This window comes from Kribbella rubisoli (assembly GCF_004217145.1).
GTDB lineage: Bacteria > Actinomycetota > Actinomycetes > Propionibacteriales > Kribbellaceae > Kribbella > Kribbella rubisoli.
Genome location: NZ_SHKR01000013.1, coordinates 1 through 115343 on the forward strand (window position 1 = coordinate 1; position 115343 = coordinate 115343).

At 68.3% G+C, this 115343-nt stretch carries 106 protein-coding genes and 1 tRNA gene (1 of these 107 running past the window's edge); 55 read left to right on the forward strand and 52 right to left on the reverse strand.

Annotated elements, in window-relative coordinates; all coding sequences use genetic code 11:
• Window positions 1-180: 180 nt before the first annotated feature.
• From EV645_RS20030 to EV645_RS20040, 3 genes are all read left to right on the forward strand, one after another.
• Entirely contained in the window at window positions 181-906 is a 726-nt protein-coding gene (locus EV645_RS20030; protein ID WP_130445494.1) for a DUF4328 domain-containing protein, read from the forward strand.
• A 208-nt stretch (window positions 907-1114) separates the two neighbouring features.
• Window positions 1115-3187 carry a DUF4328 domain-containing protein gene (locus EV645_RS20035; RefSeq protein ID WP_130445495.1) on the forward strand — a complete coding sequence of 691 codons (2073 nt, stop codon included), beginning with the start codon at window positions 1115-1117 and terminating at the stop codon, window positions 3185-3187.
• Window positions 3188-3199: 12 nt separating this feature from the next.
• Window positions 3200-3988: a sugar phosphate isomerase/epimerase family protein gene (locus tag EV645_RS20040; RefSeq protein ID WP_130445496.1), complete on the forward strand. Its 789-nt coding sequence runs from the start codon at window positions 3200-3202 to the stop codon at window positions 3986-3988.
• Here the strand turns inward: EV645_RS20040 and EV645_RS20045 are convergent.
• Complete coding sequence (locus EV645_RS20045; RefSeq protein ID WP_130445497.1) at window positions 3955-4515, reverse strand: TetR/AcrR family transcriptional regulator; 561 nt, start codon at window positions 4513-4515, stop codon at window positions 3955-3957. The two genes, EV645_RS20040 and EV645_RS20045, sit on opposite strands and share 34 nt — an antisense overlap.
• A gap of 94 nt (window positions 4516-4609) precedes the next feature.
• On the opposite strand from EV645_RS20045, the gene EV645_RS20050 reads away from it, so the two are divergent.
• Window positions 4610-5752, forward strand: a complete 1143-nt coding sequence (locus tag EV645_RS20050) for an FAD-dependent oxidoreductase (protein ID WP_130445498.1) — start codon at window positions 4610-4612, stop codon at window positions 5750-5752.
• 180 nt (window positions 5753-5932) lie between these two features.
• Here the strand turns inward: EV645_RS20050 and EV645_RS20055 are convergent, their stop codons facing one another.
• On the reverse strand, window positions 5933-6931 hold the full coding sequence (locus EV645_RS20055) for a LacI family DNA-binding transcriptional regulator (RefSeq protein WP_130445499.1): 999 nt from the start codon (window positions 6929-6931) through the stop codon (window positions 5933-5935).
• Between the two features lie 267 nt (window positions 6932-7198).
• Here EV645_RS20055 and arfA point away from each other — a divergent pair, with 267 nt between their 5' ends.
• The 4 genes from arfA (at window position 7199) to EV645_RS20075 (ending at window position 12775) form a co-directional block, all read left to right on the forward strand.
• The gene (arfA, locus tag EV645_RS20060; RefSeq protein ID WP_130445500.1) at window positions 7199-8704 is read left to right on the forward strand and encodes an arabinosylfuranosidase ArfA; all 1506 of its coding nucleotides are present in this window, start codon (window positions 7199-7201) and stop codon (window positions 8702-8704) included.
• A 12-nt stretch (window positions 8705-8716) separates the two neighbouring features.
• The gene (locus EV645_RS20065; RefSeq protein WP_130445501.1) at window positions 8717-10927 is read left to right on the forward strand and encodes a family 43 glycosylhydrolase; all 2211 of its coding nucleotides are present in this window, start codon (window positions 8717-8719) and stop codon (window positions 10925-10927) included.
• Complete coding sequence (locus EV645_RS20070) at window positions 10928-11815, forward strand: glycoside hydrolase family 43 protein (protein WP_130445502.1); 888 nt, start codon at window positions 10928-10930, stop codon at window positions 11813-11815.
• A gap of 114 nt (window positions 11816-11929) precedes the next feature.
• Window positions 11930-12775: a hypothetical protein gene (locus EV645_RS20075; RefSeq protein WP_242000532.1), complete on the forward strand. Its 846-nt coding sequence runs from the start codon at window positions 11930-11932 to the stop codon at window positions 12773-12775.
• Here EV645_RS20075 and pdxR read toward each other — a convergent pair.
• Window positions 12762-14129 (reverse strand): MocR-like pyridoxine biosynthesis transcription factor PdxR, encoded by a 1368-nt coding sequence (gene pdxR, locus EV645_RS20080; RefSeq protein ID WP_130445503.1) that lies wholly within the window; start codon window positions 14127-14129, stop codon window positions 12762-12764. The two genes, EV645_RS20075 and pdxR, sit on opposite strands and share 14 nt — an antisense overlap.
• Window positions 14130-14198: 69 nt before the next feature.
• Between pdxR and EV645_RS20085 the strand changes: the two genes are divergently transcribed.
• Complete coding sequence (locus EV645_RS20085) at window positions 14199-14876, forward strand: pyridoxamine 5'-phosphate oxidase family protein (RefSeq protein WP_198681755.1); 678 nt, start codon at window positions 14199-14201, stop codon at window positions 14874-14876.
• Here the strand turns inward: EV645_RS20085 and EV645_RS20090 are convergent.
• The 5 genes from EV645_RS20090 to EV645_RS20110 all read right to left on the reverse strand — a co-directional run bounded on the left by EV645_RS20090 (window position 14873) and on the right by EV645_RS20110 (window position 18538).
• A complete protein-coding gene (locus EV645_RS20090) occupies window positions 14873-15658 on the reverse strand; it encodes an ABC transporter permease (protein ID WP_130445504.1) in 786 nt (261 codons plus the stop codon). The two genes, EV645_RS20085 and EV645_RS20090, sit on opposite strands and share 4 nt — an antisense overlap.
• Window positions 15655-16596, reverse strand: a complete 942-nt coding sequence (locus EV645_RS20095; RefSeq protein ID WP_130445505.1) for an ATP-binding cassette domain-containing protein — start codon at window positions 16594-16596, stop codon at window positions 15655-15657. Before EV645_RS20095 ends, EV645_RS20090 begins: the two co-directional genes overlap by 4 nt.
• A 126-nt stretch (window positions 16597-16722) precedes the next feature.
• Complete coding sequence (locus EV645_RS20100) at window positions 16723-17247, reverse strand: EXLDI protein (protein WP_130445506.1); 525 nt, start codon at window positions 17245-17247, stop codon at window positions 16723-16725.
• 60 nt (window positions 17248-17307) lie between these two features.
• Window positions 17308-17922: a hypothetical protein gene (locus tag EV645_RS20105; RefSeq protein WP_130445507.1), complete on the reverse strand. Its 615-nt coding sequence runs from the start codon at window positions 17920-17922 to the stop codon at window positions 17308-17310.
• 31 nt (window positions 17923-17953) lie between these two features.
• A complete protein-coding gene (locus tag EV645_RS20110; protein WP_130445508.1) occupies window positions 17954-18538 on the reverse strand; it encodes a PQ-loop domain-containing transporter in 585 nt (194 codons plus the stop codon).
• An 81-nt stretch (window positions 18539-18619) separates the two neighbouring features.
• On the opposite strand from EV645_RS20110, the gene EV645_RS20115 reads away from it, so the two are divergent.
• Window positions 18620-19066: an Lrp/AsnC family transcriptional regulator gene (locus EV645_RS20115; protein WP_130445509.1), complete on the forward strand. Its 447-nt coding sequence runs from the start codon at window positions 18620-18622 to the stop codon at window positions 19064-19066.
• A gap of 465 nt (window positions 19067-19531) precedes the next feature.
• On the opposite strand, the gene EV645_RS20120 is transcribed toward EV645_RS20115, so the two are convergent.
• Complete coding sequence (locus EV645_RS20120) at window positions 19532-19792, reverse strand: cell division protein CrgA (RefSeq protein ID WP_130445510.1); 261 nt, start codon at window positions 19790-19792, stop codon at window positions 19532-19534.
• A 134-nt stretch (window positions 19793-19926) separates the two neighbouring features.
• Here EV645_RS20120 and EV645_RS20125 point away from each other — a divergent pair, with 134 nt between their 5' ends.
• A complete protein-coding gene (locus EV645_RS20125; protein ID WP_242000533.1) occupies window positions 19927-20664 on the forward strand; it encodes a DUF881 domain-containing protein in 738 nt (245 codons plus the stop codon).
• A gap of 17 nt (window positions 20665-20681) precedes the next feature.
• Window positions 20682-21299 (forward strand): aminodeoxychorismate/anthranilate synthase component II, encoded by a 618-nt coding sequence (locus EV645_RS20130; protein ID WP_130445512.1) that lies wholly within the window; start codon window positions 20682-20684, stop codon window positions 21297-21299.
• A gap of 51 nt (window positions 21300-21350) precedes the next feature.
• Here the strand turns inward: EV645_RS20130 and pknB are convergent, their stop codons facing one another.
• The 6 genes from pknB to EV645_RS20160 all read right to left on the reverse strand — a co-directional run bounded on the left by pknB (window position 21351) and on the right by EV645_RS20160 (window position 28874).
• Complete coding sequence (gene pknB, locus EV645_RS20135) at window positions 21351-23189, reverse strand: Stk1 family PASTA domain-containing Ser/Thr kinase (protein ID WP_130445513.1); 1839 nt, start codon at window positions 23187-23189, stop codon at window positions 21351-21353.
• 123 nt (window positions 23190-23312) lie between these two features.
• Window positions 23313-24767, reverse strand: a complete 1455-nt coding sequence (locus EV645_RS20140) for a peptidoglycan D,D-transpeptidase FtsI family protein (protein ID WP_130445514.1) — start codon at window positions 24765-24767, stop codon at window positions 23313-23315.
• Window positions 24764-26149, reverse strand: a complete 1386-nt coding sequence (locus tag EV645_RS20145; RefSeq protein ID WP_130445515.1) for an FtsW/RodA/SpoVE family cell cycle protein — start codon at window positions 26147-26149, stop codon at window positions 24764-24766. Before EV645_RS20145 ends, EV645_RS20140 begins: the two co-directional genes overlap by 4 nt.
• The gene (locus tag EV645_RS20150) at window positions 26146-27540 is read right to left on the reverse strand and encodes a PP2C family protein-serine/threonine phosphatase (RefSeq protein WP_130445516.1); all 1395 of its coding nucleotides are present in this window, start codon (window positions 27538-27540) and stop codon (window positions 26146-26148) included. The genes EV645_RS20145 and EV645_RS20150 overlap by 4 nt, the downstream gene beginning before the upstream one ends.
• Window positions 27541-27550: 10 nt before the next feature.
• Window positions 27551-28033 (reverse strand): FHA domain-containing protein FhaB/FipA, encoded by a 483-nt coding sequence (locus EV645_RS20155; protein WP_130445517.1) that lies wholly within the window; start codon window positions 28031-28033, stop codon window positions 27551-27553.
• A gap of 10 nt (window positions 28034-28043) precedes the next feature.
• On the reverse strand, window positions 28044-28874 hold the full coding sequence (locus EV645_RS20160; RefSeq protein ID WP_198681756.1) for an FhaA domain-containing protein: 831 nt from the start codon (window positions 28872-28874) through the stop codon (window positions 28044-28046).
• 170 nt (window positions 28875-29044) lie between these two features.
• On the opposite strand from EV645_RS20160, the gene EV645_RS20165 reads away from it, so the two are divergent.
• The 4 genes from EV645_RS20165 (at window position 29045) to EV645_RS20180 (ending at window position 33115) form a co-directional block, all read left to right on the forward strand.
• Window positions 29045-29128, forward strand: a tRNA-Leu gene (locus EV645_RS20165).
• 158 nt (window positions 29129-29286) lie between these two features.
• Window positions 29287-30042 carry an ABC transporter ATP-binding protein gene (locus tag EV645_RS20170; RefSeq protein WP_130445519.1) on the forward strand — a complete coding sequence of 252 codons (756 nt, stop codon included), beginning with the start codon at window positions 29287-29289 and terminating at the stop codon, window positions 30040-30042.
• Window positions 30027-31862 (forward strand): hypothetical protein, encoded by a 1836-nt coding sequence (locus EV645_RS20175; protein WP_130445520.1) that lies wholly within the window; start codon window positions 30027-30029, stop codon window positions 31860-31862. Before EV645_RS20170 ends, EV645_RS20175 begins: the two co-directional genes overlap by 16 nt.
• Before the next feature lie 278 nt (window positions 31863-32140).
• Window positions 32141-33115: a helix-turn-helix domain-containing protein gene (locus EV645_RS20180; RefSeq protein WP_130445521.1), complete on the forward strand. Its 975-nt coding sequence runs from the start codon at window positions 32141-32143 to the stop codon at window positions 33113-33115.
• Window positions 33116-33199: 84 nt separating this feature from the next.
• Here EV645_RS20180 and EV645_RS20185 read toward each other — a convergent pair whose 3' ends face one another.
• Window positions 33200-36817 (reverse strand): S8 family peptidase, encoded by a 3618-nt coding sequence (locus EV645_RS20185; protein WP_130445522.1) that lies wholly within the window; start codon window positions 36815-36817, stop codon window positions 33200-33202.
• A 240-nt stretch (window positions 36818-37057) separates the two neighbouring features.
• On the opposite strand from EV645_RS20185, the gene EV645_RS20190 reads away from it, so the two are divergent.
• Together EV645_RS20190 and EV645_RS20195 are read left to right on the forward strand one after the other, a co-directional pair.
• Window positions 37058-37843: a PrsW family intramembrane metalloprotease gene (locus EV645_RS20190; protein WP_130445523.1), complete on the forward strand. Its 786-nt coding sequence runs from the start codon at window positions 37058-37060 to the stop codon at window positions 37841-37843.
• 344 nt (window positions 37844-38187) lie between these two features.
• The gene (locus EV645_RS20195; RefSeq protein WP_242000534.1) at window positions 38188-39312 is read left to right on the forward strand and encodes an endonuclease; all 1125 of its coding nucleotides are present in this window, start codon (window positions 38188-38190) and stop codon (window positions 39310-39312) included.
• Between the two features lie 33 nt (window positions 39313-39345).
• Here the strand turns inward: EV645_RS20195 and EV645_RS20200 are convergent, their stop codons facing one another.
• Window positions 39346-41970, reverse strand: coding sequence for an ATP-binding protein (locus EV645_RS20200; protein WP_130445524.1), 2625 nt, complete (start codon window positions 41968-41970; stop codon window positions 39346-39348).
• A 191-nt stretch (window positions 41971-42161) separates the two neighbouring features.
• On the opposite strand from EV645_RS20200, the gene EV645_RS20205 reads away from it, so the two are divergent.
• The 3 genes from EV645_RS20205 (at window position 42162) to EV645_RS20215 (ending at window position 45135) form a co-directional block, all read left to right on the forward strand.
• Window positions 42162-43208 carry a hypothetical protein gene (locus tag EV645_RS20205; protein ID WP_130445525.1) on the forward strand — a complete coding sequence of 349 codons (1047 nt, stop codon included), beginning with the start codon at window positions 42162-42164 and terminating at the stop codon, window positions 43206-43208.
• Window positions 43209-43211: 3 nt separating this feature from the next.
• Window positions 43212-44243 (forward strand): hypothetical protein, encoded by a 1032-nt coding sequence (locus EV645_RS20210; RefSeq protein WP_130445526.1) that lies wholly within the window; start codon window positions 43212-43214, stop codon window positions 44241-44243.
• Between the two features lie 70 nt (window positions 44244-44313).
• The gene (locus EV645_RS20215) at window positions 44314-45135 is read left to right on the forward strand and encodes a siderophore-interacting protein (protein ID WP_130445527.1); all 822 of its coding nucleotides are present in this window, start codon (window positions 44314-44316) and stop codon (window positions 45133-45135) included.
• On the opposite strand, the gene EV645_RS20220 is transcribed toward EV645_RS20215, so the two are convergent.
• Window positions 45132-45839, reverse strand: coding sequence for a hypothetical protein (locus EV645_RS20220; protein WP_130445528.1), 708 nt, complete (start codon window positions 45837-45839; stop codon window positions 45132-45134). The two genes, EV645_RS20215 and EV645_RS20220, sit on opposite strands and share 4 nt — an antisense overlap.
• Window positions 45840-45885: 46 nt before the next feature.
• Here EV645_RS20220 and EV645_RS20225 point away from each other — a divergent pair, with 46 nt between their 5' ends.
• From EV645_RS20225 to EV645_RS20250, 6 genes are all read left to right on the forward strand, one after another.
• Entirely contained in the window at window positions 45886-46776 is an 891-nt protein-coding gene (locus tag EV645_RS20225; protein ID WP_242000535.1) for an aminoglycoside phosphotransferase family protein, read from the forward strand.
• 12 nt (window positions 46777-46788) lie between these two features.
• Entirely contained in the window at window positions 46789-47247 is a 459-nt protein-coding gene (locus EV645_RS20230; protein ID WP_130445530.1) for a group II truncated hemoglobin, read from the forward strand.
• A gap of 77 nt (window positions 47248-47324) precedes the next feature.
• Window positions 47325-48383, forward strand: a complete 1059-nt coding sequence (locus EV645_RS20235; protein WP_130445531.1) for a quaternary amine ABC transporter ATP-binding protein — start codon at window positions 47325-47327, stop codon at window positions 48381-48383.
• On the forward strand, window positions 48383-50335 hold the full coding sequence (locus EV645_RS20240) for an ABC transporter permease subunit (RefSeq protein ID WP_130445532.1): 1953 nt from the start codon (window positions 48383-48385) through the stop codon (window positions 50333-50335). Before EV645_RS20235 ends, EV645_RS20240 begins: the two co-directional genes overlap by 1 nt.
• A complete protein-coding gene (locus tag EV645_RS20245; protein WP_130445533.1) occupies window positions 50332-51288 on the forward strand; it encodes an ABC transporter substrate-binding protein in 957 nt (318 codons plus the stop codon). The genes EV645_RS20240 and EV645_RS20245 overlap by 4 nt, the downstream gene beginning before the upstream one ends.
• 234 nt (window positions 51289-51522) lie before the next feature.
• Entirely contained in the window at window positions 51523-52119 is a 597-nt protein-coding gene (locus EV645_RS20250) for a ParA family protein (RefSeq protein ID WP_130445534.1), read from the forward strand.
• A gap of 127 nt (window positions 52120-52246) precedes the next feature.
• Here the strand turns inward: EV645_RS20250 and EV645_RS20255 are convergent, their stop codons facing one another.
• The 4 genes from EV645_RS20255 to EV645_RS20270 form a co-directional block, all read right to left on the reverse strand.
• Entirely contained in the window at window positions 52247-53395 is a 1149-nt protein-coding gene (locus EV645_RS20255) for an ROK family transcriptional regulator (RefSeq protein WP_242000536.1), read from the reverse strand.
• A 74-nt stretch (window positions 53396-53469) separates the two neighbouring features.
• Complete coding sequence (locus EV645_RS20260; protein WP_130445536.1) at window positions 53470-54345, reverse strand: oxygenase MpaB family protein; 876 nt, start codon at window positions 54343-54345, stop codon at window positions 53470-53472.
• 34 nt (window positions 54346-54379) lie between these two features.
• The gene (locus tag EV645_RS20265; protein WP_130445537.1) at window positions 54380-54916 is read right to left on the reverse strand and encodes a GNAT family N-acetyltransferase; all 537 of its coding nucleotides are present in this window, start codon (window positions 54914-54916) and stop codon (window positions 54380-54382) included.
• A 9-nt stretch (window positions 54917-54925) separates the two neighbouring features.
• Window positions 54926-56221, reverse strand: coding sequence for an NsdA family TPR-like regulatory protein (locus EV645_RS20270; RefSeq protein ID WP_130445538.1), 1296 nt, complete (start codon window positions 56219-56221; stop codon window positions 54926-54928).
• A gap of 229 nt (window positions 56222-56450) precedes the next feature.
• Between EV645_RS20270 and EV645_RS42295 the strand changes: the two genes are divergently transcribed.
• Window positions 56451-56624 (forward strand): hypothetical protein, encoded by a 174-nt coding sequence (locus tag EV645_RS42295; protein WP_165549662.1) that lies wholly within the window; start codon window positions 56451-56453, stop codon window positions 56622-56624.
• A 393-nt stretch (window positions 56625-57017) separates the two neighbouring features.
• On the opposite strand, the gene EV645_RS20275 is transcribed toward EV645_RS42295, so the two are convergent.
• From EV645_RS20275 to EV645_RS20285, 3 genes are all read right to left on the reverse strand, one after another.
• On the reverse strand, window positions 57018-57206 hold the full coding sequence (locus EV645_RS20275; RefSeq protein ID WP_130445539.1) for a hypothetical protein: 189 nt from the start codon (window positions 57204-57206) through the stop codon (window positions 57018-57020).
• Window positions 57207-57404: 198 nt separating this feature from the next.
• Window positions 57405-58844, reverse strand: a complete 1440-nt coding sequence (locus EV645_RS20280) for a GNAT family N-acetyltransferase (protein WP_130445540.1) — start codon at window positions 58842-58844, stop codon at window positions 57405-57407.
• Window positions 58845-58857: 13 nt separating this feature from the next.
• Window positions 58858-60312, reverse strand: coding sequence for an MDR family MFS transporter (locus EV645_RS20285; protein WP_130445541.1), 1455 nt, complete (start codon window positions 60310-60312; stop codon window positions 58858-58860).
• 118 nt (window positions 60313-60430) lie between these two features.
• Here EV645_RS20285 and EV645_RS20290 point away from each other — a divergent pair, with 118 nt between their 5' ends.
• On the forward strand, window positions 60431-62662 hold the full coding sequence (locus EV645_RS20290; RefSeq protein WP_242000640.1) for an NACHT domain-containing protein: 2232 nt from the start codon (window positions 60431-60433) through the stop codon (window positions 62660-62662).
• Here the strand turns inward: EV645_RS20290 and EV645_RS20295 are convergent.
• Window positions 62562-63782 carry an MFS transporter gene (locus EV645_RS20295; RefSeq protein WP_242000537.1) on the reverse strand — a complete coding sequence of 407 codons (1221 nt, stop codon included), beginning with the start codon at window positions 63780-63782 and terminating at the stop codon, window positions 62562-62564. The two genes, EV645_RS20290 and EV645_RS20295, sit on opposite strands and share 101 nt — an antisense overlap.
• 54 nt (window positions 63783-63836) lie before the next feature.
• Between EV645_RS20295 and EV645_RS20300 the strand changes: the two genes are divergently transcribed.
• Complete coding sequence (locus tag EV645_RS20300; RefSeq protein ID WP_130445542.1) at window positions 63837-64571, forward strand: AraC family transcriptional regulator; 735 nt, start codon at window positions 63837-63839, stop codon at window positions 64569-64571.
• Here the strand turns inward: EV645_RS20300 and EV645_RS20305 are convergent.
• The 10 genes from EV645_RS20305 to EV645_RS20350 form a co-directional block, all read right to left on the reverse strand.
• Window positions 64544-65155, reverse strand: a complete 612-nt coding sequence (locus tag EV645_RS20305; RefSeq protein ID WP_198681757.1) for a TetR/AcrR family transcriptional regulator — start codon at window positions 65153-65155, stop codon at window positions 64544-64546. The genes EV645_RS20300 and EV645_RS20305 overlap by 28 nt on opposite strands.
• Window positions 65148-66704 (reverse strand): AMP-binding protein, encoded by a 1557-nt coding sequence (locus EV645_RS20310; protein ID WP_130445543.1) that lies wholly within the window; start codon window positions 66702-66704, stop codon window positions 65148-65150. Before EV645_RS20310 ends, EV645_RS20305 begins: the two co-directional genes overlap by 8 nt.
• 13 nt (window positions 66705-66717) lie before the next feature.
• Entirely contained in the window at window positions 66718-67875 is a 1158-nt protein-coding gene (locus EV645_RS20315) for an acyl-CoA dehydrogenase family protein (RefSeq protein WP_130445544.1), read from the reverse strand.
• Window positions 67872-69872, reverse strand: coding sequence for an ATP-binding protein (locus EV645_RS20320; RefSeq protein ID WP_130445545.1), 2001 nt, complete (start codon window positions 69870-69872; stop codon window positions 67872-67874). The genes EV645_RS20315 and EV645_RS20320 overlap by 4 nt, the downstream gene beginning before the upstream one ends.
• A 5-nt stretch (window positions 69873-69877) precedes the next feature.
• Window positions 69878-71431 carry an acyl-CoA carboxylase subunit beta gene (locus EV645_RS20325; protein ID WP_130445546.1) on the reverse strand — a complete coding sequence of 518 codons (1554 nt, stop codon included), beginning with the start codon at window positions 71429-71431 and terminating at the stop codon, window positions 69878-69880.
• The gene (locus tag EV645_RS20330; protein ID WP_130445547.1) at window positions 71428-72540 is read right to left on the reverse strand and encodes an acyl-CoA dehydrogenase family protein; all 1113 of its coding nucleotides are present in this window, start codon (window positions 72538-72540) and stop codon (window positions 71428-71430) included. The genes EV645_RS20325 and EV645_RS20330 overlap by 4 nt, the downstream gene beginning before the upstream one ends.
• On the reverse strand, window positions 72537-74246 hold the full coding sequence (locus EV645_RS20335) for an acyclic terpene utilization AtuA family protein (RefSeq protein WP_130445548.1): 1710 nt from the start codon (window positions 74244-74246) through the stop codon (window positions 72537-72539). The genes EV645_RS20330 and EV645_RS20335 overlap by 4 nt, the downstream gene beginning before the upstream one ends.
• Window positions 74243-75031 carry a TIGR03084 family metal-binding protein gene (locus EV645_RS20340; RefSeq protein ID WP_130445549.1) on the reverse strand — a complete coding sequence of 263 codons (789 nt, stop codon included), beginning with the start codon at window positions 75029-75031 and terminating at the stop codon, window positions 74243-74245. The genes EV645_RS20335 and EV645_RS20340 overlap by 4 nt, the downstream gene beginning before the upstream one ends.
• Before the next feature lie 74 nt (window positions 75032-75105).
• The gene (locus tag EV645_RS20345; RefSeq protein ID WP_130445550.1) at window positions 75106-75558 is read right to left on the reverse strand and encodes a DUF5994 family protein; all 453 of its coding nucleotides are present in this window, start codon (window positions 75556-75558) and stop codon (window positions 75106-75108) included.
• A gap of 4 nt (window positions 75559-75562) precedes the next feature.
• A complete protein-coding gene (locus tag EV645_RS20350; RefSeq protein WP_130445551.1) occupies window positions 75563-75910 on the reverse strand; it encodes a LapA family protein in 348 nt (115 codons plus the stop codon).
• Between the two features lie 224 nt (window positions 75911-76134).
• Here EV645_RS20350 and EV645_RS20355 point away from each other — a divergent pair, with 224 nt between their 5' ends.
• Complete coding sequence (locus EV645_RS20355; protein WP_130445552.1) at window positions 76135-76878, forward strand: GntR family transcriptional regulator; 744 nt, start codon at window positions 76135-76137, stop codon at window positions 76876-76878.
• Window positions 76879-76918: 40 nt separating this feature from the next.
• On the forward strand, window positions 76919-77554 hold the full coding sequence (locus EV645_RS20360; protein ID WP_130445553.1) for a nucleotidyltransferase domain-containing protein: 636 nt from the start codon (window positions 76919-76921) through the stop codon (window positions 77552-77554).
• Here the strand turns inward: EV645_RS20360 and EV645_RS20365 are convergent.
• Together EV645_RS20365 and EV645_RS20370 are read right to left on the reverse strand one after the other, a co-directional pair.
• The gene (locus EV645_RS20365; RefSeq protein ID WP_242000538.1) at window positions 77540-78808 is read right to left on the reverse strand and encodes an NAD(P)/FAD-dependent oxidoreductase; all 1269 of its coding nucleotides are present in this window, start codon (window positions 78806-78808) and stop codon (window positions 77540-77542) included. The genes EV645_RS20360 and EV645_RS20365 overlap by 15 nt on opposite strands.
• A 68-nt stretch (window positions 78809-78876) precedes the next feature.
• Window positions 78877-79359 (reverse strand): Lrp/AsnC family transcriptional regulator, encoded by a 483-nt coding sequence (locus tag EV645_RS20370; RefSeq protein WP_130445555.1) that lies wholly within the window; start codon window positions 79357-79359, stop codon window positions 78877-78879.
• Between the two features lie 145 nt (window positions 79360-79504).
• On the opposite strand from EV645_RS20370, the gene EV645_RS20375 reads away from it, so the two are divergent.
• The 6 genes from EV645_RS20375 to EV645_RS20400 all read left to right on the forward strand — a co-directional run bounded on the left by EV645_RS20375 (window position 79505) and on the right by EV645_RS20400 (window position 85702).
• The gene (locus EV645_RS20375) at window positions 79505-80695 is read left to right on the forward strand and encodes a polyamine ABC transporter substrate-binding protein (RefSeq protein ID WP_130445556.1); all 1191 of its coding nucleotides are present in this window, start codon (window positions 79505-79507) and stop codon (window positions 80693-80695) included.
• 3 nt (window positions 80696-80698) lie between these two features.
• A complete protein-coding gene (locus tag EV645_RS20380) occupies window positions 80699-81832 on the forward strand; it encodes an ABC transporter ATP-binding protein (protein WP_130445557.1) in 1134 nt (377 codons plus the stop codon).
• The gene (locus EV645_RS20385) at window positions 81829-82731 is read left to right on the forward strand and encodes an ABC transporter permease (protein ID WP_130445558.1); all 903 of its coding nucleotides are present in this window, start codon (window positions 81829-81831) and stop codon (window positions 82729-82731) included. Before EV645_RS20380 ends, EV645_RS20385 begins: the two co-directional genes overlap by 4 nt.
• Window positions 82732-82846: 115 nt before the next feature.
• On the forward strand, window positions 82847-83647 hold the full coding sequence (locus tag EV645_RS20390; protein ID WP_130445559.1) for an ABC transporter permease: 801 nt from the start codon (window positions 82847-82849) through the stop codon (window positions 83645-83647).
• Window positions 83644-85011, forward strand: coding sequence for an NAD(P)/FAD-dependent oxidoreductase (locus EV645_RS20395; protein WP_130445560.1), 1368 nt, complete (start codon window positions 83644-83646; stop codon window positions 85009-85011). The genes EV645_RS20390 and EV645_RS20395 overlap by 4 nt, the downstream gene beginning before the upstream one ends.
• Window positions 85012-85150: 139 nt before the next feature.
• Window positions 85151-85702 carry a TIGR03086 family metal-binding protein gene (locus EV645_RS20400; protein ID WP_130445561.1) on the forward strand — a complete coding sequence of 184 codons (552 nt, stop codon included), beginning with the start codon at window positions 85151-85153 and terminating at the stop codon, window positions 85700-85702.
• Between the two features lie 94 nt (window positions 85703-85796).
• Here EV645_RS20400 and EV645_RS20405 read toward each other — a convergent pair whose 3' ends face one another.
• The 3 genes from EV645_RS20405 to EV645_RS20415 form a co-directional block, all read right to left on the reverse strand.
• Window positions 85797-86642 (reverse strand): GSU2403 family nucleotidyltransferase fold protein, encoded by an 846-nt coding sequence (locus tag EV645_RS20405; protein WP_130445562.1) that lies wholly within the window; start codon window positions 86640-86642, stop codon window positions 85797-85799.
• Entirely contained in the window at window positions 86614-87705 is a 1092-nt protein-coding gene (locus EV645_RS20410; RefSeq protein ID WP_130445563.1) for a helix-turn-helix domain-containing protein, read from the reverse strand. Before EV645_RS20410 ends, EV645_RS20405 begins: the two co-directional genes overlap by 29 nt.
• A 310-nt stretch (window positions 87706-88015) precedes the next feature.
• Entirely contained in the window at window positions 88016-89395 is a 1380-nt protein-coding gene (locus EV645_RS20415) for an aspartate aminotransferase family protein (RefSeq protein WP_130445564.1), read from the reverse strand.
• Between the two features lie 148 nt (window positions 89396-89543).
• Here EV645_RS20415 and EV645_RS20420 point away from each other — a divergent pair, with 148 nt between their 5' ends.
• Both EV645_RS20420 and EV645_RS20425 read left to right on the forward strand, forming a co-directional pair.
• Window positions 89544-91145, forward strand: coding sequence for an amidohydrolase (locus EV645_RS20420; RefSeq protein ID WP_130445565.1), 1602 nt, complete (start codon window positions 89544-89546; stop codon window positions 91143-91145).
• 8 nt (window positions 91146-91153) lie between these two features.
• Entirely contained in the window at window positions 91154-92581 is a 1428-nt protein-coding gene (locus EV645_RS20425; RefSeq protein ID WP_130445566.1) for a gamma-aminobutyraldehyde dehydrogenase, read from the forward strand.
• Here the strand turns inward: EV645_RS20425 and EV645_RS20430 are convergent.
• Window positions 92578-93015, reverse strand: a complete 438-nt coding sequence (locus tag EV645_RS20430; RefSeq protein ID WP_242000641.1) for a DUF2961 domain-containing protein — start codon at window positions 93013-93015, stop codon at window positions 92578-92580. The genes EV645_RS20425 and EV645_RS20430 overlap by 4 nt on opposite strands.
• 89 nt (window positions 93016-93104) lie before the next feature.
• On the opposite strand from EV645_RS20430, the gene EV645_RS20435 reads away from it, so the two are divergent.
• From EV645_RS20435 to EV645_RS20445, 3 genes are all read left to right on the forward strand, one after another.
• Complete coding sequence (locus tag EV645_RS20435) at window positions 93105-93992, forward strand: N-acetylglucosamine kinase (protein ID WP_130445567.1); 888 nt, start codon at window positions 93105-93107, stop codon at window positions 93990-93992.
• Entirely contained in the window at window positions 93989-94657 is a 669-nt protein-coding gene (locus EV645_RS20440; RefSeq protein WP_130445568.1) for an N-acetylmannosamine-6-phosphate 2-epimerase, read from the forward strand. Before EV645_RS20435 ends, EV645_RS20440 begins: the two co-directional genes overlap by 4 nt.
• A 133-nt stretch (window positions 94658-94790) precedes the next feature.
• Window positions 94791-96083 (forward strand): hypothetical protein, encoded by a 1293-nt coding sequence (locus tag EV645_RS20445; protein ID WP_130445569.1) that lies wholly within the window; start codon window positions 94791-94793, stop codon window positions 96081-96083.
• 48 nt (window positions 96084-96131) lie between these two features.
• On the opposite strand, the gene EV645_RS20450 is transcribed toward EV645_RS20445, so the two are convergent.
• From EV645_RS20450 to EV645_RS20460, 3 genes are read right to left on the reverse strand one after another with little or no spacing between them, the layout of a single operon-like run.
• A complete protein-coding gene (locus EV645_RS20450) occupies window positions 96132-96620 on the reverse strand; it encodes a DinB family protein (RefSeq protein WP_130445570.1) in 489 nt (162 codons plus the stop codon).
• Window positions 96621-98684: a YhgE/Pip domain-containing protein gene (locus EV645_RS20455; RefSeq protein ID WP_130445571.1), complete on the reverse strand. Its 2064-nt coding sequence runs from the start codon at window positions 98682-98684 to the stop codon at window positions 96621-96623.
• Window positions 98681-99370, reverse strand: a complete 690-nt coding sequence (locus EV645_RS20460; RefSeq protein WP_130445572.1) for an ATP-binding cassette domain-containing protein — start codon at window positions 99368-99370, stop codon at window positions 98681-98683. Before EV645_RS20460 ends, EV645_RS20455 begins: the two co-directional genes overlap by 4 nt.
• Before the next feature lie 58 nt (window positions 99371-99428).
• On the opposite strand from EV645_RS20460, the gene EV645_RS20465 reads away from it, so the two are divergent.
• The gene (locus EV645_RS20465; RefSeq protein ID WP_130445573.1) at window positions 99429-100040 is read left to right on the forward strand and encodes a TetR/AcrR family transcriptional regulator; all 612 of its coding nucleotides are present in this window, start codon (window positions 99429-99431) and stop codon (window positions 100038-100040) included.
• On the opposite strand, the gene EV645_RS20470 is transcribed toward EV645_RS20465, so the two are convergent.
• Both EV645_RS20470 and EV645_RS20475 read right to left on the reverse strand, forming a co-directional pair.
• On the reverse strand, window positions 100021-101553 hold the full coding sequence (locus EV645_RS20470) for a molybdopterin-dependent oxidoreductase (RefSeq protein ID WP_130445574.1): 1533 nt from the start codon (window positions 101551-101553) through the stop codon (window positions 100021-100023). The two genes, EV645_RS20465 and EV645_RS20470, sit on opposite strands and share 20 nt — an antisense overlap.
• A gap of 74 nt (window positions 101554-101627) precedes the next feature.
• Complete coding sequence (locus EV645_RS20475; RefSeq protein WP_242000539.1) at window positions 101628-102179, reverse strand: MarR family winged helix-turn-helix transcriptional regulator; 552 nt, start codon at window positions 102177-102179, stop codon at window positions 101628-101630.
• A 184-nt stretch (window positions 102180-102363) separates the two neighbouring features.
• On the opposite strand from EV645_RS20475, the gene EV645_RS20480 reads away from it, so the two are divergent.
• From EV645_RS20480 to EV645_RS20510, 7 genes are all read left to right on the forward strand, one after another.
• Window positions 102364-103380, forward strand: a complete 1017-nt coding sequence (locus tag EV645_RS20480) for an ABC transporter ATP-binding protein (protein WP_130445575.1) — start codon at window positions 102364-102366, stop codon at window positions 103378-103380.
• Complete coding sequence (locus EV645_RS20485) at window positions 103377-104183, forward strand: ABC transporter permease (RefSeq protein ID WP_130445576.1); 807 nt, start codon at window positions 103377-103379, stop codon at window positions 104181-104183. The genes EV645_RS20480 and EV645_RS20485 overlap by 4 nt, the downstream gene beginning before the upstream one ends.
• Window positions 104176-104574 carry an ABC-2 family transporter protein gene (locus EV645_RS43195; protein WP_157997116.1) on the forward strand — a complete coding sequence of 133 codons (399 nt, stop codon included), beginning with the start codon at window positions 104176-104178 and terminating at the stop codon, window positions 104572-104574. Before EV645_RS20485 ends, EV645_RS43195 begins: the two co-directional genes overlap by 8 nt.
• A 2-nt stretch (window positions 104575-104576) precedes the next feature.
• The gene (locus EV645_RS43200) at window positions 104577-104990 is read left to right on the forward strand and encodes an ABC-2 family transporter protein (RefSeq protein ID WP_277877087.1); all 414 of its coding nucleotides are present in this window, start codon (window positions 104577-104579) and stop codon (window positions 104988-104990) included.
• A 95-nt stretch (window positions 104991-105085) separates the two neighbouring features.
• Window positions 105086-105847, forward strand: a complete 762-nt coding sequence (locus EV645_RS20500; protein WP_130445579.1) for a DUF8175 domain-containg protein — start codon at window positions 105086-105088, stop codon at window positions 105845-105847.
• A gap of 11 nt (window positions 105848-105858) precedes the next feature.
• Complete coding sequence (locus EV645_RS20505) at window positions 105859-107127, forward strand: TrbL/VirB6 family protein (protein WP_242000540.1); 1269 nt, start codon at window positions 105859-105861, stop codon at window positions 107125-107127.
• A 133-nt stretch (window positions 107128-107260) separates the two neighbouring features.
• A complete protein-coding gene (locus tag EV645_RS20510; RefSeq protein ID WP_130445581.1) occupies window positions 107261-108031 on the forward strand; it encodes a metallophosphoesterase family protein in 771 nt (256 codons plus the stop codon).
• Between the two features lie 84 nt (window positions 108032-108115).
• Here the strand turns inward: EV645_RS20510 and EV645_RS20515 are convergent, their stop codons facing one another.
• A complete protein-coding gene (locus EV645_RS20515) occupies window positions 108116-108760 on the reverse strand; it encodes a GNAT family N-acetyltransferase (RefSeq protein WP_130445582.1) in 645 nt (214 codons plus the stop codon).
• A gap of 56 nt (window positions 108761-108816) precedes the next feature.
• Between EV645_RS20515 and EV645_RS20520 the strand changes: the two genes are divergently transcribed.
• Both EV645_RS20520 and EV645_RS20525 read left to right on the forward strand, forming a co-directional pair.
• On the forward strand, window positions 108817-109743 hold the full coding sequence (locus EV645_RS20520) for a hydroxymethylglutaryl-CoA lyase (protein ID WP_130445583.1): 927 nt from the start codon (window positions 108817-108819) through the stop codon (window positions 109741-109743).
• A 119-nt stretch (window positions 109744-109862) separates the two neighbouring features.
• Window positions 109863-110699: a helix-turn-helix transcriptional regulator gene (locus tag EV645_RS20525; RefSeq protein WP_198681758.1), complete on the forward strand. Its 837-nt coding sequence runs from the start codon at window positions 109863-109865 to the stop codon at window positions 110697-110699.
• Window position 110700: 1 nt separating this feature from the next.
• Here the strand turns inward: EV645_RS20525 and EV645_RS20530 are convergent, their stop codons facing one another.
• Window positions 110701-111396: an EcsC family protein gene (locus tag EV645_RS20530; protein ID WP_130445585.1), complete on the reverse strand. Its 696-nt coding sequence runs from the start codon at window positions 111394-111396 to the stop codon at window positions 110701-110703.
• A 215-nt stretch (window positions 111397-111611) separates the two neighbouring features.
• Between EV645_RS20530 and aat the strand changes: the two genes are divergently transcribed.
• The gene (gene aat, locus EV645_RS20535) at window positions 111612-112277 is read left to right on the forward strand and encodes a leucyl/phenylalanyl-tRNA--protein transferase (protein ID WP_130445586.1); all 666 of its coding nucleotides are present in this window, start codon (window positions 111612-111614) and stop codon (window positions 112275-112277) included.
• Here the strand turns inward: aat and EV645_RS20540 are convergent.
• Window positions 112270-112956, reverse strand: coding sequence for a TetR/AcrR family transcriptional regulator (locus EV645_RS20540; protein ID WP_130445587.1), 687 nt, complete (start codon window positions 112954-112956; stop codon window positions 112270-112272). The two genes, aat and EV645_RS20540, sit on opposite strands and share 8 nt — an antisense overlap.
• 112 nt (window positions 112957-113068) lie before the next feature.
• Between EV645_RS20540 and EV645_RS20545 the strand changes: the two genes are divergently transcribed.
• A complete protein-coding gene (locus tag EV645_RS20545; RefSeq protein ID WP_130445588.1) occupies window positions 113069-113536 on the forward strand; it encodes a nitroreductase family deazaflavin-dependent oxidoreductase in 468 nt (155 codons plus the stop codon).
• Here the strand turns inward: EV645_RS20545 and EV645_RS20550 are convergent.
• Both EV645_RS20550 and EV645_RS20555 read right to left on the reverse strand, forming a co-directional pair.
• On the reverse strand, window positions 113533-115323 hold the full coding sequence (locus EV645_RS20550; protein WP_130445589.1) for an ABC transporter ATP-binding protein: 1791 nt from the start codon (window positions 115321-115323) through the stop codon (window positions 113533-113535). The two genes, EV645_RS20545 and EV645_RS20550, sit on opposite strands and share 4 nt — an antisense overlap.
• Window positions 115310-115343 carry the end of an ABC transporter ATP-binding protein gene (locus tag EV645_RS20555; protein WP_130445590.1) on the reverse strand. The gene runs 1763 nt beyond the window's last position, so the window shows 34 of its 1797 coding nt (coding positions 1764-1797); its start codon lies off the right edge, out of view — the gene reads right to left on this strand; the stop codon is at window positions 115310-115312. The genes EV645_RS20550 and EV645_RS20555 overlap by 14 nt, the downstream gene beginning before the upstream one ends.

Here is a 115343-nt window from a genome sequence, read left to right on the forward strand (position 1 = left end):
CAAAATCGTCCGCACCGAACAAGGCACCTACCCCGACCACGACCTCGCCCACCGCTACCGCACCTGGCTCAACACCGCTTGACACCAATAGGAGCATCAGTTTCTGGCGGAAATACGCCACCGACCGATGACAACGTGATGTTCTCGCCCGGTCACGCGGTGTTGTGCTATGTGTGATCCATGCCGAGCCAGGCGTCACGAGTACCGCTGGACCGGTGGTTCAGTTCTGAGCGGCCGATGGGCGTCAGCGCGTCGATCCTGATCGGACTGGTCACGGTCACCGCGTGGGCGACCGCATGGTCGGACTGGTACTCGTACCGCACGCTCAAGACGTACGGCGCCGACCCGGACAAACTGGACGAGGCCGACCTGATCTCGGGCTCACTCGGCATAATCTCCGCGCTCGCACTGTTCGCGGCCGCGGCGGTGTTCATCATCTGGCTCTGGCGGGTCCGGTGGAACGCGGAGATGTTCCACCGCGGCCAGCACCGTTTCACCCGCGGCTGGGTGCTCGGCTGCTGGCTCGTCCCGGTCGTCAACCTCTGGTACCCCAAGCAGGTCGTCGACGACATCGTCGCGGCCAGCGATCCACGGACCGATCCCCACACCGAGGCGCTGAAGGAGATCCCGGGCACCCAGCTGGTCTGGGCGTGGTGGATCACCTGGGTGATCGGACTGGTCACCGGAAACATCGTGCAAAGAGGCGTTCTTGCCGGCGCGTCGCAGCTCGGAGACCTGCGGACGAACGTCATACTGTCCTCCGTCTCAGCGCTGTTCACCACCGGCGCGGCCGTGCTCGCGGTGATCCTGATTCAGCGGATCGACGAACTGCAGAGCATGCGTCCATGGGTGCCGTGGTGGTCGGTCGGGACACCGCACAACGGCTTCCAACCACCTGCGCGGTAAACCAAACCGTCACGCCCCGTCGAATGCCTCGTTACCTTTGGTGATGGGCGTACGAAAAGAACACGTTAAGTCGACACCCTCCGTGCTGGGGTCGACTCCCTTGGCGTACCTACTTCGTGGTATCAATGTGGCTCGGTCATGCGGGGGCAGGACCTGGCCGAAGCGCCGAACAGACGACGGAGTTCCAGCGACGCGAGGGACGCGAGACGTGAGCCACCCGCAGGCATTATTGACTGCTGTCGACGATCAGGAAGAGTGGCAGCCGCACGCGGCTGAAGAGTTCCAGCAGGTCGGGACGGTCGGGAAGATCGCCATCGGACTGCTCGGCGCGTCGACGATCACCCACCTGCTGTCCACCTGGTCGGACTGGAACACCTACTCCGTCGTCCACCGCTACCTCGGCGGGATGCCGAACGTCGACGACGCGGATCTGAACCGCGCCGACGCCATCGCCAAGGTCACCGCGATCCCGAACGTCGTCATCTCGGTCGCCGCCGCGGTCGTCTTCGTCATCTGGCTCTGGCGGGCCCGGGTCAACTCCGAGGTGTTCTGCCAGGCCGACCACCGCCGCAGCCACGGCTGGGTGCTGGCGAGCTGGTTCTGCCCCGGTCCGAACCTCTGGTATCCCAAGCAGATCGTCGACGACGTCTGGCTCGCCAGCGACCCGAAGACCCCCGTGTACGCGGACGACCTGCGCCGGTTCAGGACTCCCAGCCTCACCTCGGTGTGGTGGGTGGCCTGGATCGGCGCTCTCGCGTTCGACGTGGTGGTGCGCCGGTTCCTGATGTGGATGGAAGCGACCGTCGGCTCACTGCGCGGCATCGCCCTCGCCGGTACTGCGTCCCTCGTGCTGACCGCTGTTTCCGCGGTCGCGGCGACGATGGTGATCCGCAAGATCAACCACATGCAGACGACCCGCTCGTGGGTGCCGTGGTGGGACCAGGCGCCGAAGCTCAGCGCGGTCCCGTCGTACGAGGTGACCCAGGTTCCGTCGTACGCGAACGACGACACCGACGAGCAGCCCGCGATCTCCGAGCCGATCGCCGCGTCGCCTTCGATGGGTCTGCTCCGCGAGCCGCAGCCGCAGCTCCAGATGGCCGGCGCCCCCCAGGCCCCGGCAGGCAGCCCGTTCGCTCCGCAGGCCCCCGCGCCGAGCCCCTTCGCCCCGACCGCGCCGGCACAGCCCGCGCCGCAGGGCTTCCCGGGCGACGGCGCCGCCGCACCGGCCGCCTTCGCCGGTGACCCGGTGGTCGAGGAGTCGCCGAAGTGGAGCCCGTTCGCTCCGGTCGTCGAGAGCTGGCAGGACATCGACGCCGGTCCCGCGACCGAGCAGTTCAGCCCGGTCGAGTCCTGGCGGGACGAGAAGCCGGCCGCGGAGACGACGTACGAGTCGCAGACCTCCTGGAACGACTACCGCAGCTCCGACGACGTGCTGGGCACGACGAGTACGACGAGCAGCTGGCTCGACGAGGCCGCGCCGATGACCGTCAGCCAGCCGGATCCGTACGCGTACCAGGAGCCGCAGCAGCCCGAGCAGCAGTGGGCGGCGCGCTACTCCGAGCCGTACTCGTACGAGACCGACTACACGTCCTCCCCGGTGGAGGCGCAGACCGCACCCGAGCCTGAGCCCGCGCCAGTTGCGCGCGCCGGACGCCGGGCCGCTCGGGTCGCGGTCGACAGCCCGTCGGCGATCCAGCCGGCCGTCGGGAGCCACTCCGGCTACGGTGCGGAGTCCGAGCAGACCAGCTACTCGTCGTACTCCGAGCACAGCGTCTACGGCCAGTCCGAGCACACGCAGCCGTCGTCGCACGTGTCGACGTCCTCCGGGTACTACGAGCCGGCCCCGGCCCCGGCACCCAGCCAGAGCTACCAGGAGCAGGACGACTTCCTGACGCCGTCGAAGCCGCTCCCGCCGGTCCCGTCGTACGGTCCGGAGCCGACGTACTCGTCGAACAACGACGACTACACGAGCTACGAGTCGACGTCGTACACCTCGGACTACTCGCCGTACAACTCGGAGTACAGCAGCAACAGCTACAGCTCGAGCAACTACGAGTACGACGCCTACAGCAACAACAGCGGGTCGGAGTACACGAGCACCGAGTCCTACGAGACCTACAGCCCGAACTACGCCTCGGAGTCGTACGGCTCGCAGTACTCGCCGGAGCCGGAGCAGACCGAGTACCAGCAGCAGCCGTACTCGTACGAGGAGCAGCAGCCGACCGACCCCGAGCAGCCGACCGCCCCGCGGACCCAGCCCCGCCGCGGCCGCTGGGTCTGATCAAATGACTGTATGCGTCTAGGTTTCGCCACCCTCGGTTGTCCGGGAGCTCCGCTCGACGAGGTCCTGGCGCTTGCCCAGGGCAACAAATTCGCCGGACTGGAACTGCGGGCCGCACCGGACGAGTTCACCCACACCGGCCTGACCGCGGCCGAGCGGCGTGAGCTGCGGACCCGGATCGAGGACGCCGGCCTCGAGATCTTCGCGGTCAGCAGCTACGTGAAGCTCTGCGCCGTCGAGGACCAGCCCCTCGAAGCCCATCTCGAGCTGGCCGGAGACCTCGGCGCCCGCGGCGTCCGCGTCTTCCCCGGTGACGACCCAGCCGATGACACCGGTACGACGGAAGCCCCCAGCGCCGGCGAGATGCGCGCGCTCGATCGCGTGACGACCGCGCCGCGGGAAGTCCCGATCTTGCTGGAGACGCACGACTCGCACTCGACCGCCCGGCAGGTCGCCGCGCTGTGTGCGTTACTCGACACCAACGTCCCCGGCCATAACGTGAAGGCGATCTGGGACAGCTCGCACACGTGGTCGCACGGCGAGACGCTGGCCGAATCGTTCGCGCTGTTGAAGCCGTGGGTCGACGTCGTGCAGTTCAAGCAGGCCGACTCGCAGCAGGACTACCGTCCGGTTGCGATCGACGCCGGCGACTTCCCGATCCAGGAGCTGCTGCAGACGCTCGACGGGACCGACTACCCGCTCTCACTGGAGTGGGAGCTCAAGTGGCACCCGCAGCTGCCGTCGCTGGCCGAGACGCTCCCCGCCGTTCACACCTGGCTGGGCAACGGCGCCGTCAAGTAGCGCGTGATCGTCGGGCCGAGCCACGCGACCGCCTCGTCGGTGGACAGGCCGACGATCGGCTCGAACTCGAGGATGTAGCGGCACAGCGCGAAGCCGAGCGCCTGCGTCGCGATCAATCCCGCCCGCACGGCCGGCTCGTCCATCGCGGCCCGCTCGAACGCAGGGGTCAGCTGCCCGATGAACACCTGCCGCATCCGCTCGGCTGCGGACTCGTTGGTGACCGCAGTACGCAGCAGCACCCGTAGCGTGTCGTCCTCCTCCCAGCGCTCGACCAGATGGCGGACGAGCACCTCCCCGGTCTGCTCGCGCGGTACGCCGCGGAGATCCGGCAGCCGTACGTCGAACTCCGCTGCCGCCGCGAACAGCTTCTCCTTGCTGCCGTAGTACCGCATCACCATCGCCGGGTCGATCGCCGCGTCGGCCGCGATCGCCCGGATCGTGGCGCGCTCGTACCCGTCCGCGCCGAACCGCTCCCGCGCTGCCGCGAGGATCGACGCCCGGGTCCGGTCCGACTTCTTCTCCGCCATACCCACAGCATATGCCAACACTTGTTGACTTTTGCTAGGAATGGTCCTAGCGTAAAAGTCAACAAGTGTTGATAAACGGTTGGAAGGAGCGACGATGACTCCGCGAAGCGCAGAGGTCGTAGTGGTGGGTGCGGGTCCGGTCGGGCTCGCGGTGGCGGTCGGTCTCCGGCTGCACGGGCACGACGTGGTGGTGATCGACAAGCAGGCCGAGGGCACCAACACCTCGCGGGCGTGCGTGATCCACCCGCGGACGCTGGAGGTGCTGGAGCCGCTCGGCGTGACCAAGCAGCTCGTCGACCGCGGACTGGAGCTGGAGGACTTCTCGATCCGGACCAGCGACCGCAAGCTGATCCCGGTCGGCTTCGAGGACCTGCCGACGGCGTACCCGTTCGTCACGATGATCCCGCAGCCCGTCACCGAGCAGATCCTGCTCGACCGGCTCGAGGAGCTCGGCGGATCGGTGCTCCGCCCGTACGCCGCGACCGGGCTGCAACAGACCCCCGACGGTGCCGACGTCACGCTCGACAACGGCGACGTGATCCACGCGCAGTACGTCGTGGCCGCCGACGGCATGCACAGCACGGTCCGCGAGCTGGCCGGCCTGCGGATGCCCGGCAACACGCTGGAGCTGTCGCTGAGCCTGGTCGACATCCGGGTCGAGAGCGGACTGCCGACCGACGAGGTCGGGTTGTACTTCGCAGCCGCCGGACTCCTGGTGGTCGCACCCTTGCCGGACGGAAGCTTCCGGCTTGTCGGCGAGGTGCACAACGCACCCGAGCACCCCGACCTGGCCTTCGCACAGGACCTCGTGGACGACCGCGGCCCGCGGAAGTCGCACCCGAAGGTCACCGAGGTGGTCTGGGGCTCCCGCTTCCGGATCCACGAGCGGGTCGCGGACGAGTACCGGTCCGGGCGTGTGCTGCTCGCCGGCGACGCCGCCCACACGCACAGCCCAGCTGGCGGTCAGGGCATGAACCTAGGCCTTCGCGACGCGGTGGTTCTGTCGGATGCGTTGTCGCAGGCGCTGGCGGGTGACGACTCCGGTCTGGACGCCTACGCCAAGGACAGCCGCGCGGAGGCGGTACGGGTGATCGCGCTGGCGCACCGCCTGACCAGGCTGGCCAACGTCCCGCGGCCGATCCGCCCGCTGCGCAACGCCGTACTCAGGTTCGCAGGCCGCCTCGGCAAGACGCAGGACGGTCTCGCCAAGCAACTGGCTGGCTTCCCCGAGCGCTAACCGCCGGCCCGCCCAGCTGGCTGGCTTCCCCGAGCGCTAACCGCCGGCCCGCCCGCCACGTCTCAGCGGCCCGCCGCCCACGCACGTCTCAGGGGTCAACCCCGCAGCCTGCCGGTTGCGGAGACGGATTCCGGCCGTGCAACCGGCCATCTCGGGGGTTGACCCCTGAGACGTGCACAGTCAGCCGGCGGTCGATTCGCGGATCTGCAAGGTGTACGGGACGGTGAGGTCGCGATGGGCGGCTTCACCGTTTCCGGCGATCCGGTCCAGGAGCAGGGCGACCGCGTTGTCGGCCAGCCACGCCTTGTCGGGCGAGATCGTGGACAGCGTCGGTGAGTGGTACCGGCCGTCCTCGATGTCGTCGAAGCCGACCACGGCGACGTCATCCGGAACGCGCAGCCCGGCGTCGGCCAGCGTTCGCAATGCGCCGAGGGCGAGCAGGTCGTTGAAGCAGAAGATCGCGTCCGGCGGCTCGGGCAGTGCCAGCAGCTCGCGCATCGACGCGGCGCCGTCCTCCCGGTGGTACCCCGTCCCGGCGAGCTCGAGCGCGGGATCGTGTGGCAGGCCGGCCGCCTTGAGTGCCTTGCGGTACCCCTTCCGCCGTACCGCCCCGGTGCTCGTCCCGCCGACGCCGATCGCCGCGATCCGCCGCCGGCCGATCGAGATGAGGTGCGTGGTGGCGTCGCACGACGCCTGGACCGAGTCGACCGCGACCCGGTCGAACTGGCCGCCGGCCGGACGCTCGCCGAGCAGAACCAGCGGCTTCCCCGTGTCGGCGACGGTCAGCTTGGCCGGCACGGTCGTGATCGGCGAGAAGATGATGCCGTCGATCAGCTGCCCGCGCATCCCGTCCAGGACCAGCTTCTCGGCCGCGGCCCCGCCCTCGGTCTGGTCGATCAGCACGGTGATCCCGCGGCGCTTCGCGGCCCGGCTGATCTCGGCGCCGAGCTCGGCGAAGTACGGCGAGGCCATCTCCGGGATGGCCAGCGCGATGAAGTCCGAGCGGCCTTTGCGCAGGGAGCGCGCGCTGACGTTCGGCCGGTAGTCCAGGGCGGCGATCGCGGCCTCGACCTTGGCCCGGGTTCGCGCGGTGATGTGCGGGTAGTCGTTGATCACGTTCGACACGGTCTTCACCGAAACGCCGGCCCGCGCGGCCACATCACTCAGCCTGGTCGCCATCCCGAGAACCTCCAGTCACCGGCCTGTCGCCCGAGTCTGCCACCGGCGAACTCTTTACAGCGATTGTCAATCGTTGTAGACAACCACGTTAAACGTTGTAAACGACTCTGGGGAGGCTGAGGTCGTGTCTGCTCATCGCACGCCTACTGCGCGGCACTCGGCACGGCACCTCGCCGCACGGGTGCAAAGGGAACGATGCTCCGCATCGACCCCTTCGCCCCCGCGCGCCGATGCACCGCACCGAGCACCTGCTCGCTACGGCGTGCGATGAGCAGACACGACCTTGTGGCTCGGCTTGTGGTTGACCCCGCGTTCGTCGTCGGTCCGTTGGACCGGCGGGTGTTCGGTTCGTTCGTCGAGCACATGGGGCGGTGCGTTTACACCGGGATCTACGAGCCGGAGCATCCGCGGGCCGACGCGGACGGTTTCCGGGAGGACGTGCTGGAGCTGGTGCGGGAGCTCGGCGTGACCGCGATCCGCTACCCCGGCGGGAACTTCGTCTCGAACTACGACTGGGAGGACGGCGTCGGCCCGAAGGACCAGCGGCCGCGGCGGCTCGACCTGGCCTGGCGGGCGATCGAGCCGAACCAGTTCGGCACCGACGAGTTCGTCGCGTGGTCGCGCAAGGCCGACGTACAGCCGATCTGGGCGGTCAACCTCGGTACCCGCGGGATCCGCGAGGCCGTCGATCTGCTCCAGTACTGCAACCTCCCGGCCGGCACCGCGCTCAGCGACCGCCGCGTCGCGAACGGCAGCCCGCAGCCGCACAACATCAAGATCTGGTGCCTGGGCAACGAGATGGACGGGCCGTGGCAGATCGGCCACAAGACCGCCGAGGAGTACGCACGGCTCGCCGAGGAGACCGCGAACGCGATGCGTCGGGTCGAGCCCGATCTCGAGCTGGTCGCTTGCGGTTCGAGCAACGCCGGCATGCCGACGTTCGGCGAGTGGGAACGCGTCGTCCTCGAGCGGACCTACGACCTCGTCGACCACATCAGCCTGCACGCGTACTACGAACCGCGCGACGGCGACCAGGCGAGCTTCCTGGCCGCCGCCGAGGAGATGGACCGGATGATCTCGTCGGTCATCGCGACCGCCGACCACGTGAAGGCGCTGAAACGCAGCGACAAAGAGCTGACGCTGTCGTTCGACGAGTGGAACGTCTGGTACCAGCAGCACTTCCCCGGCGAGCTTGGTCTCGGCATCCGGGAGGCCGGCCCGCTGATCGAGGACAGCTACACCGTCGACGCCGCGGTCGTGGTCGGCAGCCTGCTGATCACCCTGCTCCGGCACGCCGACCGGGTGAAGATTGCTTGCCTCGCGCAACTGGTCAACGTGATCGCCCCGATCCGTACCGAGCCCGGCGGTCGCGCCTGGCGGCAGACGATCTTCCACCCGTTCGCCCTCACCGCGCGGTACGCCGGTCCGACCGTGCTGCAGACCGCGATCGCCGGCGGACCGGAGATCGACACCGCTGCCTTCGGCAAGGTCCCGGCCCTGTGGAGCACAGCGACGTACGACGAGAACACCGGGGAGACTGCGATCTTCGTGGTGAACCGGAGCGAGACCGACAAGATCGATCTGGAGATCCCGGTGAACGGACTCCAGGTCGCTGAGCACATTGCGCTGTACGACGAGGACCGGTCCGCAGTGAACACCGCGGACCAGCCGGACCGGGTGACGCCCCGGACCGTGGATGGCACCGAGATCGTCGACGGTGTCTGCACCGCCACGTTGCCGCCCGCTTCGTGGCATCTGATCCGTTTGAGCTGAAGGGACCGCCCTGTGCCTTCGAAACGACTACTCGCCACAGCACTTGCTGTCGTCGTAGTAGCGGCCGGTACGTCGGCCGCCACCGCGGCGCCGGTCGTGACCACCACCAACCCCGTCACATCCAGCTTCGCCGACTCCTTCGCCGACCCGTCGATCATCCAGGGCCGCGACGGCTACTGGTACGCGTACGCCACCTCCGACCCGCTCGTCGCGAACGGCCCGTTCGGTCTGATGCACCTGGCCCGGACCAAGGACTTCAGCTCCTGGGAGTACCTCGGCACGGTCTTCAACGACCAGACCAAGCCGGCGTGGGCCGCGCCCGGTTCGTTCTTCTGGGCGCCGGACATCCGGTACTTCGGTGGCCGCTACGTCATGTACTTCACCGTCACGGACACGACCGCCAATGCCGGCGGTGATCCCGCGATCGGCGTGGCCACCGCGCCGACGCCGGCCGGACCGTGGACCGCGAGCGACGGCCCTGTTGTGGCGCCGCGTCCCGACGGCAACGGCGGCTACCTCGGCACGATCGACCCGGCCGAACTGACCGCTGCCGACGGCAAGCGGTACCTGTATTACGGCGGCTTCAACGGCGGCATCTCCGTGACGGAGCTGAGCGCCGACGGCACGCACGCGGTAGGCACCCCGACCCAGATCACGATCGGCGACCGCTACGAAGGCTCGTACGTCGTCTACCGCGACGGCTGGTACTACTTCATGGGCTCGTCGATGAACTGCTGCGCCGGCCCGACCACCGGGTACTCCGTCTTCGCCGGCCGGTCCCGCTCCCCGCGCGGCCCGTTCGTGGACGCCGACGGCGCGAAGCTCACCGACTCGCGCGTCGGCGGTACGACGGTGATCACGCAGAACGGCAACAAATGGATCGGCCCCGGCCACCACGCGTTCATCACCGACGTGGCCGGCCAGGACCACATCGTCTACCACGCGATCGACCGCGGCACGCCGTGGCTGACCGACCCGTTCGGCATCAACCGCCGCCCGATGCTGATCGACCAGATCGACTGGATCAACGGCTGGCCCCGCACCAGCGCGGGCCTCGGCCCGTCGGAGGGCCAGGTTCCCGCACCCACCACCGGCTCCGGGTTGGGCATCGACTCCACGAACCCGGCCGCCGGTCTCCTGGGCGCAACAGCCAACCCCGGTGATGCGGTCGGCGGGCCCACCGACTCTATCAACGGCGCAGCCCGAACCCGCTTGTCGGCACCCAGCGGCTCCCTCCGCGTGGAGGCAGACGTCCGGCTCGGCTCGTCGTTCGCCACAGTCTTGGGCAACGCAGCGATTGCGACTGTTGCCGGTAATCGGCTGACGCTCGCAGTGGGTCGTCGTACAACGTCCGTCAACTTGCCGGCCGACTTCGACCGCACGCAGTGGAACAAGCTGTCGGTGCAGGTGAGTGGGTCCACCGTGACCGCACGACTCAACGACGCAGGCCTCGGAGATGTTTACGGGGAGGCACAGCTCAGCGTGCCGGGGTTGAGGCTGGCGGCGGCTCCGGTGCGCTGGGTCGGAAACGCTGAAGTGGACAACCTGACTGTCCGGCCGGTTGCCAAACCGGTGACGAAGCTGGCCGCAGTACCGCGGACCGGGAAGCTGCTCGCCGGTGACGACTTCGACGGAGCGCTCGGTGCGGACTGGACCTGGGTGCGTCAGGACGACGAGGCAACTATTGCCAACGGCAACCTGAGCTGGCCGCTGGAGAACGCAGACATGGTCGGCAGTGGGAACAACGCCGGCCTCCTCCTGCACGCGCCGCCGGCCGGGAAGAGCTGGATCGCGGAGACCAAACTGCACCTGGACACCGGGATCGATGACGTCCGCAACTACCAGCAGGCCGGGATGATCGTCTACCTGAACGACGACGACTTCGCCCGGCTTGGCGACGTCGCGATCTGGAAGACCCGGCAGACGGAGTACGGGCGCGAGTTGGTAGCCCGGCCGTCCGACGGCGCCACGTCGTACGGCGCGGCCGCGATCGGCCGGACGGCGCCGACTATGTGGCTGCGCATCGCGTACCACGAGAACGCCGCCGGCGAGCACGTCTACCGCGCCGGCACGTCGGTGGACGGGAAGAGCTGGACCTGGGGCGCGTCCTGGGTCCTCCCGGCCGCCGCGCGCATCGGTCTCTACGCACACGGCGAATTCACCGGCGCAAACCCACCGCCGGTCGCAACCTTCGACTACCTGAAGTTCTACGAGAGCAAGTAGATGTTCACCAATCCGGTGTACGACGGCAGCTTCGCCGATCCGCAGATTATTGCGGTGGGCAACGAGTACTACGCCTTCGCGACCAACGGACCGCTGGGTAACGTGCAGACGCTGAAGTCTGCCGACCTGGTGGCTTGGGTGCAGGTCGGCGACGCGTTGCCGTCGTTACCGGATTGGACCGCGCCCGGAAGGGTGTGGGCGCCCGAGGTGGCAGTGCATGCGGCGGACCGGTACGTCATGTACTACACGACGCGCGATCTGGCGTCCGGTCACCAGTGCGTCGGCGTCGCGGTCGCGTCCACGCCCCAAGGTCCATATGTCGACAAATCTCCACAGCCGTTCATCAGTCAGGCCGACGAGGGCGGCTCGATCGACGCGTCGCCGTTCCAGGACTCGACCGGCCGCCGCTGGCTGTACTGGAAGAACGACGGCAACGCGATCGGCGTGGACACCTGGATCTACGTCTCCGAACTGTCCGATGACGGCCTTACGCTGACCGGTCCCGTGCACCGCATGATCAAGCAGGACCTGCCCTGGGAGGGCAACCTCGTCGAGGCGCCGTACATGGTCGAGCGCAACGGGAAATTCCACCTCTTCTACTCCGGCAACGCGTTCGACAAACCGACGTACGCCGTCGGCCACGCCCTGTGCGAGTCGCCCATCGGCCCGTGCACCAAGTCCGGCGACCCCATCCTGTCGTCGAACGCTGATGCAGCCGGTCCAGGCCACAACATGGTCCTAGGCAACTGGTTCGTCTACCACGGCTGGAACCCGACCCAGGTGGGCACCGACCCCAAGGGCCGAACCATGTGGCTCTCCCAACTGACCTGGGACGGAGACACCCCGGTCGTCCAACCGCCGCTCGCAGAGAACCCGCTCGATCCCTAACCTTTTCGGGCCTGCCCGCATCTGGCTTTGTGGAAGAACCAGATCTGGGGAGGGAACGTTATGCGGCGGACTATTGTCTCCAGCCTGGCGGGGGCGGTTGCGTTGACTGCGGCGGTGTTTGTGCCATCGGCACACGCCGCCGGGTCAGCGGCGACCGGGGCATGCTCGCTCGCACCGGGGTCTGTGCTCGACAGTGGGGCACAGGACAACGGCGGGATCACGGTGGGCTATCCGGCGCGGAGCGTCGGGCTGCCCGGACCTGTCTTCGGCGTGTTCGCGCCGGGTGCGGTCCGATTCAGTACGACGTTCACGAGCGACGCGTCCAACTTGGGCGCCACGAACGAAGGCTGGGTGGTGCAAGGCGACTCGTTGTACTACCGCGTCTATTCGATCGACACGATGAACGAGTTCGTCCCAGGCATGCCGAACGCGACTCAGCGCATCGGCGGCGGCTGGTCGAAGTTCACGGCGCTGGAGGTTGCCCAAACCACCGCGCGTACGACGGCGTACGGACTGCGCGACGACGGGACGCTGTTCCGCTGGACCGTCGCCGGCGGATGGAAGGCCAGCGGTTCGGCGCCCGGATTCGCGGCGGTGAAGTCGATGGCACTCATCAGCAAGACCGCGACGTACGACACGTTCCTCGCGAACACCCGCGGCGGAGCGCTCTACACCATCCACATCCCGACGGCAGGGTCGTTGAAGCCGATCGTGAAGCCGGTCCGCACGAAGACCTGGCAGGGTTTCGAGAAGCTGCTCGCGAGCAAGTGCGGCAACTACGGCACGCTGCTCGTCGGCATCGACAAGGACACCAAGACCGCCCACTGGTACGCCGTTGGCCGCGCCAACGGTACTGCCACGGTGATCAACCACGTCAGCTCGTCCGTAGGCAGCTACAAGGCCCCGGTGTACTTCCGGTGGGGTAGCACTCCGGACATCGACACGCTCAACGGCGAGTAAGGACCTCGGTCAGGACCGTCAGGGCGCGGTGCAGATCGGACGTCGACGGAGTCGCGTAGCCGATCACCAGCCCTGGCGGTCCTGGCACGCTGCGCCGGTACTCCGACAACGGCGCGACAACGACACCCGCCTCCCGAGCCTCGGCAGCGATCCGGAGATCGTCGGCGTCGTCGGGCAGCAGCAACGTGACGTGCAGGCCGGCATCCTGCCCGATCACCTGACCGTACGGCGAGAGCACGGCGACTGCGTGCGTACGGCGGTCGGCGTACAGGCGGCGCCCGCGACGTACGGCCTGGTCGAGGTAGCCGTCGCGGAGCATCGCGAGCAAGGCGGCCTGCATCGGCCAACCGGGCCAGTCGCCGGAGTTGGCGCGGAACGTCGCGAGGCGATCGACCATCTCCTCGGACGCGACCAGCCAGCCGAGGCGGAGCGCGGGGCTGAGCGTCTTCGACAGCGTGCCGAGGTGGACGACGCGCTCCAGATCCAGCTGCGCGAGCGCGGGCAGCGGCGCGACGTCGTACCGGAACTCGCTGTCGTAGTCGTCCTCGATCAGCTGAGCGCCGGTACGACGCGCCCAGCGGATCAGTTCGTTGCGTCGGGCAACGGGTAGCCGGCCGCCGAGCGGGTACTGGTGCGACGGTGTGACATAGACCGCGGCCGCGTCGTCCGTCAGTGTGCCGACCCGCAGACCGTCCGCGTCGACCGGCACGTCGACGATCTCGAGCCGGTGATCGCGGGCGGCGACCACTGCGTTGAGATAGCCGGGATCCTCGATCGCGATCCGGTCGCCGGGCTGCCGGGTCACGGTGAGCAGCAGGCGCAGTCCGTGGACGGTGCCGTTGGTGACGAGCACGTTCTCGGGTCCACAGGCGATTCCGCGGACCCGCCCGACATGGTCGGCGAGCGCGGCGCGCAGTGCCGGGAGTCCGGCCGCGTCGTCGTACCCGCGCGGCGGGGACTGCGTGGACACCTCACGCCAGGCGCGACGCCAGCCGGGGTCGGGCTTCGGAGCGATGTACGGGATGCCGGGCCGGAGCGTCAGCAGCTCGGCGTCGGGATTCGCCGGGTGCGGCGTGTGGCGTCGTACGGCGGGTTGCAGCGGAACGACGTCCGTGACGAACGTGCCGGCGCCCGTGCGTCCCTCGATCCAGCCCTCGGCGTGAAGCTGGTCGTACGCCGCCTGCGTCACGGACCGCGAGACGGACAGGTCCCGCGCGAGGTCGCGGGTGGACGGGAGTCGGTGGCCTGCCTGGAGCCGACTGTCCAGCACGGCGGCCCGGAACTGCTCCGCCAGCTGCAGATGCAGCGGGAGCCCGGCTGTGCGGTCGATGGTCAGCGGGAGCGAGCTCTCCACGAATGGACTACCTGATTCGAACGGGAATGGACCGTGCCAGCATGCCACTCCTGCCATCACTCTGATGACATGACCAGCCCGATGCAGCCGACCGCCCGGACACAACTCCGCCGCTCGAAGGAACGTGCCGCGGCCGATCGCGAGGCGTTGTACGACGTGCTGCTCGACGGCATGTTCTGTCATCTGGGTGTCGTGGTCGACGGCGCTCCGCTCGTCCTGCCGACGGCGTACGGCGTGGATCTGGATCGCGGGCCGGACGGGACGCTGTACCTGCACGGCTCGGTCGCCGCGCGCAGCGTGGTCGCGGCGCCGGAGCAGACCATCTGCGTCACGATCACACACACCGACGGGCTGGTGCTGGCGCGGTCCGCCTTCCACCACTCGGTGAACTACCGGTCCGCGGTCATCTTCGGCGTACCGCGGCTGATCACCGATCCCGACGAGAAGCTGCACGGTCTCAACCGGATCGTCGACCATCTCGTCCCGGGCCGGTCGACCGCCGTACGGCCGCCGAACCGCAAGGAGCTGGCCAAGACCTCGGTGCTCGCGCTCTCGCTCACCGAAGCATCGGTGAAGACCCGCAACGGGCCCGCCAACGACGAGGAGCAGGACCTCGATCTGCCCTACTGGACAGGCGTGATCCCGCTCCATGTCGTCGCCGGCGAACCGGAGAACAATCCTGACTGCGACCTGTTGGTGCCCGCCCACGTCCGCACCCGCGCGAACCTGATGGGCGCACCGTCCTAGGCCACCGTCCCCTTGTTGTAGCTCTTCTGGGCCCAGAAGTAGCCGACGACCGCGATCGCCAGGCACCAGGCGAGGGCCAGCCAGCCGTCGCCGCTGTCCATCGGCGTACCGAGCAGCAGGTGGCGCAGGGTGTTGATGATCGGGGTGAACGGCTGGTACTCCGCGAACCACCGGATGCCGCTCGGCATCGCGTCCAGCGGGATGAAGGTGTTGCTCAGGAACGGCAGCAGCAGGGCGATCGGCAGTACGACGTTGCTCGCGCTCTCCGGTGTCTTGCTGGTCAGCCCCAGGGCGATCGCGAACCAGGTCAGCCCGACGGTCACCGCGATCAGCAACCCGGCCGCCAGCAGCCATTCACCGACCGACGCGTTCGGGCGGAACCCGATCAGGACGGCGAAGCCGACGACCAGGCCAAGGCTCGCGATCGTCAGGATCACGTTGCCGAGCACGTGCCCGGTCAGCACGGCCGGGCGGAAGATCGCCATCGTCCGGAAGCGGGCCACGATCCCCTCGGTCATGTCCATGCAGACCGCGACCGCGGGCGACATCGTCCCGGACGCGATCGACATCAGCAGGATGCCCGGGGTGAGGAAGTTGATGTACTCGCCCCGGCTGCCGCCTCCGCCGAGACCGGCCGAGAAGGTGTCGCCGAAGATCAGGCCGAACAGCAGGATCATGATGACCGGCATCCCGAGGGCGCCGAGGGACAGGCCCGGGTACCGCTGGGCGTGCCGTAGGTTGCGGCGGAGCATGGTGCCGGTGTCTTGCAGTGCGTAACTCATTTCGCGGCAACTTTCTCGGTCGGCTGACCGGTGACGGCGAAGAAGACGTCATCCAGGTCGGGCGTGTGGACAGTGAGTTCGTCGACCTCGAGCGAGGCGTCGTCGATCCGGGCCAGCAGGTCGCGCAGCGCGTGGACGCTGCCGTCGTTCGGCACCTGCAGGACCAGCGATTCGTGATTCGGTACTGCGGTCGGCAGCACCTGGCCGGCCAGCGCGAACGCGTCCGGAGAGGTGAAGCGCAGCCGGATGTGTCCGCCCGGTGCGAGCCGCTTGAGCTCTTCCGCCGTACCTTGGGCGACCAGTCGTCCGTGGTCGAGGACCGCGATCCGGTCGGCCAGCTGGTCGGCCTCGTCGAGGTACTGCGTGGTGAGCAGGACCGTGACGCCGGCGGCCACCAGCTCGCGGATCATCGTCCACATGCTGTGCCGGCTGCGCGGGTCGAGACCCGTGGTCGGCTCGTCCAGGAAGATGATCTGCGGGCGACCGACCAGCGTCATGGCGAGATCGAGCCGGCGCTTCATGCCGCCGGAGTACGTCATCGCCAGCTTCTTGCCGGCCTCGACCAGGTCGAACTGCTCCAGCAGTTCGTCCGCCCGGCGCCGGGCCTCCTGCTTGCCGAGGTGGTACAGGTCGGCCATCAGGATCAGGTTCTCCCGGCCGGTCATCAGGCCGTCGACCGCGGAGAACTGGCCGGTGACGCCGATCGAGGCGCGGACCGCCTCGGGGTCGCGGTGCAGGTCGTGGCCGGCCACCCGGATCTCGCCGGCGTCGGCGGTGACCAGTGTGGACAGGATCTGCACCGCGGTGGTCTTGCCGGCGCCGTTCGGGCCGAGCAGGGAAAAGATGGTGCCTTCGGCAACGTTCAGGTCGATGCCGTCGAGCACGAGTTTCTCGCCGTAGGACTTACGCAGTCCGATGACGTCGATCGCAGCTGACATGAGAGTTCCTCGGTGGTTTTCGGGCAGGGGGGACCTGCCCCAGGTGGCTAAGGGGTTGTTTTTGGGTGTGTTCGACCGCCCCGCGACCTGGCTCAGGTCGCCGGCGTCAATTAGTTGTGGTGGGAGCTAGATGTCGAGGTCCTCCACCGCCGGTTGGTTGGCGGCTTCCTCGACCAGTTCGTAGAGGTCTTCGGGGATCAGCTCGCGGAGCGCCTCGACCGAGTCGACGATGTTCAGCGTGGCCTCGCCCTTCGCCATGCTCCAGGACTGGTCGCTGCTCCAGTTGCCGATCCAGGAGCGCCAGCCCGACAGGTAGCGCTCGTCGTCGCCGCTGACGGTGAACTGGCTGCGGCGATCGGCATGCAGGACGAACTTGCCGGTCCGGCTCCGGTAGACCTTGAAGGCCTCGTACCCGGTGGTGCTCGACCGCCCGCCCTCGGCCAGCAGTACGCCGGAGAACCGCTGCTTGCGGCCGGCGCCCCGGCCCACCCGCACGGTGATCTCGTCGTACCCCTCGAGCCGTCCCTCTTCCAGCTCGACGTACTTCCGCAGCGCGATCGAGATCGCCGAAGACAGGTTCCCGGCGAGCTCCTGCGCCTTCTTGTACAACGGCAGGTCGTCGTCGGACACATAGATCGTCTTGTTTGGCATCGCTCTCTCCTCCTACGTAGAACTATACGCAGAAGGCTACGCACGTGTCTACATATATCTCTACGTAGATGCAGGTGAGTACAACCAGGGGCTGGTCAGGTCGAAGAACTCCGGCGGCTCGGCGTCGAGCGAGTCGAGCTCGTCGACGAGCGCCTTCAGTTCCGCCGGCGGCTCCTTACGCTCACCGTCACGGGCCGCCGCCTCGGAGGTGAAGTAGAAGGTGGTCGCGAAGCGGCCGTCGTCGAACAGCGAGAAGATACTGCCGATCACCTCGGGACGGAACGCGACCCAGTCGGCCGGATCCATCTGCATCAGCTCCCGGACGCGCGCCGGGTTCGAGGCCCGGCCGCGAATCACTTGCACGAAGCCGGCCGCGTCCGGATCGCCGAACATCCCGGGAGTTACGTCCTCGGTGTCGCGGAAGGTGGCGCCGTTGCTGAGCAGCGCCGAGAACTCGTGCCACCACTTGTCCTGCGCCGCCGACTCGCTGTTGCGTCGCGCGGCGTCGGCGGACTCGAAGCGAGCCAGTGCGATGAACCTCCCGTCCGCGGTGACGCCGGCGGTGGTCCCCAGCCAGCCGGTTGCCTCGGGCGCGAGTTCTTCCATCCACCGATCCATCGCGGCGTGCGCCTGCTCGGCGTCGGTGACCTGCCCCTGGATGACCTGTACGAACATGGTGCGACCCTCCCCGGTCTCCCCCAGGTCGCTACCGCTGATTCGACAGTACGCCCGCCTGTCGTACGCGGGCGAGCATGAGGAGGCTTGCTGCGACGCCGGTGATGCCGAGGGTGATGAGGCGGGGGTCGGTTTTCCACAGGCCGAAGAGCAGCCAGCAGGACAGTTCGCCGCAGACGAGGGTCCAGGTGCCCTTTGAGATGCCGGTTGGATGGGTGGTGCGGTACGCCGTCCACAGGGACGGGGTGACCTGGACGATCGAGGCGGCGGCGAGGAGGGTGCCCAGGCCGACTCGGCCGCCGAGGGTGGCGGCGAGAGCGAGGAGGGCGGCCCAGGTGGCGATCCAACCGACGGCGCGGCGGTTGAGGGCGCCTCGGCGGACGAGCATCACCGAGACGGTGCCGGCCAGGGTGCTGGCGGCGGTCGAGGGAAGGCTCGCGGTCCAGTAGCCGGAGGCCATGAAGTAGCAGAACCAGGCGGCGTTGTTGATGCAGGTCAGCGTCGCCCAGGACCAGGAGACTCCGGCGGTGTCCCCGGTCCGGCGGAGTTTGAGGATCTGCGGGAGGTACTGCGGAATGCCGAAGCAGGCTGCTGCGATGGGCAGAAGGTCGAGCATGGCGCAAGATTACGGCTGAATCGACGAAGTTATCGTGCGAATTCATGCTCATCTGCAGCGCGCAGCGATACGATCTATGTCGTGGATGCGATTGATCGCAAGATCCTTGCGGTGCTACAGGCCGAGGGTCGGCTGACGGTGACCGAACTGGCTCAGCGGATCGGGCTGAGCGCGGCTCCGTGCCATCGCCGGCTGCGGGAGCTCGAGCGCGGCGGCGTGATCTCCGGCTACCGGGCGGTGGTCGATCCGGCCGCGGTCGGGCACGGGTTCGAGGTGCTGCTCGCGGTCACGATGGACCGGGAGGAGTCGGTGGCCGGGTTCGAGGCCGGACTCGAGCAGATCCCGGAGGTGGTGCACGCGGAGCGGCTGTTCGGCGAGCCGGACTACTTCGTCCGGGTGGCCACAGCCGACATCGCGACGTTCCAGCGGCTGCGCGACGAGCGGCTGGCGCGGCTGCCGGGTGTCCAGCGGATGACCTCGACGATCGTGATGAAGAAGGTCGTGGACAACCGGCCGCTGCCAACGTGAACAGTGTGGAAACTCATCCACTCAAACCTGATTTATCCACAGATTTGAGCCATTTTGGGGCGGTTTTCGTGGAGAAGTAGCGGTCAGCTTGGGGATAACTCGCCCGAATCGGTGTGCACAACTGGGGATACGGGTGTGGATAACCGGCTCTTATGACGCACGCGCGGGCTGGATGGCACCCGATCTCCCGGCTCATCCGCCAGTCCCGCGGAACATCCACGCCGACCATCCCACCTGCCCCCAGCACCTGACTGCCGCCCCGTCCCCGGGACTCAATACGAGTGCATATCCATTCGTGTTGCGGGTTCTCTGCTGGTGTGCGAGCGGAGAACCCACAACAGCAGGGGATAACCGGCTCTACAGGACGGCGCCAGCCTGGCCATGCTCGCGGTGCTCGGATTCCTGTTCGCGACCAACATCCGCCGGGGCGCCCGGGGCCCGGCGGAGGTCAACGGGTGAGAGGGGTCAGACCCACTGTGTGGAGACCACGAACCCGACCGCGATCAGGCCCATGCCGATGAGCAGGTTCCAGTTGCCGAGGTCCTTCATCACCGGGATGTCCTGGCCGGCCACGTAGAAGACGACCAGCCACGCGAGACCGAGCAGCCAGCAGAACAGCATCAGCGGCGCGACCCACACGCGGCTGGTGGTACGCGGCCTCTTCGGGGTCTTCTCGACCTTGACCTTCTCGGTCTTCTTCTTGTTGCGACTGCTCGACTCGGGCACGACTGAACTCCTTGTAAGGACGGACGCATAAGCTGACCGCTACGACCTGTGCGGGTCCGGTCCGGGTTAGCGTAGTGCAGACAGCAATGTGGAGATCACTGGTGCGTAGGTTGAGGCGGATTTCGCTGTGGCGCGTGGGTGCGCCGCTGGCGCTGCTGTGCGCCGGTCTGCTGTTCGCGACCAGTGCCACCAACGCCCGTGGCACGGACCTGCGGCCCAGTCGCAACACTACGCTCGCGGGCCTGGTGGAGGAACAGAGCCGCCGCAGCGCGAGCCTGGTCCGGCAGCACGCGGCACTGACCCACGACATCGAAGCGCTCCAGGCGCAGCAGGGATCGATCGACCCCAAGCTGGCCAAGCAGTTCGAGGACCTGTCCGAGCAGGTCGGCACCCGTCCGGTCGTCGGCCCGGGGCTGACCGTCACCCTCCGGGACGCACCGCCCGAGGTGGTCAAGGAGAACCCGGACGTCGACGAGAACTGGCTGGTCATCCACCAGCAGGACATCCAGGCCGTGGTGAACGCGCTGTGGGCCGGCGGCGCCGAGGCGATGACGATCCAGAACCAGCGCGTCATCTCCACGACCGGCGTCAAGTGCGTCGGCAACTCGGTCGTACTGCACGGCGTCCCGTACCTCCCGCCGTACACGATCAGCGCGATCGGCGACCGGCGGAAACTGCAGAAGGCGCTCGACGACTCGCAGTACATCGAGAACCTGCAGGACTACGTGGTGAAGTTCCAGCTCGGATACGACGTGAAGAACGAGTCGTCGATCTCGATGCCGGCCTACGAAGGCACCCTGGACCTCCAGAGCGCGACCGTGCCCGGTTATCCACAGACCCCGTCGGCCAGCCCGTCGGTCACCGGCAGATAGCTGTCACAATGGTCCGCATGCCGCGGATCCTTGTCGTCGACAACTACGACTCCTTCGTCTACAACCTGGTGCAGTACCTGCAGCAACTGCAGGCCGACACCACGGTGCTGCGCAACGACGAAGTCACCCCCGACCAGGCCGGTGAATACGACGGCGTCCTGCTCTCCCCCGGTCCCGGTACGCCGGAAGAAGCCGGCGCCTGCGTCGACATCGTGAAGGAGAAGGGCGGCGAGGTCCCGATCTTCGGGGTCTGCCTCGGTCTCCAGGCGATCGGCGTCGCGTACGGCGGCGTCGTCGGCCGGGCGGACGAGCTGCTGCACGGGAAGACCAGCCAGGTGTTCCACGAGGGCGCCGGCGTACTGTCCGGACTCCCGTCGCCGTTCACCGCGACCCGGTACCACTCGCTCGCGATCGCGCAGGACACCGTGCCGGACGAGCTGCAGGTGACTGCCCGCACCGAGGCCGGCGTGATCATGGCCGCGCGGCACCGCGACCTCCCGGTGGAAGGCGTGCAGTTCCACCCGGAGTCGGTGCTGACCGAGGGCGGTCACCGGATGCTCGCCAACTGGCTCGCGATCTGCGGTGACCAGGACGCGGTCGCGCGCTCCGTCGGTCTGGCCCCGGTCGTCAGCTGACCTCTTAAACGACAGAACCCCCGGAGCAGTCGCTCCGGGGGTTCCGTCGTCTCATCCGCCGATCGTGATGCCCGGCGAGCTCGGGTTGTCCGTCGGTGTGTCCGTCGGCTGGCTCGGCGGCGGGGTCGGTTCCTGCGGGTTGTTGACCGTCAGCGTGACCGTGGTGCCCTTCGGCTTCTTGGTGCCGCCCGGGATACTCTGCGCGAGCACGATGCCGTCCGGCGAGTTCGGGTCATTTCCGTACTTGTACCCGACCTGGAAGCCGAGATCCTTCAACTGCTTGGCCGCGTCGTCGGCCGGAACGGTCACGACGTTCGGAACCTCGACGTTCGTGACGCCGCTGGATACCGTCAGCGTGAACTCCTGACCCGACGGGTACTGCCCGTTCGGGTCCGGGCTGACCGCGAGCACGGTGCCCTTCTTCTCGTCGCTGTCCTGCTCGACGACCTTGTCCTTGACCTTGAAGTTCGCGGAGGTGCCTTCGAGCGCCTTGCGGGCGGCGGACTCCGACTTGCCGATCACGTCCGGCACCGGGAACGCACTCCGCCCGGACGAGAACACGACGGTGACCGTCGAACCCTGCTCGGCCTCGGTCCCGGCCGTGGGGGTCTGCCGGATCGCGGAGCCGCGGCCGACCGTGTCGCTGGTCTCGGACGGTCCCTGCGCGAAAGTCAGACCCTTGTCGGTCAGCAACGCGGTCGCGTCGGCGACCGATTTGCCGCTGACGTCCGGCACGGCGACCTTCGCCACCGGAGTGTTCGTCGCACCACCGCCTGCGTTGTCGTTCTTGCCCATGTTGGTGAACAGCGCGTACGCCCCGACGGCGACCGCGACGATCGCCAGACCGAGCAGGAAGTACGCCAGGCCGCGGTTGCGCCGCGACCGTCCGTCGTCTTCCTCCTCCAGGTCGTCGCCGCCCGGCGGGAGGATGTCGTTCCCCGCGGTCTGGCGGTAGGCCTGGGTGGCAGCAGCTGCCGCGACCGTGGTCGGCGCCATCGCGCGGGTCTCGGCGACCGCGGCCATCGGCGCGGTCACCTGCTGGCCGGCCAGCACCCGGTGGATGTCGGCCCGCATCTCGGCGGCGCTCTGGTACCGCTCTTCGCGGTTCTTCGCCAGCGCCTTCAGTACGACGGCGTCGACCTCCGGCGGGATGTCCGGGTCGAACGACGACGGCGGCAGCGGCTGTTCCCGGACGTGCTGGTAGGCCACCGACACCGGCGACTCACCGACGAACGGCGGACGCCCGGTGAGCAGTTCGTACAGCAGGCAGCCGGTCGAGTACAGGTCGGAGCGGGCGTCCACGGTCTCGCCGCGGGCCTGCTCCGGGGACAGGTACTGCGCGGTGCCGATCACGGCCGCGGTCTGGGTCATCGTGGAGGACGTGTCGGCGACCGCGCGAGCGATACCGAAGTCCATCACCTTGACCTGACCCTGCGGGGTCAGCATCACGTTCCCGGGCTTGATGTCGCGGTGCACGATGCCGGCCCGGTGGCTGTAATCCAGCGCCTCGAGCACACCGGAGGTGATCTCAAGGGCGCGCTCCGGCATGATCTTGCGGCCTTCGCGGATCAGGTCCCGCAGCGTCTTGCCGGTGACGAGCTCCATCACGATGTACGGGATCGTGACGCCGGAGCCGTTCGGATCGGGCTCCTCGCCGGTGTCGTACACCGACACGATGGTCGGGTGGTTGAGCGAGGCGGCCGACTGGGCCTCCCGGCGGAATCTGGCCTGGAAGGTGGCGTCACTGGCCAGATCGACCCGCAGCCGCTTGATGGCGACCGACCGGCCGAGCCGGTTGTCCACACCCCTGCGGACCTCGGCCATGCCGCCGCGGCCGAGCGGTTCGCCTTCTTCGTATCGGCCGCCGACGAGACGTGCCTGCGATGTCATGACCTCAGCCTTCCAACCTGTCTGTGAGACACAAAAACACACTCAACTTGCCCACGGTAGCCGCCGCCACACGTGGTTCCCCGTTGGAAAGACGCGCCGTGACGGCATCATTCCGTATCGTGCTCATTGGCCCAGCACCGCCTCCATCACCGACTTGGCGATCGGCGCGGCCAGCTTGCCGCCGGCGATGTCGTCCCGGGCGATGTCGGCCTTCTCGATCAGCACCGCGACCGCGATCTTCGGGTCGTCGGCCGGTGCGAACGCGGTGAACCACGCGAACGGCGGGCGGTCCTTCGCGGTCTGCGCCGTACCGGTCTTGCCGGCCACCTGGACGCCGCTGATCTGACCGGGCTTGCCGGTGCCGTTGTTGACGACGTCGACCATCATCGCGGTCAGCTGGGAGGCGACCTGCGGGGTGACCGCCTGGTGCAGCGACTCCGGCTTGGTCTCCGAGACCGTCTTCAGGTCCGGCGTCTTCACGTTCTGGACGAGGTACGGCTTCATCACCTCGCCCTTGTTCGCGATCCCGGCCGCGACCATCGCCATCTGCAACGGCGTGGCCCGTACGTCGAACTGGCCGATCGCGGACTGCGCGGTCTGCGGCTCGTTCGGGTCGCCGGGGAACTGGCTGGTGGCCACGCTCGGGAGCTCGGCCAGCGGCCGCGCACCGAAGCCGAACTTGGCGGCCTGCTCGCGCAGCGCGTCCGGCCCGAGCGCCAGGCCGACACTGCCGTACGCCGTGTTGCAGGAGTACCGCAGCGCGACCGTCAGCGTCGCGTTGTTGCTGCCGCCGCAGTTCTTGCCGTCCTCGTTCACCAGCGGGACGGTCGTCTGCGGGAGCACCAGCTCGGCCGGCGAGTTCACCTTGGTCTCCGGCGTGTACTTGCCGCTCGACAGCGCCGCTGCCGCGGTCACCAACTTGAACGTCGAGCCCGGCGGGTACAGCTCCTGGGCCGCGCGGTTCGACAGCGGCCGGTCCTTGTCCTCGGTCAGGCTCTTCCAGGCCGCGTCGACCTTCGCGCTGTCGTGCGAGGCGAGCCGGTTCGGGTCGTACGACGGCGTGGTCGCCATCGCCAGGATCTTGCCGGTCTTCGGCTCGATCGCCACCACCGCGCCGGTCTTCGAGCCCAGACCCTTGTACGCCGCCTGCTGCGCCGCCGCGTTCAGGGTCAACGTGACGCTGCCGCCCTGCTGCGGCCGGTTGCTGATCACGTCGATGATCCGGCGGAACGCCATCGACGGGTCCGAGCCGTTCAGCTCGGAGTTCATCGTCAGCTCGATCCCGCCCCGGCCGAACCGGTAGGAGTAGAAGCCGGTGACGGGTGCGTAGACCGGGCCGGACGGGTACGTGCGCTGGTACTTGAACCGGTCGTTCGACGGCTTGCTCTGCGCGACCGGCGTACTGCCGATCAGGATCGGGCCGCGGTTCACCGAGAACTGCGAGTCGCGGACCCGGTTGTTGTCGTTGCGGCCGTTGATCTCGTTCGCCCGGAAGGCCTGCAGGTACGTCGAGTTCGCCATCAGCGCGAGCATCAGGATGATCGCCGCGACAGCTAATCGTCGGATCGCCGAGTTCACTGTTTCTGCACCGCCATCGCGATCGTTTCGTCGGACACGGGAGCGGCCGGGGTCTGCGGCCGCCGGGCCTGGTCGCTGATCCGCAGCAGCAGCGCGATGATCGCCCAGTTCGCGACCAGCGACGTACCGCCGAGGGCCATGAACGGAGTGGCCAGACCGGTCAGCGGGATCAGCCCGGTCACGCCGCCGACGATCACGAACACCTGCAGCGCGAACGACATCGCCAGACCGGTCGCGATCAGCTTGCCGAAGATGTCCCGGCAGCCGAGCGCGGTCCGCAGGCCCCGCTCGATGATGAGGGTGTAGATCAGGATGATCGCGATCAGCCCGGTCAGGCCCAGCTCCTCGGCCATCGAGGAGATGATCATGTCGCTGTTCGCGTAGAGCGTGGCCTCCGGGTGGCCCTGGCCGAGCCCGCGACCGAGGATTCCGCCCCAGGCCTGACCCATCAGGCCGAGCTTCACCTGACCACCGTCGATCGCCCACGGGTCCAGCCAGTCGGTCACCCGGCGGTGCACGTGGCCGAAGGTTGCGTAGGCGAAGTACGCACCGCCGGCGAACAGCACGCCACCGATGATCAGCCAGCCGGCCCGCTCGGTGGACACGTACAACAGGAACAGGAACAGGCCGAAGAACAGCAGCGACGAACCGAGGTCGCTCTCGAAGACCAGGACACCCAGGCTGACCAGCCAGGCGATCAGGATCGGCCCGAGGTCGCGGGCCCGCGGCAGGTCCAGACCGAGGAACCGGCGGCCGGCCAAGGTGAGGACGTCGCGCTTCACGACCAGGTAGCCGGCGAAGAAGATGACCAGGCAGACCTTGGCGAACTCACCGGGCTGGAACGACATCCCGGCGACGCGGATCCAGATCGGGGCGCCGTTGACGTTCGCGCCGATACCCGGAACGAGCGGCAGCACGAGCAGGACCAGACCGGCCAGACCGAGGGTGTAGGTGAAGGCCTGCAGCCGCCGGTGGTCGCGGATCACGATGATGACGGCGAGGAACCCGACGACGCCGACCGCCGTCCAGGTGATCTGCTGCGGCGCGAACGGGACGCCCTTGGTTCTGCCGATCGCCGTCAGCCCGAGGTCGATGCGGTGGATCATCGCGACGCCGAGACCGTTCAGCAGCACGGCACACGGCAGGATGACCGGGTCGGCGTACGGCGCCCGGAACCGCAGCGCGAGATGGGCGATCAGGGCGAGCAGACCGATCCCGGCGGCGTACAGGCCGGTGCTGGCCGGGACGCCCTCCTCGGCGGTGATGCCGATGTTGACGTAGGCGGCGACGGAGACGCCGACGGCGATCAGGAGCAGGAACAGCTCCACCCCGCGCCGGGTACGCGGAATGATCTGGATGACCGACGTGGAGGCGATGCTCATCGGACTCCGTCGCAGTCGTCCGGGCTGCCGGGCGTCGTCGTACTGCCCGGGCTGGTCGGCGTCGTCGACGGGTGCACGACCGGAGTCGTCACCGGCGGCTTGGAGACGGGCGGCTTCGACACCGGCGGCGTACTCGGCTTCGGCGTCGGGGTGGGCGTCGGCTTCGTCTTCGCCGCGCACTCAGCAGCGGTCTGCTGCAGCTCGGCGACGATCGACCGGGCACCGGCCAGGTTGTCCGCCTGGATGTTGCCCTCCACCTGCTCCCGGCTGTACGTCGGAAGCTTGTCGACCTGCAGCGACTGCCGCTCGTAGACCTTCGACAGGTTCAGACCCGGGAGATCCGCCTCGACGCCCTTGAAGATCGCCACGTAGTCGCCGTCGGTGCCGACGTAGTACTGCTTCTGGGTCCAGCTGTACGCGAACCAGCCGCCGCCGCCGATCAGTCCGAGGACGATCACGAGTACGGCGATCCGCCGCAGCCACGGGAACCGCTTCGGCGGACGCGGTGCGTACCGCAGCTCTTCGGGGTCGAGCGCGGCGCCGTGGCCGCCGCCGCCGTGTCCGTGGCCGCCGGTGCGGAGCGCGACCGTCGGCTCGCCGCGACCTGTGCTGCCCTGGGCCAGCTCGGCGGCCGCACCCACCAGTTGGGGCTGGACGCCGCTCGCGGGCTCCGTCTCGACGACGTCGGCGACCACGCAAGTGACGTTGTCGTTCGAGCCCGCCTCGAGCGCGTGCGTGATCAGCTCGACGACGACGGAGTCCGGCGTACCGGAGGCCATCGAGGCGGAGATCACCTCGTCGCTCACGTAGTCGGGCAGGCCGTCGCTGCACAGCATCAAGCGGTCGCCGGCCTGGACGTCGAGGATCTCCAGGTCCGGATCGGAGTCCGGGCGGCCGTCGAGCACGCGCAGGATCAGGTTGCGGTGCGGGTGAGTGAAGGCCTCCTCCTGGGAGATCCGGCCCTCGTCGACCAGTGATTGCACAAAGGTGTGGTCGTGGCTCAGCTGGTAGAGGACTCCGTCGCGCATCCGGTACGCGCGGGAGTCGCCGAGATGCGCCAGGCCGAGCTGCTTGCCGTCGAACATCAACGCGGTGACGGTCGAGCCCATGCCCTCGCGCTCGGGGTCCTCTTCGACCAGCTCGGACAGCCGTTCGTTGGCCCGGTGGACCGCACCGGCCAGCGCCTCGATCATGTCCTCGCCGCCGATCTCGGCGGTGTCCAACCGCCGGATCACCTGGACCGCCGCCGAGCTGGCCACCTCACCGGCCGCGGCGCCGCCCATTCCGTCGGCGAGCAGCAGCAGGTGCGGACCGGCGTACGCCGAGTCCTCGTTGTTGCGGCGCACCCGTCCGACGTCGGACAGTGTGGCGTAGTCGAGCGACAGGGTCATCGAGGCAGGCCTACTTCGCGATGTTCAGCGTCGTCCGGCCGATCCGGATCGAACCGCCGATCTCGGCCGGGACCGGGCGGGTGACCCGCTGGCCGTCAAGGTACGTGCCGTTGGTGGAGCCGAGATCCTCGACCCACCACTGGCCTTCGGACATGAACAACCGGGCGTGCCGGGTGGAAGAGTAGTCGTCGTCGAGCCGGATCTGACAGTCCGAGCCGCGGCCGATGATCACCGGCTCCTCGGTCAGCGAGGCGCCGACGCCGGCCTGCGGCCCGTCCGCGATCGTCACCGACGCGGGCAGGCCCTTGCGCTTCTTGGCCGGCTTGGCGGTCTTCGGCGTCCGGGTGTTCTGCGGTACGGCGGCCGCCGCGGCCCGGCTGTCCACCTTCGCGCCGAACAGGTCGGACCTGATCACGGACAGCACCGCGAGGACGAACATCCACAACAGGGCCAGGAACCCCAGTTTGATCAGGGTCAGGGTCAGTTCCGACATGGACTTGCGGTCACCACCCGCTGCTCGGCGGCTGGGCCATCGGCTCGTCCGCGAGGCGCAGCGTCATGGTCGTGTTGCCGATCCGCACCGTCGAACCGTCGACCAGCTCGGCCTCGGTGCTGCGGCGGCCGTTGACCAGCGTGCCGTTGGTGGAGCCGAGATCGACCAGCACGACCCGGATACCGTCCGGGCCCTCCGGCATCAGCCGGATCTCGGCGTGCCGCCGGGAGACACCCGGGTCGTTGATCTGGATGTCCGCGTCGGTACCGCGGCCGAGGACGACGCCGGGCGGGTTGACCGGGCGGCGACGCCCGTTCACCTCGAGCATCACCTGCGGGTGGCCGCGGCGCGGGGACGGCTGCGGCTGGTACTGGGGCTGCGGCGGACTGACCGGCTCGGGCGGCACGTAGGGCTCCTGCTGGTAGGGCTGGGGCTCGGGCTGCTGATAGGCGGCCGGGCGACGCTGTGGCGTCCCGACCGTCTCGCTGACCACCCGGAACTTACCGGTCGGGAGGTCGTCCTGCTGAACCAGCTCGATGTCGATCGGCCCGGAGAACGTGTACCGCTGGATGTCGGCGTGGTCCCGCAGCTCGTTGGCGAGCTCGTGGTTCAGGGTCCGGCCGTAGGCGTTGAGGCGCTCGAAGTCGTCCGGCCCGAGCTCGACGATGAAGTGGTTCGGCACCAGCCGCCGGTCCCGGGACAGGATCCGCGCGGTGTTGTCGATCTCACGCTTGAGAGCCGCCGCGAGTTCGATCGGCTCGACGTCGCCCTTGAAAGCGCGCGCGAAGACACCGCTGACAATGCCTTCCAGGCGTCGCTCGAAGCGCTGTAGCGGTCGCACGCCTCCTCCTCCACGGTCGGTACGCCAAAGATCGTCCACCGGTCGAGGCGGACACACCGGGTACGACGATCGATCGTATCGGGAGGTTCGACCGAACCCGCAATGTGAAGCACCCGGACAACCCGTGCTAATGTTCCTTCTCGTCGCCGGGAGCACCATCCGGCGACTGCGCGCGGGTGGCGGAATAGGCAGACGCGCACGGTTCAGGTCCGTGTGCCCGAAAGGGCGTGGGGGTTCAACTCCCCCCTCGCGCACAAAGAATGTCCCGGTCGATCGACCGGGACTTTTTGTTTTCCCGGCTGTGTCGGCTGTCACTCGCTACGAACGGTAACCGGAGCGCCATCCGGTGGATAAGGACCATCAGCCGTCCGGGGGACGTCGGGGGACGGTGCCCGGTGGAAGAGTGTTCGGTATGGAGCAAGCACTCGAGCTGGTGGGGCTGACGAAGGTCTTCGGCGAGGAGCGGGCGGTTGATGAGCTGAGTCTGAGTGTGCCGGCGGGGTCGTTCTTCGGGGTGTTGGGGCCTAATGGGGCTGGGAAGACGACGTCGCTGTCGATGGCGGTCGGGTTGTTGCGGCCGGATGGCGGTACGGCGCGGATCTTCGGGGTGGATGTCTGGCGGGAGTCGCCGAAGGCGAAGGCCTTGGTCGGGGTGTTGCCGGATGGGTTGGGGATGCCGGAGCGGCTGACCGGGCGGGAGGTGCTGACGTACCTCGGGCTGTTGCGCGGGTTGCCGGAGGACGAGGTCGGGCGGCGGGCCGCCGAGTTGCTGGAGGTGCTCGAGCTCGATCACGAGGACGACAAGCAGGTGATCGGGTACTCGACCGGCATGCGGAAGAAGCTCGGCCTCGCGGTCGCGCTGCTGCACGCGCCGCGATTGCTGGTGCTGGACGAGCCGTTCGAGGCGGTCGATCCGGTGTCCGCGGCGACGATCCGGACCATCCTGCACCGGTTCATCGCCGGCGGCGGCTCGGTGGTGATGTCGAGTCACGTGATGGCGCTGGTCGAGCAGCTGTGTGATCGCATCGCAGTGGTCGCGGACGGCAAAGTAGTTGCCGCAGGCACCGTTTCCGAGGTGCAGGCCGGCGCCACTCTGGAGGATGCGTTCGTGTCGCTGGTCGGCGCGTCGACGCGTGGAGCGGACGGTCTGACGTGGCTCTCGCACTGACGTACAACACCTCGCACACGCTGGTCCGCATGCGGCTGGCCGCGTTGCGGCATGCGCTCAGGGACCAGCTGCGACTGACCTGGATCGTCACCGGCGGGTTCGTCGGCCTGGTGCTCGCGGCCGGGACGATCTGGGTCGCGGCGAAGGGCGACAACGACGTTCTGGTCGTGGTGCTCGCGGTCTGGATGCTCGGCTGGGTGGTCGGTCCGCTGTTCGCGGGCGGCGGCGACGAGACGCTCAGGCCGGAGTACTTCACGATGATGCCGCTGTCGCCGCGCACGCTCTCCACCGGTCTGCTGGTGGCTGCGCTGGCCGGCGTCGCACCGGTCATCAGCCTGATCGCTCTGCTGAGTCTCGCCATCGCCGGCGCGAACGTCGCCGCCGCTCTGATCGCCATACCGGCACTACTGCTCCAGCTCTTCTGCTTCATCCTCGCGTCCCGGCTCGCCGTCGCGGTGTACGGCGTACTGCTGCAGGTGCGGGCCGGTGCGGTGATCGCAGCGCTGGTCAACGCGTTCATCCTTGCGTTCACGGCTCAGGGCTGGGCGCTGATCGTGGCGTTCGTGTCCACCGACGTACAGGGCACGCTGGCCAAGGCCGCGCGGATCGCACCGTCTGGTTGGGGTCTGGTGGCCGTAGAAGCGGCTGGACGTGGTGACTGGCTCAGAGTGCTCGCAGCACTGGCCGGGCTGGTCGTGCTGGGTGTGCTGATGCTCGTGGCTTGGTCGGCGCTGCTGGTACGCCGGACCACTGCGTCCAGAGCCGGCGGCAAGGTAGGACGCCCGCTGAGTGGGACCGATCCGCGGAGTGGTGCAGCCGCCAAGGAGCTGCGCTCGTGGACGCGAGACCTGCTCTACGGGCACAAGGCGGTCTTCGCGATCAGCTACGGCCTGTTCTTCTGCATGATGCCGCTGGCACTCGGGTGGAAGGCGATGCTGCCGTGGGCAGGTCCAGCCGCCGTCGTGATGGCCGCCGCGATGTCCGCCAACCTCTATGGCGCGGACGGTACGGCGCTGTGGAGCACGCTGATGACGCCCGGCGCCAATGGTCCGGATGTGCGTGCCCGCCAGCGCGCGTTCTTGCTGGTCTTCGGTCCGCTCACGCTGGTCATCACCCTGTTGCTGACGTGGTGGTCCGGCTACGCCAGCGCCTGGCCGCTCGTGTTGAGCGTGCTGCCCGCACTGCTCGGTGGCGCGGCCGGTCTGGTCGTGGCCAGTTCGGTGTACGCCGCCGTACCGACGACTGATGCGCACAAGCGGTCCGGTAATCCGCTGAACTCGGGCGAGAACGAGGGCGAGACGATGGGCATCGTCTACGTGATGCTCGTGCTGGTCGCGTCGACCTGTGCCCCGGCTCTGATCGTGGCGCTCAACGCCGGCTGGTGGGGCGTGCCGATCGGAGTGCTGTCCGGCGTACTCGCGTGGTGGTACTTCGGCCGCCTGGCGATCCGGCGTCTCGACCGGCGTGGTCCCGAGCTCCTCACGCTGCTCAGGCATGGCAGATCGCCCGCGGAGCAGGCCAGGAAGACCGCAGGGCTCGACGCATTGCCCAAGTGGAAGCGGACCCTGGCGGGGCTGTGCCTCGGGTTCGGTGCGATCCCGCTGTTCCCCCAGGCCGTCGTACCGGCGATCTTCAAGCTGACCGGGAACGACGACACGCGGTCCTGGTTCCTGGCGCTCTACCAGACCGGACCGTGGCAGTGGATCGTGATCGTGCTGATGGCCGCGTTGGGCCTGTCGATGTACGCCTTCGGCGGGCTTACCTACTACCGCGCGAGGAAGCGCGCTCCGGGTGCGTCGGTCGCGGCAGCCGCAGGGTAGGCGCGCCTCGGTGCCGGGCCGTCGGTGCGACGGTCCGGTGGTTGCGCAGCATCCAGACAGCAACTGCGGCCGCGGCGAACAGGCCGGCGATCCCGGCGTAGTCGGTCAAGCTCATGATCATTTCTTTTCTCCAGGGCGGTGAGCTCGGCGGCGGCGAGATCCGCTGGCGTCTGACCGGAAAGTGACGGGCCTTCAGACATTCCGTGATGACACTGCAGTGCCGTGACCAAACAGTGCCAACAATTCCTGAAAGGGTGGGCCCCCGGAGGTGGGGTGGAATGCACGACGGCTCGTTGCTCGATGCGCGTGAGGAGCAGACCTACCGGCTGCTGGTCGGCCTGTCCGCCGCGCGGGCCGCGGAGCTCGCCGAGGTCGCCGAGTTGCCGCAGCACGAGACTGACGAAGTGCTGCAGCGGTTGCAGGCGAAGGGGCTCGTCACAGTCCAGGCGGCCGACGAGCCGGTCTTCAGCCCGCTGCCGCCGGACGTGGCCTTCGGTACGACGCTGTTGCGCCGCCAGGAGTCGCTCGAGGCCGCCCGGAAGACCGTGGCCGCGCTGAGCGAGGAGTTCCGGGCCAGCGCCAGCCGCCGGGACGCCCACCACCTGGTCGAGGTGATCATCGGGGCTACGACGCTCCGCGAACGGCTGCGTGACCTGCAGAACGCGGCCCGCGAGGAGATCCTCTGGTTCTGCCGTGCGAACCCGCTGGCGATGCAGGGCGCCGAGAACACCGAGGAGTACGGCGCTTTGTCGCGCGGCGTCCGGTACCGCGCCATCTACGAGCGAGCGCTGATCGAGACGCCCGGTGAGCTCGACTCGATCGCCGAAGGGGTCAGCTGGGGCGAGGAAGCCCGGGTGCTGCCGACGTTGCCGGTGCGGATCGCCATCGTGGACCGGTCGACCGCGATCTGCCCGCTGGTCCGCGACGACGAGAGCATCGGGGAACCGTCTGCCGCGATCATCAACCGCGGCCAGCTCCTGGACGCACTGCTGGCGCTCTTCGAGAGCTACTGGGAGCTGGCGACACCCGTCCGGCTCCAGCCCGACGCCGCCGAGCCGGTCCAGGGCCTGGACGACTCCGAGCGGCTGCTCCTCTCCCTGCTGGTGGCCGGTGTCCCCGACAAGTCGATCGCCAACCAGCTCGGGATCAGCCGCCGTACCGTCCAGCGCCGCCTGGACAGGCTGATGGCGCTAGCCGGCGTGGACACCCGCACCGGCCTTGCTTATCAAGCCGCGAAGCGCGGCTGGATTTAGTTGCCTGAGGCACCGCTGGCGGGTTGTGTCGCGGCTGGCGTGCTACAACCCGCCAGCGATGAAACAACCCGCCAGCGGCGCGGGTCAGCGGACGCCGTAGGCGCGGATCACGGTCTGGGTGATCTTGGCGCCGGTCGGTCCGGTGGCGGCGACCTTCAAGGAGACCGTGTCGTGGGCGTTCGGTACGACGGCCAGGTAGTGGCCGAGGGCGCCGATCACGACGAGCCGCTTCCAGGTCTTGCCTTCGTCGTACGACGCCCAGGCTTGCAGCGAGGTCGCCCGCGGCGACTCGAAGCTGATGGCGTGCGTACGCGACCCGACCCGACCAGTCAGGTCGACCGGAACCGTGTAGTTGACCTGCTGCAGCGGGAGCGCAACAGCCTTGTCGTCAGGCTGCTTGGCTGAGCGGAACTCCCAGGAGGTCTCGGTGTGAGTACCCCAGTTCCACTCCCCCTCGGAGTCCTTGCGTTCGGTGGTCAGGTCCAGCTTGTATGCCGAGTCGTCGCTGGACGTGATCACGTCCTCCCACGCGTCCGGTAGCTCGGCGACGACCTGACCGTTGCGGGACAGCGTCGCCGACGACGCAGTGGTCTCGCCGACCGTGTAGTGCCCGGCCGCATCCACAAAGGAGGGGATGCGGAGCGACAGCCGGTCCCCGGTACGGGTGGACTGCACACCAGGCGCTGCAGCCGGGCGTACGACGGGTCCGAACCACGTCTCGTCCAACGTACCAGTCCGGTACGAGCGCGGTACTGACGTCATCCCGCCGGCCAGCGGGTTCATGTCGTCCCAGGTGTAGAGGTGGTGCACCCGGTGCTGCCAGAGCGAGTCACCGGACGTGACCCACTCCTCCCGCACCTTCGGCGTCTCCACGAACCGCTGGGAGTCGTTCCACGAGAACTCCTGCCACGGACGCCAGCCGAACCGCTGCTCCTTCGCCCAGTTGAACCCGCCGTTGTCGGCGTACCGCGTCGTGATGCGCGCACTGTTGGCCGGCGTCACCTTGTAGTCGATCTTCGCCGGGATCGATCCGGTCGAGACCTGCTGTACGTCGTACAGGTACGGGCTGGAGGTGGTGAGCGTGAGGTCGATCGTCGCCTTGCCGCGACGGGCCCGGTCGATCAGCTTGTGACCGTCCTTGGAGGTGGTGACCATCGCCGGGATCGGCTCCCGGTCGCCGACCGGACGCCAGACCGTCCAGGCGGACCAGTCCGGCGGACGGACCAGGATCACGGCCGCGGCACCCGCATTCGCGGCCGCGACGATCTGGTCGTGCTCGCTGCCGTTGCCCCAGCCGTCCTCGCTGGAGTCCAGCACCGCGACCGCAGCCCGCACACCCTTCAGCGACGCGTCCGAGTACACGAGCGGGAAGCGCCGTTTGCCGTCGAACGACGGGGATTGGTGCAGGAGGTTGATGTCGAGCGGGCCGGGGACGCCGGGGACCGCGGCCTGGACGAGCGGGGCGACGAGCTGCCAGCGGGAGGAGAACTCGAAGGTGCCGTCCTTGACCGGCTTGGTCGGCGTGACGTTGACCTGCTTGACCGTGCTGAAGTGCATCACACCGTGGCTGATCGAGCGGCCGTTGGCGTACACGCGGTGCACATAGTAGCTGAGCACCGCCTGCTGTTCCGACGGCTTCGGCGTCTCGATCGTGATCGGGACGGCCTTCCGCGCGTCGATCACGATCTCGGTGTCCTTGCTGACCACGATGTTCGGGTCGGTGAACAGGCTGACCTGCTCGTCCTGCGGGTCCGAGTTCTCGACCAGCGAGTGCAGCAGGTACGTGCCCTCCTCAACCTCGGCTGTGTACGACGCGCCGTCCGGGATCCACGCCAGGACGTCGGACCGCGAGTTGTCACCGAACAACGAGATGACCGGTACGCCGGTGGGCCGGCCGTCCAGGCCGACCGCGCGCAGGGTCACCTTGTACTTCGGACCGGACCGGAGCGCACCGACCGCGGTGTGGGTGACGACGCCATCGGGGCCGGTGGCAACGATCCACCCGCTGTACTGACCGCGGCCGACCTTGGCCGGGTCGAGGGTCACCGGTACGTCGGCGGTGCCATTGGCAGGAACGGTCACGGTCGCGGGTACGGTGAAGCCGGTCGCCGGCTGCTTGTCGTCGAGGTTGGTGACCTGAGCGGCCAGGTTCAGCGTGACCGGTGCAGCGGAGTCGTTCTTGTAGGTAACTGTGCGGGTGCCGGTTTCCAGGCCGAAGTCGGCGACGCCACTCGCGGTCACCTTCTGCGCGACCGCACGAGTCAGGTCGACCCGGCCCGCGCCCTGCTGATAGACGGTCTGCTCAGGCTGCGTCTTCGCCGTGCTGACCAGCGCGTTCTTGAGCTGGTCGGCCTTCCAGTCCGGGTGCTGCTGCGCGAGCAGTGCGGCTGCACCGGCAACGTGTGGCGTCGCCATCGACGTACCGGAGGCGGAGGTGTAGAGCTCGTCGATCGGGTCGCCCATGATCGTGCCGGCCGCCCGGGCGGCGATGATGCCGACGCCGGGCGCGGTGATCTCGGGCTTGAGGCCGGCGTCGCCGAGACGCGGTCCACGGCTGGAGAAGTCCGCGAGTTGGTCGTTGCGGTCGACGGCCCCGACGGTGAGCGCGGACGCGGCGGCGCCCGGCGTACCGACCGTCTCGTCCTGACCTTCGTTGCCTGCGGCAACGACGAAGAGGGTGCCGGTCTGGGCGGTGATGTCGTTGACGGCCTGACTGAGCGGGTCGGTGCCGTCGGTGGCTTCGCCGCCGAGGCTCATGTTGACGACCTTCGCGCCTTCGGTCGCGGCCCACTCCATCCCGGCGATGATCCAGGAGTCGTACCCGTACCCGTCGTCACCGAGCACCTTGCCGACCAGCAGGTCTGCCTTCGGCGCGACGCCCTTGCGGGTACCGCCCGCGCCGGCACCGGTGCCGGCAATCGTGGCGGCGACATGCGTGCCGTGGCCGAAGTGGTCCACGGTGCCGCTCGGGCTGCCGGAGAAGTCGACGCTCTCCTTGACCTTGCCGGTCAGGTCCGGATGCGTGGCGTCCACGCCGGTGTCCAGTACGGCGACCTCGACGCCGGTGCCTTCGTACCCGGCCTTCCATGCGTCGGGCGCACCGATCTGCGGGACGCTCTTGTCGAGCACCGGACGAACCTTGCCGTCGAGCCAGATCTTGGTGATCCCGCTGTTCAGCGAACGGGCACCCGTGGCGGGCTTCAGCGATTTCCACAGGGCGGGGAGCTGGTCCTTGGCCGCGTCCACAGCCCGGCCGCCGATCGACGGGAGCCGGCGCGTGGTCGTCGTACCGGCCAGATTCTGCTCGGCCCGGAGGCCGGGCGTGTCCTTGACGATCAGCGGGAGGTTGGCGGCGGCGCCGTACCCGTCGGCGATCAGCTCGTCGACGTCGAACAGGTCCACGTCGAGGACGCCGGTGGAGATGTACGGGACAGCATCGCTCGGCAGAACCCGGAGTCCGCCGTCGACCTCGATGGTGTGGAACGAGACGCCTTCACGGCCGGGCGCCGGTGTGACGGTGGCAGCCTTCTTGCCACCGCCGGCGTCGGTGAGTTCGACGACGTCGCCGGTGATCAGCGTGACGGCGGAGGACTTGATCGCCGTGGATCCCGTGGGCGGGGCGGCGGCGGCCGGGATCGCCGACAGCGCGCCGAGGGTCAGCATCGCCGCGAGGGTGGCGGCGGTGAGGCGGGTGGAGGACATAGGCGGATTCTCCTTCGAGAGGTTGGGGGCAGGACCACCTCTTCTTCCGACAGAGTTTGCAATCAGGTCACAGCAATCAGCCCTGTCCATCACTGCCGTAGCTGCGACATGGCGCAACCACGCCATACTGTTGGCCTCGCCTCCGGCTCGGCGGGTCATGGAGCCCTTGGCTCCCGGCCTTCCCTCGTCGCTCCGGTCGCTTCGCTCCCTACACTCCTCAGTCCAGGCCGGGAGGGCCCCATGACCGCTCAGGTGATACGTAGGTGGGGGTGGATCGGCACGTTCTTGGTCGGCGCCGGGCTGTATCTCGCGGTGCTGGCCGTGCTCACCGATACCGGGAACCCGAACCTGTTCCCGACGATGATCCTGCTCGGTGCGCTCGTCGTACCGCTGACGTTCGTGACGTTCGCGGCCGGGCGGTCCGGGCGGTGGCTGATCGACGGGCCGACGCTCGGCGGGTGTGTGCTGTTCGGTGGCGTGGTCGGCGTGGTGGTCGCGGGCCTGCTCGAGTACGACGCGATGCGGCGGCTCGGGACGTTGCCGATGGTCGGCGTCGGGCTGATCGAGGAGGCGGCCAAGCTCGTCGTACCGGCGATCCTGGTGATCTTCTTCGGGCACCGGTACCGGACGTCGATCGGGCGCGGGATCGTCATCGGCGTCGCGGTCGGCACGGGGTTCGCCGTACTCGAGACGATGGGGTACGCGTTCGTCGCGCTGCTGCAGTCGAACGGGAACGTCGGCGCCGCCGAGCAGACGCTGTTCATCCGCGGGCTGCTGTCGCCGGCGGGGCACGCGGCCTGGACCGGGCTCGCCTGCTGGGGGCTGTGGAGGTACGTGACGGCGCCGAGCGGCAAGCACTTCGCGGGCTTCGTCGGGATGTACGCGCTGGCCGTCGCGCTGCACACCACCTGGGACGGGATCGGCGGCAAGATCACCTATGCCGTCGTCGGCGCGATCTCCATCGGCCTGCTGCTCTTCGGGTTGAAGCGCGCCCAGAAGACCGATTCCGCCGCGGTGACCGTCTGACGGGTCAGTGACCTGTCAGTACGGTGAGATCGCGGTCGCGAGCCATGGACAACGCGTGCCGGAGTGAGTACGGTCCGTAAACGGCGTCCGCCATCACGCCACCCTCGTCGGTGAGGTACTGCCCGCCAGTAGTACCTCGCTGGTGGGTGGGCAAGCAGGCTGCGGCGGACAGTCACGGCCTGATGGGGACCCATCCACCCAGGTGGGGCGATGAACGGCACTCACTCGTTCACCGCCCCACCGGTTCAAACCTTCATCGGGTGTTCGCAATCCGGATGTTCCGCGGCCCGGCAAGCTGGGCAGACTGACCACCGTCCGGTCCCCAACCGCCCCTGGGAGTAGCCGTGTCCCGACTCTTCCGTCCGGCGCTGCTCGTCACCGCCGTTCTCGCACTGCTCGGCTTCGGCATCACGCCGTCGAACGCCGCCACCACGATCACCGTCGCGACAGCGATCGGCCGCCAGGACAACTCCACGGCGTCCGTCAGCGGGTACGTGGTCGGCCAGCCGACCGCCACCAGCACCGTTGTCCGCAGCAACTTCCCGAACGACTACGCGCTGGCCCTCGCCGACTCGGCGACCCAGACGAGTACGTCGTCCATGCTCTACGTGCAGATCCCGGCCGCGTTCCGCGCGTCGTACGGACTGCAGAGCAACCCGAGTCTGCTCGGCAAACAGATCACCGTCACCGGCACGCTCGCGGCGTACTTCTCGCACCCCGGCCTGAAGAACGCGACCGCGTTCACCGGTGGCGGCGGTACGACGGACCCGCCCGGCGACCCGGGTGACTACTACGCCGGCGCCGAGGGCAAGACCGGGGCCGCGCTGAAGGCCGCGCTGCACACGATCATCTCGAGCCAGACCAAGCTCACCTACGACCAGGTCTGGGACGCGCTCGAGGTCACCGACCAGGACCCGAACAACAGCAGCAACGTCATCGAGATCTACTCCGGCCGCTCGATCGCCAAGAGCAGCGAGGGCGGCGGCGTCGACGACTGGAACCGCGAGCACGTCTGGGCCAAGTCCCACGGCGACTTCGGTACGGCGACCGGCCCGGGCACCGACATCCACCACCTCCGCCCCGAGGACGTCTCGGTGAACTCGGCGCGCGGCAACCTCGACTTCGACAACGGCGGTACGGCGGTCGCCCAGTGCTCCGGCTGTACGGCGGACTCGGACTCGTTCGCCCCGCGCGCGGCGGCCCGCGGTGATGTCGCCCGGATGATCTTCTACATGGCGGTCCGGTACGAAGGCGGCGACGGGTTCCCGAACCTCGAGGTGAACAACTCGGTCGGCAACGGCACCGCGCCGTACATCGGCAAGCTGTCGGTGCTGAAGGCGTGGGCGGCGGCCGACCCGCCGGACGCGTTCGAGAAGAACCGCAACGAGGTCATCTACAACCAGTTCCAGCACAACCGGAACCCGTTCATCGACCACCCGGAGTGGGTCAACTCCATCTGGCCGAATTAGGCCCTGGCTGGATCACCAGACAGGGCCTAGACCCTAGAACTGCCGGTTGACCTGCACGTCCTCGCGCCTCGGCCCGCCCTGACCCAGGGCGGGCCGAGGCGCGTTCGAACCCGACTCGACCTGTCCGGCGACGACCTGCGGACGGGCGATGCCGGATTGTGCGGCAGCGAAGCCGAGGCGGGTCTGCACCCAGTCCTGGAAGCCGGGATCGGCGACCCGGATCTGGTAGCCGGTGCGGGTCAGCAGCCCGCGGGAGATCAGCTTGTGGGATGCCTCGTCGAGGTCCCATCGCCCGGGCCCGGCCGGCTCGGAACGGGAGGGGATGACCATCCCGCTCGGCCCCTGCACCGAGGTCTTCGCGAGCAGTTCCTTCTCGTTGGGCGAGCAGTTGTACCAGGCGGCGTCGTACAGGGCGCGCGACTGCGCGTTCAGGCGTGCGGTCGCGGTCGCGGCGACGTCGGCGGTGATGCCCTGGCCGTGGTCGGTGAGCTCGAGCGCTGCGGCGGCCAGGGTGCGCAGCCGGGTCGGGTTGCCGTTCGCCGCCGCGACCAGGTTGTCGACGGCCTCCGGCTCGTACCTGACCCGGGCCTTGTCGAGCGGCACGGTCAGCGCGCGCCGCAACTCGTCGGAGTGGATCGGCTGCAGCCGGCGGACGTCGAACTTGCCGGCCTCCTTGGTCTCGGTGCCGGCGTGCCCACCCGATGCCTCGAGCAACCGACTGGTCGCCTCCTCGCCGCCGGCGGCGATCAGGAACATCGGATGCCGGACTTCCTTCAGATGTGCCGACAGCGAGGTCAGGACGTACAGGTCTTCCTTCGACGCGGCGTCCAGGTTGTCGACCATCACCAGGATCGGGGTCCGGCTCGGGTGCGCCATCTTGCCGAGGTGTTCCGCGACCTCGTTCAGCGTGGTGCCGACCGAGTCCTTCTTGATGCCCTCCACCGTGCTCTTGTGGATGCCGACCTTCGGACCGGGCGCGAGGCCGAAGCGGAGCTGATTGGTCTTCATCAAGTTGGCGGTCCGGACCGCCATCCGGTTCAGGAGCTGTTTCAGCTCCCGCACCTCGCCGGCCGGGTACTGCTTCTTGATGGCATCCATCTCACCCTGGACGGCGCGGATGAACCGGGCCTCGAGCCCCTCCCGCCGGGACGCGTCCAGCTGGATCGCGATCCAGCCCTCCGCGTCGGCCATCTCCTTGGTCCGGGTGAGCTCATGACTGGTGCCGCTGCCGGGCGCGCCGGTGAACAGCAGCGAGGTGCCGGTCGGACCGCGGTCCTCGAGCGAGATCGGACGGCCCTGCGCGTCCGTCCGCTTGACCTCGTGAACGAGCTGGCCCGAGATGCCGAACACCTGGTTGACCAGCTCGCGATCACTGGTCGGGTGGACCGGCGCGAGCGCCACGTCGCCGCGGGAGACGGCTGGACCGTCGGTCAGCTCGGGCACCGGATCCGGCGTCTGTCCGACGTAGTCGTTGACCCAGTCCCGGAATCCCTCGTCGGGGATCGTGACGACGCCCCCGCCGTGCTCGCGCAGCATGCCTCGGGCAACGAGTTGCTGGCGGGCCTGGTCGATCTCCTGCCACTTGCCGGGGCCGGCGGCCTGGGTCACGGCCGGCATGTACACGCTGTTCGGCCCCTGGGACGCGACGAGTACGAGCAGATCCTTCTGCGCGTGCGTGGTGCTCTTCTGGTTCCAGTGGTCCTGGTACGTCTCGGCCGCGTCGGCGTTGACGTGGGCTATCGCCGCCTGCACCGAGCTGACCGTGATCCCGGCCTGCTGGTCCTGGTAGGCGATCGCGGCCTGGCTGAGCGACCGCAGCCGGGAGGGGTCGCCGTTCGCGGACGCGACCAGGCGGTCGATGGCGTCGTGCTCGTACGCGATCCCGTGGTCCTGGAGCGGCAGGGTCAGGGCTTTCCAGACCTGATCGTCGGGAAGCGGCCCGAGCTCGCGGACGTCGAACTGATTGCTGATCGTGGTGGCGATGCCGGACATCCGCCGGGAGGCGTTCATCAGCGACCAGGTCGACCGCGCTCCGCCGGCCGCGACCAGCCAGACCGGAAGGTCCATCTGCTCGATGTGGATCGCCAGTTCGTTCAGCCCGGCCTGGTCGTTCTCCAGCGCCTGGTCGATTCCGTCCACCAGCAGCAGGATCGGCCGGCCGTTGTCCCCGGTCAGCTTGCCGAGCTCGTCGGCGAAATCGGTCAGCGTGGTGCCGAGTTCGCTGTACGCCGTGGTGTCGCGCTCCATCTTCCCGACGTACTCCATCGGGAACGGGCCGCCGCCGAAGCGCAGCTCGACGCCGAGCCGTTTGTTGCCGCCGCTGCGGGTCAGCTGGCCGACCGTGTTGTCGAGTTTGCGCACCGCGCGGCGGCTGAACCGTTTGCGCAGCTCGTCGATGCTCGACCGGATCGCGATCGTGAGCTGGTGCTCGAGCGGTGCGTTCGCGGATGCGTTGATCCGGATCGTGGACCAGCCGTTGGCCTCGGCCAGGTCCTCCGCGCGGTACAGCTCCGAGGTCTTGCCCATACCGGGCGGACCGGTGAAGAGGATCGCCTGGCTCTCCGGCAGGACGTTGCCGAGCGAGATCGGGTTGCCGACCTTGTCGGTTCGGATGACCGAGTACGCCGGGTACCGATCGCTGCCGAAGACCGAACTCATTGGACCAGCGTGCGGACCGTAGCCGTACCCGACACGGTCTGTACATGACTGGGTGGTTAACAATCGCCGCCCGGCAGTTGAATCGGGCCACTATCTGACGGGCCGGCAACCGGTCTACACGCGGCGGCCCGATCGAGCAGTTCTGAGCCGCAAGGCTTGGAAGCGGCCTGTACCGCTGTCACGCTCAGTGCATGCGAATCACACCGGTCACGGCGGCAGCGTCCTTGCTGGGGCTGTTCCTCGGTACGGTTCCGACAGCGGCGCAGGCCGACCCGGATCCGAACCTGACGATCACCCAGGTCACTCTCGACCGTACGTCGGTCGCGGTGTCCGGCCTGAACACGTACCCGATCAATGTCACGGTCAAGGGCGGTTACCGCTCCAGCGTGCCCGACGACACCATCGTGCTGAACGTGATCCTGAAGCGCACCGGCGGCACCGGCGGGCGCGGCGACATCGTGTCGGCCGACCTGAAGCTGACCGGCGGGACCTTTGCCAACGGCACCTGGACCGGCCGGCTGAACGTCGCCTCGACCGCGAACGGCACGTTCAAGGTCACCGGCGTGATGACCGGTCCGTACGGCGGCCCTGATCCCGGCACGCCGTTCGACCCGACGCCGTACGCCGGCCAGACGATCACGGTGAAGGGCACGAACCAGCCGAAGATCACCGCGGCGGTGAACCCGCGGATCGTGCCGTTCGGCAAGCCGTACACGATCACCTGGGCGGTCACGAACACGGCGACCGGCAAGCCGTACGGCACCCGGATCCCGATCGGCCTCGGCGTCGACACGCCCTGCGCCGAGGGCGGCAGCCCGATGTACAAGACCGGTACGAACGGCGTGATCACCAAGGCGTACACGGCGAACGACGCCGGCGCGCTGAACTGCGCCCACCTCTACACCGACCCGTACTACATCGTCGGGCAGTGGCTGTTCCCGGCGCGGCCGACGGTCATCGCCGCGGTGCCCTCGAAGGCGAGCGCGAAGGTCGGCACGATCGTCCCGGTCAACGGCTCGGTCGCGAACATGATCGGGTCCTGCCCGATCCAGCTGCAGCGGCTGTACGGCCGGACGCAGTGGAGGACGGTCAGCTCCGGCACTGTGCGGCAGTCCGGCCGGTTCACGCTCAACGCGCAACCGTCGTACCGGGGTCTGATCCCGTACCGGGCGTACTTCCCCGCCTGTCAGCCGTACGTCGCGGCTGTCTCCAAGACGTTCACGATCAGGGGGTTCTGACCCATGAATGCTCGAATCCTTGCCGCACTGGTCGTGCTGGGGCTCGGGGCGGTGCCGATCACCGCCCAGGCCAGCCCGGACCCGAACTTGAAGATCGACGCGGTGGCGATCAACCAGCCGGCCGTCGCGGTCAACGGCCTCAACACCGCCGCGGTCACGGTGACGATGACCGGGAAGTTCACCGACGCGGAAGACGCGAAGACTCCGGTGCTCGTCATCCTCGAGCGCACCGGCGGCTCCGGCTCCGAGAAGTCGATGATCTCGACCAGCCTGCCGCGGCTCGCCAACGGCACCTGGAGCGGTCGGCTGTACGTGCCCTCGACGGCCAACGGGACGTTCAAGGTGACCGGTGTGATCCACGGCCCGTTCTTCCCGGGCAGCGGTGACATGACCGATCCGACGCCCTTCAGCGGTCCGTCGCTCACGGTCATCGGGACACACATCCCGCGGATCAGCGCGTCGGTGATCCCGAAGGTCGTGCCGTTCGGCAAGCCGTACTCGATCAAGTGGGCGATCGTCGATTCGCAGACCGGCAGGCCGTACGGCAGCCGGCTCCGCGTGGTGCTCGGCAATGACAACACGTGCGCCGAATACATCGGCCCGGGCTATACGAACCTCACCGACATCGCCGGCACGGTGACCAAGTCATACCCGGCGTCGCTCGCCGACTACGTCAACTGCCTGCTGCTGCCCGGCAACCCGTCCTCGAACGGCGGGCTCGGACTCGTGCCGGCGCGGCCCGGCGTCGTCTCCGCGACCCCGTCGAAGACGAGCGCAGCGGTCGGCACGATCGTTCCGGTGAACGGCGTGGTCGCCGGTGCGCCGTCGTCCTGCAAGGTGTACCTGCAGCGGCTGTACGGCGCGACGCAGTGGAAGACCGTCAGCCCGGCCGGCGCGATCCGCTCGTACAGCGGGAAGTTCGTGCTCAACGCGCAACCGGCGTACAAGGGCCTGATCCCGTACCGGGTGTACTTCCCGCTTTGCTACAACTACCAGGCCGGCGTCAGCAAGGTCTTCTACATCCGCGGGACCTGAGCCCTTCGGGCGGGTGGGTTAGGCTTACTTAGGTAGGCCTAACTTATCCGCCCGAGAGGACTGTGGTCGCGTGACCAGCCCCGCACCCCGCCGTAACCGCGTCTGCAAGCGCGCCGTCGTACTCCGGACCGAGCGGATCACTCCGCACATGATCCGGGTCGTGCTGACGTCCGACGACTTCGCCGACAACGGCTTCAGCGATCACTACGTGAAGCTGCTGTTCTGCAAGGACGGTGTCGAGTACCCCGAGCCGCTGGATATGGGTGTGGTGCGCGAGTCGTACCCGGCCGAGCACTGGCCGACGATGCGGACCTACACCGTCCGCAGCTGGGACGAGGCGTCGCGCGAGCTCGCCATCGACTTCGTCCACCACGGCGACGAGGGTGTCGCGGGCCCGTGGGCGGCTTCCGCGCAGCCGGGTGACGTGCTGTGGTTCAACGGTCAGGGCGGCGCGTACTCGCCGGACGAGGCGGCCGACTGGCACCTCCTCGTCGGTGACGAGAGCGCGCTGCCGGCGATCGGCTCCGCGGTCGAGCAGCTCCCGCCGGGCGCGCGGGCGACCGTCCTGATCGAGGTCGGCGACGAGACCGAGGAGCAGAAGTTCGGCGGCTCGGGTGAGGTCGACGTGCGCTGGTTCCACCGGTCCACCGCTTCCGGCGAGCGCGGTGACGGTCTGGTCGAGGCCGTGGCGGCGCTCGACTTCCCCGATGGCACGCCGCACGTGTTCGTCCACGGTGAGGCCGGGTTCGTCTTCCGGATCCGCAAGAACCTGTACCAGGACCGCGGTCTCGCCCGCGACCGCGTCTCCCTGTCCGGCTACTGGCGCCTCGGCAAGAACGAGGACGGCTGGCAGGCGGAGAAGGCCGAGACCGCCAAGCAGGAACGCAGCTAGCTCGCGCGGCGTTCGGTCAGTACGTCGATCAGCGTCGAGGACTGGTTGGTCGGGAGGACCCAGTCCTCGCCGTTGGCCTGCAGGATGACGGCCGGGCCTTCGCTGGCGACCGCGTGGGTGACGGCGATCGGGAACTTGAGCCGCTCGGCGCCGGAGAGCGAGAACTCGTAGGTGCCGGTGATGGCGGTCAGCGGATACGTGCGGAACTGGTGTTCCGAGCGCGGGATCGGGTGCGACTGGATGGTGACCGAGTCCGCGCCGACGAGGACAGCGCCCAGCGGGATGCCGCGGAGCCGGAAGACCAGCTCGTACGGCGTACCGGCGAGCTCCGGGACGAACGGCACCAGCAGGGCGCGATCGGCGGCGCGGGCGAGCGCCAGACCGGCGACGACACCGACGATGAGACTGGGCAGCGCGAGGATCGCCGGCCACCACACCCCGACCGCCAGCGGGAACAGCGTCACCATCAGGCCCGCGAGACCGCCGAACAGGCCGGCGACTCCCAGCCACCAGCGCGGTTGGTAGCGATGCCGCCGCCGCAGTACGAAGCCGGTCACCAGCATCGCCAGCGGCACGACGCCACCGATCCAGGCGAGTGCCGACCCGGTCGAGGCGATCAGCGCCACGAGCACCAGCAGTAGCACCGGGATGCCCAGATAGATGACCGCCACCAACCGCTGAACCCGCCGATGCCTGCTCTCCACGGGAAAACCCAAGCACATATCACCCGAACCACCTACTGTGCCGAGGGTGATCGAGATTCCCGCGAAGCTCATCCGCAATCACAGCAAGAGCTCTCCCGAGTGGCTGGCCAGTCTTCCGGCGGCCCTCGATCGGTACGTCGACGAGTGGAAATTGACCGTCTCCGGTGACCTGATGAGCGGCGAGGCGTCGTTGATCGTGCCCGTCGTACGGCGGGACGGGACCGAGGCGATACTCAAGCTGCAGTCGGTCAACGACGAGAGCGAGAGCGAGGCGCTGGCGCTCCGGACCTGGAACCACGACGACGTGGTCGAGGTGTACGAGGACGACCCGGAGACCTCGACCCTGCTGCTCGAACGCCTTCAGCCGCGCACGCTCGACGACCTGCCCGATGCGATGGAGGCGACCCAGATCCTCGCCGAGTTGCTGACCCACCTGATGGTAGTGCCCGCTCCAACCGGCGTACGGCGTCTTTCGGACATCGCGGCCGGGATGATCGACGATGCGCCCCGAGTGATCCCGATGCTCGCCGATCCGGCCGAACAGGCGTTGACGTGGCGACTCGTCGCGCAGATGACCGAGCTCCTGCCGGAGCCCGGTGACCGCCTGCTGCACTGGGACCTGCATTACTACAACGTGATGGCCGCCAAGCGGCAGCCGTGGCTGGTGATCGACCCGAAGCCGCTGGCCGGCGACCCGGCGTTCGAGCTGATGCCGGCCGTCTGGAACCGGTGGGACGATCTGGTCGCGACCGGCGACGTGTCGCAGGCGATCCGCGACCGGCTCGACCTGATGCTCGACGTGACCGGCATCGACCGGGACCGGGCGTTGGGATGGACCGCGGGCCGGATCCTGCAGAACATCCTGTGGTTCACCGAGGACGGCGACACCCGGATCGAGGCCGAGCTCAAAGCGGTCATCGATGCCCTCTTGGCGTGATTACATAATTACGTGACTACTCCGACGCTGTACGACTGGGCCGGCGGACACGATGCGCTGCGCCGGCTGACCGAGGTGTTCTACGACAAGGTGCTCGAGGACCCGATCCTCGCGCCGGTCTTCGCGCACATGAGCGACAAGCATCGCGAGCATGTGGCGATCTGGCTGGGTGAGGTGTTCCGCGGCCCGAGCCGCTACACCGACGAGCTCGGCGGCTACCCCGCGATGCTCGCCCACCACCTCAACCTCGGGCTCACCGAAGAGCAGCGTTCCCGCTGGGCGGCCCTGATCGCCCAGAGCGCCGATCCAGCCGGTCTTCCCGACGACCCGGAGTTCCGCTCGGCCTTCGTCGCCTACATCGAGTGGGGCACCCGGATCGCGCTTGCCAACTCGCAGCCGGGTGCGACCCCGCCGCCCAAGGCGCCGGTACCGCATTGGGGTTGGGGCGAGGCACCGCCGTACCAGCCCTGACATGAGTTAGGGGCCTTGCCGTTGGGTAGAGTCCCGGTTCACGTTGTGTCTGCCTGCGGGGATGCGAGGGTTTACCTGTGACCGCTCAGCTCGAATACCCCGACATCCAGGCTTCCGACGCCCTGCTGTCCGTCCAGGACCTGTGGAAAGTGTTCGGACCGAAGGCGCAGCGCGTCCCCCGTCGTCCCGACCTCGCCGCACTCGACCGCACCGCGCTGTACGCGAAGACGGGCTGTACGGCGGCTGTCCGCGACCTGAGCTTCGACGTCGCGCCCGGCGAGGTGTTCGTCGTGATGGGGTTGTCCGGGTCGGGCAAGTCCACGCTGGTCCGCTGCCTCACGCGCTTGATCGAGCCGACCGCCGGCCGCCTGGTCTTCGAGGGTGAGGACCTGCGGGCGGCCGACGAGAAGCGGCTGCGCGCGTTGCGGCGGAGCAAGTTCTCGATGGTCTTCCAGCACTTCGGGCTGCTGCCGCACCGCAAGGTGATCGACAACGTCTCGTACGGCCTGGAGATCCGCGGCGAGAGCAAGCCGGACCGGCGCCGGCGCGCGCAGGAGGTCATCGACCTGGTCGGCCTGGCCGGCAACGAGCACCTGTACCCCGAGCAGCTGTCCGGCGGCATGCAGCAGCGGGTCGGCCTGGCGCGGGCGCTCGCCAACGACCCCGACGTACTGCTGTTCGACGAGCCGTTCTCCGCGCTCGACCCGTTGATCCGGCGCGAGATGCAGACCGAGGTCGTGCGGCTGCATCGCGAGGTCGGCAAGACGATGGTGTTCATCACCCACGATCTGTCCGAGGCGCTCAAGCTGGGCGACCGGATCCTGTTGATGCGCGACGGCGCCGCGGTCCAGCTCGGCACGGGCGACGAGCTGGTCGGTGCGCCCGCCGACGACTACGTGCGCCAGTTCGTCCGCGACGTACCGCGGGCCGACGTACTCACGCTGCGCTGGATCGTCCGCGAGCCGCGGCCGGACGAGTCGCTCGACGGGCCGGAGCTCGGCCCGGACGTGCTGGTCCGGGAGGCGACCCGGCTCGTGCTCGAGTCCGATCGCCCGGTCAAGGTCGTCGACGGCGGCACACTGCTCGGGGTCATCGGCGACGAGGAGATCCTCGCCGTCGTCGCGGACACGAACTGATGGCCTCCATCACCGGCTCCGTCGAGATCGAGGTACGACGCCCCCGCCGCAGCGTCGTCGTCGGCGTACTGCTCGTCGCCTGGGTCGCGCTGTACTTCGTCCTGCGCGGTATCGACACGCTCGTCCTCGGCGGGCAGGAGACGACCGCGCTGCACCGCTGGCTGACCGAGCACCGCGACGACGTCGGTCAGGGGAACGTCTTCTTCGACGCGATCCGGATCGCCGTCGACCACTTCGTCGTACTGCTGCAGGACCTGATCTCGCAGCCGTCGTTCGACCGCCCGGTCCCGGCGATCGGCTGGCTCGGCGTGATCGCGATCTCGGCGTACTGCGCCTGGGCGTTCGGCAACTGGAAGGTCGCCGTCCTGACCGCTGCGGGGCTCGGCTTCGTCGGGCTGCAGGGGTTGTGGCAGGAGAGCATGGACACGCTCTCGCTGACGATCGCGGCCGTGCTGCTGTCGCTGCTGGTGGCGATCCCGCTCGGGATCTGGGCCGGGTTGTCCGACCGCGCGTTCAAGGTCGCGACGCTGGTGCTCGACCTGATGCAGACGCTGCCGACGTTCGTGTACCTGGCGCCGTTGACGTTGTTCTTCGCGATCGGGCCGGCCGCCGCGACGATCGCCACGCTGATCTACGCGGCGCCGCCCGCCGTACGGCTGACCGCGCACGCGATCCGCTCAGTGCCGCCGGAGAGCGTCGAGGCGGCGCGGTCGCTCGGCTCGACCCGCGGGCAGACGCTGACCAAGGTGCTGCTGCCGATGTCGCGGTCGACCGTTGTCGTCGGCATCAACCAGACGATCATGGCCGCGCTGTCGATGGTGACGGTGGCCGCGCTGATCGATGCGCCCGGTCTCGGTCAGACCGTGCTGAAGGCGCTGCAAACGCTCGACGTCGGGGTCGCGTTCAACGCCGGGCTGGCGATCGTCGTGATCGCGATCGTGCTCGACCGCGTGACGACTGCAGCCGGCGACCGTCCCTGGCGAACGGCGAACCGTCGTCGCCGACTGCTGCTCGCTGCTGGAGCGGTGGCTGTCTTGGTCGCGGTCTGGTTCTCGCGGACTTACGTGTGGGCCGCGGAGTTCCCGTCGACAGTGAATGTGGGCTCGCGGATCGCTGTGATTGCGTCGGATGTGACCGACTGGGTCCAGAACGTCTTCGGCGGTTTCACTTACGGCGTGCGCGACGCGGTCACGAACGGCCTGCTCAACCCGCTCGAGGGACTGCTGACGGGATCGCCGTGGTGGCTGGTCACCGTGGTCGTTGTCGCGCTGGCGTTCGTGCTCGGCGGCTGGCGAGGCGCCGTACCGGCCGCGGTGTGCCTCGGCTTGCTGGTGGCGACCGGTGTGTGGCAAGACAGCATGGTCACGCTGGCGTCGACGCTGCTCGCGACCGTCGTGGTCGTCGCCGTCGGGCTGGCGCTCGGAGTATGGGCCGGGCGCAACCGACGGGTCGACACCTGGATCCGGCCGGTGCTCGACGCGGGGCAGACGATGCCCCCGTTCGTCTACCTGGTGCCGTTCCTGGCCTTGTTCGGGACGAGCCGGTTCACCGCGATCGCGGCCGCGGTCGTGTTCGCCGTACCGGTGACCACGAAGATCGTTGCTGATGGCATCAGGGCGGTGCCGGTCGCGACGGTGGAGGCGGCGAACTCGGTCGGATCGAGCAGCTGGCAGGTGATCAGCAAGGTGCAGCTGCCGGTGGCGCGACGGGCGATCACGCTCGCGGTCAACCAGGGCCTGATCTACGTGCTGTCGATGGTCGTCGTCGGCGGACTGGTCGGCGCGGGCGCGCTCGGGTACGACGTGGCCGCCGGGTTCGCGCAGAGTGAGTTGTACGGCAAGGGGCTGGCCGCAGGGCTGGCTATCGTCCTGCTGGGCGTCATGCTCGACCGCATCACCCAGGCGGCGGCTCGCCGTACCGAGAATTTCACAACAAGAGGAGACAAGCGGTGAAGAAGCTCCGGTACGCCGGTGTGCTGACAGCGGTGGCGCTGGCCCTGGCCGGTTGCGGTGGCCAGAAGGTCGGGGAGGACAAGCCGGCCGCCGCGGGCAAGGACTGCGGCACGTTCAACCTGACCGTGAGCCCGTGGGTCGGGTACGAGGCGAACGCCGCGGTGGTCTCCTACGTGGCGACCAAGGACCTCGGCTGCAAGGTGGTGAAGAAGGACCTCAAGGAGGAGATCGCCTGGCAGGGCTTCTCCACCGGCGAGGTCGACGTGAACCTGGAGAACTGGGGACACGAGGACCTGAAGAAGAAGTACATCACCGACGACAAGGTCGCGGTCGAGGCCGGATCCACCGGGGTCAAAGGCATCATCGGCTGGTACGTCCCGCCGTGGATGGCCGCGAAGTACCCGGACATCACGGACTGGAAGAACCTGAACAAGTACGCCGCGCTGTTCAAGACGTCGGAGTCCGGCGGCAAGGGGCAGCTGCTCGACGGCGACCCGTCGTACGTGACGAACGACGAGGCGCTGGTGAAGAACCTGTCGCTGAACTACAAGGTCGTGCAGAGCGGCAGCGAGACGGCGCTGATCCAGGCGTTCCGGGACGCGGAGAAGAACAAGAAGCCGCTGCTCGCGTACTTCTACGAGCCGCAGTGGTTCTTCAACGAGGTCAAGCTGGTGAAGATCAACCTGCCCGCGTACAAGGCCGGCTGCGACGCCGACCCGGCGAAGGTCGCCTGCGACTACCCGCCGTACGACCTGGACAAGATCGTCTCGAAGAAGTTCGCCGACTCCGGCAGCCCGGCGTACGACCTGGTCAAGAACTTCAAGTGGACCAACGAGGACCAGAACGCCGTCGCGCGGATGATCGCCGTCGACAAGATGACCCCGGACCAGGCCGCCCAGAAGTGGGTCGACCAGAACCAGTCCAAGGTCAACACCTGGCTGGGCAAGAACTGATCCAGCCCCGGTTCGGACCTCGTCCTCCTGTGCGGCGTCCTCGGCGTCCTCCGGCGCTGCACAGGCTGCGGGCGAACCGCCGTACCGTCGGGTGCGAGGCGGTGGGCGGGCGAAAGGATTCTGGGCTTAAGTGGGCTTGAGCTTGTTCACATGGGCCGGGGGCAACTATCACGATGTTCGAAGGCAACGCCGATGACACGCCGGAAATCGGACAAAACCGGGTAAGTTCTGTTCATGATCATCGTGACAGCTGCACTGAAGGGCGGGGTCGGGAAGACAACCACGTCGGTGTATTTGGCCGCGCTGGCATCTTCCAACCGTCGTACATCAACTCTGATCGACGCCGATCCGCAGGGCAGCGCGGCGGACTGGATCGCGGAGTCCAAGGACGAACAACTCAACCGGATCGAGATCGCGGAGGCGCCGACCGAGCGCCTGCTGAACAAGGCGCTGGACAAGGTGCCGCCGGAAGGTATCGGCATCGTCGACATGCCGCCGTCGCACGAACGCCTGCTGAACAAGGCGCTCGAACGGGCCCGGATCGTGATCATCCCGACCCGCGTCGGCGGCGTCGAGACACCCCGGGTGAAGGCCGTGATGGAGCTGGTCCCGGACGGCGTGCCGGCCGGCCTGGTGATCTGCTCGGCCCGCACCTACACCCGCTCGTACCAGGACGCCATGCAGCAGTACGCGCAGGAAGGCATCCCGGTCTGGGGCACCATCCCCGAGCGCGTCTCCATCACCGCCGGCCCCACCGGACCGCTAGCGGCCGACGGCCTGGAGTCCTACAAGAAGGTCTGGCGCAAGATCCTCGCCGCCGCCCGCAGCTAACCGCCCGCCCACCCGCCCCCGCCCGCCGCCCGCCGGCATTGGATGGGTTATCCCGTCGAATTGCCCCTTCTCCGGTCTTGAGACGACGGGAGAAGGGGCAACGGGACGGGATAACCCATCGGACGCGTCAGCGGTGCAGGGGTGGTTCGCCGCGGACGTACGAGCGGATCACCGTGGCAGCCGCGCCGCGGGCCCAGTCGTCGAAGGTGTGAGAGCGGAGCATCAGCCGGCAGTCGCCCGCGGCGCCGAACGCGTGCTCCGCGAACGCGCGCCGCATCCGGTCCTCGTAGAGGTCGTACTCCGCGACGCCCTCGCCGGCGATCACGACCAACTCGGGGCCGACCAGGTTCACCATCGCGGCCAGCGCGGAGCCGATCACCTCACCGGCCCGGTCGAACGCCTCGCGGGCCTGCTCGTTGCCCTCGTGCGCGAGCTTGATCGCACCCGCCAGGTCCAGGTCCGCGCGCCCGGTGGTCTCCCGGGTCCGGGACAGGATCGCGTCTGACGAAGCGACCGTCTCCACACATCCACGCCGGCCGCAGGTGCAGACCAGGTCGCCCGGCGCGAGAGGCAGATGGCCGAGCTCGCCCGAGACGCCGTACGCGCCGGAGACAACTTCGCCGTTGATGTAGAGCCCGCATCCGATGCCGGAGCCGATCGTCACCACGGCGAACGAGTCCGCATTCACCCCGACGCCGAACCAATGCTCGGCCACGGTCAGCGCGCGTACGTCGTTCGACACCACGATCGGCACGCGCACCCGCTCGCCGAGCAGCTCCGCGACCGGTACGCCGCGCCAGCCCATCAGCGGCGAGTCCCGCACCACGCCGTGGGCAGCGTCGACGTCACCCGACACCGCGATCCCGATACCGGCCAGTGGACCCGCCACCGCCGTACCGGACTTCAGCGAGGCGATCAGCGCCTTCACGTGCGCGGCGAGGCGGTCGATCACCACCTCCGGATCGGTGTCGTCCAGCTCTTCGTGCCGGATGTTCAGAATGCCCGCGGTGAAGTCCGTGGTCACCCCGATCAGGCTCGTCGGCGTCACCTTGACCCCGATCACCGAGACGCTGCTCGGTACGACGGTCAGCGGGCTGACGGGCCGCCCGATACCGAGCTGGCTGTCCCCGTCCACCGGCGAGGCAGGCTGGTCGGTCACGAACCCGGCGTCGATCAGCGGCGCAACCGCCTTCGTCACCGCCGCTTGCGACAACCCGGTACGGCGCGCGATCTCCACCCGCGGGATCGGTCCCTGAGTCAGAATCCTGGTCAGCACCTCAACTCCCGCCGGCGTAGCCAGGGGAAGAGGACGATGAGGACGCAGCGGCATTAGAACAACTTACCGGCGTGTCATACCTCCGCGCCGCTTTCTGCCAATGTTGGCGACGCGAGAGCCCAGCGGATGGTTCTGGTGAGGCCGTCGCCGGCGGCTCGTACGACGGTTTGCTCGGCCAGCGGGACGTACGGGAGCCGGAGCGGCAGTCTGGTCCACCACGGGAGCAGTCCGACCGCCGCAGCCGTGAGTACGCCGTACGCCGGGCGGGCCGCCCAGGGGACCGGTGGATGCACCAGCATGAACCGGGCCGCCTGCCGCGCCTCCGTCGTACCGCGTAGCTCGGGCTGGTACTCCTTCAGCAACTGCTGCAGCTCGGCGACCGTCGTCGGCGGGTCGATCACGCCCAGCTTGCGGGCTACGAGCGCGGCGTCCTCGACGTACAGGTCCTGCTCGGCGGCGTCGAGCGGATGGGCGCCGTACCGCTGGTGGGCGGCGAGGAAGCTGTCCACCTCCGCGAGGTGCACCCACTTGAGCAGGTGCGGGTCGGACGCCCGGTACTTCACGCCGTCCGGACTGGTGCCGCGGACCCGCTCATGCACCGACCTGACGTGATCGATCGCCTCCTCGGCGTCCGGGATCGCGCCGTACGTCGTGATGGCAAGGAAGTAGCTCGTACGACGCAGCCGACCCCACGGGTCGCCGCGGTAACCGGAGTGCGCCGCCACCGCAGCCATCGCCAGCGGATGCAGGGACTGCAGCAGCAGCGCCCGCAGCCCGCCGGCGAACATCGACGCGTCACCGTGGACCCGCCGGATCGGCCGGTCCGGCGCGAACCAGCGTGGTCCGGGCGTGTTGTGCACACGGTCGCGCTCAGCATGCGGATCCGGACCCGCGACCTTCGTCAGGATCATCCGCGCCAAACCGTCCCGCACCGGACTCAAACCAGCCATACGACCAGTCTCCCCGCCGGCTCCAAGCTCCGGCCTACCTGGATGCGTACTCGCCTTCGAGGAGGGAGTAGAGCAGGGAGTCGCGCCAGTTGCCGTTGGTGAAGACGTGGTCGCGGAGGTGGCCTTCGTAGGTGAAGCCGAGGTGTTTGACGACCGCGATCGAGGCCTCGTTCTCGGGGCCGATCGCGGCCGTGACCCGGTGCCGCCCGAGCGTGCCGAAGGCGAACCGCAGCAGCACCCGGGAAGCGTCCGTCGCGTAGCCGTGCCCCCAGTGGTCCGCGCCGATCGCGTACCCGAGCTTGGCGCCCCAGGCACCGCTCGGTGCGATCCGCGCGAACCCGATCACGTGGTCGTCGTCCGGCCGGGTGACGGCCAGCATGTAGTCGGGACGGTCCTCCTGCGCGGACCGCTCGACGATGCCGGCCAGATTCTTCTCGGCCTTCGCCCGGTCGTAGCTGTCGAACGCCATCCAGGTCGTGACGCGGTCGTCGCCGGCTATCCCCAGATAGTCGTCGAGATCGGTCGGACGGAATTCACGCAGTGTAGTCAGCTCGCCGCTGAGCGGTTCCATTCGCGCAGGTTACCGGGGGTACGTCTGGATTGGAGTCCGGGTAAAGGTCTCGATCTCCTCCTGCAGTTCGCGCGCGTCGTCGGCGCGCCCCGACTGCCGCAGCGCCTGGTGGACCCGGCGGGCCGAGTGCACCACGCCGTTGATCCGGCGCTCGGTCGGCAGGGTCAGCACCGGTGCGAGCGCGTCGGCCGCGCCGTCCAGCTCGCCGCTCGAGATCCGGGTGATCGCCATCGCGGCGTGGCTGCCGGCGGCGTCGCCGAAGGCCCACTCCGGGTGGTTCTGGTCGGTGTAGGCGTCGACCGCCTGGCTGGAGTACCGCTGGGCCTGCTCGACCTCACCAGGCAGCTGGGCGAGCGCATCCGCGGCGTAGTACAGCTGGCGGTTGCGGCCGAACGTGCACAGGCCGCCCATGTCGTCGAGGTCGTCGTTGTGGACGGAGTTCCACGCCTCTTCGGCCCGCTCGAGCGCGGCCCGGGTTGCCTCCGGGTTGCCGAGCGCGGCCCAGGCACGGGCCTCGCTGACCGGGAGCCAGACGCTGGTGGTGCTGTTGGCCTGCTCGGCGTACCCGGCGCCGAGTTGCGCGTACCGCACCGAGTCGTGCGGGTTGCCGGCCCAGTAGGAGACCAGGGACTGCAGGCCCCGCACCCAGGCGCGCAGGCCGTGGTGGTCGGCGTTGTCCGCGCACATGAACGCGGTCCGCGCCTGGGTCAGGGCGGCGTGGGGGTTGCCGAGGTCGTGCGACGCCTTGGCGAGCAGGCCGCCGGTGACGCCGGCCAGGAAGTAGAGCTGTCGGTGGTTCTCCGGGCGCTGGCGACTCTCCAGCAGACCGAACACCAGGTCCTGCGTCTCGACCAGTTGGCCGAGGATCTCCGGCAGTGGGCGCTGTGGGTACGCCTGGGCGGCATGGCGCACGTCGTCGTACACCTGTTCCATGGCCTCGCTTCCGAGGCCGGACTGGGCCGCGAGGGCAAATGCCCTCGCGCGGCTGGCAGCCATGTCGAGAACCTCCATCTCGTTACCTGTCGTGATCCGTCCACTCGCGGCAGGTGCCGGCACCACCTGGGCGGCCTGTTCGGGCACATACGGCGCGAGGAGCTCCTCGACCGGTTTGCCGAACATGCGTTGCAGGGTGCGCCGGGTCTGAGGAGTGGTCCCTGCGCGCTCGCCCGATGCGAGCCGACGCAGGTGCCGCTCGGTGATGGTTCCACCCAGCTCGACGAACTCGGCGACGATCTCGGAGTAGGTCTGGTTCCGGCGCTGGATCAGATGCGCCAGGACCGTCTTTGGCGCGTACCTACCCGCCATCGTTCCTCCCGTTCACGTCAGTACAGACGTTGTCTCGACTCATGCCCCACGACAAGGTGCTGTCCCCCAGATGTCCGTCAGAGGACCGGAAGAGGTCCGGCAAAGGTCCGGTTCAGGTCCTAGAGCGGTCACGGTGGGCTCGTGCACCATTACTGCCATGACAACCAGTAAGTCCAACTGGTTGCAAGGCCTGAGAGTTACGGGGTGAGAGGTAGTGAGCATCGCGGAAGTGACGTCGAGACAGCACCGGCGCAGAGTTCGGGTCTGGTTCGGCGAGCACGTGATCGCACAGTACGTCGCGGAGGCGCCGCTGGCGGCCCGCTACGAACAGGCAATGCGGCGCCGTTTTGCCGGCCTGAAGGTCACCAACGACCTGCTCGGCCCGCTCGACTCCACCGACTGAAACACCCGTAGTAGCCGCACCACCTTAAGGCGTCCGGGTCCTCCTCAGACCCGGTCCGCTGCGCCCTGAGGTCTCCTCACGCTCAGGGGCAGCTCTGGAAGGTCCGGGGCATTCCTCAGCTCCCGGACGAAACCCGAGGTGCGGTCCGGAGCACTCCTCAGCTCCGGACCGCACCGCCCTCCCGAAACCCGGCTGGGCTTGGCGGTTGAGTTCCCTGTATCGCCGCCGCCCAGCCGTTCCAACCACCTCCTGGCCGACACCTCGGGCCAGGCAGGGTCGAGTGTCCTGGGCGGTAGGACACCGGAGGCCCCCGTCACCTCACCGGGAGCCTCCCCCTGAGGTGGCCGGCTCCGAGTGTGACCGCCGCGCCTGGGCGGTCACACTCGGAGCCCTTCAGCCGAGGTTGTCCGCCATCCGTTTCAGCACGCCGACGGTGGCCAGGTACTCCTCGTCGCTGATGCCGGTGGTGATCTTGCGCCGCTGCGCCTGGACCGTGGTGTTCAGTGCCGCCAGCGCGCGCTCGCCGGCCTCGGTCAGCTCGTCGCCGGTCAGCCACTCGCGCTCGACCAACGGATTCGTCACTGCGGCGAGCTCGGTCGCACTGTCGCTGAGGAAGGGCGACAGTGCGACCGCGATCTTCTGCGGCCCGGCCGCCGCCTTCTGCGCCTGCCACTGCCCGCGGCCGAGCCCGGTCCGCTCGGCGGCGATGGATGACTGGACGGGTGACGAACGAGAGGTGTTCGCGGACCTGCTCGCCCGGTTCGTGACCGCGTTGGACCGCTAGATGTCCGCTTCGGGTCCGGCGCACGCGCGCTGCAGGTCGGCGAAGATCCCGTCCGGGTCGTGCAGGATCCGCATCCCGTCGCTGACCACTCGCCTCGTGCCCGCGTCGACCGGGTCCAGGTTCGCCCAGGCGGTCGCGGTGACACCTAGCTCGATCTCCAGGCCGGAAGCCCGTGCGATCCGGACCTCGGTCAAGTACGGACCCCACTGCTGCCGGCGTACGACGTTCACGGCGCCGAAGGCCTCCAGCCAGTCGTCGTCGGCCAGATACTTCTCCGGTACGTCGGTCAGCAGGACGAGGTCCACGTCCGACGTCATCCTCGCCGCGTCGCGCGCCCACGATCCGACCATCGCCATCCCGCGGATCTCCGGCTGACCCTCCGCCCACTGGATCGCCGCGGCGAGAACCTCGTCCACCTCCTGCCGTCGCACCGACGGATCGGCGACGTAGACGGCGAACGGGGCGTCAGGCTGTACGTCGGATGAGCCCTCGGCCCAGCCTTCCGCGCGGATCTCACCGGCGTACTGCATGCCGAGTCGCTTCATGACCGCCTGGGATGAGGTGTTGACGCGCTCGGTCAGGGCGATGACGGCCTGGGCGCCGAGCGTGCTGAAGGCGAAGTCCAGGCCGGCGCGGCCGATCTCGCCCGCCAGGCCGCGTCCGCGGGCTGATTCCTTCAAGGCCCAGCCGAGCTCGAGCCGGTCGGCCGCCCACTCCGGTCCGACCAGGTCCGCGATGGCCGCGGTCGTCGGCGAGTCGGCTGGGATCCGCGAGAGTCCGCCGCGGCCGGCGAGGGGGCCGGTGCGCTCGTACGCGATCCACTTGCCGGCTCGATCCCGTTCCCAGCCTGCCTGGATGTTCGTGACCTGGGCGGCGGCGTCGTCCTCCGACCAATGGGCGTCGTACCAGCGGGACACCCATGGATCGGCGAAGACCTCCGCCAGGTCCGCTGCATGTCCGGGGAGGACACCGTTGGGTCCGGTGATCGGCTCCAGCCGAAGGCGGTCGGTGAACCTGGTCCGGAGCGCATGCGCCACCAGGTCGCGCAGCCGCCGGTCGCCGTCGGTCCGGTTGACCATCAGCAGGTCGAGGTCGTCCGGTCCGGCCCACGCGGACGCGTCGTGCTTGCCGGCTTCGAGACGAGGCTTGGTCAGGTCGCCCTCAACGGTGATGAGGTAGTCGACCTCCCGCCGTACGCGGCCCTCCCATTCCCACTCCCAGTCCGCGACGGTCCAGACGATGTCGCGGACCTTCCAGCCGGTCTCCTCCTCGACCTCCCGCGCCGACGCCTCCTCCGGCGTCTCACCCGCCTCCAGATGCCCGCCGACAATGTCCCAGATCCCAGGCAACAACCGCCGCTCCGCCGTACGCCGTTGCAGATAGACCCAATGCCGCTCGTCCCGAATCAACGCCCCAACACAGTCGACCGCACGCATACCCCCAACCTAGTCAAGCGTTGGACAGTGGGCGTTCGGCGACGCGGTTCGGCATGAAGGTTACGGCGGCTACGAGGAGTACGGCGGCGATCGCGGCGCCGTAGTAGACGTCGTGGATGGCGGGGGCGAGTACGTCGCTCGGGAGCTTCTCGAGGTCCTCGTGGTCGCCGCCGAGGCGCGCGGCCACCACACCGTTGGCAACGGCACCGAATACCGCGACGCCGACCGCACTGCCGACCGAGCGGGAGAACATGTTCGCGCCGGTCACCACACCGCGCGTCTGCCAGTCGACCGACGACTGTGCCGCGACGACCGAGGGTGAGGCGGAGAAGCCGAGGCCGATGCCGATCACGAAGCACGCCGCAGCCAGGTGCAGCACGGAGCTCCCGGACCCGACCGTCAGCAGCAGCCCGGAGCCGAGTACGACGATGATCGCGCCCATCAGCATCGTCGTACGGAAGCCCACCCGCAGATAGATGCGCCCGGCAAACGATGCGGCGATCGGCCAGCCCAACGTCATTGCCGCCAAGGCGAATCCGGCGACGAGAGCCGACGTACCGAGCACGCTCTGCGCATACAGCGGGACGTACGTCGACAGCCCGATCATCAGCAATCCGATCAGCAATGCGGCCGAGTTCGCCGAGTTCAGCACGCGCTGCCCGAGCACCCACAACGGCAGGATCGGCTCAGCGGCGCGACGCTCGACCAGCACGAACGTGGTCAGCAGCAGGACCGCGGCAGCCAGGATCACGATGCTCGCGGTCGAGTCCCAGTTCCACATCACACCGCCCTCGAGCAGCCCGAGCAGCAGCAGCGAGCCGCCGACCGCGAGCAGGATCCCGCCGGCGTAGTCGATCTGGTGGCTGGTCTTGTTCGCGACCTTCTCCTCGAACCGGCGGACCAGCACCCAGGCGGCCGCCATCCCGAGCGGGATGTTCACGAAGAAGATCCACCGCCAGGAGATGTAGTCCGAGAACACGCCGCCGAGCGTCGGCCCGACGAACGACGAGATCCCCCAGACGCTGGCGAGGTAGCCCTGCACCTTGGCCCGCTCCGCGACCGTGTAGATGTCGCCGACGATCGTCATCCCGATCGGCTGGATCGCCCCCGCGCCGAGCCCCTGGACCAGCCGGAACGCGATCAGCGCCGGCATGCTCCACGCGAACCCGCACAACACCGACCCGAGGATGAACAGCCCGACGCCGAGCAGCATCATCGGCTTCCGTCCGCGCTGGTCGGCGAGCTTGCCGTAGATCGGCACCGACACCGCCTGCGCGAGCAGGTAGATCGAGAACAGCCAGGGGAACTGCGTGAAGCCACCGAGGTCGTCGACGACGGACGGTACGGCGGTGGCCAGGATCGTCGCGTCGATCGCGACCAGCCCGACGCTGAGCATCACCGCCAGCAGGATCGGCCCTCGCTCCGACCGAAGTCCCACACTCGCCCGGTCGATCCGCTCAGTAGTCATATTACCGATCAATGTATGTGAACCGACAACAATTCCCCACGCGCTGATCGCCTGCTGGACGACGACGCGCGCGGCCGGGACGGTGGGCTCACGGACCGTTACGCTCCGGTGGGTGAGGATGCGGGACGGTCTGGTGCGCGCCGTCGTGCTCGTGGTGACCGTCTCGCTCACGCTGGTGCTGCTCCCGATCGCGATCAACGTGGGCACCGGCGGGACCGCGCCGGCCTTCCTCGAGCCGTACGTCGGTTGGGCCTGGCCGCTGATCGGAGTGCTGTGGGTGGTGGCGATCGTCACAGCGTTGCTCGAGGTGCGTAACCGTCGTCTGCCCGTCGTCTCCAGCCGCAGCGCCGACCAGCCGCGCAACCGTACGAACGCGCTGGCCCACATCGACCGCTACCTGTCGGAGCGTCAGGCCGGCTCGCTCGCCTCACGTACTCGCATCGCGCTGGCTCTGGAGGAGCACCCCGACGCAGTGGTCCGTCCGTACGACCTGCTCGTCCAGCCGCTCGACCGCGAGCCCAGACGGGTCCCGAACGAGGCAGACATCGCGAACGTCTTCGACGAGCTGCAGGACTCCATGCTCATCCTGGGCGCACCCGGCGCCGGCAAGACCACTCTGCTCCTGGAGCTCGCGCGGAACCTCGCCGGGCAAGCACATGCCGACGACAGCCTGCCGATCCCGGTCCTGCTCGACCTGGCCGGCTGGAACACCCAGTCCGCCCACCAGAGCGACGACGACCCCAGCGACAGCGCACTGCTCGCCGGCTTCGTCCGCTGGCTGCTGTACGAACTGAACGACCGCTACGGCGTCCCTGCGCCGGTTGGACGCACCTGGTTGCGGGACGGCCGTTTTGCGCTGCTGCTGGACGGACTCGACGAGATCAACGAGCCGGACCGCGCCAAGCTCGCACCGGTCCTGGAGGAGCTCCGCCACAACTATCTGGTCGGTCCGATCGCAGTCACCTGCCGCACGCACGACTACGAGCGTCTGCCTCACCAACTGAGTCTGTACGGCGCTGTGCATATCAGACCGCTCACTCGACAACAGGTGCTCGACTACTTCGCCGCTGTCGGCTCAGCACTGGACGGTGCTCGGGTGGCGATCGAGCAGGACGACGAGCTGTGGGACCTGGTCAACTCGCCGCTGATGCTCAACGTGATGGTCCTGGCGTACCGGGGCCGAGCACCGGAGGACGTGCTCGCCGGTGGGGTCGCGGACCAGCGGCGTGAGCTCTTCGACACCTACATCTGCGAGGTCCTCGCCCGGAACCGCAAGACAGGGAGGCAGTACGACGCGAAGACCGCAGTACGCCGGCTGTGGTGTCTGGCGTGGTGGACACGTAGTCGTGCCGGCGACCGCACCGCCGTACCGCGGTGGATGACTCCGAACGGCTGGTTCGGACTGTCGCTGCCGGACGTGGACTACCTGACGCATGCGGTCTGCCTGCCGGCACTATTCACTGGACTCAGTGCAGGCGCGACGCTGGTCATGATCGCGCAGTACGGCGCACTCGCTGGGCTGGCTGTTGCTGGTGCAACGCTCTTGCTCGTTCATCTCAGACCGCACTCATGGCAGCGGCTGACCGGAAACACACCTGACCGGGGATTGCTGTTCGCTGTGGTGTTGCTGAGCAGCACAGTGGTGACTGTCCTCGTGACTGTGGCCGCTCTGGGGCTGGTTGAGTTACTGACAGCCAAGGTGGCGCTCATTGTCGAGGCTGTGGTGATCGCTGGGTCGTACGCCGTTGAGTTCGTCATCTTCCACGACAACTCGCGTCGGCTGCTGCTAGGTGCGCGGTTGGCCTTGGTAGTAGCGGCGAGCTGGATCACGCTGAGCCTCGGTGACGCGACTGCCTTCGCGTCCGGCGTGGCGATCGCGCTACTCGTTGCCCAGGGCATCCGGATGGTGAAGTCCCTGGCAACGGACCACCTGCCCGCCACACCTGACAAGGGATGGCGGATGGACCCGTGGGTCGGCGGTGGCGTCGTCGCTGCGTTCATCGTCGCAGTGGCTCTGGGAGCGGACCTGGCGTCGCCGCAACTCGCGGCGTTCATCGGCATCCTGATCGGCACGGTCGCCGCGAAGCCCTGGCGACGGCGGCCGCCTGTCCTTGCCGGACCGCTGTCCCGGCTGCTCCACGACTCGCTGCTCCGCTGGACCGGGTACCTGCCGTGGCACCGCCGCGCTTTCCTCCGGTACGCCGCCGACCGGTACGTGCTCGCGCACACCGGGCATGGGGAATACGCGTTCATCCACCTGCTCGTTCGCGATCACCTGGCCGAATGCGTTCCGGACGAGCTTGCGGCGAAGGTCGACCGCCGGATCGCGGAGCGCGCCGCCCGTCGGTAGCCGGCTCGGAGATCGAGTACCCGATCAGACTGCAGCAGCAGACCAGTGCGATCAGCGTGCTCAGGGCGAGCTGCAGTGACGTGTGCTCGGCGATCGTGCCGAGGACCGGGGTGGCGACGCCGCCGATGCTGACGGCGAGGCCGAGCGTCATACCGCCCGCCGTACCGACACGTCCCGGGAGGAAGTCCTGCCCGAGCGTCACGTGCAGCGAGAACGGGACCGACATCGCGATCGCGGTCAATGCCAGGAAGACGAAGAACGCCGGGCCCGGGATGAACACCAGGCAGGCGATTGCGGGCACGGCGACGGCGTACGACGTGCGCAGCGTGCGGACGCGCCCGTACCGGGTGGCGAGTCGACCGCCGATCAACGTGCCGAGCGCGCCCGCGGCGAAGAGGATGAACAGGGCGACGCCGCCGGTCGTCGTACCGCCGCCGACTCGCTGGCCGGCGTACAGGGCGATGAACGTGCCGAGGCCGACGAAGACGATCGAGCGGCAGATCATGATCGCCGACAAGCGCAGGAACGACGGCCAGTCGTCGGTGCCTTCTGATTGGCGGCGGGTGACCGCATCCGTGACGCGCGAGCGGATCGCCCAGGAGGTGATCGCGGCGCCGAAGAGCGCGGGCACGACGAGCAGCGGGGTCAGCGCGAGCCCGCCGGCGGCGATGATCGGGGTGACGAGCACCGGGGCGAGTGCGAAGCCGACGTTCCCGCCGACCGAGAACCAGCTCATGCCGACGTGGCTGCCACCGCTCACGACGCGGGCCATCCGCGCCGCCTCCGGGTGGTACGCCGCGACGCCGAGGCCGGAGAGCGCGGCCGCGAGCCAGCTCAGGATGTAGGTGTGACCAACGCCGATGAGCGCGATGCCGAGTCCGGCGGTGGTCATCGCGACCGGGATCAGCCAGGTCAGCGGGCGACGGTCGGTCAGTACGCCGAACACCGGCTGGACGACGGACGAGAGCAGGGTGGCGGCCAAGGTGATGCCGGACACCGCGACGTACCCGAGGCCGCGCTCGGCGACCAGGAACGGCACGAGTGCGGGCACGCTGCCCTGGTAGACGTCCACGCACGCGTGGCCGGTCGCCATCAGTCCGATCGGTCGAAGTCTTCTCACTACTCGATCGTTGTCACCGGGCAGGCTGTCCGGCTTCCGATAAAATGACAACCTATGCCGGAAACCCGCCAACGTCCCGCAACTACCGGCCACCGCCCGATCGAGGCCGGCGGCGGCATCGAGGCGCACTGGCACGACCGCCACCAGATCGTGTACGCCGGCCGCGGCGTCCTCTCCGTCACCACCGACGCCGGCAGCTGGGTAGCCCCCGCCACCCGAGCAATCTGGATCCCCGCCGGCACCCTCCACCAACACCGCGCCTACGGCGAAACCACCCTCCACACAGTCGGCCTACAGGAGAACCCACTCGCCCTCGACGTACCGTCGGCGCTCGTCGTCAGTCCGCTCCTCCGAGAGCTTCTGCTCGCCTATACCTCAGGTGAGGACGGCGCTGACTCTGCCGAACGCGAGCGCTTGCGGGGCGTGCTGCTCGATCAGTTGCAGCAGTCAGATCAGCGGGCTACGTATCGGCCCGCGGCGCGGGACCCGAAGCTTGCAGCCGTCTGTGAGCTGTTGCGGCGCGACCCAGCCGACAGTCGCACGTTGGCGGAGCTGGGGTGGGAGGTTGGCGCGAGCGAGCGGACCCTGAGCCGACTGTGTAAAGCCGACCTGGGGATGAGTTTCCCGCAGTGGCGGACTCAGCTGCGGCTGCATGAGGCGCTTCGGCTACTTGCGGAGGGGGAGTCGGTGACTCGGGTGGCGCACAGCACCGGGTGGGCGTCGGCCAGTGCGTTCATTGACACGTTCCGGCGGGCGTTCGGTCACACACCGGGCTCGCGGAGGGCCTGATCCAGGATCCGGCTCCACTGGCGCACGATGTCGCGGCGGCGGGCGCTGTCGTCGGTCAGTAAGTCAGCGAGACCCAGACCCCGGGCCATGTCCAGCACGCCCTGCACCGTCTCCCGCACCCCGGGCGTGCGTTCGCTGACCTCCAGGACCTCCAGCAACGCCCGGTGTGCCTGCCGCCCGACATGCGATTCCAGCCGCACGATCTGCCGTCGCAGCGCATCCTCGGTCGACGCCGCCACCCACAGGTGCAACGCGGCCCGGAACAACGGGCCCGTGTACACATCGGCCAGCATTCCGACGATCGCCTCGGTCCGCCCCGGACCCACCGGCAACGCCGCCGCCTGCGAGCGGATCTCGGCCAGCCGCACCGACGTCATGTACTCGACCGCCGCCAAGAACAGATCCGCCCGAGTCGGGAAGTGATGCTGCGCCGCCCCCCGCGACACCCCGGCCCGGGTCGCCACGACGCTCACCGTCGTCGCGGCGTACCCGACCTCGGCCAGGGACTCGACCGCCGCCTCCAGTAACCGCTGCCGGGTCGCCCGCGAGCGGTCCTGTTGCGGTGCCTTCAGCACCTCACTCACGCGCTGCCTCGCGAGCACGCAGTTCCCGCCGCAGGATCTTCCCCGACGCCGCCTTCGGCACCGCGTCGATGAACTCCACCTGGCGGATCTTCTTGTACGGCGCAACCCGCGCGGCGACGTACTCCATCACGTCGGTCTCGGTCAGCTCGGCACCGGGCATCCGCACCACGAACGCCTTCGGTACTTCGTTGCCGTCGGCATTCACCCCGATGACCGCCGCGTCCGCGATCCGCTCGTCCGTGAGCAGCACCGCCTCGAGCTCGGCCGGCGGCACCTGGTAGCCGTGGTACTTGATCAGCTCCTTGACCCGGTCGATGACGAACAGGTAGCCCCGCGCGTCCATCCGCCCGATGTCCCCGGTGTGCAGCCAGCCGTCCCGGTCGATGGTCGCGTCGGTATCGGCCGGCCGGCCGAGGTACCCCTTCATCACCTGCGGCCCGCGGATCCAGATCTCGCCCTCGTCCGCATCGTTGCCATCGGCACCGACCAGCCGCATCTCGGTCGACGGGAACAGCTTGCCGACGGCACCCGGTGGCGGCTCCGGGTCGTCCTGCGGTACGACGTGCGTCCCCGGCGACAGCTCCGTCATCCCGTACGCCTGCAGTACGGCGTGCAGCCCGAGCCGCTTCGCGCAGGCCTCGGCCAGCTCGCCGTCCAGGGGTGCGGCCGCAGACGTCACCCACTTGAGGTGCGACAGGTCCACCCCGTCGACCGCCGGGTGCTTGGCCAGCGCCAGGACGACAGGCGGTGCCACGAACGCGCGGGTGATCCGGTGCTTCTCCAGCGTGGTCAGGAACTGCTGCAGGTCGAACTTCGGCAGCACGACGACCGTCGCGCCGAGCCGGAGCGGCAGGTTCATCAGCACGGACAGCCCGTAGATGTGGAAGAACGGCAGGATCGCGATGATCCGCTCACCGTCCTCCAGGTCGAACATCGACTCGGCCTGGTGGATGTTGGTCGCGATGTTCCGGTGCGTCAGCATCACGCCCTTGGCCGCGCCCGTCGTACCGCTGGAGTACGGCAGTACGGCGACATCCTCGACCGGGTCGATCGACACGACCGGCTCCGGAGCCGTGGAGGCGACCAGCTCCATCACCGAGCGGTACCCCTCGGCCTGGTCGCAGACGAAGATCTCCTCCACGTCCGTACCCTCGATCGCCGCGGTCGCGACCGGCAGGAACAGCGAAATCGTCACCAGCAACTTCGCCTTCGAGTCGATCAACTGCTTGTGCAGCTCGTCCGCGGTGTAGAGCGCGTTCACCGTGGTCACGGTCGCGCCGGCGCGGGTCGCGCCGTAGAACACCACCGGGTACAGGATCGTGTTCGGGCTGTAGAGCGCGATCACGTCACCGTGCCGGATCCCGAGCTCGGCGAGCCCGGCCGCGACCCGACGGGTCATGTGGTCGAGCTGGACGTAGCTCAGCTCCTTGCCGGTGACGCCGTCGACCATCGCAGCCCGGTCGCCGAACTCCTGGGCTCTGCCGAGGACCGCCTCGTGGATCGGTACGTCGAGCACCTCGACGGGCGGGAATTCGCTGGTGATGATCATTGCCCCACTCCTTCTAGTACGACTTCGGCAGTCCCAGGCTGTGTTGTGCCACGAAGTTCAGGATCATCTCCCGGCTGACCGGCGCGATCCGGGTCGCGCGGGCCGCCGCGACCAGCGAAGCGACGCCGTACTCGACAGTCATACCGTTCCCGCCGAGCGATTGCACCGCCTGATCGGTGGCCCGTACGGCGACCTCGCCGGCGGCGTACTTCGCCATGTTCGCGGCCTCGCCCGCGCCCATGTCGTCGCCCGCGTCGTACAGCGCGGCGGCCTTCTGCATCATCAGGCGGGCCAGTTCGAGCTCGATCTTGATCTGCGCCAGTGGATGCGCGAGACCCTGATGAGCGCCGATCGGGGCCTTCCAGACCTGCCGTTCCTTGACGTACGCCGTTGCCTTGCCGAGCGCATGCCGGGCGATCCCGATCGCGAACGCCGACGCCATGATCCGCTCGGGGTTCAGCCCCGCGAACAGCTGCATCAGCGCGGCGTCCTCGGAGCCGACGAGCGCTTCGCGCGGGAGCTGTACGTCGTCCAGGAACAACGCGTACTGCTTGTCCGGGCTGATCAGGTCCATCTCGATCTGCTGGAACTCCACGCCCGGCGCGTCGATCGGCACGATGAACAGCGCGGGCTTCAGCTTGCCTGTCTTCGCATCTTCGGTGCGGCCGACGACCAGGACCGCCTTCGCCACGTCGAGTCCGGAGATGAAGACCTTGCGGCCGGTCAGCGACCAGCCGTCGTCGGCCCGGCGGGCCGTCGTCGTGATCTGGTGCGAGTTCGAGCCGGCGTCGGGCTCGGTGATCGCGAACGCCATGATCGTCGTACCGTCGGCCAGGCCGGGCAACCAGGTCTGCTTCTGCTCGTCGGTGCCGAAGCGAGAGATCACGGTGCCGCAGATCGACGGTGAGACGACCAGCATCAGCAGCGGGCAGCCGGCGGCGCCCAGCTCCTCGAGCACGATCGACAGGTCGGCCATGCCGCCGCCTCCGCCGCCGTACTGCTCCGGGAGGTTGACGCCGAGGAAGCCGAGCTTGCCGGCCTCCAGCCACAGCTCGGTCGTGTGCCCGCCGGACCGCGCCTGCCGGTTGAACCACTCGTAGCCGTACTTCTTCCCGAGCTCGCTGACAACCTTCCGCAGCTCCCGGCGTTCCTCGGACTCGACGAAACTCATGCGTCCTCCCCAACCACCGCTAGTACGGCGCCGACCTCGACCTGTTGTCCCGCTTCCACCGTGAGCTCACCGACCACCCCGTCGACCGGGGCGGCGATCATGTGTTCCATCTTCATCGCCTCCAGCCACAACAGCGGTTGCCCTTGGGTAACTTTGTCGCCGATCCGCACACCGACCCGGATCACCGTCCCCGGCATTGGCGCCACCAACGACCCCGCCGCCACCTGCCGCGCCGGATCCGTGAACCGCTCCACCGGAGTCAGTGAGATGCTCCCGAGCGACGAATCCACGCACGTCAGCCCGTCGTACGCCGCCACCTCGAACACCCGCCGCACGCCGTCAACCTCCAGCACCACCCGCGTCGGCGTACTCTCCACCAGCCTTGCGTTGCCCTCAGCAACCAATCCGTCGCGGGTCAGGCGGTACTCCACCTGATGCACGACGTCGCCGACGCGGTAGCTCTTGCGCTGCGGTTGCGAAGGCAGGTTCCGCCAGCCACTCGCCACTCGTAACGAGGTCCGAGCCTGCCGCGCGGCCGCATCCGCCAACGCAGCAGCCAACGCCGACACGCGCACCACGTCGTCGGTCGGAGGCTCCCCGACGCCGTGCTTGTCGAAGAACCCGGTGTCGGTGTCCCCGGCAAGGAAGGCGGGATGCCGCAGGATCCAGGTCAACAGATCCCGGTTGGTCCCGACCCCGTGAATCCTGGCCCGCTCCAGCTCCGCGGCCAGCCGGGCCGCGGCCGATGCTCGCGCCGGAGCCCAGACGATGACCTTGGCCAGCATCGCGTCGTAGTACGGCGAGACCTCCGACCCGTCCTCGACCCCCGAATCCACCCGCAGCCGGGGCGTCGACCGGCTCTCCGGAACAATTTCGCCGCCACGTGCCGACTTTGTTCCGGAAAGATGGCGGGCACCGACTCCGAAGGCGTGGAGACGACCCGTTCGGGGTTGCCAGTCGTTGGCCGGGTCCTCGGCGTACAGCCGTACCTCGATCGCGTGGCCGACCGTGGGCGGTGGGTCTGCCGGGAGTCGTTCACCAGCCGCGACCGCGAACTGCAGCTCCACCAGATCCAGCCCGGTGGTCTCCTCGGTGACCGGGTGCTCGACCTGGAGCCGTGTGTTCATCTCGAGGAAGTAGAACCTGCCCGCGTCGTCCGCGAGGAACTCAACCGTCCCAGCGCCCACGTAGTTGATAGCGGCCGCTGCCTTGCGTGCTGCTTCATAGAGTTCAGGGCGCATCGACGGGATCCGCTCGACCAGCGGGCTGGGTGCCTCCTCGACAACCTTCTGGTGCCGGCGCTGGACAGAGCACTCGCGCTCACCCACGGCCCAGATCGTCCCGTGCTGATCGGCCATGATCTGGACCTCGACGTGGTGACCAGCAGCCAGGTACCGCTCGCAGAACACGGTCCCGTCCCCGAACGCCGACAACGCCTCCGCCGACGCCGCGTCGATCTCTGCCGCGAGGTCCTCGAGCCGTGTCACCACCCGCATCCCACGTCCGCCACCACCGGCCGATGCCTTGACCAGTACCGGCAGGTCGACCGCCGAGACCTCCGCAGGCGTTAGCTCCGCCAGCACCGGCACCCCGGCCGCCGCCATCAGCTTCTTCGCCTCGATCTTCGACCCCATCGACGAGATCGCATCCACCGGCGGCCCGATCCACGTCAGCCCCGCGTCGATGACCGCCTGAGCGAACCCGGCGTTCTCGGACAGGAACCCATAGCCGGGATGTACGGCGTCCACCCCGGCCCGCACGGCCGCCTCGACGATCAGCTCCGCCCGCAGATACGTCTCACCCGGCGTATTACCGGGCAGCTCAACCGCCGCGTCCGCCTCGCCGACGAACGGCATCCGCGCGTCGGCGGTGGAGTGGACGGCGACCGTGGCCAGACCGAGCGACCGGGCGGTGCGGAAGATCCGGCGCGCGATCTCGCCCCGGTTGGCGACCAGCACGGACGTGATCCCGCGCGGCCCGTCAGCAGCTGAAGTCATCCGGATCACATCCTGAAGACGCCGAAGGACGAGGTGCCTTCGACCGGGGCCGAGTGGATGGCGGACAGGCAGATGCCGAGGACCGTTCTGGTGTCGCGCGGGTCGATCACGCCGTCGTCGTACAACCGGCCGGACAGGAACATCGGCAGGGATTCCGCCTCGATCTGCCCCTCGACGTACGCCCGCATCTGCGCGTCGGCGTTCTCGTCGTACGGCTGCCCCTTCGCCTCCGCGGCCGCGCGCGCGACGATCGACAGGACGCCGGCGAGCTGCTGCGGTCCCATCACCGCCGACTTCGCCGACGGCCACGCGAACAGGAACCGCGGATCGAACGCCCGTCCGCACATCCCGTAGTGCCCGGCCCCGTACGACGCGCCCATCAGGACCGAGATGTGCGGCACGCGAGAGTTCGAGACCGCGTTGATCATCTGCGCGCCGTGCTTGATGATCCCGCCCTGCTCGTACTCCTGGCCGACCATGTAGCCGGTCGTGTTGTGCAGGAAGATCAGCGGCGTGTTCGCCCGGTTGGCCAGCTGGATGAATTGCGCCGCCTTCTGCGACTCCTCGCTGAACAGCACGCCGCGCGCATTCGCGAGGATGCCGACCGGGTATCCGTGCATCGACGCCCACCCCGTTGCCAGCGACGACCCGTACAGCGGCTTGAACTCGTCGAACACCGATCCGTCCACGACCCGGGCAATCACGTCCCGCGGATCGAACGGGATCTTCAGATCACCCGGCACGATATCCAGCAGCCCGTCCGAGTCGAGCAGAGGTTCGTCGTACGACGGCTTCGGCGCCGGCCCGGCCTTGCGCCAGTTCAGCCGGGACACGATCTGCCGCCCGAGCCGGATCGCGTCCTGCTCGTCGACGGCGAAGTAGTCCGCTAGGCCGGACCGCCGCGCGTGCATCGACGCGCCGCCGAGCGACTCGTCGTCCGCGTCCTCACCGGTCGCCATCTTCACCAGCGGCGGCCCGGCCAGGAACACCTTCGCGCCGCCGTCGACCATCACGACGTAGTCGCTCATGCCCGGGATGTATGCACCGCCCGCGGTCGAGTTGCCGAACACCAGCGCGATCGTCGGGATCCCCTCGGCCGACAACCGGGTCAGGTTGCGGAACATCGCGCCGCCGGGGATGAAGATCTCCTTCTGCGTCGGCAGATCCGCGCCGCCGGACTCGACCAGGCTGATCACCGGCAGCCGGTTCGCCCGGGCGATCTCGTCCGACCGCAGGGCCTTCTTCAGCGTCCACGGATTGCTCGCGCCGCCCTTGACGGTCGGGTCGTTCGCGGTGATCAGGCACTCGACACCTTCGACGACGCCGATCCCGGTCACCAGGCTCGCGCCGACGGCGAAGTCCGAACCCCAGCCGGCCAGCGGCGACAGCTCGAGGAAGTACGAGTCCGGGTCGAGCAGCAGTTCGATCCGCTCCCGGGCGAGCAGCTTGCCGCGCTTGTGATGGCGGTCCACGTACTTCTCGCCACCGCCGGCCAGCGCCTTCGCGTGCTCGGCATCGAGGGCGACGAGCTTCTCCAGCATCGCCTCGCGGTTACTCATGCACTGAACCCCAGTCTCTTGGAGGCAAGGCCGGTCAGGATCTCGGTGGTGCCGCCGCCGATGGCGAGGATCTTCTGGTCGCGGTACTGGCGTTCGACCTCGGCCTCCCGCATGTACCCGAGCCCGCCGTGCAGTTGCAGCGCCTGATCGCAGACCCACTGCCCGGCCTCAACCGCCGTGTTCTTCGCGAAGCAGGTCTCGGCGATCACGTCCTCACCACGGTCTGCCCGCTCAGCGACCGAACGCACATACACCCGAGCCACATCGATCCGCCGAGCCATCTCGGTCAACGTGTGTTGCACGGTCTGCCGTGAGATCAGCGGGCGCCCGAAGGTCTCGCGATCCCGGCACCACGCAACAGTCAGGTCGAGCGCCCGCTGAGCCCCGGCGTACGCCTGCACCGCCAACGTCAGCCGCTCAGCCACGAAGTTCACCGCGAGCTGCACAAACCCAGAGCCTTGAGCTCCGACGAGGTTATCCACCGGAACCCGCACGTCGGTGAAGGACAGCTCAGCAGTGTCGGAACACAGCCACCCCATCTTCTCCAGCCGCCGCGACACCTCGAACCCCTGCTCGATCACCAGCAGACTGATCCCGTGCGCACCTGGGCCGTCGGTGCGGACCGCCGTCGTCACGAAGTCTGCGCGGCAGCCCGACGTGATGAAGGTCTTCGCGCCGTTGACGACGAACACGTCGCCCTCACGCCGAGCCGTCGTACGGATGGATGCCACATCCGATCCGCCGCCGGGCTCCGTGATCGCCAGCGCCCCGATCAGCTCACCGTTCAACGTGGGCCGAACCCATCGCTCGAGCTGTTCTTGATTGCCGGCAGCAACAATATGGGGCAGTGCGATTCCGCAGGTCAGGAGCGAGGCGACGAGTCCGCCGGACCCGCCGGCGTAGTGCATCTCCTCGACGACGTCGATCGCGTCGAGCAACGAACCGCCGCCGCCACCGACCGCCTCCGGAAACCCGACACCGAGCAGACCGATAGCCCCGGCCTTCTTGTGCAGCTCTCGCGGCAGCTCGCCGTCGAGCTCCCATTGATCGAGCTGCGGCAGCACATCGGCATCCATGAAACGCCGCACGGAGTCCCGGAACGAGTTCACAGCAGGACCTCCGGTACGTCGATGTACCGGGATCGCAGCCACTCGCCAACAGCCTTTGCCTGCGGGTCGAAGCGAGCCTGCGCGGCGACGCCCTCGCCCAGCAGTCCTTCGACGACGAAGTTGACGGCCCACAGGTTCGGAAGGAGGTAGCGGGTCACGGTCAGCGGCTGTGTCTCGGGCAGCAGTTGCTTGAAAAGGTCGACCGTGAGGGTGTGTGCGAGCCAGCGCCACGCCTTCTCGTCGCGCACCCACACGCCGACGTTCGCGTCGCCGCCCTTGTCGCCGGACCGCGCACCGGCGATCCGCCCGAGCGGCACCTCGCGCGTCCGCGGCGGTCCGCTCGACAGTTGGAGCAGCGGCATCGGCTCCTCGATGTCGTCGACAGGCGCCAGCGGCTGTGTCTCGGCGGCCGGTTCGATCACGGTGCGAGTGCCGTCCGGGAGTACGACGACGTGCTCCACCTCGTGGATGTCGACGTACCCGGCCTGGAACACGCCGTACGGCGAACCGTCGCCGGGCGGCGCAGTGACGTGGAAGCCCGGGTAGCTCGCGAGCGCCAGCTCGACCGCCGCGCTGCTGAAGGCCCGGCCGACAACCTTCGGATCCGGGTCCTTCACCGCGCACCGGAGGAAGACGCTCGCCTCTTCCTCCGACTCGGCATTCGGCTTCTCGGTCCACGCGAGCGTCCACTTCAGCTCGGCCGGCCGCTTGGGGAGCGCCTGCTCGAGCTGCTGCTGGACGAGCTCGGCCTTCTGCTCCAGCTGCAGCCCGGTCAGCACGAAGTCGACCTCGTTGCGGAATCCGCCGACGCTGTTCAACGAGACCTTGTACGTCGGCGGCGGGGCTTCACCGCGTACGCCGGAGAGCTTGATCCGATCCGGGCCGTCGGCGGAAAGCTCGATCATGTCGAGGCGGGCCGTGACGTCCGGACCGGCGTACCGGGCGCCGGTGATCTCGTACAGCAGCTGCGCCTTGACCGTGTCGATCGTGACCGCGCCGCCGGTGTTGTCGTGCTTGGTGATCACGCTGCTGCCGTCCGCGTGGATCTCCGCGATCGGGAACCCGGGCCGGCCGAAGTCACGGATCTCGCTGAAGAACGCGTAGTTCCCGCCGGTCGCCTGACAGCCGCACTCGATCACATGCCCCGCGACGACCGCGCCGGCAAGTTCGTCGTACTGCGTCCGCTTCCACCCGTGATGCGCGGCGGCCGGCCCGACGATCACCGATGCATCGGTGACGCGCCCGGTCACCACCACGTCCGCACCCGCCTGCAAGGCCTCGGCGATTCCCCAAGCACCCAGGTAGGCGTTGGCCGTCAGTGGTTGTCCGAGGTCCAGCTCGGCGGCGCGGGGCAGCAGATCGTCACCTTCGACGTACGCGATCTTCGGGTGCAGGCCGAGTTTGTCGGCCAACTCGCCGATCGCCTGCGCCAGACCCGACGGGTTCAGACCGCCCGCATTGCTGACGATCTTCACGCCCCGATCCAGCGCCTCCCCGAGCCCGCTCTCCAACTGCTTGAGAAAGGTCCGCGCGTACCCGAGCGCTGGGTCCTTCAGCCGATCCCGCCCGAGGATGAGCATCGTCAGCTCAGCCAGATAGTCGCCGGTCAGCACATCCAGAGGCCCGCCCGTGAGCATCTCGTGCACCGCGCTGAACCGGTCCCCGTAGAACCCCGACGCGTTCCCGATGCGGATCGGCTCAGTCATGCGAACTGCCCCGGCCGCCGGCCCTTCCCGGGCAGCCCGGCGAACGCCTGGATGATCCCCAGCCACTCCTCGACGTCAGCCCCCTCGGCCCCCACCGCCAGGTCATCGCGATGCCGCCGCTGGGTCGCCAGCAGGCAGAAGTCGAGTGCCGGGGCACTCACCCGCTGAGCCGCATCCTCCGGCCCCCACGACCAGACATCACCGTCCGGCCCGGTCAGCTCGACGCGGAACTGCTCGGCCGGCGGCTTGCGGTCGTTGAGCAGGTACGCGAAGTCCCGCGTGCGCACCGCGAGATGCGCGACATGGCGCAGCCGGTTGCTCGGCTGCCGTCGTACGCCGAGAGCGTCGAACACGTCCTGGCCGTGCGCCCACGTCTCCATCAGCCGCGCGGTCGCCATGGAGGTCGGGCTCATCGGCGGCCCGTACCAGAGCACCTTCTCCCCGGCTGGCACCTTCTTCAGCGCTTCGGCAACCTCGGTCCGGGTCTCCCGCCAGTACGGCAGCAGCTGGTCCGGCGGCAGCGCGGCAGTCTCCGCTGCCCCGTCATCGACGTACGTCGTCGGGCTGGCGGCGGCCGTCTGCAGTGAGGCCTTGAAACCCTCGGGGTCGGCCGCTGCCAAGTGCGCCGCCTCGTCGGTCCAGGCCAAGTGGGCGATCTGGTGCGCAATCGTCCAGCCCTCGGCGGGCGTCGGTGTCGCCCACTCGTCAGCGGCCAGGCCACCCACCAACCGATCCAGCTCGGCACTTTCGGCCCACAGACCTGCCAGCACTTCATCCAGTTGCACGCCGCACTCCCTCACCGGAGGATCGTGCCCCTGAGCGTCCCACGCCCCCGAAAAAGAATCAAGCGTGCTTGTTTTCAGGGAGTTGCCGCCGACACGAGGTCCTGCGCGTGGATCTGGTTGCCGTTGGCGGCGACAAGCGTCAGGGCGGCTTCGGCCACGGCCTCAGCGGTGCAGGGTGGGATGACTGCCAGATCGACGCGGGCACCGGCCCTGCCCGACAGGGCGATCAGCAATCCCGGAGGCTGGCTGGCGAAGAACCCAAGGTGTACGACGCGCCCGTCGACGGCCAGCCGACGCGGATGGCTGTCCCAATCGCCGCGGTAGAGCATGATCCGGGCGATCGGTCCGCGGAGGGTGTCGATGGCCAGCACGAGGCCGGGGATCTCGGCGACCGGATCTGTCGAGCGCGGCCACCAGCCGCCGTCGAGCGGTCCCCTGTCGGTATCACTGCGCAGACGCAGTCGTGGTGTCGACGGCTCGGACTCGGACATGACTGTCCTGCCGTCCCGGGCAACGAGCGTCACCATGACCTCAGTTCCTGCCGCGGCGGACCAGGCGACGCAGTTGCGTCATCCGAGCCGCGCCGATCGCCGTGGCCAGCACGGCAGTGCCGACGCCGGCGATGAACAGAGCCAACGCGAGTGGCAGCGAGCCGTTCATCCAGAGAAAGTTGATCGCGACGGTGCCGGTGTTCTGCAGCATGAACACGATCAGTACGACGAAGCCCAGCACGGTGGCGCAGATTCCCACCCACGCGCCACTGATCCGGGTCCGCGGCACCCGTGCCGACTGCGGTTCCGAGAGTTCGTCGACAGCTGGTGGTGGGGTGTCGGATTCCGGCGGATCGGGTGTCTTTCGAGCGCGATGAAGGACCGACATGACGGCTCCTACGGAGGGCCGGTATGGCTGGCAGCCTCAAGACGCGGCGTCGTCGATTCCGGAACTACTCCCACAGTACGCCGGTCTGAACCAGAAAGCCCCGATCCCGCTGCCCCCATGACGCACCCACCCCGGCGACCGCAGTACGAATGGTCTAGTCGTTCTCGCTTCAACGGTGATGGAAAGGCTTCCGTACAGGTCTAGTCAGGTGTTACGTAAGACCAATGCATGGTTCGTTGCCGGGGAAAGCCGCCGAGATCCGGGCGCTGTTGCTGAGCCTGATCGACTCGCTGCCGGAAGGCGCCGCGCTGCCGCCCGAGCGTGAGCTGGCGGCGCGGTGGAGCGTGGCGCGGATGACGCTGCGGCGAGCCGTGGACGAGTTGGTGATCGAGGAGCTGCTTGTACGGCGGCATGGCAGCGGCACGTACACGAGCCGGCCGAAGGTGGCGCGCTGGCTCGGGATGATCGGGTTCTCCGAGGACATCCGTCGCCGTGGGATGCGACCCGGCAACACCATGCTCGAGTTCCGGCACCAGAAGGCCGAGCGGCCCGCGGCGCGCCGGCTGCGGATCCCGGTCGGCGATCCGGTCATCGCGTTCACGCGGCTCCGGCTCGCGGACGACCATCCGATGGTGGTCGAACGCACGACGCTGCCCGCGGCGTACGTCCCCGGACTGCAGGCCGAGGACCTTGACGGCTCGCTCTATGACCTGCTCACCAGCCGCTACGGCATCGACGTCGCCAGCGGTACGTATCGCATGGAGCCCGTCATGCCCGACGCGAAGACGGCAGGCTGGCTCGACATCCCGGCCACGCAGCCCTGCCTCGCCCAGCACGGCATCAGCTTCGACGGCCGCGACCGCGTCTTCGAGTACACCTCGGCCGTCTACCGCGGCGACCGCTACGCCTTCACGACCGAGCTCCGCTCCACCGCGCCGACGCGAAGGATCTCTGACGCGTCACGATGATTACTTGACCCGTCGGGTGATCACTAGGGTGAGACGGGTTATGGATCTGAAGAGCCCGATCAGCACAGTGGTGCCGTCCCTCGACGGGCCGGTTTTGCTGGTGCTGGCGCGGGCCGAGGAGGGTCTGTCCGGCCGCCAGATCCACAAGCTGGCGGAGTCGGGAAGCGTCGCGGGTGTGCGGCTCGTGCTGCAGCGGCTGGCGGCGACCGGGCTCGTGCACGTCGACGATCTCGGCAATTCGTTGCTCTATCGCCTTAATCGCAAGCACATCCTGGCCCCGATCGTCGACCAGCTCGCAGACCTCCGCAGTACGTTGATTAGCCGCCTCGCCGACGAGATCAGCAACTGGCGGATCCCGCCGGTCCACGCGAGCGTGTACGGCGCGATCGCGCGCGGCGACGGTGATCGGGACAGCGACGTCGACCTGCTGCTGATCCGCCCGGACCGGCACGAGTTCGTCGACGTGCTGTGGGAGGAGCAGGTAGGCCGGCTGATGCAGACCGTCGTCGACCTGACCGGCAACCCGGCGCACGTCTTCGAGCTGAGCCGCACCGAGCTCTCGGGTCACCTCGACACCGAGGACCCGATCCTCAACGACTGGATCCGGCCGAGCATCGAGCTCACCGGCGTACCGCTGATGGAAGCCGGCCGGCTGCCGGTCTCAGCCGCCAAGTAGCGGGGCCATCAGCCGCGCGATCAGGCTTTCCCGCCGCGTCACCCGCTCCTCTACGTCCGCGAGTGTCATCGCCCGCAACCCCGCGTTGATCCCCAGCCAGCGCAACGGCTCCGGCTCCCACGCCCGCGACCGATGCCCGACCCAGGGCAGTCGCGTCAATGCGGTGTCCCGCTCGAGGATCAGGTCGCGCAGCGTGCGCCCCGCGAGGTTCGTCGTACTCACGCCGTCCCCGACGTACCCACCGGCCCAGGCGACGCCGCGCTCCAGCCCGACCGACGCGCACCAGTCCCGCGGCACACCCAGGGGACCGCCCCACGCGTGCGTGAACTCGGGCGAGATGTCGAACAGCTCCCGCAGCGTCTTCTGCAACCCCTTGAACACCCGCGGTACGTCGTCGAATCCGGGCTTGATCCGCGACCGGAAGTGGTACGGCGCACCGCGCCCGCCGAACGCCAGCCGCCCGTCGGCGGTCCGCTGCCCATAGATGATCAGATGCCGCTGATCGCTGAACGTCGGCCGGTCCGCCAGCCCGATCCGGTCCCACACCGCCTGGCCGAGCGGCTCCGTTGCCACCATCAACGAATACACCGGCGCAACGACCCGCGACTGACCGTCCAGCCCCGGCGTGAAGCCCTCGGTCGCCCGGACGGCGACCTCCGCGCGGACGACGCCGTACGGCGTGATCGCGCGCCCGGGCAGGATCCGGGTCACCGGCGTCAGCTCGTGGATCGTCACCCCGAGCCGCTCGACCACCGCGGCCAGTCCGCGCACCAGCTTCCCCGGATGGATCGCCGCGCAGTGCGGCGTGAACGTTGCCCCCAGCACCTTTGTCGCTCTTACCTTTGACGCGACCTCGTCCGGCCCGAGGAACTGCAGATCCCCCGGTCCCCACTCGGCAGCCGCGTCCACCTCGGCCCGCGCCCGGGCCAGCTGCACCCGCGTCCGCGCCAGCACCACGGTCCCGCCCTTGTGGTAATCGCAGTCGATCCCCTCGGCCGCGCTCACCAGGCCGACCTCGTTCACGCTCGCCTGCATCGCCCGATGCAGCTCGATCGCCGCCTCCCGGCTCGAGCCCGGCAGCGCGGCCAGCCGTCGCGAGGACACGGGAAACAGCGCCGAACACCACCCGCCGTTTCGCCCCGAAGCCCCGAACCCGGCGGTCTCAGACTCGAGTACGACGATTCGCAGCGAGGGATCCGCTTTCGCCAGGTAGTACGCGGTCCACAAGCCGGTGTACCCGGCGCCGACGATCACGACGTCGGCGTCCCGGTCGCCCTCCAGCCTCGGGCGCGCCGGGAGCGGATCGGGAGCCGACCAGAGGTTCAGCGCACACCCCAGGAGTAGGTCTGTTTCACCAGCTTCAGGTAGACGAACGTCTCGGTCGCCTTCACGCCCTCGATCTGCCGAACCCGCTCGGACAGCACCTGCAGCAGATGCTCGTCGCTCTCACACAGCACCTCAGCCAGGATGTCGAACGAGCCGGCCGTCACCACGACGTACTCGACCTCGTCCATCTTGGCCAGCTCGTCGGCGATCGGCTCCAGCGCGCCTTCGGCCTTGATCCCGATCATCGCCTGCCGGTCGAACCCGAGCTCGAGCGGATCGGTGACCGCGACAACCTGCATCACACCGGCCTCGGTCAGTCGCTGCACCCGCTGCCGGACCGCGGCCTCGGACAGGCCGACGGCCTTGCCGATCGCGGCGTACGAACGCCGGCCGTCGAGCTGCAACTGCTCGATGATCGCCTTCGAGGTGTCGTCCAGCAGGGTCTGGTTCTTGTCGGGGTTCCCCGTTCGCACTGCCACCTCCGGATCTTTTCACCCGGCCGGGGCGTCAGCAAGCTGCGGGAGCGGAATTCGTTGCGAAATGACCGTTTAGCTTCGGAATCCCTTGTTCTGATCGCCAAGGTTTGACAGTATCGCCCGCGACAGACGGTTCCTAGGGGGTTCCATGAGTCCTCGTCACCAGCGCGTCATGGGGCGTCGCGCGGTCCTCAAGGGGATGTCGCTGTCCGCGCTCGGGGCCGGAGGGGTGCTGGCGGGCTGCGGGATCCCGCCGGCCAGGCAGAGCGCGGACAGCTGCATCAGCACCGACATGTCGGGCTCACAGAAAACTCTGAACTTCTCCAACTGGCCGAGCTACATGGACGAGTCCGACGAGAAGGTCAACGGCAAGACGGTGCTGCCGACCCTGGAGGACTTCCAGAAGCAGTCCGGGATCACGGTCACCTATACCGCCGACGTCAACGACAACGCCGAGTTCTACGCCAAGGTGCGCGACCAGCTCGGCAGCTGCCAGTCCTGCGGCCGGGACATCTTCGTGCTGACCGACTGGATGGCGGCCCGGATGGTCGGGCTCGGCTGGCTGCAGAAGCTCGACCACGCCAAGATCCCGAACGTCGACCAGCAGCTGCTCAAGCAGCTCAAGGCACCCGCCTGGGACCCGAACCGCGACTACAGCGTGCCGTGGCAGAGCGGCCTGACCGGCATCGCGTACAACGCCAAGGTCACCAAAGAAGTCCGCAGCATGAACGACCTGCTCACTCGCGGCGACCTGAAGGGACGCGTCACGCTGCTGTCGGAAATGCCGGACACGATGTCGTTCATGCTCAAGCTGGTCGGCGCCGACCCGGGCAAGTTCAACGACGCCGACTGGAGCAAGGCGCTGGACAAGCTCCAGGAGTACGTCGGCTCCGGGCAGGTCCGACGCTTCACCGGCAACGACTATGTGCAGGACCTGAACGCCGGCAACATCGCCGCCTGCGAGGCCTGGTCCGGCGACGTGATCGCGATGCAGGCCGACAACCCCGACATCAAGTTCGTGGTGCCGGAAGAGGGCCTGATGCTGTGGTCGGACAACATGCTGGTGCCGAACAAGGCGACCCACAAGACCAACGCCGAGGCGTTGATGAACTACTACTACGAGCCCGAGGTCGCTGCCACGCTGGCCGACTGGGTGAACTACATCTGCCCCGTGACGGGTGCGAAGAAGGCGATGGAGACCGTCGATCCGGACGTGGTCGACGACCCGCTGATCTTCCCCGACGAGGCCACGCTGGCCAAGACGGCCTCGTTCATGCCGCTCGACACGGCCAAGGCAGCCCTCTACGAAACCGACTTCAACCTCGCGATCGGGGGCTGATAAATGAGCAGCGACCTAGTTCTCAACGGAATCAGCAAGCAGTTCAGCGGGCAACGGGCGGTCGACAACCTCGATCTGACCGTCCCGTCCGGCTCGTTCTTCGCGCTGCTCGGACCGTCCGGCTGCGGGAAGACCACCACGCTGCGGATGATCGCCGGCCTCGAGGAGCCGACCACCGGCACGATCCGGCTCGGCGAGCAGGAGATCACCGGACTGCGCCCGTACAAACGCCCCGTCAACACGGTCTTCCAGAACTACGCGCTGTTCCCGCACCTCGACATCTTCGAGAACGTCGCGTTCGGGCTGAAGCGGCGCGGCGTCAAGGATTTCAAGCCGAAGGTCGAGGAGATGCTCGGCCTGGTCGAGCTCTCGACGTACGGCAAGCGGCGGCCGTCACAGTTGTCCGGTGGTCAGCAGCAGCGGGTCGCGCTGGCCCGGGCGCTGATCAACCGGCCGCAGGTGCTGCTGCTGGACGAGCCGCTCGGCGCGCTGGACCTGAAGCTGCGGCGGCAGATGCAGCTGGAGCTGAAACGGATCCAGACCGAGGTCGGCATCACGTTCGTACACGTCACTCACGACCAGGAAGAGGCCATGACGATGGCCGACACCATCGCGGTGATGAACGGCGGCGTGATCGAGCAGATGGGCTCGCCGGCCGAGCTGTACGACCTGCCCGCGACGACCTTTGTGGCGAACTTCCTCGGCCAGTCGAACCTGATCCGGGCCACGATCATCGGACAGGCCGAGGAGAACATCACCGTCGACGTCCACGGCCGCAAGGTGACCGTGCCGCTGCCGCGGTGCCGGGTCACCGAGGGCGACGTCTGGATGGGGATCCGGCCGGAGAAGGTGTTCATCGCGGCGGCCGGGACCGAGCAGAGCAACGGGTCGAACCAGTTGCGCGGCGCAGTGGTGACGGACGTCAGCTACGTCGGCGTGAGTACGCAGTACCTGGTCAAGCTGCCGTGGGACCAGGAGCTGACGATCTTCGAACAGAACACCGGCGCGCGGGGTACGTTCGGGGTCGGTGAGACCGTCGACCTGCACTGGTTGCCGACGCACACGTTCGTGCTCGACGCCGACCAGGACGCGCACGCCGGGGTCGAGCACATCGACGATCCGGGTGGTGCCGGATGAGCGCGGTCGGCCAACTCGGGGCAGCATCGGCCGCACCGCCCGCGAAGGTCGAGCGCTCCGGCCGGCGGTTCACCGGGTACCTGTTGCTGCTGCCCGGCGGGCTGTGGCTGCTGCTGTTCTTCGTCGTACCGCTGGTTTCGTTGCTGGCAGCAAGTTTGTACGACCCGAACGGGTCGATCGAGTCCGGGTTCAAGATGACCTGGCACTTCCAGAACTTCGTCGACACGATGGCCGACTACGCCCGGCCCTTCGGCCGGTCGTTGTGGTACTCGTTGCTGACGACGCTGTTCTGCCTGCTGCTCGGGTACCCGCTGGCGTACGCGATCGCGATGAAGGCCGGCCGATGGAAGAACTTCATGCTCGCGCTGGTGATCGCGCCGTTCTTCACCAGCTTCCTGATCCGCACGCTGTCGTGGAAGCTGCTGCTGTCGGACAACGGGTTCGTGGTCGACGCCCTGAAGTGGCTGCACATCCTCGGTCCGGACGGACGGTTGCTGGCGACAACGACCGCCGTGGTGACCGGGCTGACGTACAACTTCCTGCCGTTCATGGTGCTGCCGCTGTATGCCTCGCTCGAACGCATCGACCCCCGGTTGATCGAGGCGGGTGGTGACCTGTTCGCCAATCCGTTCACGACGTTCCGGACGGTGACGCTGCCGTTGTCGATGCCGGGCGTGGTCGCGGGGACGCTGCTGACCTTCATCCCGGCGGCCGGCGACTACATCAACGCGCAGCTCCTGGGTACGCCGAAGCAGCGAATGATCGGCAACGACATCCAGCGGCTGTTCTCGGCCGGCGCGTATCCGACCGCGGCCGCGTTGTCGGTGACGCTGATGGCGGCGATCGTCGTACTCGTGCTGGTCTACGTACGGCGGGCCGGGACGGAGGAGCTGCTATGACTGTATCGATGCCACGACTCCGTCGCGGCGGGTCATGGGGCTGTGACTCCCGTCCTTCCCTCGTCGTTCCGGTCGCTTCGCTCCCTCCACTCCTCAGTCCAGGACGGGAGGCCCCATGACCAGGGCCGGTCGCTGGATCAGGCAGCGCTTGATCCTCGTGGTGGCGTTGCTCGTACTGCTCTATCTCTTCGCGCCGATCTTCGTCGTGATGCTGATGTCGTTCAACGAGCCGAAGAGCAAGCTGTCGTACACGTTCGACGGGTTCACCTGGGCGAACTGGCAGCATCCGTGCCGTCCGTACGGGTTGTGTGACGCGGTCAGCACGTCGCTGCGGATCGGGTTGCTGGCGACGGTGATCGCGACGGCCCTCGGGACGTTGATGGCGTTCGCGATGGTGCGGCATCGATTCCGCGGGCGGGCCGGGGCGAACCTGTTCATCTTCCTGCCGATGGCCTCGCCGGAGATCGTGCTCGGCTCGTCGCTGCTCGCTCTGTTCGTATCGAGCGGCTTCGGCGGCAAGCTCGGGTTCTGGACGGTGCTGATCGCGCACGTGATGTTCTGCCTCTCGTTCGTGGTCGTCACGGTGAAGGCGCGTCTGACCGGGATGGATTCGCGGCTCGAACAGGCGGCGATGGATCTGTATGCCAACGAGTGGCAGACGTTCTGGCGGGTCACGTTCCCGCTGGTGTTCCCCGGCATCCTGGCCGCGGCGCTGCTGAGCTTCTCGTTGTCGTTCGACGACTTCATCATCACGAACCTGAACGCCGGTACGACCGTGACGTTCCCGATGTTCGTGTGGGGGTCGGCGCAGCGTGACATCCCGCCGCAGATCAATGTCGTCGGTACGGCGATGTTCCTGCTGGCGCTCGTGCTCGTCCTAGGGGGTGAGCTGGCCCGACGCCGGCGTACCCGATGAAACTGGCAGCTCTCGCCGAGGCCGAACCGCGAGTCTTCTGGCTCGAGGACAAGTCGGCTCCGGAACCGCTGCCTGCCTTGCTCGGTCCCGTGACCGCCGACCTCGCGGTGGTCGGGGGCGGTTACACCGGTCTGTGGACGGCGTTGCGCGCGAAGGAGCGCTACCCGTCGCTGGACGTCGTACTGCTGGAAGGCGACGTCTGTGGTTCGGCCGCCAGCGGACGTAACGGCGGCTTCTGCGACGCGAGCCTCACGCACGGGTACGCCAACGGGCTGGCGCGTTGGCCGACCGAGATTGACGAGCTGGAACGCCTCGGGCTCGAGAACCATCGTGCCCTCGGCGACACGATCGCGCGCTACGGCATCGACTGCGACTGGCAACTCACCGGCGAACTTACCGTCGCCACCGAACCCCACCATCTCGAAGAACTCGCAGCGGAGGCCGCCGACCGCCCCGGGGCGCGGCTGCTCGACCAGGACGCGGCTAGGGCGGAGATCCATTCCCCTACCTACTTGGGCGCCTTGTTCGACCCGTCCCGCACGTCTCTGATCGAGCCGGCCAGGTTGGCCTGGGGACTGCGGCAGGCCTGCCTGGATCACGGCGTACGCATCCACGAACACAGCGCTGTCACCCGGATGCACTCCAGATCGTTGTACACGGCAACTGGTTCGGTCCGCGCCGACCGGATCGCGCTGGCGACCAACGCCTTTCCCTCGCTGTTGCGACGTTTGCGGCTCTACACCGTCCCGGTCTACGACCTGGTCCTGGTCACCGAGCCGCTGTCCGCCGCCCAACTGACGTCGATCGGCTGGCAGCGCCGTCAGGGGGTCGGCGACGCGTCCAACCTGTTCCACTACTACCGCCTCACCCGCGACAACCGCATCCTCTGGGGCGGGTACATGCCGCTGTACTACTTCGGCAGCCGCATCGACCCGTCGCTGGAGCAACGGAACTCCATCCACACGATGCTTGCCCGGCACTTCTTCCAGACCTTCCCCCAACTCGAAGGCCTGCACTTCACCCACCGCTGGGGTGGCGTCATCGACACCAGCACCAGATTCTGCGCCTTCTACGGCACCGCCCACGCCGGCCACACGGCCTACGCCCTCGGCTACACCGGCCTGGGGGTAGCCGCCACTCGCTTCGGCGCCGACGTAATCCTCGACCTCCTGTACGCCGAATCCACCCCTCGCACCAGCCTCCAAATGGTCCGGGACCGCCCCCTCCCCTTCCCACCCGAACCCCTCCGCGCAGCCGGCATCCACCTGACCCGCTGGTCCATGCACCAAGCCGACAAGCACACCGGCCACCGAAACCTCTGGCTCCGAACCCTCGACCGCTTCGGCTTGGGCTTCGACTTCTAGCCCAACCGGACGACGCGCGGACCTGTTCGGGGCTCGGCCTCCGATCCTCGACCGCGCGCTACCGATTCCTTTTCCAACCTCCGCAGGTCTACAAGGCAACTGCGAGAGAGGACTATGAACGGTGGAGAGTGTTTCTGCAATGAACCAGCAGCTGACCCGAGCCTTCGCCAGCACCCGCGCGGTGCTGACCGAGGTACAAGCGGCCCACTTGGATGCGCCGACTCCGTGTGTGTCATGGGACGTACGCGCGCTCATCAACCACTTCATCAACTCGGCCCAGTGGGCCGCGGCCACCGTGGGCGGACACGAGCACACCGAGGAGGACTATGTGCCCGGCGACTTCCTAGCCACCTACGACGACAACATCAAGGCCACCCAGACAGCCTTCGACTCTCCCGACGTCCTGGACCAGACCATCGAGCTGCCATTCGGGAAGTTCTCCGGCACCGACATCCTGAACATGCTCGTCAGAGACCAGTTCGCCCACGGCTGGGACCTAGCCCGCGCCATCAACCACCCCACCGACCTGGACCCCGGCCTAGCCTCAGAACTCCTCACCCAAGCCCACCTCGACAACCTCGACCCCTACCGAGGCCCAAACGGCCAAGCCATCTTCGGCCCCGCGACACAGCCTCCCCTCAACGCGTCCCCCGCCGACCAACTAGCCGCCTTCCTCGGCCGCCCATGCTGAGGTTCGGCGCCGGCCCAGAGCCCTAGCCGGCCGCGCAGTAGGTGCTCGAGGGTCAGCTTCAGCTGACGATCAGCAGCGGCCCACCACCGAGCTCCTACGCTGGTCCGAGAGCCTTTGACAAGTCCTCGGCGAGCGCCGAGACAGAGGCGGCGACAAGGTCCGGATCGCCGATGCCGGACTCGGCGCGGCCTGCCATCTTCGCGCCGAGGGCTGTCGGTCCGGCGGCGAACAGTTCCCGGAGGTAGACGATCGCTGTCTCGGTCGCCGAGGCGCTCACGGCATCGGCGCGCAGTTGCTCGAACACGTCGGCCAGGGCCGCGGTTTCGGTGTCGATGAGGATCCGGTAGATGTCGTGGGCGTCCTTGTCCTGCAGGCGATTGGGGTTGGTGTCGTTGACGCGTTCACCGATCTTGAAGAGCTTGGCCACGAGGAGCGCGCCGCAGCCGGCGACCTTGACGGTGGACCGGCGGCCGTCAGCCGGGTCCAGTGCGGACACCTCCATCGGCGAGTTGTCGATCAGGACCGGCTCGAGTCCGTCGGCCCTGCGGGTGGCGCTCTTGCTGTGCGGTGGGATCCGCCCGCCGCGGGTCTTCTTCCCGCCTTCGGTGAGCGACGCCGGGACCATCAGGTCGACCGGGATGCCGGCCGAGTTCAGCCAGGCGCCGGGCTGCCTGCTGTTCCGGTTCTGGCGGAAGCCCGCCCTGGTCATCGCATCTTCGAGCAGCGGGTCGTCATCCAGTTGACGGGGATCGACCGCCAGGTCGCTGTCCTTGGTCGTCTCGGCCAGAGCGACCGCCGCCGCCGAGGTCCGCAGGTAGACGGCCTGAGCGCCGATGACGGTGACGGAATCCCGGTGTGAATCCAGCGCTGCAAGCACGTCGAGCAGTGCGGAGCGCGACTGGACCAGCAGATCAGTCCTGCTGGCGCCAGGTTCGTTCATTGCGTGCCATCCATTCGATGAGTTCTTCGCCCTCGGACGGGTTCCGTCCCGGGCCGGTCAGTAGGTCGACAGCAACTTGGGCCGGTGCCGCGATCTGGTAGCCGCCATCGGCACGGACGCGGGTCCGGGCGAATACGGCGGTGCTCAGCGGTTCGGCTAGTACGACGTTCGCGCTGGTCTCAACGGGGCGCAGGTCCCACGTGGCGGACGCGCGCGCCACGTCGGGGGTGTAGATCATCGCCGACCTGGCCGGAGCGTAAGGCGACCACTCGGCGGCGGCCAGCGTGCCGGTCACTGCGTACTCGACGTCGGACTCGGCAACGCGCGACAGGAATCTGTCCAGGCCACGGGGCGCGAGCCAAGTGGTCGTCCGGTTACTCGCGACGAGTTCGTAGTCCCGGCTCCACCGCCGCAGCAACGGCTGCCATTCGGGCACAACAACCTGCGAGCTGTGCCGCTCGACCAGTCCCTCTTCCTCGAGGAACTGCACAACGCGGTATACCGCACCAGTCGACGCACCCGAGGTTTCGACCAACGCCCGGATCGGCCACGGCCGGTCATAGTCCAGCAGCGCCCGGACCACCTGGGCGGCCGGCGCGCCCTTCAAACTGCCGCGCGGCCGGCCGGGACCGCGCCACGGATCGCGATCCGCGCCCCGATCGGAGACGAACAGGCCGGGTGTCGGCGACGTGATCCGGACGTTGCCGGTGGCGTCGACGAACGACAAATCGGCCTCGATCAGCTTCTGGCGAACTGGAGGCGACAGGTAGCGCGCCGCCACCACCCCAGTGACCGCCGGACTTCCCGTGACATCAGTGGCGTACCTGGTGATCTGGTCGTGGATCGCTTGAACGTCGCGGCTCTCGACTGTGCGCTTGACCTCGAACACCAATCGGCGCAGTGCACCATCGGGAGAGCGAAGATCAACGATCCCGTCGCCGCCTCGATCACGCGAAGACGTGACTGCACGCACCTCCCACCCCTCGGGTAACCGCTCTGAGAGGATCTCCTTGCCCCGCGCGAGAACATCAGCCTCCGTGAGCGGCGCCGGCGATATAGCCACGACCCACCTCCTGTTCGAGAAATAGTACGACTCCGCTGTCAGCGGAATCAACTAATTTCCCGAACAGGCTTCCGCGGGGGGCGACACGGGATCCCGCTGTGGGCGATCTGCTGGCGTCACCTAGCTGTCGACCGCGCGGCAGAGCGAAGGTCCGACGGTGGCCGGGAGGGATGCACGGCTCTGAGCCGGGGTAGTCGCCGCGAGCGCCGGCGAGCAAGTCCCGGGCGGCAGCCCGCAACACGCCAGCGGAAGCTGGCCAGGTGCCGGCGATGAGCCGGTGGGTGGGAGCGCGTAGCGCGCGGGGGTGCTTTTACAGGAGGGATTCGGCTTCTTTGAGGACTGATCTGAGGATGGATTCTATTTCGTTGAAGTGGGACTGGTCGCAGATCAGGGGTGGGGAGAGTTGGATGACGGGGTCGCCTCGGTCGTCGGCTCGGCAGTAGAGGCCGGCGTCGAAGAGGGCTTTGGAGAGGAAGCCGCGTAGCAAGCGTTCGGATTCCTCGTCGTTGAAGGTTTCCTTGGTGGTCTTGTCCTTGACGAGCTCGATTCCGTAGAAATAGCCCGCGCCGCGGACGTCGCCGACCATGGGCAGGTCGAGCAGCTTCTCGAGTGTCGCCCGGAAATCCCCCTCCCGGCTCCGGACGTGCTCGTTGATGCCTTCGCGCTCGAAGATGTCCAGGTTGGCCAGCGCGACCGCGGCTGATACGGGATGGCCACCGAAGGTGTAGCCATGGGCGAATGTGGTGTCCCCGTGCAGGAACGGCTCGATCAGCCGGTCCGTCGCGATCATCGCGCCGAGCGGCGAGTAGCCCGACGTGATGCCCTTCGCGCAGGTGATGATGTCCGGCTGGTATCCGAACCGCTCGGCTCCGAACATGTGGCCCAGCCGGCCGAAGGCGCAGATCACCTCGTCGCTGACGAGCAGTACGTCGTACTCGTCGCAGATCTCGCGGACGCGTTCGAAGTACCCCGGTGGCGGCGGGAAGCAACCACCGGCGTTCTGCACCGGTTCCAGGAAGACGGCGGCGACTGTCGACGCGCCTTCGTTCTCGATCGCGACCGCGATCTGGTCGGCGGCCCAGCGGCCGAAGGCCTCCGGGTCGTCGCCGTGGATCGGGGCGCGGTAGATGTTCGTGTTGGGCACCCGGAAGGTGCTCGGCACGAGGGGCTCGAACGGCTCCTTGAGCTCCGGCAGTCCGGTGATCGACAGCGCGCCGTGCGTCGTACCGTGGTACGCGATCGCGCGGCTGATCACCTTGTGCTTGCCCGGTTTGCCGGTGAGCTTGTAGTACTGCTTGGCCAGCTTCCACGCCGACTCGACCGCTTCGCCGCCGCCGCTGGTGAAGAACACCCGGTTCAGATCTCCGGGCGCGTACGACGCGACCCGCTCGGCCAGCTCGATCGACTTGGGATGTGCGTACGACCAGAGCGGGAAGAAGGCCAGCTCCGAGGCCTGCTTGGCGGCCGCCTCGGCGAGCTCCGTCCGGCCGTGGCCGAGCTGGTTGACGAACAGACCCGCGAGACCGTCCAGATACCGCTTGCCGCGGGCGTCGTAGATGTACACCCCGTCGCCGCGCACGATCACCGGCACTTCGCCGGACTGATAGCTCGACAACCGGGTGAAATGCATCCACAAGTGGTCGCGCGCCGACTGCTGCAGGTGGTCGAAGTCGGGCGTATCGGACGGCATAGTGCTTCCCTCTTCTCCAGGCTGGCCGGTCCCGCCATCGTGCCCGGAAAAGCACATCCAAGCAAGTGATTTCGTGCCAGATGAGCCGATAGTCTATCGATGTCAGCAGTCATGGACCGTATCCAACGCGGAATCCGTAGGGAGCTTCGTGGACACCTTGTTCGTGAACGGCGCGGTCTTCGACGGGACGTCGTACCGGCCGGGGCTGAGCGTCGGCATCCGCGACGGCCGGATCGCAGCCGGGCAACGGACGGCGAAGACGCAGATCGTCGATCTCCAAGGCGGGCTGTTGCTCCCCGGATTCGTCGACGCGCACATCCACCCGGTGCAGGGCGGGCTCGAGCGCGCCCGATGCGATCTCGCGCCCGCGCACGGCCTCCCGGCGTACCAGGAGACGATCCAGCGGTACGCCGATCAGCACCCTGACGTGGAGTGGATCGTCGGCGGCGGCTGGCACCAGCCCGACTTCCCCGGCGCCGCACCGCGCGCGACCGACCTCGACGCAGTCACCGGCAACCGCCCCGCCTTCCTCGTGAACGCGGACCACCACGGCGCCTGGGTCAACACAGCAGCACTCACCCAAGCAGGCATCGACCGCAGTACGCCGGACCCGCCCGACGGCCGGATCGAACGCGGACCAGACGGCTCCCCGACAGGAACCCTGCACGAGGGCGCGATGGACCTCGTCGGCCGCCACGTCCCACCAACCACGCACGCCGAGCTGGTCGCGGCGCTCGAAGACGCGCAGGCTTACCTGCACTCGCTCGGCGTCACCGGCTGGCAGGACGCGATCCTCGGCGACTACGCCAACATGCCCGACGCGACGAACGCCTATCTCACCCTCGCACGCGCCGGACGACTGACAGCGAGGGTCGACGGCGCGCTCTGGTGGCAGCGCGACCGCGGCGCCGAGCAGATCCCGGACCTCGTCGTACGGCGAAACGCAGTAGACCACTCGCGCTTCCGCACCGGCACCGTGAAGATCATGCAGGACGGTGTCGCGGAGAACTTCACCGCCGGAATGCTCCAGCCGTACTTCGACGGCTGCGGCTGCCGTACTGCGAACACCGGCCTGTCGTTCGTCGACCCGATCGAGCTGCGCGACAACGTCACCCGACTCGACGCGGCCGGATTCCAGGTGCATGTGCACGCGATCGGCGACCGCGCGGTCCGTGAAGCACTCGACGCGTTCGAACACGCCCAGCAGCGCAACGGCGACACCGACCGCCGGCACCACATCGCGCACCTGCAGGTGGTCCATCCGGACGACATCGCCCGCTTCGCGCAGCTGAACGTCACCGCGAACATGCAGGCACTCTGGGCGATGTACGACCAGCAAATGGTCGATCTCACCGTGCCCTATCTCGGTCCGGAGCGGACGAGTTGGCAGTACCCCTTCGGCGCATTGGCGAGGTCGGGTGCGCGGCTGGCGGCGGGATCGGACTGGCCGGTGTCGAGCCCGGATCCACTCGCAGCGATCCACGTCGCGGTCAACCGGCGCGACGAATCCACAGCGGAGCAGTTCTTCCCCGAGCAGGCGCTCGACCTCGCGACCGCGCTCACGGCGTACACCAAGACCAGCGCGTGGGTGAACCACGCCGACGACACCGGCCAGATCCTCCCCGGCGCGCTCGCGGACCTCGTCGTGCTCGACCGCGACCCGTTTACCACCCAGCCGGACGAGATCGCCGCGGCCCGCGTCCGGGCGACGTACATCGAAGGCGAGTGCGTGGTCGAATCGAGCAGATAGGAACCGTTATGGACACCATCACCAACATCGTCGACGGCAAGCCGGCGGCAGCGCTCAGCGGCGCGACGTACGACGTGATCGCGCCGGCGACCGGTTCGGCGTACGCGCGGGCGCCGTTGTCGGGCAGTGAGGACGTCGACCAGGCGATGACCGCGGCGGCGCGAGCGTTCGAGAGCTGGCGGGACACGACACCCGCCGAGCGGCAGCTGGCGTTGCTGCGGATTGCGGACGCGATGGAGCGGCGGGCGGACGAGTTCGTCGCGGTGGAGAGCCGGAACACGGGCAAACCGCTGGCGATCACGGTCACCGACGAGATCCCGCCCTGCGTCGACCAGCTGCGGTTCTTCGCGGGCGCGGCCCGCCTGCTCGAAGGGCGGTCGGCCGGTGAGTACATGGCGGGCCACACGTCCTGGGTACGGCGGGAACCGATCGGCGTCGTCGGACAGGTGACGCCCTGGAACTACCCGTTGATGATGGCGGTCTGGAAGATCGCGCCGGCGCTGGCCGCCGGGAACACCGTCGTACTCAAGCCGAGCGACACGACGCCGATGTCGACGGTGCTGCTCGCCGAGGTGGCGCAGGAGTTCCTGCCGCCGGGCGTGCTGAACGTGGTGTGCGGGGACCGCGACACCGGGCGGGCGCTGGTGGATCACGACGTACCGCAATTGGTCGCGATCACCGGCTCGGTGCGCGCCGGGATGGAGGTCGCGTCCTCGGCGGCGCGGAAGCTGAAGCGGACCCATCTCGAGCTCGGCGGCAAGGCGCCGGTCGTGGTCTTCGACGACGCGGACCTGGAGAAGGCTGCCAAGGCGATCGCGGCCGCCGGGTACTTCAACGCCGGCCAGGACTGTACGGCGGCGACGCGCGTGCTGGCCGGTCCGCGGATCCATGACGACTTCGTCGACGCGCTGACCGAGCAGGCCAACCACACCCATACCGGCGAGCCGGACGACCCACAGGCGACGTACGGCGCGTTGAACAACGAGGCACAGCTGCACCGGGTCGACGGGTTCGTCCGCAGCCTGCCCGACCACGCGGCCGTCCGCACCGGCGGCGCCATCGTCGGTGAGCGCGGCTACTTCTACGCGCCGACCGTCGTGTCAGGTCTGCAGCAGGACGACGACGCGATCCAGCAGGAGATCTTCGGCCCCGTCATCACCGTGCAGCGCTTCACCGATGAGGACGAGGCACTCCGCTGGGCGAACGGCGTCGAGTACGGCCTCGCGTCGTCGGTGTTCACCCGCGACCACGGTCGCGCGATGCGGATGAGCCGCCGTCTCGACTTCGGCTGCGTGTGGATCAACACGCACATCCCGATCGTCGCCGAGATGCCGCACGGCGGCTTCAAACACTCCGGCTACGGCAAGGACCTGTCCATGTACGGCCTCGAGGACTACACCCGCATCAAGCACGTCATGTCGAACATCGAGGACTAGATCACCTCGAGATAGTCCCTGTCCGGCAACGCCGGGAACGGCGCGTGCGGCTCGGTCTGGTACCAGTACGACATCGACGCGAGGTCGTCCTGGAGTTGGAGGAAGCGACCGTCGCGCCGCCAACCGAGCGCCTGGACGGTGACGCGGAGGTCCTCGGTGAACCGGATCGTGTCCTGGATGTGCCAGCGGTAGAGCCCGAAGCGCTGCTGGTTGTCGGAGAACCCGCGCGGCTCGATCACCTGCGGCATCCCGAGGTTCGGCGTGGTGAACGTCGCGTACTGCCCTTGCGGATGCTCGAACGCCCAGGCACCGCCGAAGTAGTCCTCGGTGCCGGTGCCGCAGATCGTCGGGTATTCGTCGTCCCCGTCGAGGTAGAACTTGAACTCGCCCTCACCCCACCACCCGCTGTTGAACGTCCAGCCCGTTGAAGTCAGCCATGGGCAACAACCCTATGGCGTCGGGGATGCTGGTGAGTACGCTGCGGTGAACCAAATGGCACCGACTAGTCGTACTGGATCACTGCATGAGCCGCATTGCCATCGATGGCGGTCAGTCCGCTCTTCGACTCCGTGTTCTCCCGTCCGGCCGGACCGGCGAAGGGCCCGGCTACACGCACGGACCGGATGCGCTCCGGAGGATGCTCGACGCGATCGGCGCGGCTGCAGCGGAGGCCGAGGTGACGGGGCGGATCGAGATCGTTGCCCTCGGTCTCACCGGGTACCCGCAGGCGTCCGGCGCGGCGGACAGGTTCGCGGCTGACGTCGGCGAGTTACTGAACGCCGACGAGGTGCGACTGACCCAGGACATGGTCACCGCGCACGCAGGGGCGTTGCCCGAGGGGTACGGCGTGGTGGTTGCTGCGGGCACCGGACTGGTCTGCCTCGCGGTCGACCGGGACGGTACGTGGCGCAAACTGGACGGGCACGGGTACCTGTTCGGAGACGCCGGCAGCGCGTTCGCGATCGGTCGCGCCGGGCTGGTCGCCGTACAGCGCTCTCGCGACGGTCGCGGGCCGGTCACCAAACTCGCTGACACTGCGCTCGATCCGGTCACGCTGTACCGCTCATCGACGCTGGTCGACGACGTGGCCCGGTTCGCTCCCGAAGTACTGCGGTGTGCGGCCGAGGGCGATCCGGTCGCGCACGAACTCGTCGTACGCGCGGCTGAGGACATCGCCGAGACGATCGGTGCCGCGGTTGCGCAACTGACCGGCGAGGGACCTGTGCCGGTTGCTTGTGTCGGCGGTCTGTTCAACGGCGCGGGCGAGCAGTTGCTGAATCCGGTCCGCGACGCCCTCCCGTCCCGCGCTCGGCTGACGCCGGCGGCCGGCAATTCGCTTGATGGTGCTGAACGGCTCGCAAGCGGACCAGCCGGAACGTACGCCGAACTGATCGTGACGCATCGCCGATGAGAACGCTTGCCCGTGGCAGCCTCGTGGTGTCCTGCCAGGCGGGCCCTGAGAACCCGATCCACGGACCCGCTGCGATGGCGCTGATGGCGCAGGCCGCCGAGGCAGGCGGCGCCGGCGCGATCCGGGCCAACGGGCCGGACGACGTCGCAGCGATCCGCGCGGTGACCGACCTGCCGATCGTCGGGCTGCACAAGCTCGGTGATCCGGCCGGCGTCTTCATCACCCCGACGTACGAGTCTGCCGCCGGTGTCGTCGCGGCCGGCGCGGATCTGGTCGCGCTCGACGCAACCCTCCGACCGCGGCCCGACGGATTGCGACTCGAACCGCAGATCGCGCGGATCCACGACGAACTCGGCGTACCCGTGATGGCCGACGTGGACAGCCTCGAAGCCGGCCTCGCGGCCCGGGACGCGGGCGCTGATTTCGTCGCCACGACGCTGTCCGGATACACCGACGGCCGTACGCCGAACGGGCCGGACATCGACCTGGTCCGCCGGCTTGCGGCACAGCTGACCTGTCCGATCGTCGCCGAAGGCAGGATCCGTACGCCGGACGACGTCCGTGCCGTCTGGGATGCGGGCGCGTACGCCGTCGTGGTCGGTACCGCGATCACCAACCCGATGGAGATTACCGCCCGCCTGGTCGGCGCCCTTCGGGTCCGATAGAGACTTGTCACATGCGCCTGCTTGACCGCCGTACGCGGCCCTTCGCCGAGACGACCTCGATAATTCCGGTGTTGGCCGTTTATCTTGGCTTCCATCGTCAGATCAGTGCCGGTATGACAGTTGGAGCCCTCTCGTGACCGAACTCCTCCTGGCCGCGACGTCCCTTGACGTCACTCCGCCGCCCGGCCATCGGCTGGACGGGTACGCCGCCCGCGCCGGTCTCGCGACCGGTACTGCGGACCCGTTGCGCGCCACGCTGATCTGGCTGTCGAGCGTGGACGACCCCGGTGTGCTCTGGCTCACACTAGACGCGATAGCGGTCAGATCCGGGCTCACCCGTGAGCTCGCGGAAGCCGCCGGCGCCGCGGCCGGTATTCCGCCGTCGCACGTGGTCGTTTCCGCGTCGCATACACACTCGGGGCCGTCGGGATGGACCGGTGAGATTCATCCCGTCATCCCGGCTGAGCAGGAGCGTTCACTGGTCGACTCGCTGGTCGGTGCCGTGCGGGGCGCCGGGCTCGAGCGGCAGCCGGTGACCGCGTCGTGGCGTTCGGTGGAGGTGATCGGCGTCGGCACCAACCGGCACCGCCGCAACGGTCCGCACGACAACACCGCAGGCATCCTCGCGCTGCACTCGCTGTCCGGCTCGCTCGAGGCGGTGCTGCTCGACTTCGCGTGCCACCCGACGACGTACGGCCCGGAGAACATGCGGTACTCCGCCGACTGGCCCGGCGCCGCCCGCGCTGCCCTGGCCCCCGCGGTCGTCGGGTTCCTCCAAGGCGCGGCCGGCGACGTCAGCCCTCGCTTCACCCGCCAGGGGCGCGGCGCCGCCGAAGTCACCCGCCTGGGCAGTCTGCTGGCAGGTCGGGTCCGCGAGGCGTTGGCCGGGCCTGGCCTGGAATTACCCCAGTCGGTGCCCGCGATCCGCCGTACGACGCTGACCCTGCCCGTCCGGAACATCCCACCTGCCGACGAATCCGAGAAGCTCGCCACCGCCGTCGAAAAAGTCGTCACCGCCGCCGAACAGGCCGCAACCGCATCCGGACCCGTCGGAACCGTCCAGGCCACCGTCGACGACCCCTCCGGCCGCATCTCCCAAACCCGCCTCGACGGAGCCCGCGGCCAAGCCCTGATGGCCGCCGCCACCCTTCCCCCGACCCTCGACCTCCCCGTCAGCGCCATCACCATGGGCGACGTCTGCTGGATCAACCTCCCGGTCGAACTCTTCGCCGTCCACGGAGCCTGCCTCCAGTCCGACAGCACCCACCCCATAACCCGGGTAATCGGCTACACCGACGGCTACTACGGCTACGTAGTAGACCCCTCCTCCGCCGAAGCAGGCACCTACGAGGCCCTAATAACCTACTTCGACCAACCCACCACCAACCAACTCCTCACCGAAACAGCCACCTTCGTCAACCAGTAGCCACCTAAGACCAGCCCCCGCACGCTCGCCGAACCCAGCTGACGCGCCCTAAGCGCCGGTGGTTCCGTCTATTTGTTCGCGGAGGATGTCGGCGTGGCCGTTGTGGCGGGCGTGTTCTCGGAGGAGGTGGGTGTAGATCCAGCGGAGGGATACCTCGCCGCCGGCGGGGTGGGGGACCTGGTGGTCGAGGGGGTGGGCGGCGGTGATTCGGCGGGACTCGGCGCAGGTCTGCTCGAAGGCGGTGATCGTGGCGCTGACAGTTTCGGTGTCGGACACCTGCCAGCTCTCGTCGCCGCCGCGGGACTCGCCGGGGATCTCGTCGCGAGGGCGGCCGGCGAGGATGTGCTGGAACCAGTTGCGTTCGACTCCGGTGAGGTGTTTGACCAAGCCGATCGGCGTGGTCTCCGACGGCACCAGCCGGCGGCGGGCATCCGCCTCGGAGAGGCCGCGGAGTTTGTCCACCGTGACCGCCCGATGTGAGTCCAGGAAGGCGTCCAGGATCTCGCGTTCTCCCGCGGTACGAACCAGGTCTTCCATCTAGAGCACCAGTTCCGGTTGGAGTTTCTTGGCGGGCCAGACGCGTTGTTTGCGGGCGGCCAGGGTCGACGCGGCCAGCGCGACCGCGAACCATGCTCCCAGCGCGAGCAGGTCGCGGCCGAGGGACGTGCCGGGGCCGCCGTACATGAGGTGTCGTACGCCGTCGATGGCGTAGCTCATCGGGAGGGCGTGGTGGAAGAGGTACAGCGGCGCCGGGATGGTCTGCCACGGGAACGTACCGCCGGCGCTCACCAGCTGGACGACCATCAGCACCAGACCGAGGAACTTGCCCACAGCACCGAACCACGCCGACAAGGCGTGCAAGATCGCGACGAAGGTGAACGACGTCAGGATCAGAAAGCCGACCGTCAACCAGGGATGGGCGGCGTGGATACCCAAGCCCAGGACCACAGCAACGAACACGAGCGTCGCCTGGATCGCGCCGAAGAGGGCCGGAGGCAACCAACCGCCGAGAGCGACGCGGAACGGCGATTGCAGCGCAGCGAGCGCCCGCGGTGACAGCGGCCGCACGAGCAGGAACAGCACGTACGCACCGATCCAGCAAGCCAGGCTCAGAAAGAACGGCGCCAGACCAGCGCCATAGCTGTCGGCCGTCGCCTGCGAAACGTTCTGCAAGGTGACAGGAGCTCCCAGCGTCTCGGCAACGGCCTTTCGCTGATCGGCAGACGGGTTCGGGATCTGCTTGACGCCATTCGCCAACCCAGTGTTCAGCTGCGTCGCACCGGTCTTCAGCTGACCCACGCCAGTGGCAAGACTGTTCACACCGGTCAGCAACTGCCCCTGCCCCACCACAGCCTGCTTCTCTCCAGTCGCAAGCTGCTGCGCACCGGTCTGCAAACTCCCCAGCCCAGTCTTCAGCTGAGCAGCACCACTGCTGAGCTGATCCGCCCCATCAGCCGCCGCGCTGATCCCAGTCGTCAGCGCAGGCGTCGCGTTCGCCAGCGCAGCCGCGCCGTTCGACACCTTCCGTGCCCCGACGGCCAGCTGGTTGAGCTGCTTGGACGTCGATTGGATCTTGGTGTTCGCCCGTACGACGGGAGCACGCAGCTTCGCCGTCTCCAGCAGAACCTCGCGAATCTGATGCTGGCTGAAGCCCTGAGCCTTCAACCGCGCAGTGAGCTGAGTGTCAAAGGTCGAGAGGTCCTTCACCAACGTGCTGGACGCGGTAGCGACCTGCTTCCCAGCACCAGCGATCTTCTCGTTGCCATCGGCAACCTGATCCGCACCGGCGGCCAACGACTTGGTCTGCTTCGGCAACGTCGACGTCTTCCGCTTCAACGTACCCAGACCGTTGTCCAGCTTGGAAGCACCGGCAGCCAGCGAGTTCGCGCCCTGCGACGCCTGCGCAGTACCCGTCGCCAACTGCGTCGCACCAGCGGACAGCTGCTTCTGCGCAGTGTTGAGCTGGGCAGCACCGGTCTGCAACTTCCCGACCCCGGTCGCCGCCGAGGCCAGCCCCTGCGACAACTGCGCAGCACCGGCAGCCGCCGAGCCCACCTGCTTGTGGATCGTGTTGTACCCCGCCAGCAGCTGCGACGCTGCCGTCTCGCTGACCTCTGACGCAACCGTCTTCGTCACCTGCGCTACGACCTGGTTGGCGATCGTGTGCGCGATGTAGTTGTTGGCGTCGTTGGTCAGCAGCTCCAGCTGCGCCTGACGCGGCGTGAACTCCGCACTCGACGCGAGATCGGATGAGAACGACTTCGGCAGTACCAGCGCGAACTCGTACTTCCCGTCCGACACCCCCGACGTCGCGTCCGCGCGGTCGACCTGATGCCAGTCGAAGCTCTTGGACTTCACCAGCTCCGCGGCGACCTCCGGTCCGACGTTCAGCTTCTCGCCGGTCGCCAGCGTCGTACCAGCGTCCTCGACGACGACCGCGGTCGGGATCTTGTCCAGCCGGCCGTACGGATCGTGGTTCGCGTACAGGTACAGCCCGCCGTACAGCACCGGCACCAGCAGCAGCGCGACCACGGCCAGCTTGGGCAGCCGACCGGCCGTCAGACGCCGCAACTCGCTCAGAGCCATCCGCAAGGCGGTCACTCGTCCTCCTCCTCAACTGCATCGATCGGAGCAACCGGAGCCACCGCGGTGACCTGCACCGGGTCAGGCTGGTCCGTCTCGCCCATCCGCGCCGCCTTCACGTCCAGCAGCCGAGCGGAAGCGTCAGAGCACGTGATGATCACGCCATACCCCTGCGACGCCAGATCGCGCCCCAGCATGAACCAGCCATGCGGATCACCACCGTGTCGATCCGGCATGGTCAGAATGACCACCTGTACGTCGGGACGCGCCACAGTCAGCTCCGCGAGCAGTCTGGTCCGTACTGCGACCGGCAGGTGCTCGAACCGCTTACCGGCATGCTCCGCGGCGTCATGCTCGTCCAGCCACTCCAGCACGGCCTTCCGACCCGCCTTGCGACCGGCGATGGCCAACTCCTCGCCGACAACCGTCTGAACCGGCAGAGCGTCATCCGGCTCGGTAATGCCTGGCGCGTCGACCACGGCGACCCGTCGCCGAAGTACAGCCGGGTCAGCCAGACCGTCGAGCCGCACTGTGCCGGTGTCCGGCTTAAGCCGCCCGGACAGACCCAGCGCGGCCGCAACGTGCCCAGCACCCGGGTATCCGGTCAGCAGCACCACCTGATGATCTGCGACCGACACCGACGTGGCGTGCAGCATCGTCGCGTGCGGACCCTGCACGCTGATCCTGGTGGCCTCGAGCTCCATCCCGCGTTCCCCGATTCAATACGGTTGTGTATTCAATACAGAACTGTATCCTACTCGTATGGAAACGCCCAAGCGCCGCCGCTCCAACACCCGGGCCCGCCTGCTCGAAGGTGCGTTGGAGGTGTTCGCCGAGCGCGGGTTCCACGGCGCGTCGGTGGAGGACATCTGCGAGCGCGCCGGCTTCACCCGCGGCGCGTTCTACTCGAACTTCGCGTCCAAGGACGAGCTGGTCCTCGCGCTCTTCCAGGCCACGACCGACCGGCTGCTCGAGCAGATCGAGGCGCTGCTCCCCGAGCTGGCGAATCAGCCCGGCACGCTGCTGGACGCAGTACTAGGGCTGCTCGACGAGGCCGCGCCGGACCAGCGGCAGTGGCACCTGATCTCCACCGAGTTCACGCTGCACGCGCTCCGCGACCCGGAGGCGGCGCAGGCGCTCAACACGCAGCGAGCGATGTTCCGCGACAGCCTGACGAAGCTGGTCGAGCAGATCACCGAGACGAGCGGACTCACCCTCAGCGTGCCGGCGGAGCAGTTCGTCCGCCTGGTCATCGCCGTACATGAGGGCGCCCGCTCCCAGAGCCTCCTCGAGCCGCGCAAACTACCGCCCGGCGAGCTCGAGCACACCTTCCTGCCGATGGTCCTGGAAGCGGTCAGCCGACCTTCACGTTGACGGTGTGCAGGCCGGTCGAGCCGTTCGGCGCCGGGGGCGCGGAGGATTCGATCTGTGCGTTGCCCTTGTCGTCGGTCGCCCGGACCTGCAAGACATGCGACCCGCGCGTCGCGTCCCAGGTCCAGTGCCACTGCCGCCAGGTGTCGATCGACGCGTCCGTCGCCAGCGTGGCTTGTTGCCATGGGCCACCATCGACGCGGACCTCGACCTTCGACACGCCGACGTGCTGGTCCCACGCCACCCCGGCCACCGTGACCGGACCCGGGTCGAGCTTCTTGCCGCCGGGTACGTCGATCCGCGAGGACAGCTTGATCGGTCCGAGCTCGGACCATCCGCGCGGCGTCCAGTACCCCTGGAACTGGTCGAACCGCGTCACCTCGATATCCACCAGCCACTTCGTCGCCGACACGTAGCCGTACAGCCCGGGTACGACGATGCGCACCGGGAACCCGTGTTCGACCGGCAGCGGCTGCCCGTTCATCGCGAACGCGAGCATCGCCTGCCGATCGTCGAGCAGCGTCGGAAGCGGCGTACCGGCGGTGAACCCGTCCGTCGACATCGACTGGATCGCGTCCGCATCCTTGGACGGACCGGCTTCTTCGAGCAGATCCTTCAGCAGTACGCCGGTCCAGAGGGCGTTCCCGATCAGGTCGCCGCCGACCTCGTTACTCACGCAGGTCAGCGTCACCCACTTGTGGATAACCGGCCGTTTCATCAGGTCGTCGAACGAAAGCGTGAGCTCGCGGTCGACCATCCCGTGGATGCGCAGCTTCCAGTCCGAGGGCGCGATCTGCGGCACGGAGAGCGCGGTGTCGATGCGGTAGAAGTCCTCGTTCGGAGTCGCCCAGGGTACGGCGCCGTCCGCCTGGACGCCGGCCGGCGGGGTGAGGCTCGGCGGCTGCGGAAGCTGGAGCTGTTTGCGAGCGCTGGCGACCGCGGCGCGGTTCCCGCCGACGACCTTGCCGAGCAGAGCGAACGCCGCCGAGCCGATCGCGACCCCGCCCGACAGCTGCAGGAACCCGCGGCGGCTGACGCCGTCGTCGGGATGATCGATGAGCGGTTCGAGCCGACGGCTGAACAGGCGCAGGATGAGGAGCGCCGTACCGCCGGCCAACGCCGACGGAAGGAATCCGGTCTGCCCGGAATCCGCGCGGGTGAAGGCGGCGATGATCGCGACAGCGCTCAGCCCGATCGTGATCAGCGCGCCGGCCCAATACCGGCGTACGGCGAGAATCCCGCCGACCGCGGCGAGGATCACCACGACGATCAGGATGCCGACCCGGAGCGCGGTCTTGTCGTGCGTGCCGAACCACGAGATCGCGAGGTCCTTGAGCCACGGCGGCACCCGGTCGATGAATGCAGACCCGATCGCCACGACGGGCGTCTGCGGGGTGCCGAGGATCCCGGCCGCCACGCTGCCGACCGCGAGTCCTGCGAGTGCCGCGAGTATGCCGCCGACGGCTCCGCGCCATCTGGTTCCGCCGGGGGCCTTCGGGTCAGCCTGTTGCTTCACTTCTCAACAATTGCGCGACGGGGCGCCCGACACCAGCCGGGCGCCCCATTCGTTAGTCGCGGGTAATGCTTGTCTCAGATTCGGTCAGGGGTAATGGGTCCGAGCCCGGGCCGGCCGTTCGGCCAGCGGCGGGCGTTGTCCCGGACCCGGCGGAGCTTGCCGAGGACGAGGTCCCGCTCATCGGCGAGCTGGGACATCCAGAGGCTGTCGATCTCGAGCAGGTGGTCCGGCAGTGCTTCGCGCAACCGCCGCTTCCCCTCCTCGGTCAGGACGGCGAACGAGCCGCGGGCGTCGTCGGGGCAGGGCTCCCGGCGTACCAGCCCGAGGTTCTCGGCTCGGTCGACCAGCCGGGTGATGCCGCCGGTGGTGACGGTCAACTCCCGGGCAAGCGAGGTCAAACGCTGCTTCTCACCGTGGCTGCGGGCAAGCCGCAGCAACAGTTCGAACATTGCCATTTGCAGTCCACTGCGCTTCAGAGAATGGCGCATCAGGTGATCCAGCTCGGCTGCTGCTTCTCGCAGCAGCCCGTAGGCCGTCAGCACGTCGCTTTCCCAGGGTTCGGCGGCGCGAGTGGGTTCTGCATCGGCGAGCGCTAGGGGCGAGCAAAGCGAAGGCGCGATGGTCATGCGCGGACTCTATTAGCTGACTAGGTCACTTCGCTACACGGGGTGACCTTTCGGCTACAGATCGACCCGCAATCGCAAGAACCCCGAGCGTAGCCGACGATCTGGTCTAGCACGGAGTTTTTCCACCTGCGCCAGGCGTGGATCGGTGAGAGGATGACCGTTCCGCTCGCTGGGGAGGGTGTGTATGCCGGCTATCCAAGCGGCCGATCTGGTCAAGGAATTCAGCCGGCCCGCCGTGCTCCCGGGGCGGTTGCCCAGGTTGCGCGCCCTGTTCAGCACCAAGCGCGAGACTACTCGTGCCGTGAACGGCGTCAACTTCGAGATCGAGCCGGGGGAGCTGGTCGGGTATCTCGGCCCGAACGGCGCCGGCAAGTCGACGACGATCAAGATGCTGACCGGGATCCTCACCCCGACCTCCGGTGTCTGCCGGGTGGCCGGGCTGGAGCCGTCCCTCGACCGCGCCCGCAACGCCCGCAACATCGGCGTGGTCTTCGGCCAACGCACCCAGCTCTGGTACGACCTGCCGTTGCGCGACTCGTTCGAAGTACTCGCGGATCTGTACGACCTCGACCGGTCGGCGTACCTGCGGCGCGTTGGGCTCTTTACCGAGCTGCTCGATCTGGAGGACTTCCTCGACACCCCGGTTCGCTCGTTGTCGCTGGGCCAGCGGATGCGCGGCGACCTGGTCGCGGCGATGCTGCACGAGCCGTCGATCCTGTTCCTCGACGAGCCGACCGTGGGGCTCGACGTGGTCGCGAAGGCCCGGTTGACCGAGTTCATCGCGGAGACCAACCGCACCGACGGCACGACGGTCGTCCTCACCACGCACGACATGGACGACGTCGAACGGCTCTGCCAGCGGATCATCGTGATCGACTCCGGCACGGTCCTGTACGACGGTGACCTGTCACGGCTGAAGGAACGCTTCATGCCGCACCGCTTCCTGGTGCTGACACTTGCCGACCGCAGCATCCGCCGGGTCACCGATATGCCGTACGCGACCGAGGTGGAGACAAGTGCGGTCGGTGCGGTCCTGCCGTACCCGGACCGCAGCGTCGTACTGCGTTTCGACCCGCGAGAGATCACCACGCCGGAGCTGATCGCCCGGGCGTCGCAGGTATACCAGGTGGACGAGCTGTCGATCGTGGATCCGCGCCTGACCGACGTGATCGCCCAGCTGTACGACGGTTTGCTCACGTGAGTACGTCGCCGCAGGTCCGCGCGTTCCGCGGCATGACCCGCGCTGGAACGCGGTCGGTGCTGATCTACCGCGGCGACCTCCTCACCGGTGCGGTGACGCTCGTCATCCAGGTCGTGCTCGCGATCGCTGTCTGGCGGATCGTGTACGGCGGACGCGGGCCCGTCAACGGTGTGGACGCCAGCACCGCCGTCGCGTACGCGGCGATCGCGGCGTGCCTGCAGTCGGCGCTGCTGCCGTGGCAGTTCTCGTCGCTGCCGATGCGGATCCGCAGCGGTCAGATCGCCACTGACCTGACCCGGCCGCTCGGTCTGATGTGGCAGGCCCTGGGACAGAACCTCGGTGTACTGCTCGCCCGGCTGCCGCTGGCTGCTGTCGGTCTGGCGGCCGCCGGCGTCCTCGGTGCATTGGTGCTGCCCCCGGATGGAGCGGCGCTGCTGCTCGCGGTCGTCGCCACGGTGGTCGGAGCGTTGATCGCGATGCTGTGCAACTTGATCGTGTCCATGGTGGCGTTCTGGACGCTCGAGATCAGTGGGCCGCTGATCGTCTACCGGTTCGGCAGTTCGTTCTTGTCAGGGTCGCTGATTCCGCTGTGGTTCATGCCGGGGTGGCTGCGGTCGTCGATCGAGTGGTTGCCGTTCCAGGCGCAGGTCTACACGCCGGTGTCGCTGTATCTGGGTCAGACCCGCGGGATCGAAGCGCTGGCTCTGGTGGGGATGCAGCTGGTGTGGTTCGCGGTCCTCACGCTGCTCCTGCAGGCGGTCTGGCGGCGAGCCCGGCACAAGGTGGTGGTCCAAGGTGGCTGATCACGGGCCGTCGTGGTTCCGGCAGTACGTGATCCTCGAACGCGCCGCGTTGCGGGCCCAGCTCCAGTACCGCGTGAACTTCTGGACCACGTTGATCGGCGGCGTGGCCTTCCAGGGAACGCAGTTGCTGTTCCTGGGCGTGCTGCTGTCGAAGTTCGGGATGATCGCGGGCTGGGGGTTTCCGGAGGTCGCGTTCGTGTTCTCGATGCGGCTGGCCTCGCACGCGTTGTACGTCGTACCGTTCGGCTCGCTGATGATGACCGACTTCATCGTGCGCGAGGGTGACTTCGACCGGTATCTGCTGCGTCCGGTCAGTCCGTTCCTGCAGTTGGTCACGCGTGAATTCCGGTTGATGGCGCTCGGGGACGGGCTCCTGGGGTCGGTGCGCTGATCATCTTCAGCTGGCACGCGCCCGTCGACTGGACGGCGCCGAAGCTCGTCTACCTGATCCTCGCGGTCGTCGGCGGCAGCCTGGTCGAAACCGGCATCCAGACCTTCTTCTGCGGCCTGTCCTTCCTGGCCACCTCGACGTTCTCGCTCCGGATCTTCGCCGACGACATGATCACCCGTTTCTCCGGCTACCCGCTGACGATGTTCGGCCGCGGTGTCTTCTTCGGCTTCTGCACGGCCTTCCCGATGGCGTTCATCGCGTTCCTTCCCGCCACGGTCCTGCTCGGCCGCGCCGCCGACGTACCCCTTCCCGGCTGGCTCATCGTGGCGTCGCCGGTCGTCGGGCTCGCGGTTTTCGCGCTCGGGTACGCCTGCTTCGTCCGCATGCTCCCCAGGTACACGAGCCCCGGTAGCTGACCCAGCGAAGGGCCTGTGGATAACTTCCGCGGCGGTCCGGCGATTTTTGCGAGGCTTCTCTCGTGAGGTTGTCGACCGGCGGATCGGGGAGTCAGATGAGCGACAGCAGCGAGGAACAGTCACCGTTCGGCCGCGGGTTCATCGCGGCGAGCATCGTCATCGGCGCGGTGGTGGTCTGCGGCGCGGTGCTGCTGATCGGGAGCTTCACGTCCTCCGGCACGGCGCCGGCGGTTGGACAGGCTCAGCAGCAAGCTGTCGTGCCTGGTCGCTCGGAGCCGGTTGCTCCTGCGACACCGGTCAGCTCTCGTCCCGCTAGCTCGACCGGCTGCAACCGCAGTACTGGCGATCAGTCGGTCCCGCAGCAGCCGCCCGCGGTGGACGGCTGGGAGGTGAGCAGCCGCATCGTCGTACCCCGTTCGTCCGGGTTCGGGCCGGCGAGGACGGACGCCGACGGGTTCCGCCGGTGCTTCGCTCATTCGCCGACCGGGGCGGTGTACGCCGCCTACAGCGCGTACGCCGCGATGGCCGATCAGGACAAGGTGGTCGCCACGGCGCGCAAGCTGATGGTGCCCGGCCCTGGCACCGACGCGCTGATCCGCGAGCTGCAGACCGACCAGTCGGCCAGCGGGTACACCGTGCCGCAGGTCGCTGGGTACCGCGTGATCGACGCGAGCCCGGATCGCGTCAGCCTGATGCTCGCCACCTCGGTCAACTCGGCGTACATGAGCCTCACGCTGACGCTCGTGTGGCACGGCGGCGACTGGCTCTTGCAACCACCCGCGGCCGGCGAGCCGGTCGGCGCGCCGTTCGCCCAGCACCGTGACCTGTCCGACTTCGTTGCCTGGAGTGGTGTCTGATGTGCGGAAAAATGGATCTCGGTTGCTACATCCAGGACGGCTTCCAGTCCGTGGCGACCAGTGCGATGGACCAGCTCCAGCAGGCGATCACCGAGGGCGCGCTGAACACGCTGAACGCGATGACGTTCTGGCTCAAGCCCGAAGCCCCGAATCTGCTGGGCACGGAGCACGGCGACTCCTGGACGAACAGCGGCACCGTCGAGTTTCTGCAGAGCAAGCTGCTCAGCGTCACGGCAGCTGTCTTCGTCGTCTCCGTGCTCGTGGCCGGGATGCGGATCGCCTGGGAGCAGCGGGCGCGACCGTTGCAGGAGCTGCTGAAGGCCGTCGTGACTTTCGTGGTGGTGGGAGCGGCCGGGACTGCGACGCTGCAGGTTCTGGCGACGTGGTCGGACGGCTTCTCGGTGTACGTCGTCGATCAGGTGGCCGGTGACATGAAGCTGGAGGCGGCCTTCGGCGGTACCTCGCCCCATGAGCTGTTCGCGTCCGCGATGCCCGGGTTCGTGGCCATCATGACCGGCCTGGCGGTGATCGTGGCTTCGGCGGTGCAGATCGTGCTCATGCTGATCCGCTCAGCCATGCTGGTGTTGCTCGCAGGAGCGTTCCCGTTGGCCGCCGCCGCGACCAACACGGAGATCGGGCGGAACTGGTTCAAGAAGTTCTGCGGCTGGTCGCTGGCCTTCGTCGCGTACAAACCCGCGGCAGCGCTGGTCTACGCGGCGGCGATGAAGATGGCTGAGGACCAGCCGTCGAGTGCGAGCGCCGGCGTGGTGCAGGCGATGGGCGGGATGATGATGCTTCTGCTGGCGATCTTCGCGCTGCCGGCGCTGATGCGCTTCATGGTTCCGGTCACCGCGGCCGTGGCCGGTGGGAGCGCCGGGATGGGCAGTTCGGTGGCGGATCCCGGTGGGATGGCGACCGGTGCTATCAACATCGGCAGCTCCGGCGCGGGATTCGGCGGCGGACGAGGCGCCGGGAGCTCGGCCGGCGGTGCCGGGGCAGGTGCGGGTGGCGCGACCGGCGCGCAGACGGTCGGCGCGGGTGCGAAGGCCGCCGGAGCGATCGCTGGACCGGCGGGCATCGGCCTCGCGGCCGCACGAAAGGCCGGCGGCTCCTTGGCCGGAGCAGCCGCACACTCCGCCGGCGAGTCCGGAGGCGGCGCGATCACCCCGTCCTCCGCCCGCGGCCCGATGTCCGGCCGCTCAGGCTCCCGCTCCCACCGCAGCAACCCACCCGCCCGCCAGCGCACCCCCGAACCCGTCGGCCCGACCGGCTCCGGCTGATCGCACTCGCTGCCCCCGCGCGTCCAACCCGCCGCTCCCGTCGGCCAGACCGGCGCTGGATGATCGCCCTCGCCGTCCCGCGCGTTCAAGCCCGGCCTGCCCCGGTCGGCCTGACGGATGAAAGCATGAGCTGATGGACCGGATTGCGCTGATCTCCGACGTACACGGGAACCTGACAGCGCTGGAGGCGGTCCTGGCGGACATCTCCGCCCGAGGGATCACGCGGATCTTCAACCTCGGCGACAACGTCGGCAAGGGCCCGCGGGGTCAGGCGGTCGTGGATCGGTGCCGCGAGGTCTGCGAGGTGAACATCCTCGGGAACTGGGACGACCTCCTCCCCGACCCCGACCGCGTGGACGACCGCGAGGCGCTGAGGTGGTGGAAGAAGGAGCTGCGCGAGGATCAGCGGGCCTGGCTGCGAGCGCTCCCGTTCTCGCACGACTTCCTGATGAGCGGTCAGCAGGTGCGCCTGTTCCACGCCTCGTCGAAGAGCGTTCACCACCGGATCTCGTTCGATCACGACGAATCGCAGTACCTGAGCTTCTTCGAGAACACCCCGGCCACCGGCGACGGGCCGGTACCGTCCGTGGTCGGGTACGCCGACATTCACGACGCGTACTTCGAGGAGGACCGCGGCCGCACCCTCTTCAACACCGGCTCGGTCGGCAACAGCCTCGGCGACCCGACACCGATCTACGTGATCCTCGAAGGCGTCATGGATTCACCCGACCCGGCCCCGTTCTCGATCCAGTTCGTCCGAGTCCCGTACGACGCCCCCGCCGAACTGGCCATCGCCCGCGACCTCGAAATGCCGGAACTCGACGGCTACGAGGCCGAGATCATCCACGGCATCTACCGCACCGACCTCTACAACAACACCGAGTTCGGCTACCACCGCCACTAGCCCTCACCGCAACTATCCCCAGCTTTTTCCACAGCTGTGAATTCGGTGCCGTCAGCAACAATCTGCCGCCTGTTCACCTCTCGGTCACTTGACCAGCAGGGTCTCGGATCCCACCGGCTTGTAGCCGGCGGCCAGGAAGGCCCGGACTGAGGCGGCGTTGCCGGGGGTTATCTGGGCCCAGACCGAGGTGTTCGGCGGGATGAGGGCTCGAGCGGCGCGGGCCAGTCGGCGGCCGTGACCTTGGTTGTGGTGGGCGTCGGGGAGCTCGATGGCGCATTCGATGCGGTCGGCCAGGCCGCGGCCGATGATGACCACGCCGCCGCGTACGTCGCCGTACACGTGGACGTCGGTTCGGCACTCCAGCGCCCGCTGCACGCGGGGATGGCTGTGGTCGCTGAGGACGGCGAGGTCCTCGATGGCGGCGGCGCGTTTGCCGGGATTGGTGATGGCGGGGGCCAGGAACATCGCGTCGTTCGAGCTGACATGACGGCCGGTCAGCTCGGCCAGGGCCGTGAGGAACGGCGGATTGGTCGGCGCGGCCAGGTCGCCCACCGGGATCTGCTCGGCGACCCACGACGGACTGACGTCTGCGGCGATGACGATGTGGCCGGTGAACGCGACCACGGCGGACTCGCGCTCCGACGGCGCCGGCACGACCCTGACGCTGAGGTCCGGGGCCGGGAAGACGCCGTTTTCGACGCCACGCAGAATGTCAGCAAGAGTTGTCATCACGAGCATTGTCGCGGAGATCCCGTGTCACGCTCAGACGCCACGGAGGCAGCACGATGCGGAAACCGCAGCTGGTGAAGGCCGAGGGGTTGCCGGACCGGGTCACGATCTACGAGGTCGGGCCGCGGGACGGGCTGCAGAACGAGTCGGCGATCGTCGACGTCGCGGTCAAGGCCGAGTTCATCCGGCGGTTGCTGGACGCGGGCCTGACCACGGTCGAGACGACCAGCTTCGTGCACCCGAAGTGGGTCCCGCAGATGGCCGACGCCGCCGAGTTGCTCGACCAACTCGAGATTCCCGACGGCGTACGCGCGCCGGTGCTGGTCCCGAACGAGCGCGGCCTCGACCGTGCGCTGGCGGCCGGCGTCCGGGAGATCGCGATCTTTGCCAGCGCGACCGAGACGTTCGCGTCGAAGAACCTCAACTCCACGCTCGACGACCAGTTCGCCATGTTCACGCCGACCATCCAGCGCGCGTTGAGCCAGGGATTGAGCGTCCGCGGCTACGTGTCGATGTGTTACGGCGACCCGTGGGAGGGCGACGTACCGATCGACCAGGTCGTCAAGGTCGGCGCGCAGCTGGTCGACCTCGGCTGCCACGAACTCTCCCTCGGCGACACGATCGGCGTAGCCACCCCCGGCCAGGTCACCGCGCTGATCACCGCCTTCGGCGCAGCCGGCGTGGGAGTCGACAAGCTGGCGGTGCACTTCCACGACACCTACGGCCAGGCGCTGGCCAACACCCTGACCGCCTTCCGCGAGGGCGTCACCACAGTCGACAGCTCAGCCGGCGGCCTCGGCGGCTGCCCGTACGCCGAGAGCGCGACCGGCAACCTCGCCACCGAAGACCTGCTCTGGCAGCTCGACGGCCTAGGCATCCACACCGGCGTCGACCTGCTGAAACTGGTCGAAACCAGCACCTGGATGGCCGACCAGCTAGGCAAGCCCTCCCCGAGCCGAGTCGTACAGGCCCTCGCCGGCTGACACCTCGCCCCTGCCCTTTCCGCTTCAAGTCTATCGACGAGCGTCTCAACCCAGTCGGAGTTGTCCACAGGCGGCTCTGGCGGCGCGAAACTGTCGGTGGGGTGGGTCAGAGTGGGTGGGTGAGTGCGCAGCGGGCTGAGCTTGGGGAGTTTTTGAAGGCGCGGCGGGCGCGGGTGGCTCCTGAGGATGTGGGGCTGCCCGGCGGCGGGCGTCGGCGTACGCCTGGGTTGCGGCGGGAGGAGCTGGCGCAGTTGGCCGGCGTTGGCGTGACTTGGTACACGTGGCTTGAGCAGGGGCGGCCGATCAACGCCAGCGGGCAGGTGCTCGACGCAGTCGCGACGACGCTCAAACTCAGTCCGGTCGAGCGCGAACACCTGTACCGCTTGGCCGAGGCGACGCCTGTGCGGTTACCGCGTACGACCGATTGCGCGAGCGAGGCGGTGTTCGGCGAGATCGTGGAGGCACTCGACCCGTTGCCCGCGGTGATCACCAACACGCGGTTCGACATCGTCCGGGCCAACCGCGCGTACAACGACCTGTTCCACGACTGGCACCAGCTGCCCTGCATCCACAAGAACCTGCTCTGGTGCATCATCACCGAGCCCGCCGCCCGCGCCCAGCTGCTGAACTACGACACCGAGGTCCCGTACATCGTCGGTCGCCTGCGCTCGGCGTACGCCGGACACATCGGCGACCCGGACTGGGAGACCGACCTCGAGCGGCTGCAGGCGATCAGCCCCGAGTTCACCCAACTGTGGTCGCGCCACGAGGTAGCAGCCTGTACGCCGCGCGAGCGCCGCATCGTCAACCCAGCCGTCGGCGAACTGCACTTCACCATCACCGAGCTGGCCATCCCCGCCCACCCGGACCTGGTCCTCTTCGTCGAGACCCCCGCCAACGAGGACACGCGCGCGAAACTCCCGCAGACCCGTCGGCCTGTGAGCGTGACCGCCTAGATCACGGCTCGATCGGGCGGCGGATCCGCCGGATCAGGCTCTTGTCGGCGAACTGACCGACGCGGTACGTCGACCAGCCGTCCACGCCGGCGCCGACCGCACCGCCGAGCAACGGGATGCGGCGGGTGATCGTGAGAGCCATCTTCTTGCCGCTGATCCGTGCGATCAGCTCGGCGACGACCTCGTTCGAGACGTGCCGGTCCAGCTCCGGGTCGAACACCGGCGCGGTTGCGATCGCGATCGGCGACGTCGGCAGGCTCGACTTCTTCAGCCGGTCGGCCACGCCCTCCTCGCCGAGCAGGCAGGTGATCACCGCCGTCCGGACGCGCGGATCGTCCAGGTCGTACCCGCGCAGGTGTGCGATCGCGGCCACCATCCGGGCCTGGACGATCGCGATACCGGTCAGGTTCGCAGGCAGGGAGACCGGGAGTGTGACGAGACCGCCGAGGCCGGTCGCGAAGCCCTGTACGCCGGCCAGCCGGATGTGCTGGTCGATCACCGCCTCGATCGCGAGCTGGGCGTCACCGCCGCACCGCTCGAGCTTGTTGTCCGCGATCCGCTCCGCGCCGGGGAACCGCTGGTACCCATCGATCGCGATCTCGAGGATCTGGCGCAGCACACCACCCGCAGCGGCCGGGGCGAACCTCTGGGCGGCGGGCGCGAGACTACTGGCGACGAACCTGGCTACTCCGGCCACGGTGCTCCTTCCCGCCCGGCCCCACAGGTCAGAACCCGGACGTGCTTCAACTGTACGTGCCTCCCCGATCCTCGCCACTCGGGAGAAACCCTTGGTGTCCCCTAGGTGGATCTCCAGGCCGTCACAATCGCGGTCCGCCGGATGCCGGGAGCGTGACTGGGCGTCGACGGGCGGATTGTGATGGCGTGGGGATCCGCATAGTCCAAGATGGTTCCGTGCCAGTCGAACCTGCTCCGTCCCCATGGGAGTTCCCGCCCGTAGGGGTCGCCGGGGCGAGTGACGTGGTTGCGGGCGGCGCGGACCTGGCGCCGGGCACCGTGCTGGCGGCGTACCGGCGGGGGTTGTTCCCGATGCCGGACCATCGCGGCTCGATCCTGTGGTGGTCGCCGGTCGATCGCGGCGTGATCGACGTCGCCGGCTACGAACCGTCACGCTCGCTGCGGCGGGCGCGGGCGAAGTTCGAGATCCGCGTGAACACGGCGTTCGACCAGGTCATCCGCGCGTGTGCGGATCCGCGCCGGCCCGGTTCGTGGATCGACCGCGAGATCATCGCGTCGTACACCGAGCTGCATCGGCTCGGCTGGGTGCATTCGGTGGAGGCCTGGGACGGCGACGAGCTGGCCGGCGGGCTGTACGGCGTCGCGATCGGCGGACTCTTCGCGGGCGAGTCGATGTTCCACCACAAGACCGACGGCTCGAAGGCGGCCGTCGCCGGGACGATCGAACTGCTGGATGACGAGTACGCCGCCGATCGGGTCTTCGACATCCAATGGGTGACCGACCACCTCGCCACCCTCGGCGCGGTGTCGATCGCGCGGGAGACCTATGTACGCCGGGTCGCTCGCGCCGTCGACGTGCCGCTCCCGAAGGCGTTCATGTAAGGCCGACGAACGCGGCCATCTGGCGCGACGTCGACTCGAAGAACTCATCCGCGGGATCCATCGAGCCGACGAGCTGACCGAAGAGTTCGAAGCTGATCATGCCGAACAGCTGCGTCCACACGATGACGGTCCGCATCAGCACCGCCGGCGGCAGATCTGGCGCCAACGGCACCAACACCTCTGTCTGCTGCGCGAGCAAGCCTGTGGGGACCGGTGCGTCGGTAGGCACAGCCAATCGGCCGCCGACCTGAGCCCGCTGCAGGAGACCGAGCAGAAGGAGCGGCACCCGGATCGCCGGCTCCACGGTCGTCTGGGGTGCCTTGTAGCCGCTGATCGGGGAGCCGTAGATCAGCGCGTACTCCTGTGGATGAGCGCGCGCCCAGTCCCGGACCGCGGCGTAGATCGCGACCCATTCCGCCAGCAGATCGTCCCCGCCCGCGGCGCGCTCGGCCGCCGACCCGAGCGCGTCGTACGCATCGATGATGAGCGCCGTCAGCAGCTCGTCGCGGCTGGGGAAGTACCGGTAGAGCGCCGACGAGACCATGCCGAGCTCGCGGGAGACCGCGCGCAGCGACAGCGCCTCCGCCCCGACGGTCGCGAGCTGCCGGCGTGCGGCGCCCTTGATCTCCTCGGTCAGCTCGGCCCGGGCACGTTCACGGGCAGTTCGTCCGGCGTTCATACGGCCAGTGTGCCACAGAATCGAGAGCAGTGCTCTTGACAGTGAACAGCGATCTGGTGTTCACTGATCACAACAGAGAGCACCGCTCTCGCAAACAGAAAGAGTCGCCGCCATGACCGAGTACAAGCAGACCTACGACAGCAAGCGCGTCATCACCTCCTCCGAGGGCAGCATGCGGGTCTTCAACAAGGTCGTCGCCCGCCTGACGAAGCTGGGTCTGAGCCTGATGGGCAGCCGGGTCCTCTCGGTCCAGGGCCGCAAGTCCGGCGAGTGGCGCAGTACTCCGGTGAACCTGCTGATCATCGACGGCCAGCGCTACCTGGTCGCGCCGCGCGGCCACACCCAGTGGGTGAAGAACCTGCGCGCCAGCGGCACCGGCCGCCTGCAGCTCGGCGGCAAGGTCGAGACGTTCCACGCCGAGGAGCTCGCCGACGCCGACAAGATCCCCACCCTGCGGCTGTACCTGAAGAAGTGGGCCTGGGAGGTCGGCGCCTTCTTCGGCGGCGACGTCACCAAGAACTCCCCCGACGAGGTCCTGCACCACATCGCCCCCGGCGTCCCCGTCTTCAAGATCAACTAGTGGTACGACGCGGCCTGGATCCGGTACAGCTCGGCGTACTGCCCGTCGAGGGCGATGAGCTCGTCGTGCGTACCGGTCTCGACCACCCGGGCACCGTCGAGGACCACGATCTGATCGGCCATCCGCACGGTCGAGAACCGGTGTGAGACCAGGATCGTGATCCGGCCGTCGGTGCTGTCCTTGGCCGCCGCCGCGTACCGCTCGAACAGTGCGTGCTCGGTCTCGGCGTCCAGCGCAGCGGTCGGCTCGTCGAGCACGAGCAGCAAAGGCCGGTCCCGCATGAAGCCACGCGCCAGCGCGAGCTTCTGCCACTGACCGAAGCTGATCTCCGCCCCATCCGGCCAGGTGGAACCGAGCTGGGTGTCCAACCCCGACTCGAGCCGCTCCAGAACATCCTCGGCGCCGGCCCGTCCAACCGCAGTGGTGACAGCCGGTACGTCGTCCAGCCGGGGCAGATCACCAAGCCCGACACTGTGCGCCGCGCGGAACTCGAACCGGAAGAAGTCCTGGAACGCACCCGCGATCTTCTCCCGCCACGCCTCGGTCGCGATCCGGTCCAGCGGCTGATCGTCGAGCAGCACGCGTCCATCGGTCGGCTCATACAGCTTGCAGATCAGCTTCACCAGCGTGGATTTGCCCGCGCCGTTCTCGCCGACGACCGCAATCACCTTGCCCGCAGGCAATTGCAGGTTGACGTCCTCCAACGCCGGCCGGTCGGATCCGGCGTACGTGAAGGAGACGTGGTCCAGCCGGATTCCATCGGTGAGCCGCTCGGGTGCCGGGAGATCGGCGGTGCGGTCGAGCGAGGCCGCATAGTTCTCCAGCCAGACCAGCCGCCGCGACCCGTCCAGCCAGATCCCCCGCAGGAAGCCGATCTCGCCGACAGTCGCGCCGATGTACGCCGACAACCGCGCGCCGGCCGCGAGGATCAGCAACACGTTGCCGACCGAGCCGTGCGGTCCGGTCGCCACGAACAACACCGCACCGACGTACGCCGCGCCGAACACGGCCCAGGCAACGGCATGCCATCCGGCGCTGACCCACCGGGCAGCAGCGATAGGCCCGTACCACTGCTCCCACTCGCGGCGACGGTTCTCCACGAGGTCACGACCGATGCCAATAACGCGAACCTCCTTGCCCGGCGCGGCTGTCGTCGCGGTCTTGAACAAGTGGTCGGCCAGGCGAAAGTGGGTGGCGTTCCGCTCCTCGACCTGACGCTCGACGCCGGGACGCCAGCTCGAGCTGACGACCGTCGGCAGCGCGAACACCAGCAGGAGCGCGAGGACGGGCTGAATCGACATCAGCAGGACGACGGTCACGCCGAGGCGCAGGATCCAGCCGCAGGTCGAGAACAGCGACATGTACATGTGGTCGAGCACGAAGACCTGTTTGCGCAGTACGGACAGGCGGTCCAGGTAGTCGCGCCGTTCGTGGTGCTCGACCGTGGCGACGGATGCCTGCAGGCGGGCGACGTGGGCCTCGAGCATGATCGTGACGCGGTCGCGGAAGCGTCGGGAGATCCGGGTCGACAGCGTCCGCAGGAACCAGGTCGCCGTCACGGACACAGCCAGGCCGCTAGCGGCAAGCAAGGTCGCTCGCCGGTCGTCGTTCAGTACGCCGTCCGCCAGGATCTTCAGCCACAACGCGAGCAACGCATCCGGAAGCGCGGCCAGCAGCGTCATCAGGAAGGCGGCGACCAGCAGCCACGGCTCGTGCTGGTAGCCCAGCTTGCAGAGCCTCCACATCGCGGCGAGGGCCTTCGGCTCTTCGACTTCAGAGCTTGTCATAGCTCAGCCCTTCCTCGTCG

Excerpts from the sequence above, each read along its gene's own strand:
- EV645_RS20360 (WP_130445553.1), top strand. The coding sequence starts at position 76,919 with ATGGATCTGAAGAGCCCGATCAGCACAGTGGTGCCGTCCCTCGACGGG.
- EV645_RS20070 (WP_130445502.1), top strand. The coding sequence starts at position 10,928 with ATGTTCACCAATCCGGTGTACGACGGCAGCTTCGCCGATCCGCAGATT.
- EV645_RS20200 (WP_130445524.1), bottom strand. The coding sequence starts at position 41,970 with ATGAGTTCGGTCTTCGGCAGCGATCGGTACCCGGCGTACTCGGTCATC.
- EV645_RS20170 (WP_130445519.1), top strand. The coding sequence starts at position 29,287 with ATGGAGCAAGCACTCGAGCTGGTGGGGCTGACGAAGGTCTTCGGCGAG.
- EV645_RS20290 (WP_242000640.1), top strand. The coding sequence starts at position 60,431 with ATGCGGGACGGTCTGGTGCGCGCCGTCGTGCTCGTGGTGACCGTCTCG.
- EV645_RS20425 (WP_130445566.1), top strand. The coding sequence starts at position 91,154 with ATGGACACCATCACCAACATCGTCGACGGCAAGCCGGCGGCAGCGCTC.
- EV645_RS20440 (WP_130445568.1), top strand. The coding sequence starts at position 93,989 with ATGAGAACGCTTGCCCGTGGCAGCCTCGTGGTGTCCTGCCAGGCGGGC.
- EV645_RS20550 (WP_130445589.1), bottom strand. The coding sequence starts at position 115,323 with ATGACAAGCTCTGAAGTCGAAGAGCCGAAGGCCCTCGCCGCGATGTGG.
- EV645_RS20320 (WP_130445545.1), bottom strand. The coding sequence starts at position 69,872 with ATGACTTCAGCTGCTGACGGGCCGCGCGGGATCACGTCCGTGCTGGTC.
- EV645_RS20280 (WP_130445540.1), bottom strand. The coding sequence starts at position 58,844 with ATGCGTGCGGTCGACTGTGTTGGGGCGTTGATTCGGGACGAGCGGCAT.
- EV645_RS20385 (WP_130445558.1), top strand. The coding sequence starts at position 81,829 with ATGAGCGCGGTCGGCCAACTCGGGGCAGCATCGGCCGCACCGCCCGCG.
- EV645_RS20520 (WP_130445583.1), top strand. The coding sequence starts at position 108,817 with ATGCGGAAACCGCAGCTGGTGAAGGCCGAGGGGTTGCCGGACCGGGTC.
- EV645_RS20310 (WP_130445543.1), bottom strand. The coding sequence starts at position 66,704 with ATGATCATCACCAGCGAATTCCCGCCCGTCGAGGTGCTCGACGTACCG.
- EV645_RS20270 (WP_130445538.1), bottom strand. The coding sequence starts at position 56,221 with ATGGCGGGTAGGTACGCGCCAAAGACGGTCCTGGCGCATCTGATCCAG.
- EV645_RS20480 (WP_130445575.1), top strand. The coding sequence starts at position 102,364 with ATGCCGGCTATCCAAGCGGCCGATCTGGTCAAGGAATTCAGCCGGCCC.
- EV645_RS20190 (WP_130445523.1), top strand. The coding sequence starts at position 37,058 with ATGACCGCTCAGGTGATACGTAGGTGGGGGTGGATCGGCACGTTCTTG.
- EV645_RS20435 (WP_130445567.1), top strand. The coding sequence starts at position 93,105 with ATGAGCCGCATTGCCATCGATGGCGGTCAGTCCGCTCTTCGACTCCGT.
- EV645_RS20350 (WP_130445551.1), bottom strand. The coding sequence starts at position 75,910 with ATGTCGGTCCTTCATCGCGCTCGAAAGACACCCGATCCGCCGGAATCC.
- EV645_RS20390 (WP_130445559.1), top strand. The coding sequence starts at position 82,847 with ATGACCAGGGCCGGTCGCTGGATCAGGCAGCGCTTGATCCTCGTGGTG.
- EV645_RS20090 (WP_130445504.1), bottom strand. The coding sequence starts at position 15,658 with ATGAGTTACGCACTGCAAGACACCGGCACCATGCTCCGCCGCAACCTA.
- EV645_RS20260 (WP_130445536.1), bottom strand. The coding sequence starts at position 54,345 with ATGGCTGGTTTGAGTCCGGTGCGGGACGGTTTGGCGCGGATGATCCTG.
- EV645_RS20475 (WP_242000539.1), bottom strand. The coding sequence starts at position 102,179 with ATGACCATCGCGCCTTCGCTTTGCTCGCCCCTAGCGCTCGCCGATGCA.
- EV645_RS20210 (WP_130445526.1), top strand. The coding sequence starts at position 43,212 with ATGAATGCTCGAATCCTTGCCGCACTGGTCGTGCTGGGGCTCGGGGCG.
- EV645_RS20055 (WP_130445499.1), bottom strand. The coding sequence starts at position 6,931 with ATGGCGACCAGGCTGAGTGATGTGGCCGCGCGGGCCGGCGTTTCGGTG.
- EV645_RS20300 (WP_130445542.1), top strand. The coding sequence starts at position 63,837 with ATGCCGGAAACCCGCCAACGTCCCGCAACTACCGGCCACCGCCCGATC.
- EV645_RS20045 (WP_130445497.1), bottom strand. The coding sequence starts at position 4,515 with ATGGCGGAGAAGAAGTCGGACCGGACCCGGGCGTCGATCCTCGCGGCA.
- EV645_RS20110 (WP_130445508.1), bottom strand. The coding sequence starts at position 18,538 with ATGCTCGACCTTCTGCCCATCGCAGCAGCCTGCTTCGGCATTCCGCAG.
- EV645_RS20085 (WP_198681755.1), top strand. The coding sequence starts at position 14,199 with ATGACCAGCCCGATGCAGCCGACCGCCCGGACACAACTCCGCCGCTCG.
- EV645_RS20450 (WP_130445570.1), bottom strand. The coding sequence starts at position 96,620 with ATGGAAGACCTGGTTCGTACCGCGGGAGAACGCGAGATCCTGGACGCC.
- EV645_RS20465 (WP_130445573.1), top strand. The coding sequence starts at position 99,429 with ATGGAAACGCCCAAGCGCCGCCGCTCCAACACCCGGGCCCGCCTGCTC.
- EV645_RS20285 (WP_130445541.1), bottom strand. The coding sequence starts at position 60,312 with ATGACTACTGAGCGGATCGACCGGGCGAGTGTGGGACTTCGGTCGGAG.
- EV645_RS20185 (WP_130445522.1), bottom strand. The coding sequence starts at position 36,817 with ATGTCCTCCACCCGCCTCACCGCCGCCACCCTCGCGGCGATGCTGACC.
- EV645_RS20405 (WP_130445562.1), bottom strand. The coding sequence starts at position 86,642 with ATGAACGAACCTGGCGCCAGCAGGACTGATCTGCTGGTCCAGTCGCGC.
- EV645_RS20240 (WP_130445532.1), top strand. The coding sequence starts at position 48,383 with ATGGCCTCCATCACCGGCTCCGTCGAGATCGAGGTACGACGCCCCCGC.
- EV645_RS20265 (WP_130445537.1), bottom strand. The coding sequence starts at position 54,916 with ATGGAACCGCTCAGCGGCGAGCTGACTACACTGCGTGAATTCCGTCCG.
- pknB (WP_130445513.1), bottom strand. The coding sequence starts at position 23,189 with ATGACATCGCAGGCACGTCTCGTCGGCGGCCGATACGAAGAAGGCGAA.
- EV645_RS20395 (WP_130445560.1), top strand. The coding sequence starts at position 83,644 with ATGAAACTGGCAGCTCTCGCCGAGGCCGAACCGCGAGTCTTCTGGCTC.
- EV645_RS20500 (WP_130445579.1), top strand. The coding sequence starts at position 105,086 with ATGAGCGACAGCAGCGAGGAACAGTCACCGTTCGGCCGCGGGTTCATC.
- EV645_RS20155 (WP_130445517.1), bottom strand. The coding sequence starts at position 28,033 with ATGTCGGAACTGACCCTGACCCTGATCAAACTGGGGTTCCTGGCCCTG.
- EV645_RS20345 (WP_130445550.1), bottom strand. The coding sequence starts at position 75,558 with ATGGTGACGCTCGTTGCCCGGGACGGCAGGACAGTCATGTCCGAGTCC.
- EV645_RS20460 (WP_130445572.1), bottom strand. The coding sequence starts at position 99,370 with ATGGAGCTCGAGGCCACCAGGATCAGCGTGCAGGGTCCGCACGCGACG.
- EV645_RS20375 (WP_130445556.1), top strand. The coding sequence starts at position 79,505 with ATGAGTCCTCGTCACCAGCGCGTCATGGGGCGTCGCGCGGTCCTCAAG.
- EV645_RS20030 (WP_130445494.1), top strand. The coding sequence starts at position 181 with ATGCCGAGCCAGGCGTCACGAGTACCGCTGGACCGGTGGTTCAGTTCT.
- EV645_RS20100 (WP_130445506.1), bottom strand. The coding sequence starts at position 17,247 with ATGCCAAACAAGACGATCTATGTGTCCGACGACGACCTGCCGTTGTAC.
- EV645_RS20315 (WP_130445544.1), bottom strand. The coding sequence starts at position 67,875 with ATGAGTTTCGTCGAGTCCGAGGAACGCCGGGAGCTGCGGAAGGTTGTC.
- EV645_RS20325 (WP_130445546.1), bottom strand. The coding sequence starts at position 71,431 with ATGAGTAACCGCGAGGCGATGCTGGAGAAGCTCGTCGCCCTCGATGCC.
- EV645_RS20540 (WP_130445587.1), bottom strand. The coding sequence starts at position 112,956 with ATGAACGCCGGACGAACTGCCCGTGAACGTGCCCGGGCCGAGCTGACC.
- EV645_RS20335 (WP_130445548.1), bottom strand. The coding sequence starts at position 74,246 with ATGACTGAGCCGATCCGCATCGGGAACGCGTCGGGGTTCTACGGGGAC.
- EV645_RS20095 (WP_130445505.1), bottom strand. The coding sequence starts at position 16,596 with ATGTCAGCTGCGATCGACGTCATCGGACTGCGTAAGTCCTACGGCGAG.
- EV645_RS20180 (WP_130445521.1), top strand. The coding sequence starts at position 32,141 with ATGCACGACGGCTCGTTGCTCGATGCGCGTGAGGAGCAGACCTACCGG.
- EV645_RS20415 (WP_130445564.1), bottom strand. The coding sequence starts at position 89,395 with ATGCCGTCCGATACGCCCGACTTCGACCACCTGCAGCAGTCGGCGCGC.
- EV645_RS20250 (WP_130445534.1), top strand. The coding sequence starts at position 51,523 with ATGATCATCGTGACAGCTGCACTGAAGGGCGGGGTCGGGAAGACAACC.
- EV645_RS20505 (WP_242000540.1), top strand. The coding sequence starts at position 105,859 with ATGGATCTCGGTTGCTACATCCAGGACGGCTTCCAGTCCGTGGCGACC.
- EV645_RS20105 (WP_130445507.1), bottom strand. The coding sequence starts at position 17,922 with ATGTTCGTACAGGTCATCCAGGGGCAGGTCACCGACGCCGAGCAGGCG.
- EV645_RS20050 (WP_130445498.1), top strand. The coding sequence starts at position 4,610 with ATGACTCCGCGAAGCGCAGAGGTCGTAGTGGTGGGTGCGGGTCCGGTC.
- EV645_RS20545 (WP_130445588.1), top strand. The coding sequence starts at position 113,069 with ATGACCGAGTACAAGCAGACCTACGACAGCAAGCGCGTCATCACCTCC.
- EV645_RS20400 (WP_130445561.1), top strand. The coding sequence starts at position 85,151 with ATGAACCAGCAGCTGACCCGAGCCTTCGCCAGCACCCGCGCGGTGCTG.
- EV645_RS20040 (WP_130445496.1), top strand. The coding sequence starts at position 3,200 with ATGCGTCTAGGTTTCGCCACCCTCGGTTGTCCGGGAGCTCCGCTCGAC.
- EV645_RS20380 (WP_130445557.1), top strand. The coding sequence starts at position 80,699 with ATGAGCAGCGACCTAGTTCTCAACGGAATCAGCAAGCAGTTCAGCGGG.
- EV645_RS20205 (WP_130445525.1), top strand. The coding sequence starts at position 42,162 with ATGCGAATCACACCGGTCACGGCGGCAGCGTCCTTGCTGGGGCTGTTC.
- EV645_RS20145 (WP_130445515.1), bottom strand. The coding sequence starts at position 26,149 with ATGAGCATCGCCTCCACGTCGGTCATCCAGATCATTCCGCGTACCCGG.
- EV645_RS20150 (WP_130445516.1), bottom strand. The coding sequence starts at position 27,540 with ATGACCCTGTCGCTCGACTACGCCACACTGTCCGACGTCGGACGGGTG.
- EV645_RS20510 (WP_130445581.1), top strand. The coding sequence starts at position 107,261 with ATGGACCGGATTGCGCTGATCTCCGACGTACACGGGAACCTGACAGCG.
- EV645_RS20130 (WP_130445512.1), top strand. The coding sequence starts at position 20,682 with ATGCCGCGGATCCTTGTCGTCGACAACTACGACTCCTTCGTCTACAAC.
- arfA (WP_130445500.1), top strand. The coding sequence starts at position 7,199 with ATGAGCAGACACGACCTTGTGGCTCGGCTTGTGGTTGACCCCGCGTTC.
- EV645_RS20355 (WP_130445552.1), top strand. The coding sequence starts at position 76,135 with ATGCATGGTTCGTTGCCGGGGAAAGCCGCCGAGATCCGGGCGCTGTTG.
- EV645_RS20515 (WP_130445582.1), bottom strand. The coding sequence starts at position 108,760 with ATGACAACTCTTGCTGACATTCTGCGTGGCGTCGAAAACGGCGTCTTC.